79 protein-coding genes and 2 pseudogenes are annotated in these 87,782 nt (G+C 33.6%); 17 read left to right on the top strand and 64 right to left on the bottom strand.

The features are described 5' to 3' along the window. The 4 genes from BLT22_RS07605 to BLT22_RS07590 all read left to right on the top strand — a co-directional run. The coding region (locus BLT22_RS07605) for an ATP-binding protein (protein ID WP_176935391.1) at positions 1-283 on the top strand (283 nt) is incomplete at its 5' end. A gap of 484 nt (positions 284-767) precedes the next feature. Then, positions 768-1,883: a bifunctional glycosyltransferase family 2/GtrA family protein gene (locus BLT22_RS07600; protein WP_220727621.1), complete on the top strand. Its 1,116-nt coding sequence runs from the start codon at positions 768-770 to the stop codon at positions 1,881-1,883. After that, positions 1,873-4,146: a glycosyltransferase gene (locus tag BLT22_RS07595; protein WP_091762161.1), complete on the top strand. Its 2,274-nt coding sequence runs from the start codon at positions 1,873-1,875 to the stop codon at positions 4,144-4,146. Before BLT22_RS07600 ends, BLT22_RS07595 begins: the two co-directional genes overlap by 11 nt. Before the next feature lie 45 nt (positions 4,147-4,191). Beyond that, positions 4,192-6,063, top strand: coding sequence for a hypothetical protein (locus BLT22_RS07590; protein WP_091762159.1), 1,872 nt, complete (start codon positions 4,192-4,194; stop codon positions 6,061-6,063). 57 nt (positions 6,064-6,120) lie between these two features. Here the strand turns inward: BLT22_RS07590 and BLT22_RS07585 are convergent, their stop codons facing one another. Both BLT22_RS07585 and BLT22_RS07580 read right to left on the bottom strand, forming a co-directional pair. Continuing rightward, complete coding sequence (locus tag BLT22_RS07585) at positions 6,121-6,969, bottom strand: aldo/keto reductase (protein ID WP_091762157.1); 849 nt, start codon at positions 6,967-6,969, stop codon at positions 6,121-6,123. 132 nt (positions 6,970-7,101) lie between these two features. Beyond that, positions 7,102-7,887, bottom strand: a complete 786-nt coding sequence (locus tag BLT22_RS07580; protein ID WP_091762155.1) for a glucose-1-dehydrogenase — start codon at positions 7,885-7,887, stop codon at positions 7,102-7,104. 254 nt (positions 7,888-8,141) lie between these two features. On the opposite strand from BLT22_RS07580, the gene BLT22_RS07575 reads away from it, so the two are divergent. Further along, entirely contained in the window at positions 8,142-8,849 is a 708-nt protein-coding gene (locus tag BLT22_RS07575) for an FAD-dependent oxidoreductase (RefSeq protein ID WP_091762152.1), read from the top strand. A gap of 48 nt (positions 8,850-8,897) precedes the next feature. Here the strand turns inward: BLT22_RS07575 and BLT22_RS07570 are convergent, their stop codons facing one another. The 3 genes from BLT22_RS07570 to BLT22_RS07560 all read right to left on the bottom strand — a co-directional run bounded on the left by BLT22_RS07570 (position 8,898) and on the right by BLT22_RS07560 (position 14,019). Then, positions 8,898-11,564 (bottom strand): HAD-IC family P-type ATPase, encoded by a 2,667-nt coding sequence (locus tag BLT22_RS07570; RefSeq protein WP_091762150.1) that lies wholly within the window; start codon positions 11,562-11,564, stop codon positions 8,898-8,900. A 330-nt stretch (positions 11,565-11,894) separates the two neighbouring features. Then, entirely contained in the window at positions 11,895-12,581 is a 687-nt protein-coding gene (locus BLT22_RS07565) for an N-acetylmannosamine-6-phosphate 2-epimerase (RefSeq protein ID WP_091762148.1), read from the bottom strand. Positions 12,582-12,630: 49 nt separating this feature from the next. Then, entirely contained in the window at positions 12,631-14,019 is a 1,389-nt protein-coding gene (locus BLT22_RS07560; protein ID WP_371861797.1) for an aminopeptidase P family protein, read from the bottom strand. A 299-nt stretch (positions 14,020-14,318) separates the two neighbouring features. Between BLT22_RS07560 and BLT22_RS07555 the strand changes: the two genes are divergently transcribed. Beyond that, complete coding sequence (locus BLT22_RS07555; RefSeq protein WP_091762146.1) at positions 14,319-14,717, top strand: hypothetical protein; 399 nt, start codon at positions 14,319-14,321, stop codon at positions 14,715-14,717. A gap of 255 nt (positions 14,718-14,972) precedes the next feature. Here BLT22_RS07555 and BLT22_RS07550 read toward each other — a convergent pair whose 3' ends face one another. From BLT22_RS07550 to BLT22_RS07505, 10 genes are all read right to left on the bottom strand, one after another. Beyond that, complete coding sequence (locus BLT22_RS07550; protein WP_091762144.1) at positions 14,973-16,718, bottom strand: glycoside hydrolase family 35 protein; 1,746 nt, start codon at positions 16,716-16,718, stop codon at positions 14,973-14,975. Between the two features lie 126 nt (positions 16,719-16,844). Further along, the gene (locus BLT22_RS07545) at positions 16,845-17,975 is read right to left on the bottom strand and encodes a glycoside hydrolase family 88 protein (RefSeq protein ID WP_091762142.1); all 1,131 of its coding nucleotides are present in this window, start codon (positions 17,973-17,975) and stop codon (positions 16,845-16,847) included. A gap of 11 nt (positions 17,976-17,986) precedes the next feature. Then, a complete protein-coding gene (locus BLT22_RS07540; RefSeq protein WP_176935389.1) occupies positions 17,987-19,801 on the bottom strand; it encodes a DUF2264 domain-containing protein in 1,815 nt (604 codons plus the stop codon). A gap of 10 nt (positions 19,802-19,811) precedes the next feature. Beyond that, positions 19,812-21,527: a heparinase II/III domain-containing protein gene (locus tag BLT22_RS07535; RefSeq protein ID WP_091762138.1), complete on the bottom strand. Its 1,716-nt coding sequence runs from the start codon at positions 21,525-21,527 to the stop codon at positions 19,812-19,814. A 110-nt stretch (positions 21,528-21,637) separates the two neighbouring features. After that, a complete protein-coding gene (locus tag BLT22_RS07530) occupies positions 21,638-22,477 on the bottom strand; it encodes a hypothetical protein (protein WP_091762136.1) in 840 nt (279 codons plus the stop codon). Between the two features lie 16 nt (positions 22,478-22,493). Next, a complete protein-coding gene (locus BLT22_RS07525; RefSeq protein WP_091762134.1) occupies positions 22,494-23,117 on the bottom strand; it encodes a YesL family protein in 624 nt (207 codons plus the stop codon). A 10-nt stretch (positions 23,118-23,127) separates the two neighbouring features. Beyond that, positions 23,128-23,697 carry a hypothetical protein gene (locus BLT22_RS07520; RefSeq protein WP_091762132.1) on the bottom strand — a complete coding sequence of 190 codons (570 nt, stop codon included), beginning with the start codon at positions 23,695-23,697 and terminating at the stop codon, positions 23,128-23,130. A 29-nt stretch (positions 23,698-23,726) separates the two neighbouring features. Continuing rightward, a complete protein-coding gene (locus tag BLT22_RS07515) occupies positions 23,727-24,554 on the bottom strand; it encodes a carbohydrate ABC transporter permease (protein ID WP_091762130.1) in 828 nt (275 codons plus the stop codon). A gap of 15 nt (positions 24,555-24,569) precedes the next feature. Next, a complete protein-coding gene (locus BLT22_RS07510) occupies positions 24,570-25,475 on the bottom strand; it encodes a carbohydrate ABC transporter permease (protein WP_091762128.1) in 906 nt (301 codons plus the stop codon). A 66-nt stretch (positions 25,476-25,541) separates the two neighbouring features. Beyond that, positions 25,542-26,834 (bottom strand): ABC transporter substrate-binding protein, encoded by a 1,293-nt coding sequence (locus BLT22_RS07505; protein ID WP_091762126.1) that lies wholly within the window; start codon positions 26,832-26,834, stop codon positions 25,542-25,544. Between the two features lie 256 nt (positions 26,835-27,090). Here BLT22_RS07505 and BLT22_RS07500 point away from each other — a divergent pair, with 256 nt between their 5' ends. Then, on the top strand, positions 27,091-27,888 hold the full coding sequence (locus BLT22_RS07500) for a helix-turn-helix domain-containing protein (protein ID WP_091762124.1): 798 nt from the start codon (positions 27,091-27,093) through the stop codon (positions 27,886-27,888). A gap of 656 nt (positions 27,889-28,544) precedes the next feature. Here the strand turns inward: BLT22_RS07500 and rhaM are convergent. The 7 genes from rhaM to BLT22_RS07465 are packed head-to-tail and all read right to left on the bottom strand — an operon-like array spanning position 28,545 to position 35,306. Beyond that, a complete protein-coding gene (gene rhaM / locus BLT22_RS07495) occupies positions 28,545-28,859 on the bottom strand; it encodes an L-rhamnose mutarotase (RefSeq protein ID WP_091762122.1) in 315 nt (104 codons plus the stop codon). Between the two features lie 28 nt (positions 28,860-28,887). Then, positions 28,888-29,706, bottom strand: coding sequence for a rhamnulose-1-phosphate aldolase (gene rhaD / locus BLT22_RS07490; RefSeq protein ID WP_091762120.1), 819 nt, complete (start codon positions 29,704-29,706; stop codon positions 28,888-28,890). Between the two features lie 23 nt (positions 29,707-29,729). Further along, positions 29,730-30,995: an L-rhamnose isomerase gene (gene rhaA, locus BLT22_RS07485; RefSeq protein ID WP_091762118.1), complete on the bottom strand. Its 1,266-nt coding sequence runs from the start codon at positions 30,993-30,995 to the stop codon at positions 29,730-29,732. A gap of 15 nt (positions 30,996-31,010) precedes the next feature. Next, complete coding sequence (rhaB, locus tag BLT22_RS07480; protein ID WP_091762116.1) at positions 31,011-32,423, bottom strand: rhamnulokinase; 1,413 nt, start codon at positions 32,421-32,423, stop codon at positions 31,011-31,013. Between the two features lie 49 nt (positions 32,424-32,472). Continuing rightward, a complete protein-coding gene (locus tag BLT22_RS07475; RefSeq protein WP_091762114.1) occupies positions 32,473-33,762 on the bottom strand; it encodes a TRAP transporter large permease in 1,290 nt (429 codons plus the stop codon). Beyond that, positions 33,752-34,279: a TRAP transporter small permease gene (locus tag BLT22_RS07470; RefSeq protein ID WP_091762112.1), complete on the bottom strand. Its 528-nt coding sequence runs from the start codon at positions 34,277-34,279 to the stop codon at positions 33,752-33,754. Before BLT22_RS07470 ends, BLT22_RS07475 begins: the two co-directional genes overlap by 11 nt. Before the next feature lie 16 nt (positions 34,280-34,295). Beyond that, the gene (locus BLT22_RS07465) at positions 34,296-35,306 is read right to left on the bottom strand and encodes a TRAP transporter substrate-binding protein (RefSeq protein WP_091762110.1); all 1,011 of its coding nucleotides are present in this window, start codon (positions 35,304-35,306) and stop codon (positions 34,296-34,298) included. 283 nt (positions 35,307-35,589) lie between these two features. Here BLT22_RS07465 and BLT22_RS07460 point away from each other — a divergent pair, with 283 nt between their 5' ends. Next, on the top strand, positions 35,590-36,573 hold the full coding sequence (locus BLT22_RS07460; protein WP_091762108.1) for an AraC family transcriptional regulator: 984 nt from the start codon (positions 35,590-35,592) through the stop codon (positions 36,571-36,573). Positions 36,574-36,734: 161 nt separating this feature from the next. On the opposite strand, the gene bglB is transcribed toward BLT22_RS07460, so the two are convergent. Continuing rightward, positions 36,735-37,832 (bottom strand): beta-galactosidase BglB, encoded by a 1,098-nt coding sequence (gene bglB, locus BLT22_RS07455; RefSeq protein WP_091762106.1) that lies wholly within the window; start codon positions 37,830-37,832, stop codon positions 36,735-36,737. Positions 37,833-37,856: 24 nt separating this feature from the next. Beyond that, the gene (locus tag BLT22_RS07450) at positions 37,857-38,702 is read right to left on the bottom strand and encodes a sugar phosphate isomerase/epimerase family protein (protein ID WP_091762104.1); all 846 of its coding nucleotides are present in this window, start codon (positions 38,700-38,702) and stop codon (positions 37,857-37,859) included. A 214-nt stretch (positions 38,703-38,916) separates the two neighbouring features. Here BLT22_RS07450 and BLT22_RS07445 point away from each other — a divergent pair, with 214 nt between their 5' ends. After that, on the top strand, positions 38,917-39,675 hold the full coding sequence (locus BLT22_RS07445) for an IclR family transcriptional regulator (protein WP_091762101.1): 759 nt from the start codon (positions 38,917-38,919) through the stop codon (positions 39,673-39,675). 53 nt (positions 39,676-39,728) lie between these two features. Here BLT22_RS07445 and kduD read toward each other — a convergent pair whose 3' ends face one another. The 8 genes from kduD to BLT22_RS07405 all read right to left on the bottom strand — a co-directional run bounded on the left by kduD (position 39,729) and on the right by BLT22_RS07405 (position 47,235). Further along, the gene (gene kduD, locus BLT22_RS07440; RefSeq protein WP_091762099.1) at positions 39,729-40,511 is read right to left on the bottom strand and encodes a 2-dehydro-3-deoxy-D-gluconate 5-dehydrogenase KduD; all 783 of its coding nucleotides are present in this window, start codon (positions 40,509-40,511) and stop codon (positions 39,729-39,731) included. A 28-nt stretch (positions 40,512-40,539) separates the two neighbouring features. Next, complete coding sequence (gene kduI, locus BLT22_RS07435) at positions 40,540-41,370, bottom strand: 5-dehydro-4-deoxy-D-glucuronate isomerase (RefSeq protein ID WP_091762097.1); 831 nt, start codon at positions 41,368-41,370, stop codon at positions 40,540-40,542. A gap of 232 nt (positions 41,371-41,602) precedes the next feature. After that, positions 41,603-42,754, bottom strand: a complete 1,152-nt coding sequence (gene fucO / locus BLT22_RS07430) for a lactaldehyde reductase (RefSeq protein ID WP_091762095.1) — start codon at positions 42,752-42,754, stop codon at positions 41,603-41,605. 407 nt (positions 42,755-43,161) lie between these two features. Continuing rightward, complete coding sequence (locus tag BLT22_RS07425) at positions 43,162-44,595, bottom strand: 6-phospho-beta-glucosidase (RefSeq protein ID WP_176935386.1); 1,434 nt, start codon at positions 44,593-44,595, stop codon at positions 43,162-43,164. A 152-nt stretch (positions 44,596-44,747) separates the two neighbouring features. Further along, a complete protein-coding gene (locus BLT22_RS07420; RefSeq protein WP_091762093.1) occupies positions 44,748-45,035 on the bottom strand; it encodes a class A sortase in 288 nt (95 codons plus the stop codon). Between the two features lie 44 nt (positions 45,036-45,079). Continuing rightward, complete coding sequence (locus BLT22_RS07415; RefSeq protein ID WP_091762091.1) at positions 45,080-45,382, bottom strand: DUF5316 family protein; 303 nt, start codon at positions 45,380-45,382, stop codon at positions 45,080-45,082. Positions 45,383-45,688: 306 nt separating this feature from the next. Continuing rightward, entirely contained in the window at positions 45,689-46,372 is a 684-nt protein-coding gene (locus BLT22_RS07410) for an amino acid ABC transporter permease (protein ID WP_091896501.1), read from the bottom strand. A gap of 2 nt (positions 46,373-46,374) precedes the next feature. Beyond that, a complete protein-coding gene (locus BLT22_RS07405) occupies positions 46,375-47,235 on the bottom strand; it encodes a transporter substrate-binding domain-containing protein (RefSeq protein WP_091762087.1) in 861 nt (286 codons plus the stop codon). Positions 47,236-47,563: 328 nt separating this feature from the next. Here BLT22_RS07405 and BLT22_RS07400 point away from each other — a divergent pair, with 328 nt between their 5' ends. Further along, positions 47,564-48,409: a competence protein ComK gene (locus BLT22_RS07400; RefSeq protein WP_091762085.1), complete on the top strand. Its 846-nt coding sequence runs from the start codon at positions 47,564-47,566 to the stop codon at positions 48,407-48,409. A 64-nt stretch (positions 48,410-48,473) separates the two neighbouring features. On the opposite strand, the pseudogene BLT22_RS07395 reads toward BLT22_RS07400, so the two are convergent. The 5 genes and pseudogenes from BLT22_RS07395 to BLT22_RS07375 all read right to left on the bottom strand — a co-directional run. Further along, positions 48,474-49,220: pseudogene (locus tag BLT22_RS07395) on the bottom strand (N-acetylmuramoyl-L-alanine amidase family protein); the annotation flags it as partial. A gap of 104 nt (positions 49,221-49,324) precedes the next feature. Further along, entirely contained in the window at positions 49,325-49,870 is a 546-nt protein-coding gene (locus BLT22_RS07390; protein ID WP_176935382.1) for a sigma-70 family RNA polymerase sigma factor, read from the bottom strand. A gap of 330 nt (positions 49,871-50,200) precedes the next feature. After that, positions 50,201-50,482, bottom strand: coding sequence for a nucleotidyltransferase domain-containing protein (locus BLT22_RS07385; protein ID WP_218127254.1), 282 nt, complete (start codon positions 50,480-50,482; stop codon positions 50,201-50,203). Next, positions 50,469-51,236 (bottom strand): tyrosine-protein phosphatase, encoded by a 768-nt coding sequence (locus tag BLT22_RS07380; RefSeq protein ID WP_091762079.1) that lies wholly within the window; start codon positions 51,234-51,236, stop codon positions 50,469-50,471. The genes BLT22_RS07385 and BLT22_RS07380 overlap by 14 nt, the downstream gene beginning before the upstream one ends. A gap of 56 nt (positions 51,237-51,292) precedes the next feature. Further along, complete coding sequence (locus BLT22_RS07375; RefSeq protein WP_091762077.1) at positions 51,293-52,894, bottom strand: DUF7309 domain-containing protein; 1,602 nt, start codon at positions 52,892-52,894, stop codon at positions 51,293-51,295. Positions 52,895-53,271: 377 nt separating this feature from the next. On the opposite strand from BLT22_RS07375, the gene BLT22_RS07370 reads away from it, so the two are divergent. Further along, the gene (locus tag BLT22_RS07370; protein ID WP_091762075.1) at positions 53,272-53,580 is read left to right on the top strand and encodes a PTS sugar transporter subunit IIB; all 309 of its coding nucleotides are present in this window, start codon (positions 53,272-53,274) and stop codon (positions 53,578-53,580) included. Positions 53,581-53,957: 377 nt separating this feature from the next. Here BLT22_RS07370 and BLT22_RS07365 read toward each other — a convergent pair whose 3' ends face one another. The 15 genes from BLT22_RS07365 to BLT22_RS07300 form a co-directional block, all read right to left on the bottom strand. Then, positions 53,958-54,674: an MIP/aquaporin family protein gene (locus tag BLT22_RS07365; protein ID WP_091762073.1), complete on the bottom strand. Its 717-nt coding sequence runs from the start codon at positions 54,672-54,674 to the stop codon at positions 53,958-53,960. Continuing rightward, entirely contained in the window at positions 54,675-56,510 is a 1,836-nt protein-coding gene (gene glpO, locus BLT22_RS07360; protein ID WP_091762071.1) for a type 1 glycerol-3-phosphate oxidase, read from the bottom strand. It abuts the gene before it with no gap. Between the two features lie 17 nt (positions 56,511-56,527). Next, entirely contained in the window at positions 56,528-58,033 is a 1,506-nt protein-coding gene (gene glpK / locus BLT22_RS07355) for a glycerol kinase GlpK (protein WP_087059899.1), read from the bottom strand. A 501-nt stretch (positions 58,034-58,534) separates the two neighbouring features. After that, on the bottom strand, positions 58,535-58,735 hold the full coding sequence (locus tag BLT22_RS07350) for a hypothetical protein (RefSeq protein WP_091762069.1): 201 nt from the start codon (positions 58,733-58,735) through the stop codon (positions 58,535-58,537). 478 nt (positions 58,736-59,213) lie between these two features. Next, the gene (locus BLT22_RS07345; protein WP_091762068.1) at positions 59,214-60,683 is read right to left on the bottom strand and encodes an AcpB/EbpR/MafR family transcriptional regulator; all 1,470 of its coding nucleotides are present in this window, start codon (positions 60,681-60,683) and stop codon (positions 59,214-59,216) included. Then, entirely contained in the window at positions 60,673-62,010 is a 1,338-nt protein-coding gene (locus BLT22_RS07340) for an FAD-dependent oxidoreductase (protein ID WP_091762066.1), read from the bottom strand. Before BLT22_RS07340 ends, BLT22_RS07345 begins: the two co-directional genes overlap by 11 nt. A 717-nt stretch (positions 62,011-62,727) precedes the next feature. After that, positions 62,728-63,408, bottom strand: a complete 681-nt coding sequence (locus BLT22_RS07335) for a zinc-ribbon domain-containing protein (RefSeq protein ID WP_087059909.1) — start codon at positions 63,406-63,408, stop codon at positions 62,728-62,730. 60 nt (positions 63,409-63,468) lie between these two features. Next, positions 63,469-64,266 carry a zinc ribbon domain-containing protein gene (locus BLT22_RS07330; RefSeq protein WP_091762064.1) on the bottom strand — a complete coding sequence of 266 codons (798 nt, stop codon included), beginning with the start codon at positions 64,264-64,266 and terminating at the stop codon, positions 63,469-63,471. A gap of 106 nt (positions 64,267-64,372) precedes the next feature. Continuing rightward, a complete protein-coding gene (locus BLT22_RS07325) occupies positions 64,373-65,875 on the bottom strand; it encodes a zinc ribbon domain-containing protein (RefSeq protein ID WP_091762063.1) in 1,503 nt (500 codons plus the stop codon). 917 nt (positions 65,876-66,792) lie between these two features. Next, positions 66,793-67,686: a DUF7916 family protein gene (locus tag BLT22_RS07320; RefSeq protein ID WP_091762061.1), complete on the bottom strand. Its 894-nt coding sequence runs from the start codon at positions 67,684-67,686 to the stop codon at positions 66,793-66,795. Between the two features lie 37 nt (positions 67,687-67,723). Further along, complete coding sequence (locus BLT22_RS07315; protein WP_091762059.1) at positions 67,724-68,134, bottom strand: DUF3284 domain-containing protein; 411 nt, start codon at positions 68,132-68,134, stop codon at positions 67,724-67,726. 1 nt (position 68,135) lies between these two features. Further along, positions 68,136-68,309 carry a DUF3188 domain-containing protein gene (locus BLT22_RS12600; protein ID WP_143020641.1) on the bottom strand — a complete coding sequence of 58 codons (174 nt, stop codon included), beginning with the start codon at positions 68,307-68,309 and terminating at the stop codon, positions 68,136-68,138. 22 nt (positions 68,310-68,331) lie between these two features. Next, on the bottom strand, positions 68,332-68,559 hold the full coding sequence (locus BLT22_RS07310; protein ID WP_091762057.1) for a hypothetical protein: 228 nt from the start codon (positions 68,557-68,559) through the stop codon (positions 68,332-68,334). 80 nt (positions 68,560-68,639) lie between these two features. Then, a complete protein-coding gene (locus BLT22_RS07305) occupies positions 68,640-70,064 on the bottom strand; it encodes a PTS sugar transporter subunit IIC (RefSeq protein ID WP_091762055.1) in 1,425 nt (474 codons plus the stop codon). Positions 70,065-70,290: 226 nt separating this feature from the next. Continuing rightward, positions 70,291-71,595, bottom strand: coding sequence for a 6-phospho-beta-glucosidase (locus tag BLT22_RS07300; RefSeq protein WP_091762053.1), 1,305 nt, complete (start codon positions 71,593-71,595; stop codon positions 70,291-70,293). A 159-nt stretch (positions 71,596-71,754) separates the two neighbouring features. On the opposite strand from BLT22_RS07300, the gene BLT22_RS07295 reads away from it, so the two are divergent. Beyond that, positions 71,755-72,474, top strand: a complete 720-nt coding sequence (locus tag BLT22_RS07295) for a GntR family transcriptional regulator (RefSeq protein ID WP_218127253.1) — start codon at positions 71,755-71,757, stop codon at positions 72,472-72,474. 26 nt (positions 72,475-72,500) lie between these two features. Further along, complete coding sequence (chbG, locus tag BLT22_RS07290; protein WP_091762051.1) at positions 72,501-73,202, top strand: chitin disaccharide deacetylase; 702 nt, start codon at positions 72,501-72,503, stop codon at positions 73,200-73,202. 284 nt (positions 73,203-73,486) lie between these two features. On the opposite strand, the gene BLT22_RS07285 is transcribed toward chbG, so the two are convergent. Beyond that, complete coding sequence (locus BLT22_RS07285; protein WP_072695163.1) at positions 73,487-73,831, bottom strand: type II toxin-antitoxin system PemK/MazF family toxin; 345 nt, start codon at positions 73,829-73,831, stop codon at positions 73,487-73,489. Further along, a complete protein-coding gene (mazE, locus tag BLT22_RS07280; protein ID WP_072695164.1) occupies positions 73,832-74,062 on the bottom strand; it encodes a type II toxin-antitoxin system PemI/MazE family antitoxin in 231 nt (76 codons plus the stop codon). It abuts the gene before it with no gap. 619 nt (positions 74,063-74,681) lie between these two features. Between mazE and BLT22_RS07275 the strand changes: the two genes are divergently transcribed. Both BLT22_RS07275 and BLT22_RS07270 read left to right on the top strand, forming a co-directional pair. Then, the gene (locus tag BLT22_RS07275; RefSeq protein WP_218127252.1) at positions 74,682-75,899 is read left to right on the top strand and encodes a cation:proton antiporter; all 1,218 of its coding nucleotides are present in this window, start codon (positions 74,682-74,684) and stop codon (positions 75,897-75,899) included. A 245-nt stretch (positions 75,900-76,144) separates the two neighbouring features. Then, positions 76,145-77,434 carry a YecA family protein gene (locus tag BLT22_RS07270; protein WP_176935380.1) on the top strand — a complete coding sequence of 430 codons (1,290 nt, stop codon included), beginning with the start codon at positions 76,145-76,147 and terminating at the stop codon, positions 77,432-77,434. Positions 77,435-77,642: 208 nt separating this feature from the next. Here BLT22_RS07270 and BLT22_RS07265 read toward each other — a convergent pair whose 3' ends face one another. Continuing rightward, the gene (locus BLT22_RS07265; RefSeq protein WP_091762049.1) at positions 77,643-78,293 is read right to left on the bottom strand and encodes a DarT ssDNA thymidine ADP-ribosyltransferase family protein; all 651 of its coding nucleotides are present in this window, start codon (positions 78,291-78,293) and stop codon (positions 77,643-77,645) included. Positions 78,294-78,546: 253 nt separating this feature from the next. Beyond that, positions 78,547-79,746, bottom strand: a complete 1,200-nt coding sequence (locus BLT22_RS07260) for a Tle-like phospholipase domain-containing protein (RefSeq protein ID WP_236048812.1) — start codon at positions 79,744-79,746, stop codon at positions 78,547-78,549. A gap of 300 nt (positions 79,747-80,046) precedes the next feature. Here BLT22_RS07260 and BLT22_RS12570 point away from each other — a divergent pair, with 300 nt between their 5' ends. Then, entirely contained in the window at positions 80,047-80,253 is a 207-nt protein-coding gene (locus tag BLT22_RS12570) for an IS3 family transposase (RefSeq protein WP_091762047.1), read from the top strand. Further along, positions 80,163-80,743 (top strand): annotated as a pseudogene (locus BLT22_RS12210) (IS30 family transposase); the annotation flags it as partial. The gene BLT22_RS12570 and the pseudogene BLT22_RS12210, both read left to right, overlap by 91 nt. An 83-nt stretch (positions 80,744-80,826) precedes the next feature. Here BLT22_RS12210 and BLT22_RS07245 read toward each other — a convergent pair. From BLT22_RS07245 to BLT22_RS07210, 8 genes are all read right to left on the bottom strand, one after another. After that, a complete protein-coding gene (locus BLT22_RS07245; protein WP_091762043.1) occupies positions 80,827-81,309 on the bottom strand; it encodes a D-lyxose/D-mannose family sugar isomerase in 483 nt (160 codons plus the stop codon). Positions 81,310-81,326: 17 nt separating this feature from the next. Next, entirely contained in the window at positions 81,327-82,223 is an 897-nt protein-coding gene (locus tag BLT22_RS07240; RefSeq protein WP_091762041.1) for a ketose-bisphosphate aldolase, read from the bottom strand. Between the two features lie 15 nt (positions 82,224-82,238). After that, positions 82,239-83,081: a class II fructose-bisphosphate aldolase gene (locus tag BLT22_RS07235; protein ID WP_091762040.1), complete on the bottom strand. Its 843-nt coding sequence runs from the start codon at positions 83,079-83,081 to the stop codon at positions 82,239-82,241. 6 nt (positions 83,082-83,087) lie between these two features. Beyond that, positions 83,088-84,185: a PTS fructose transporter subunit IIC gene (locus tag BLT22_RS07230; protein ID WP_091762039.1), complete on the bottom strand. Its 1,098-nt coding sequence runs from the start codon at positions 84,183-84,185 to the stop codon at positions 83,088-83,090. A gap of 22 nt (positions 84,186-84,207) precedes the next feature. Next, complete coding sequence (locus BLT22_RS07225) at positions 84,208-84,525, bottom strand: PTS fructose transporter subunit IIB (RefSeq protein ID WP_091762037.1); 318 nt, start codon at positions 84,523-84,525, stop codon at positions 84,208-84,210. A 12-nt stretch (positions 84,526-84,537) separates the two neighbouring features. Continuing rightward, complete coding sequence (locus tag BLT22_RS07220; protein WP_087057302.1) at positions 84,538-84,996, bottom strand: PTS sugar transporter subunit IIA; 459 nt, start codon at positions 84,994-84,996, stop codon at positions 84,538-84,540. Between the two features lie 18 nt (positions 84,997-85,014). After that, positions 85,015-86,511 (bottom strand): BglG family transcription antiterminator, encoded by a 1,497-nt coding sequence (locus tag BLT22_RS07215; protein WP_091762035.1) that lies wholly within the window; start codon positions 86,509-86,511, stop codon positions 85,015-85,017. Positions 86,512-86,610: 99 nt separating this feature from the next. After that, on the bottom strand, positions 86,611-86,988 hold the full coding sequence (locus tag BLT22_RS07210) for a hypothetical protein (protein ID WP_091762033.1): 378 nt from the start codon (positions 86,986-86,988) through the stop codon (positions 86,611-86,613). Between the last annotated feature and the right edge of the window lie 794 nt (positions 86,989-87,782).

The following is an 87,782-nucleotide window of genomic DNA, read 5'->3' as shown; positions in this document are numbered from 1 at the left end:
GAAAACAATTCTCAAATGTGACCTACTTATTTTAGACGAACTAGGCTACTTACCTTTTGATAAAGAAGGTGCAGAATTACTATTTCACTTAATATCAGATTTTTACGAAGAGAAAAGTTTGATTATCACAACGAACCTGGAATTTAGCTCTTGGAGTAAAGTGTTTCAAGATTCAAGATTGACCAGTGCACTAGTGGATCGGTTGATTCATCACGCTCATATCTTCACTTTTGCGGGCACAAGTTACCGGTATACCAATGCTTTGTCTCAATTAAGAAATTAACTAAATGGGAACTGCAAAGTTATGGATAAATTTCCTGCACTCTTATGGATTTTATTCTTGCAAAATACAATTAGTTTTTTTTTATTAAAGATTAGGATTCATGAATCTTATATAATTTATTCAGTAATTAATGGATTGCTATGTTTATAACCACAACGTTGATTTAAAAATTGGCTGATTATATAAGGGTTGTCACATTTAAGTCATAAACATGTTTCTCATCATGATCAGATAGCTATAGCTCTCTTTAATTAATTTATAAAATTAAGAACATAAACTGTTTAAAACAGTTAAATTAAATATAAAAAGCAAACAAAAAATTTTACTCTTTGTTTTTGCCATAGAAAATTGCTCACTGCTGATTTCAATTTGTGTTTGAAAAAAATAAAATGACTAGTATATTTTTATTCAGTAGTCTATAATATTTTCAGTTAAGAAAGAATAAATTATTCTACATATCTTGAAAGGAAACAAACTATTGCAAATGTTAAATCGAGAAGTTAAACTTCTACCTTCTACAAGTAAAGTTATAGTTGTAATACCAGCTTACGATCCTGATCATAAACTATGTGAGTTAATCGATCGTTTGCTTTATAAAGCACCTACTCTTTCTATTGTAGTCGTAAATGATGGTAGTAATGAAAAAGCAACTTCCATATTCAAGAAAATTGAAGCATTTCCACAATGCACTGTGTTAACCCATGAAACGAATTTAGGAAAAGGAAAAGCTTTAAAAACAGCCTTTACTTCCATCATGAGCTATTCAAAGAAACCACTTGGAATTATAACAGTCGATGCTGATGGTCAACATAAACCCAATGATATTTTTCAGTGTATATACGCTTTTCTTGAACAACCTCATACACTAGTATTAGGCGCTCGGCATTTTTCGAGAAAGGACATTCCTCTTAGAAGTCTTTACGGTAACTACCTAACTAAAATATTTTTGCGAGTCCTTTATGATATACGTTTAACCGATACTCAAACGGGCCTTCGCGTAATTCCCTATTCAAGTTTGGCCCCTTTAACAAAATTACCAGGAAATCGATACGAATATGAAATGGATATGCTAATGTACTTTAAAAAAGAGGAAATGCAAATAAATGAGGTGCCCATTGCTACAATTTATATTGACAGTAATAAATCCTCGCACTTCAATCCACTTATTGATTCTATTAAAATTTATTCCATTTTTTTTAAATACGGATTTTCTTCACTATTTTCATTTTTAATCGATTTGTCTGCATTTTCTCTCTTTTTGTATTTTTTAAGAAAAACTAGTCTGCCTTCTCAAATATTTTTTGCTACTATTTTTGCTCGAATAATCTCTTCCTTATTTAATTATTTTACTAATAAAATTTTTGTTTTTAGCGAAAAAGAAGCAAAAAATTCTATGATTAAATATTTTTTGCTTGCACTGGTTCAAATGTTTATTTCAGGATTTTTAGTTGAATTTATATCTACTGAAATTAATCTTGGTATACCGATAAGTATTAAAATCCTGGTAGACTTTATTCTATTTATTATCAGTTTTCAAATTCAACGATTGTGGGTATTTAGAAAACAAGTAAGTAAAGGAGAAAATCATCATGAGAAGTAAACAAAATCAAAAGTTTTTATTTTTAATAACCTTTCTTTTTATGACAATTTATCTTTTATGGCGGCTTTTCTTTACTTTGCCATTTCAAGAAGGACTTTTTGCCTTAATTATGGGTGTTTTACTTCTAGCTAGTGAAATGTCAGCTGCATTCGGTACTTTTGAGCTGTTTTGGAGAAAGAATAAAGAAAGTGAAATTGAAAAGCCCCTACCTTTAGAGGAAGATTTCCCGCATGTTGATGTCTTTATAGCTACACATAATGAGTCTGCTGACTTGTTATTTAACACTATAAATGCAAGTACTTTTATGGATTATCCTGATAAATCAAAAGTTCATATCTATGTTTGTGATGACGGAAATCGAAAAGAGATTGCTGAGCTTGCAAAATCACTTAATGTCAATTACCTTGGTTTAAGTGAAAATAAAGATGCTAAGTCTGGTAATTTAAATCATGCTCTTTCTATGTCTCATTCTCCATTAGTAGTCACTTTTGATTCAGATATGATACCAAGACATAACTTTCTGATGGAATCTGTCCCTTATTTTTTAATCCCCGATTATCAAAAAAATAACGAGGGTGTTTGGGAAAGAATTAGTTCAGAAAAGAGAAATGATTCTGAAAAGGTTGGTTTTGTTCAAACACCTCAAAGCTTTTATAACCCTGATCTATTTCAGTTTAATTTATTTGCTGAAACCACTATTCCTAATGAACAAGATTTTTTCACTAAAGAAATTAATGTTATGCGAAATAGTTCTAATTCTGCAACATACACTGGTTCAAACACAGTACTTTCTCGAAGAGCATTAGAAGAAATTGGCGGATTTCCAACCGATACAATTACGGAAGACTTCCAGACTGGTATTTTAATCCAAAGTAAAGGCTATCGAACCATTGCAACAACTGAAGTAGTTGCGAATGGTTTAGCCCCTACATCTATTAAAAACCTAATATCCCAAAGAGTTCGTTGGGCTCGAGGAGTCATTCAAAGTGTAAGAAATACTCGAATTCCATTTAACAAGGAATTATCTATCTCATCCAGAATAAGTTATCTAGTTAGCCATTCGTACTGGTGGTCTTTTGCTAGAAGACTTATTTTTACAATCTCTCCAATTTTATTCGCCTTGTTTAATGTTCGAATAGCAGTATGTGGATTCTGGGATCTTTTACTATTTTGGGGCCCGTCACATCTCTTTTATAGTCTTTCTATGCGCAGTCTTTCAAGTGCAACTCGTAACCAGAGATGGAGTCAGATCATTGATACTATTCTAGCTCCTTTTATGATTTTACCTGTGTTATTGGAATCTATAGGATTGAAACAAATGAAATTTAAAGTAACTAATAAAGACAGTGAAGAAGATACAGTTTTTCAACAAATACTCTTTTCTCTTCCACACCTTTTTTTATTATTTCTTTCGATCGCAGCTTTACTGAAATTTACTATGGGTAAATACGGTAGTGAATTATTCTATGGAAGTATTATTATTTTCTGGCTCGTTTATAATGTAATCAATTTACTTTATGCTATTTTCTTTTTGCTGGGAAGAAAACTATATAGAAAATCTGAACGTATAGCTGCAAATGAAATTGTTGTGCTATCCATCCAAGGTAAATCAATCAAAGGCAGAACATTGAACTTGTCAGAAGGCGGGCTATTATTAGAGTTAAATCAAGCTGAATATATTCCAAATGATTATGCTGTCCCTTTAAAAATCGAAAATGCTCGGTACTGTGCTGAGTTTGAAGGGACAATCCAATACGTTAAAGAATCCTCAGAGAGCTGGTTATATGGCATTCAAATATCTTCAATTAATGAAGAAAACAAAAGACAATATTCCCAACTAATATATGATCGCATGCATTCTTTACCCGTCAAATTAGACGTATGGATGACAGCTTTTGATGATATGATGAATAATCTCTCTAAAAGAATTGAAAAACAACGACCCGATATGCGAAAATTACCCAGAGTTACTTTAAATAAATTAGTTGAATTTGAAGACGGCACTCAGGGTACCATTAAAGATTTCAACTACGAGTATGCTAGAATTTCAGGATTAAAGGATCATGAAAATTTTAAAATTCTAACATTACGTTTAGATGATAATTTTTTCCAGATAAATTTTGAACCAGTGCTAGAACAAAAAATAAATAAAAACAAAGGACGCTTATATCAAATTCAAAATTACAAAGAACTCTCTGAAAGTCCATTATTTATGAAAGAATTAAAGCATTGGATAAATGAACAAAAACTATCAACTCAATAAGAATACTATAACTATACATCTGTATGATTTTCAGGAGGAACTAATGTGCTTGATGCTATATTTTATTTACGTCTAGTGGGATTGATACTATCTTTCGTGGGGTTCAAAAGACTAGTGGAAGATAAGTTAGATATTAAATCCAATTATTCATGGTTATTTATATTTTCCTCTATCAGCTGTCTAATCTATTTTGCTTGTTTTATCGGTAAATTATGGTTTGCGTCTTACTTACTATTTGCCATTGGCTTAGTACTTTTCATCTTTTACTTGTTTAAACAAAAATTGACAATTTTTTTATTAATCCAAAAAGTTAACCTATTAAATATTAGCTTTTTTATAGCTTTAATCATTTTATTCTTTTCGCTTATTCCAACTAAATTTATTCATTATGATAATTTTTCTCATTGGGGAATTATTGTAAAATACCTTTTAGCTACTGATGCGATGCCAACGGTTGCAACGAATATAATAGATTTCAAGACCTATCCGCTAGGGAGTACTTCTTTTATATATTATGTCTGTAGAATCGTGGGGTATTCACAAGGCTTAATGCTATTCGCTCAAAGTCTATTAATCTTATCCTCTTTTTATGCACTTTTTGGAGTCATTAGAGATATAAGAAGGTACTTACTGATAAGTGTAATGGGTTTGTCATTTTCTCTCATGACAATATTTAATATATCTATTAGAATCAATAATTTACTAGTTGATTTTTTACTACCTTTATTATCTCTTGCAGTAATTGCGATTATCTATTCTTATCGGGATAGAATTTTAAAAGCTTGTTTTATAGTCCTTCCAATTTTGAGCCTTTTAACAATCGTTAAAAATAGCGGTCTATTTTTCTATGCTATCTGTATTTTCTATTTATTATTTTATATTTTTCATTCTTTCAGCAAAAAAAATATAAAGCATAATATCAAATACGCTTCTATCGGTTTCTTGACAATTGTCACTAGTATGCTACCTTATATAATCTGGAATCTTCATACAAAAATAGCTCTTCAAGGAACAAATTCAAAACATACATTATCAGTTGAGAATTTCAAAGAAGTCTCTTCAGAAAAATCTCAAGAAACAGTACAGCTTATTGTTTCGAAATTTTTTAATGCTATATTATCTATAGATAGTTTATCAACTAGAGGATTACTGATCTTTCATATTATAACTTTTATAAGTTATTTTGTAGCTTTATTTATTTTAAAAAAACACTGGAACAGTTTAAAAATTTTACTCTTACTCGACTTGATTGTTGTCCTTTATTACGCTGGTAACCTTGCCATGTTTATTTATACTATGCCTACTGAAGAAGCCATAGTTCTAGCTGGTTTGGAAAGATATTTGTCTAGCATGGTCATTTTCTTTATAGGAATTGTCAGCTTTAATCTTGTAATCAACATTGAACAGTCTTTACACATACAGCAAGGACCGAAAAGAGATTACAAAGCGTTTAAAAGTATACAAACTAAGCGAATTTACCAAAATAGTGCGCTGATTTGTACTGCTTTAACTTTATCTTTCTTATTTTCAGAGATTAATGGTATGAATAGTATGAATCAATCCTATGCTGATACCATACCTGGAAAAGTAACCGCTGCTGTCGGGGATCAAATGCAATTAGATACTCAGAATAAATTCCTTGTTTATGCTGAAGATACAGATAATCAACTATCTAATTTTTCGCTTCAATATGCAGTGAAATATTTTCTTTTTTCTCCAAATGTAGATGGGATTAGTACATTTGCATTGGAAGATAAATCGACGCTTGATAATTATGATTACCTTTTGATTTTAGATGATAATTCAGTATTAGACGGTCTAAAACTAACTTCAGAAAAGGATTTAACCTCTTCTAAACTATATAAAATAGATCATCAACAATTGCTCGAAATTGATCCAGCAACTCTATCTGAATAATAAAAAAGCTGATTCGTAGACAATTCGTCTATCGTATCAGCTTTTTTATTTTAATTTTTATCCAAACTCTTCATATTCATTTGGATGTTGTCCTTCTACTCTACCTGGTTCACCTTTATCTAATGAATCGATTGTCTGAATGTCCTCCTGCGTCAATTCAAAATCAAATACATCCAAATTAGCTTTTTGATGTTTTAAAGATGATGACTTCACAATTGGCATGACATCTTTTTGGAGATTCCAGCGAATAATCACTTGAGTAGGACTCTTATCATATTTTTTAGCAATTTCAGCAATCGTCTCATGTTCAATGACATCATTTATCTCGCGACCAAAGGGACTCCAAGCTTCTGTTAATATACCAAACTTGCTATTCGTTTCTACTAATTCATTATTATTAAAATAGGGATGTCTTTCAATTTGATTGGTGGCTGGCGTTACACCTGTTTTGTCAATAATTTTTTCAAGGTGCTCTTCTAAAAAGTTAGAAACACCTATCGTTTTAATCAAACCAAATTTTTGAGCATCTACTAGTGCCTGCCATGCTTGATCATACTTGCCTTGTTTGGGCAGTGGCCAGTGAATAAGATACTTATCAAAATAATCAATACCTAAACGATATAACGATTCTTGAATCATTTTGATTGCTTTATCATAATCATGTGCAGCGCCTGGCAACTTAGAACTAATCAATAAATGTTCTCTTGGTACCGTTGATCGCCTTATAGCTTCTCCGACCATTCCTTCATTCATATAGTTTGTAGAAGTATCAATTAAGCGATAACCTGCTTCAATCGCAGTAAGGATACTATTCACACCTTGTGCTCCTTGGATATTTACCGTACCTAAACCAATAGCAGGTAAACTACTTCCGTCATTCAACTCGAATGTTTTTAATTTTTCCATTTATACAACTTCCTTTCATATACGTCTACATTTATTAGTATAAAGGACATAATCTCATCTCGCATTTCATATGGCTTGTGAACTATATAACCAGAGCTATACTTCTCGAAGATCAGCATACTGCTTCCTGCATTAACCGTCTCCTTTTTCAAATGAAGGGTATAATGTCATTCCCCCATCAACATATAATGTTGTACCTGTTATATAACTGGCTTCGTCTGAAGCTAACCAGGCTGCTACAGCTGCTACTTCTTCTGGTTTGCCTATATAATCCATTGGTATCATGTTTAAAGTTCGCTGTCTCGCTTCGTCATCTTTAAACTTTTCAGCATTAATAGAGGTATTGATGGCTCCGGGAGATATATTATTCACTCTAATTCCTTTATGAGCATATTCGAGTGCGATCGTTTCAGTGAATAGTTTAACTCCACCTTTGCTGGCAGTATAATGTGCAAAGGTTGGCCAAGGTATTTTATCATGTACTGAAGACATGTTGAGAATCGTTCCTTTAATGTCATGTTCCAGGAAGTAATTAAGCGCTGCTTTTGAGCCCAGGAATACACCATTTAGATTCACGTTCATGACTTTCGTCCAGTCATCAAAGGATAATTCATGTGTGGGAGCTTTATTCTCCAGACCAGCATTGTTAATCCATAAATGTAAAGCACCAAAGTTTTCTACCGCTGCATTAAGTAAAGTAGTAGCACCCTCTTCTGAACCAATATCTGCTTGAACCGCTACTGCTTTGCCTCCTTTTTCTTTGATTGCTTTAACTGAATCATTTGCCCTTTTTTTATCACTATGATAATTAATGACTACTGCCATTTTTTCTTCTGCTAAACGCAAGGCGATTGCTTCTCCAATCCCTTTAGACCCACCGGTAACTACCGCTATCTTTCCTTCTAAATCTTTATACACTATTATTCCTCCTAATATAAAATTATAAGTTAATTGATGATTAATTTCACAGTACCTTATAGGCTTTAATTACTCAAAAAATAAACCTTGTACTTTCATGAACACTATAATAATTTCAAATTGAATAGCGAACTTATTCGCGTGTTGTACATTCATATTCCTAACCGTTATTAACTAATAAGCGTATAATGAATCTATAATAACAACCGTCATTTTTTTGATTCAATCATATATTAATAAAAGGAGCTTTTGATATGAATTTGACATTTTTGAAAGGGCATTTCAATCAGAATCTAGCTAGAGTTCAGTCAGTCGAAAATCCAAAAGACAGATATTACATCATAAATATGACACTTCCAGAAGCACTAGATTGGGAAGCCGGAGATTATGCTTTATTTTCTTTTTTTGATCAAAATAACAAACAATTTCTGAAATTTCATCCCTTTTATTTTGCATCAATACCCAAAGAACAGAAACTGGTTGTTGGTTTGAAAACTAAGAATCCTCCCAATCTTTTTGAAGAAAAAGTACTTTCTATGAACAGCGAAGATAGAGTTAAAATTAAGGGACCCTATAACTCTCATATAATTAAAGAAACAAATACCCAACCTTTAGTTTTAATAGCGAACGGAATCAACATTATACCGATAAGAGCCTTTCTAAAAAATCTAAAATCAGATTCCTTACAACCTGTAGCTTTAATTTATATTTCTAGAGATTTTTACCTTTTTAGAGAAGAACTGGATAGCATAGCAAAAAGAAATCATTCTATAAAAATTCACTATGTATTTGACCACAGTGAATCTTCAAAAATTTTAAAGCAACTCGTTCAAAAGTATGGAAATAAGGCTTTCTATTATATTTACGGTAGTGATAAAACAGTTAGCTATGTTAATCAGGATTTAAAACAACTATCTATTCATAAAAAACAGATTATTACAAACCAATTAAAACGTTATTAAGAAGAAAATCCTCTTATGCTAGGCGCACAGAGGATTTTCTTTTATTTCTTAATTTTTACTGACTTTCATACGAATGATTTTATCAATTTCGGCAATAATCAAAACAATTACACCTACTCCAATGGCTATCAACCATTCTACAATTGTTAACCCCTCTGTATAAAAGAATTCCTGGAAAAACGGCACATACGTTAATATTAATTGTAGTAAAATCATTACGCCAATAATCAAGAATGCTTTCTTATTCGTAAAGAATTCTTTAGAAAAAGCAAGAGCATGCGTCCTGACATTGAATAAATAGAATATTTTACTAATTACAATTATATTCACAACCATCGTACTCGCTGTCACTTGATTTGCTCCAGAAGCAATTAACCAGTCATAGGCAATCAAACTAAATCCTGCCATCAAGATGGACACATAGGCAATTTGAAATGCATCATGTTTTCCAATTAAAGAAGCAGAAGTGTCTCTTGGATTTCTATCCATCAGACCCGGTTCGGCTGGTTCAAAAATAAAGGCAAATTGAATCGTAATAGCAGAAACCATGTTAATCCAAAGCATTTGAGTTGCTTGTAGAGGCAAATCTCTCTGTGCGACTAGAGTAAAGGCAATAATCAGCCCTTCAGCAAAAGAAGTCGGAAGCAGATAAAGAATACTTTTCTTGATATTATCATAAATTCTTCGCCCTTCTTCAATTGCTGTAGACATAGTTGAAAAGTCATCGTCCGTTAGAACCATATCAGCGGAATCTTTAGATACGTCTGTTCCATTTAACCCCATTGCAACACCAATATCCGCTTTTTTCAGGGCTGGTGCATCATTTACTCCATCACCAGTCATTGCAGTTGTTTTCCCGCTTTTTTGGAAAGCTTCAATAATTTGAAGTTTGTTATGCGGAGTGGTTCGAGCAAAAACTTGATAATCATTTACTCTTTCAATTAATTCTTCTTGAGAAAGTTCATCCAATTCTAAACCAGTTATGGTTTGAACATTTTCAGAGAGGCCTAACGCTTCTGCAATTGCTTTAGCGGTCGTAGGGTGATCACCAGTAATCATTTTAACTTCTACTCCAGCTTTTTTCATTACTTTAAGAGATTCAATAATTTCTTCTCTTGGAGGATCAATGATACCAACAATACCTAAGAAATTAACGCCAGTATCTACATCTTCATGCTCAAGAGTCTGTTGATTCTGATCGACATCTCTAACCCCAACTGCCACCACTCGCTTACCTTGTGACGATAAAGCTTCAACTTTTTCTCTCCAGAAATCAGTATCAAAAGATGAGTCCTGTGCTTTAGCTAAAGTAAATAATTTATCAGGAGATCCTTTAATAAATATTTTACGTTCTTTAGATTCTCTATGTTCCGAAAGCGTTGCGACATATCGATAATCTGAATCAAATGGTACTTTAGCAATCTCTTCATAAAGCGACTCGCCTGAATGCATCGCTTTATTGTACAAAGTAAGAAAGGCACCATCTGTTGGTTCCCCATTAATTGTCCAATGACCCTCTTCTTCTTTTAATTCTGTTTCATTCGCTTCAAATCCTGAAGTTACAAGAATCCTTAAGTCAGGATCAGAATCTAATTCAACAGCTTTTCCATCTAACTCTATTTCACCATCAGGAGAATAGCCAATTCCAGAAACTGTATATTCTGCTTGTTTTGTAATAATATTTTGAGCAGTCATTTCATTTTTTGTCAAGGTTCCCGTTTTATCAGTCGCAATGATATCTACGGATCCTAATGTTTCAACTGACGGCAATTTTTTGACAATTGTATTTTTATTTTTTGCCATGTCACTTACGCCCATAGCCAATACAACTGAAGTTGTAGCAGGCAGTCCCTCTGGCACAGAGCCCACAATCATTGTTACGACTGCTAGTGACAATGCAGACAATGAATAGACGCCACTAATTAATCCATAAACAAACAATAATGCTGCTACACCCATAATGACATAAGAAATCGTTTTACCTAGATTATCAATTACTTGAACTAAAGGTGTTTTTTTACTTTCCTGATCATTCACTGCTGTGCTTATCTTCCCGATTTCGGTCTCTTCCGCGGTAGCAATTACAATCCCTGTTCCGTTCCCATTGGTTATGGATGTAGAGGCAAAAGCCATGTTGATCTGGTCCCCCAGCCCCACTTTAGCTTCTATCTCATCAGGTGTCTTCTCAATCGAATCAGCTTCTCCAGTCAGTGAAGCCTCTTGTACTTTCAAACTATCAGAATCGACGATTCGTAAATCGGCAGGCACGTTGTCACCTGCTTCTAAATATACGACATCTCCTTTGACCACATCTACCGCTTCGATTTCTTTGCGCTGTCCATCTCTAATAACTGTTGCATGTGTGGAGAGCATATCTTTAATTTTGTCTAGTGCGTTTGAGGCGTTAACTTCTTGAAAGTACCCAATTAATGTATTTGCAACGACCACCAATCCGATAACAATAGCATCAGAATAGTGACCCATCCAAACTGTTAGTATCGCTGCAACAATTAAGATATAAATCACTACATTATTGATCTGTCTCAATAAAATTGTCCACTTTGATGTCTTCTTTTCTTCTAATTTGTTAAGCCCATCTTCTTTAAGCCGTTTTTCTGCTTCATCAGAGGATAGTCCCTCTGTTAAATCGACTGTAAACTCATCAGCTAATTCTTTTTTACTTTTCTGGTAATAAGGTTCTTCTTTATTTTCCATTTTTTATTCCAACTTCCTTTTAATGGTCAATCAAACTCCTAATTGAGCAGTTTCCTCTGACTTTTATAGGCTGCCCATATATTAATAGTCTTATGTTACAATTTTAAGGAAATTATAGTGCAATTACAAAGAATTCACCTTTTAAACAATTCCTGATTAATTAGAACAGTTATTTATATTGAATAGAAATAAGTTTTTCCTCTCTTTTACTACTAACAATTCTTACTTTATTTGATTATCTTAAATGATAAAAAGCGGTAGCAGCACTAGAGTCTATAATATAACCCGCATCACATGTACTCAGTTCATCCTTAATGTACCAAGTAAACATTATTGATTAATTGTTTTTACAAATGTTTCTGTAATAATTTGTGGGCGTGTGATTGCACTTCCGACTACAACTGAATGAACCCCTAATTCCAAACATTTTTTTGCTTTTTCTGGCGTATCAATCTTTCCTTCTGCAATAACCGGCGTTGATACTGTGGATAAAATTTGTTTTAAGACCTTAAAATCCTGATCAGCGATATTTTGATTATGCGATTGATCTGTATAGCCCATTAATGTAGTTGCTAATATGTCAAAACCTAATCTTTCAGCTTCTAATACTTCTTCATAAGTTGATGCATCAGCCATTAATAAAACTTCAGGATATAGTTGCTTAATTTGCTTTACGAATTCACCCAACGTCTGCCCATCAGGACGTTTCTGATCGGTTGCATCAAGTGCAATGATCTCACAACCAACTTCCATAAGTTCATCAACTTCTTTTATCGTAGCTGTAATGTAAACATTTGACTCTTTGTAGTTCCTTTTTACTATCCCGATAATCGGTAAATCTGTATGTTTTTTTATTTCTTTTATATCCTCTTTTGTATTTGCTCTAATTCCAACAGCTCCACCTTGTTCAGCAGCAACTGCCATTCTCCCCATGATAAAAGAACTGTGAAGCGGTTCTTCTGGTAAGGCCTGGCAGGAAACAATCAAGCCTCCATTGATTTTATCCAAAATTGACATTCTAATTCCTCCAATATAATTATTCTGAACAGATTCAAGTAAGTTTCTATTACTTTATATTCACCGCATTTTTTTCATCTAACAAATATGGTCTTAAGTATGGCGTTGCGTTGCCCATTAGTAAAATATCCTTATTTAACTCAATACCTAATACTTGAGTAACATAGCTTCTTCTATTTTCTATACGAGTCCACAATTCCGGATAGGACTTTCTTATATTTTGCTGAAGTTTTTCATTTGCTAAAACAACACTACCTTCTGCACTCGTCCCAGCCATTCCTTTAACAGAAGGAATAATATCTACCTGCAACATCATTCCGCTTTTAAGTACAACTTCAGAGTTGGGATAAATTGGTGAAGCCATCCATTCTTCATCAGCTACATAATGTCCCGGATTCAAATGCCAACCATACTTTTCTTTCGGTAAAACCTTTTCTATTAAATCATAGACTTCTTTTCCCTTCATACCAATATGGACAGTTTCCAACCAAGACGCTACCGCTTTAAAATAAGGAAACACTATTCTGGTTAAATAGTCCTGTTGATTTTCAGGCAAGTCACTTTTGTTTCTAGCTATAAAAGCACTTCTACTTTGAAGTCCGCCTTTATACCCAACCGTCAGAGATAGTGTATCTCCTAAAGAAACTAATTTATCCGTCGGGTATAAATTAGCTTGTTCAAATCGTTGGCCAGCCGCCGCAATTGTGACTACACTATTACGCTGTCCATATGCATTTAATGAATTGCCTAATTCCATTTCTGTTACATCCATATCCACTAACTCTAATGTTTTTAACATTTGGGCAGATGCGAGACTAGACCCAAACTCATAATGGGCAATTTCGTTACTATTATTAATTGTTCTAACTCCTGAATCACCGATAAATATAGAAGTTGCATTCTCTAATTTATTATCATCAACATGTTTTTTGATCGTTTCAACTATATAATGGGGTAAATCAAAAAGTTGATTTGTATTAGTTTTACCAGTAAACAGTTTCCATCCAACTAATCCAACTTTTTTCTCAGTATTAAATAAGTCTGGATTTATAAGTTTTTCCATACTTTTCCCTTCAAACATTGGTTGGTTCGGTAGAGAAAATTGCGGGCAATGAATAACTTCTCCTTTAAGCCGCGCATGTTTTGCCAACTTTAAATTCTCATTTCCTAAAACATAATAAACAGAGCCATTATCGTTTAAAATAAGCAGAGCCTCTTCGAATCTTGTAAGAAAACCTGTTAAGTATTCAAAATTCGAACCGTGTTCTAAATCTTCATATATAACTATAGATGAAAACCCTTGATTTCTCATTTCATTTAATACCTTGTCATATCTTTGTTTCATCGTTTGATCATTCAATGGTACAGGAATTAATTGAGTTTCCGGTTCTGGAGCGGGTACGCTACTGAATTGAATTTGCTTTTCTTTAAATTTCACTTTTTCATACTCCTCATTTCTATTATTACTTTATTTTATATTCCAGTGGTCATTCTTCTAATATAATCATAGTTCTAATCCAAATGCTCATCTTTCCTTATTAAACAAAATCAACTCTATTTTATCATATCTATTATCTAGAAATAAAATTTTAAAAGTTTAGCTATTCAAAAGAAATATTCTCTTATTTTTTTAAATAGCTTACAAGTTTTTATGCTAACTTTATTATCAGTTTACCTTTCAAATCATATGTTTTATAATTGTTCTAACTCATTTTTTCACTAACCGGAGGATAGAAAATGACTATAAAAAAAGAAATCAGAACTTTACTTGAAAACACTTATGGAAATATTCTCACAACAAAGCTTGAAAGTGGCGAAACAGAATTTGCCTACCATGCAGATTACCTTGATCATCCTTTTTTATTACTCGTTCAGATAGATGAAGCTCAAGCTCTGCTTGTTATGTCAATCATGTTTACCGATAATAAAACTGATCAACTATTACTCGACCAAGAAGAACTTCAACTATTAAGAGAATTATATCCAAATTATTATGTAGAGATGATCGATCAGACACTAGTTTTGACAGACGCAATAAATTTTCTGAAAGATACTTATTCTATTCAGTTTGTTGAGAATAGATTAAGTAATTTAGAAACTGAAGCTTATAAGATTTCTGAAAAAATTTATGAATGAAGGATTCAATTCATGAAAAAAGTGCGAATATTGGCTAAATCATTTTCTGAACTGTTTTATCTTTCATAAAAAAAAGGATTGATTGGAGGTCACTTTATCGACTTTCCTCCCATCAATCCTTTTTCTGTACCGGTAGTAAACTCCAGTAATAATTCATTGATTTACTAGTTAAATTTCCTTTATTATCTTTGCCTACACTATTATATACAAATATGAAATCACTAAAATATTTAATAAACGCCCTATAATAATTTGTTATCTAATATATGGAGGAGTACTAGTTAAGTTAATATATTCTTTTACTCTCCCTTCTGTTTCAAAAATTACAATTTCATTTTCTCCTTTATTTAATAATGGTCCTGGAAGATAGAGTTTAAACTGCGGACCTATTTCCCAAAAACGTCCTAGATTAAATCCATTAATAAATACCACGCCTTTCCCCCAATCATTCATATCAATAAAAGTATCTTTTACTTCATTTATTGTAAATTTAAATTGACTAAAGCTTGGTTCGCTTTCTGTGAATGTTTTTGTGTAATCTATCTTACTAATATTGTCTAAAGATAGACTATAATGTTCCCACCCACTTCTGTAAGCCCCATTTATCAATACACCATCTACTATGCCCTTATTTTGACGGGATAGCTTTTCTCCATAATTAACTCTACCCATATTCTCAACTAATATATTTAATGAATTTTTTCCATCTTCTAGTTCTAAGGAAATTGTTTCTCCTATTTCTTTATCAAATTGGGTCTCAACAGGTTTCTGATTAAGATAGATGTTAACTCGATCATTTGCATTGATCAGTTTAAGCTTATCAGTTGTTCGCTTTTCACCTAAATTATTTTGATAAAGGATATATCCAAAATTTTGATCTAAATCTTCCATCGTTAAAGTTGATAGATTAAAAATAGGATCTGCTAAATTTTCTACATTTCCAAATAGTGATGTTCTTGCGGTAACTTTATATTGTCCATAAGATTTTCTTTCGGATTGAACAGGTAAATCAGGAAGTGGATTATTACTATACTTTTGAATAACTTTTCTAAAAGCTTTATATTTTTCAGTGAGATCTCCCCACTCTGTTATAGGGGCATCATAATCATAAGAAGTAATATCTGGTGATAACCCTTCATAATAATTAGCCCCATTTGTAAAACCAAAATTAGTTCCTCCATGTATCATATAGAAATTAATATGGCCTTTGGATAATATAGAATCAACTTCTTCTATTTGCTCTTTATAATCTGTATGCTTAAACTTCTCATCCCCCCAGGCAGTAAACCAACCATCCCAAAACTCCATAACCATTACTGGTAATGAATCTCTATTAAAAGCTTTTAATTTATCAAAATGCTCTACACTATTTGATCCAAAGTTTACAGTTGGTAATGCTTTATCAGGAATTGTTCCATTTTTCAACATATCTGGCCAAGTACCGTCGCTAGTCACTAATGGCACATCAACTCCGTATTTGTTCATCAACTCCACTAACTTATTCATGTAGCTTTTATCATCGCTGTAACTACCATATTCATTTTCTACTTGCATCATGATAATGGGACCAGATTTAGTTACTTGTAGCCCTGATAATTCTTTAAATAAATGCTTATAATACCGATCTACTTTTTCAAGAAAAGGCTTATAAGAAGTTCTTATTATCATATTTCTGTCTTTTAGCAGCCATCCGGGAAATCCTCCGAATTCCCACTCAGCACAAATATAAGGAGACGGCCTAACGATTACAAAAAGCCCTAATGTATCAGCAATTTCAATAAACCTTCTAATATTATATTGATCTTCGAAGTTGTATATACCTTCTTTAGGTTCATGCATATTCCAAGGCACATACGTCTCAACTGTATTGCACCCCATAGCTTTTAATTTTAATAATCTATCTTGCCAATATTCTGGTACAATTCTAAAATAGTGCATTGCTCCAGAAATAATTTTTATAGGTTTTTCCTTCCAGTAAAAATCTTCTTTGATCTCAAACATATTTACACCACCATTTATAATTTTAGGAGATAGGACTTTTATTTTTCACTTAAACTAAGTCATTTCTACTATTTAAATTAAAAGTAATCAAGATTCGTATTTCTCTATAGTTCTCGTAAAATTTTCTCAGTTAGTTTCATACCAATATCCGCGTTTATTCGTTTCTAATCGAAGAAGTGCTTCCAAGTAAAAGTAATCTCCCCATATGACATAATCATCTGGAGATTTACCTTCTCTTACACTATATGATCCATGGTCTATGAAGCCTTGTGATCCTTCTTCTGTTGCATATTCAGATATCAACGTGTCCATTGATTTTACAAGTGTAGAGTATAATAATTTATATTCTTTTGAATTTTTATCTAACCAATCCAATAGTTCGTGAAATCCACAAGCAGCTATAGCGGATGCTGAGCTGTCTGGTTTAATATTTTTATCAAGTGGAACATCAAAATCCCAATGGGCTATTAAATTGTCAGGTAATTGATTGATAAAGTACTTTGCTGTTCTAAGTGATGTTTCTAAATATAATCGATTCTTTGTATAACGATAAGCTAGAGCAAATCCATAGATGGCCCATGCTTGACCACGAGTCCATGTAGATCCATCTGAATATCCCTGTTGGGTTGCACCTCTTATAGGCTGCCCTGTTTCTTGATCAAAGTAAAAAGTGTGATAAGTTGAATCGTCTCCTCTAACCAGATATCTTCTAGCTGTATCCGCAAAAGCAATTGCAGCCTCTCTATATTTATTATCATTCGTTACTTCACTTGCCCAAAAAAGAAGAGGAATATTCATCAAGCAATCTATAATGATTCTTCCACCTTGCTCTGGATCATTGGGTGGTCCCCAAGCTTGAATAATACCAATATGCTCGCGGTACCTTTGCATCAATCTATCTGCAGCAGCGATTGTCTTTGACTTGGCTTCTATGTCTTTTTCTAATTGCCATTTCGCTCCAGTAGAAGGTATATATAGAAACCCAATATCATGAGTATCAAGATCTCTATTTTGATCAAGCCGATTAATCATCTGATCGGTTTTTTCATCTGCAGAATGCTTGAAAAGTAGATTACCACTATATTCATATACTTGCCAAAGTATTCCAACCCAAAATCCATTTGTCCAGTTATCATTTGGATTCAATTCATAAACTTTATCATTACTTGTGTGTGGAAACTGTTCTTCGTATGTGATGATATTTTTTTCAACCTTAGATAATACTTCTTCTATTGCTTTTACATACTGCTCCGACATTTAATTATCTCCTATTCAATATTTATTTTTACTATTTTTCCATTTAGATGAAATTTATGATTATTTTCATTATAGTAGACGACGTTTTCTTTATAACTATCAACATTTTTATTTAATGCTCCGTAAAAACCATGGATTAATAAATGTTCACCAGGTTTTTTATGGTGTGTTATGGAAGGTATAATCGTATTTGGATGAAGAATATTTGTATTACTGTTTGCTGTAACGCTTTCTATAACTCCATCATTAAGCAAGTCAATTGCACCCACAGACTTCTCGTTAGACTCTAAATAACATTCATACTCTTTAGATAGATCCAATAACTTGCCTTTCGGAATGCTTTCTATGGCAAACCCACCATCCGTTAATTTCAAATCTCTGGCAGATATGATTTTATGAATTCTTATATGCCATGGTAACCCTGGAATTATCCAAGTATTAACTGTTACATCTTTCCAAGGCTGCCATTTCATATAAAAATATTCATCATGAAACTCTTTCTCAACAACTTTACGCTTGACTCGATAGTATTCTCCGTCTTCACTAAGCGCCAACATAGAGTCGAAAGCCCCTTCAGATAATGAGACATTAGAACGAGAAACACTAAATCCAAAGTGTGTAGAATAAGCAAATTTCTCATATTTTGCAGCAGTATGAGTATGCTCGTCCATATGTCTGTATCCATTAGGAAACATAACGACATGTTTACCGTCTCTAATAATAGATTGTTCAGTTTTAGAGTCATTATAAATTTCTTTTAAATCGGGAAACGGCGATTCTATCGTCGCCCAGAAAAGATGGTTCTCTGGTAAAGCTAATATCAGAAAGCTTTTTAATGACCAATAAGGCGAACCAGGTGAATTATAATTTTCACTCATATGCAGATTTGGATAAGTGTATCCTACCGACAACGTACCGTCCCCATTAAAAATAGGTTGTTTAAACCAATATCTTAGATGTCTCAGCATGACACCTTTCATCCATCCGATATCCTTTGAATCTACTTCTGCTAATATATAGACTGTAAAAAACGCTACTTGACTGAAACGATAGGTCATACTTCTACCATACGGTATGCCTTGCCCCTCTTTAGAAAACCAATAGACAAATTTATCTGAAAAAAGTTTAGCTCGCTCTTTATAAAGCTTACATCGTTTTGGATCTTCTTTTTCCATTGCTATAGAATAAATTAAGCTATAAAAATGGATTGCAAATGCAACATAATAATCAATGTGAGCATCCGGTCCGTCTTTGTACCATCCATCTCCAATATAGTAGTCTTCTATTCGGTTCAAGTTTTTTGTTATAACATCTTGGTCATAGGATCTACCAACGTTTTTAAGGCCTAGATTAATTAAAACTGCAAAAAACAACCAATTGCAATCATGTGCTTCTACTTTATTCACTTTATGAAGATATTGAACTAGATTTGTTTTCTCTTTTTCGGTTAGCGGATTCCAAAATACTTCGGGAGATAATAAAAGCATATATCCAATAGCTGACATTTCGACAATCAACTGATCAAAATCTGTTAATTCTCCCCAGTACTGCTCATGATCAGGATTTGTTCCATTAATAATTCCTTTTAATACTCTTTTAGATTGTGGATGATTTATCTGATTCACTTCTAATGGTACAAGTCCCCAGAGCAACCTCAGCATTGTCTCTATACTAGCCGTTTTTCCTCCATACCCTACTCCAGTTGCAATCAATTCTATTCCTGTTAATTTATCATCAAATTTATCATTAAACGGTTCTAATAGTTCATTCAAAGCTTCAATAACATCATTTCTTGTTTTTAACGGATTGTTCATTATTTTATTCATATAATTCCTCCTAAATTTCAAAACATTGTATGGAGAATTCCATTTTGTACTTACATGGAATATTTTTAGCATAAATACTGACCATAGTTGCTTCTTTTTCTGATCCAAAATGATCGATATATTTAAAACTATTGGTTTTATATGATTCAATATAAGTTGAAAAAGTAACAATAGTTCGTATTACCCTATTTCTAAAAATCAGTTGGAAATCTGTACGGCTTTCTATTTCCATTTTTGAAAAGAATATTCTTTGTTCAATTTGATTGTGATGGACCGTAAATAAATAGTTGTCCACTACATCAAGTCTATTCACTTCAGGGGATAACTTGAAAGTTCTATTAAATGAGTCTATTTCATTGTTCTCATAAGCTCTAGTTAAGTCATAGGTTACAAGTTGATTCACTTGATCATATACTATAGGTCGACTAAAAATTCCTTCGCCATCTACTTGGTACTTTCCATTAATTATCGGAACAGAATGCCCTTTTGAAGATGCTTGGATATAATCGTATCGTTTATCATCGAAGTAATCTTTTGTGTATTGAGGAGCCCCAAGATCTATACAGATAGGTTGTTCTTTAAAATGGAAGATAAAATGTCCTAAGTCATTATGATTGTGTGGCTCATCATTGGATCCGCCTTTGCTTAGAAACTGTAAGTACTTATTATTAAAAATGTAGATACCTATATCTTCCAACCAATAACATTCTTCTTTATTATTTTTACTATTGATCGACTGTTTCTCCCACATTAAAGTACGAATAACAGGTGCCCAACGTCCACAATGGTCAAGCAATTCATTTACAGCCCAATCAGAAACTGGAATACTAACATCTTTTGGAAACAATAAATGATAGTAATGCGCTAAATCATATGCCGGTACCATACTAGAAGGAGAATCAGAAATATTAAATACTGTTCTTTCATATGCGTACATCTTTTGCTGGAAAGCTGCAATAGATTTAATCTTGTTTAAATCAGTATCACTTAAATAGTGACTCCCTGTTTGTGATTCATACATGTCTGAATAATAAGTAAAGTAGCGAAAGCCATATTGCCAATAATTGAGCCCTTCTAAACAAGCACCATCCTTACCATACCCAGATAGAAAAACCTTCATTGCTTGATTCACTCGACTCAAGATAATCGTTCTATCCCTAGAATCATTCATTATGTAGAGGGCTGAAATACCAATAGAACCAGCACAAACTGAAGACCAGTTATTTGCTTTATCTTCAAAACTCCATTTTTCAGAAAGGAAAGGATTGATTACGCGTTGAAAAATAGCAGCATGCATCAAGTTTAAAATATCTTTAGATAAAACTTCTCCTAATAATCTGTACAGTTCTGACAGAGTAAATGCAGTTTCAGTAGAAAATAAATCAAGTGTGAATTTCTTTTCCTTACAATTAAACTCTTTATCTATATCTACATGAGCTGGTAGACACCATGTAAATTCATTACAGATTGAATAAATCAGGTTTTCCAGCTTAACTTTATATTTCTGGTTTGCTGGATCATCTAGTAATAATAGACCGAGATAAGTTAGTTGCTTTCTTCGTTCAAAGTATTTATCTTCATATACTATACGATTTCCAGTTTTTAAGAATAGCTGAAATTCATCATACCTTGGCGCTGCAGGGAAATATGTATAGACTTGAGTTTTGAAATGTTCTATTACTTCAAAGTACTTACTATGTTTTTTTAAGTCTGATCCGATTATCAAGTGTATACCCCCTGTTATAAAATGATGTACAACTTTTGCTTTTACATCTTCAAGTCAAAGTAACTAATAGATTAGTACGACATAAGTGCTTAAATTATCCGTATTTATTGCTAATTAACTATATTATCTCCGAAGGCTGCTATTTGAGTTAATGCTGGAAATGGAGAATCAGATTCCTGAGATTTTATTAACTGTTTCAATTTGATCCAATTTGTTTCTTTCATATCAATTTTATAACGCTGAGGTTCTGGAGTTTTCGCGAGGTCTAATTTTATTTCAGTTCCATCAGAAAATGCAATTGTTCCTTTTGTCCAAAAATTATCATGAGGAAAATCTGCGCGGATTGTTAATTCAAGCTCACTTATTGCAACTACTCTACCAAAATCAATTTTTAATTCTGCATCATCTTGTTGATTAATCCCCCATGATTGGAAGGGAAAAGATCCATGACTAAGATTTGCATAAATGCCATCGATTGCATTTAAAGCAAAGAAAGTAGAATCGTTTCTTGTTTCAACATTTGCACTGGCATGTGGGTACGCTCCAGTATCTTCTTTTGAGTCATGCGTATTCAATGTAAGATTCTGATAGGATTCAATTTCATAAGTTTCTGCTTTCCGCACAGATACATAATGTCTTTTCCCTTTAAAAGCAATGTCAGATGAAGACTCTTTCCAATCATCTTGCAGAGGTAGATTATATCTCCATTTCTTTCCTTGTATGAAAATAGTAGAAGGTGATAAAGTTTGGTCTAATTGAACAACAAGATACTGTTTAGGTTCTGAAAGTTCTATTTCAAAATAATCGCCTTCATGATATTCGAGATATTGTGTAGCGATATATACTCGCTCTTCTCCTGTACTAGTCATTAAAGCGGCAGTATCGTCATAATCATTTTTACCTAATTTCATTTGTCCATACTGATCAAATAAGCTTATGTTAATCATCATTTAAACTCTCCATTCTCTATTGAAGTGCTTGTATATCTAATGAACTGTCTTCATACAAATGAGTCACGACTTTCGTATTCAATATAGCAAGTAACCCTACAGAAAATAGAGAAATATAAGGAGCGACATAGACTGTTATGAAGACTGTGGATATAGTAGTCATTAATAAAAGAAAAGTCCACTGTATTTTTTGGACAGATAATACAAATGCTAATTTTACGATGTCCGAAACTTTCCCTTCTAATATTGCAGTTAATGGAGCCACAACGATTAATAGGGCAACACAAAACAGAAGTGTAAATAAGCTGATAAATAGTAAAAACGTTGTTAGTTCCGAACTTATAGAATTGTAAAAGAAGATACTGAATATTAGTAAACCAATAATACTTATAGAAAGAATACCCGGAAGTATCGTTTGTTTAAAACAACCAAAAAAGGAATAATAGTAATTTTTAAGTATACCTTGGTCCCTTCCATTTAACTGAATAGCACAGACCTTAAAAAGTGCAATCGTCGCTGGTCCAATCGTTACGATTGGTATACTGAATAGCACCCAAACAAGAGTCAGCAACATCATATCAGATAAGAAACCCATCATTCTCCAAAGTGGTTGATTTAAATCGAACATTTTTTTAAACATATTTATCCTCCTAAAACTCCTTTAATAAATATTCTATGAACTGGACTGCTGTCTCTTTTCTCTCTGATGTTCTAGGGATAGCTATCCAAGTATCAGTTGTGAGATGGTATTGATTACTAAATGTCTTTAGTTGAACAGCATAAGTATGATTCTGGTCATTTAACAATTGCTCATCCGCAAATAAGGCTTTTTCACCAATTAATTCATTTAAATTTTCAAATCCTTCTAACTTATAATAATGTTCTATTACCTCTTTGTTAGAAATCAGTATGTCTAATTCTTTTCCTGCAATCTGTGCAGTCAATCTACCAGCATCCATTAATTCTGCAGGATTTGGATCGCTCACTGAGAGAAACAGATCTGTAACTAACGAATATTCCTCCTTCTCATTTGAAACATAATTATACTCCCCTTTGAATTGTTCCATTATTGCTTTGCTTTCATTGCTCGTAAGCGAGCTGTTTGCTATATAAGCATTTAGCTTTACCTCTTTTGTTTCTACTAAGCTAATTGGATCAAGTAAATATAAGAGAACAAAAACGAGTACTCCTAAAATAAAATACTGCTTTTTAAAGTGCAAAATGGCTCTCTCTCCTTTACTATTATAAATTAGCCTTTAACTCCAATTGCTGCAACACCCTGAACGAAGTGTCTTTGCAAGGATAAGAAAACAACCAGTACAGGAATCAAAACAACAACCGATGCAGCCATAATCAATCCATACTCTGCTGAATATTGCGTGATAAACATTCGTAAACCAATTTGAATCGTTTTCAATTCATCTCTTGTTAAATAAAGTAACGGACCTAAGAAATCATTCCATGTGTTTACAAAAGTAAAGATTGTTAATGTACTTAATGCTGGTTTTGATAATGGCAGCATTATACGATAATAAATCTGGTAATCATTCATTCCATCCATTCTGGCCGCCTCAATCAACGAATCAGGTATTCCTTGATAAAACTGTCTCATCATAAAAACACCAAATGCTGAGAAGGCTTGAAGTAATATGATAGCTAGATGGGTATTATTTAACCCAAGTGAACGCATCATTATGAATTGAGGAACCATATATGCCTGCCATGGTACAGCAATCGTTGCTATATAAGCTACGAAAAGAAGGTTTCTTCCCTTAAATTCCAACTTTGAGAACGCATAGGCAGCGAAACTGCTGGTAGTCAATTGTAATAAAGTAACAATCAGCGTAATCTTAGCAGTATTATAAATAAATGTAGCTAATGGTATCCTCGTCCATATATCTATAAAGTTACTCCAAACAGGTTGATCTGGTATCCACTGAATGGGAAAAATGAAGATATCTCTATCAAATTTTATAGAAGACGATAACATCCACAGAAATGGAAAAATCATCGTAATTGTTACCGCAATCAAAAGAATATAGATAAAAAATTTTGATACTACCTTATTTGATTTCATTTATTCTGACTCCTTCTATTGGTTTGTAAATTTCTTCTCACCTAAAAACTGCACTAAAGTTACAATTAATACAAGTCCAAGTAATAACATTGAGATAGCACTTGAATATCCTAAATTCCAATTTAAGAAAGCTGTATTATAGATTTCATAGACCAATACTAACGTCGATGTTCCTGGTCCAGCTTGTGTAATCATATAAACGAAATCATATACTTTAAAACTGTTAATGGTTAAAATCATTAGCACAAAGAATGTTACTGGACGAAGCTGGGGTAAAGTCACATGCCAGAATTTTCCCCATCTACCCGCTCCATCTAAATTTGCTGCTTCATACAATTCTTCTGAAACCCCTTGTAGTCCAGCAAGGAAAATAACCATGTAGTATCCCATTTGTTTCCAGACACTGAATAGTACCAAAGTGAACATTGCCCATTCACTATCTGCAGCCCAACGAGGTGGATCTAAAATTCCAATCATACGTAATATCTCATTGATTGGTCCATTCACTGGATGAAAAATCATGTTCCAAACTGCAGCTACTGCTACTAGAGAAGCCACATAAGGAAAGAAAGCAATTGTTCTAAAAATGTTTCGTCCTTTAATTTTACTATTTAGTAAAGTTGCTAAAAACAATGCACAAGCCAAGGTCAATGGTACAGTTGCCAGAACATAGACTATTGTGTTCCATAATGCATCCTTAACTCGATCATCACCGAACATCTCTCTGAAATTATCTAAACCAATGAAGGTCATATCGTTACTACCATCCCATTGATGAAAAGCTAGCATAATCGCAAAAAAAATTGGACCTAATGTAAAGATTGCAAATCCTATAAAATTTGGTGCAATAAATGAATAAGCAGTTAACCTTTCCTTTAGTTTTCTCTTTTTCAGCGAATCTCTCTTCATTTGTGTTTCCATTTTACAACTCCAATCTTTTTTTAAACAATATGTAAAAGGAGGAATTAAATCCTCCCTATTTTTGAATTATTCTTTTAAAGCACTGACTTGTTCAGAAGCGTTCTTTAAACCATCTGAAATTTCTGTACTATAAGTCATGATATTGTCATGACTTTCGTTTAGAATAGTTTCTACCTCTGAAGCATTTTCATCTAAAGGCAATTCCAAGTATACGTTTGTAGTCTCTAAAGCTTCTTTACTTTGCTCATCTTCCGGGAACCCTTCAATCGAAGTGATTTTATTTATAACTTCATCAGATTGTATAGCTGGTATTGTTCCAGTGTCAGCAATAACCTGAGCCCCTTCTTCTCCAGTTACAAACTCCACGAATTCATACGCTAAATCTTTATTTTGGGAATTAGAACTGACTCCAAGAGATGTCATCGTGCCGCCAGTTGAACCTTCTTCAGCTCCATCTATTATCGGCATTTTTGCAATACCCCAATCAAATTCTTGACTTTCTCCAGATGATATTGCTTCTTGCAAAGTAGGAATAAACCAAGTTCCCATCAACATTGTGGCTACATTGTCTTGATAAAAGGCAGCTGAATAATGTAGGTTAGATGTTTTCAAAGATGCATAATCTTGTACGATCTCATCTTCTTGCTGAGAAACAGCCATTTCATAAATAGGATCTAAAAATGAGTAGTCTTCTGATACTAATGTATTCTCACCATCCAGTATTCCATATAATTGAACCTGACTCCGCCAAACGTGGTAATGTCCTCCATATATTTTTTCTCCGCGACTTTCTGTTGCTTTTTCAGATACATCACGCATCAATTGATCATAATCTTCATAAGTCATTCCATTTTGTGGATACTCTACTCCAGCATCATCAAAAATTGACTTATTGTAGTAAAGAACATAAAAGTCATTTCGCATAGGAACCGCATAAAATTCATCGTCAATTGTAATCTGCTCTACTGTTCCAGCATATTGGTCTAAATCGACGTCCTGAGCTCTTTCACTTAAAGGTTCTAACAAATTCCGGTTTGTCAGGGAAGAGTACCCGGGTATGTCTTTTACTGTTACTATATCAATCTTATTATCTCCACCAGATAGCTGAGTTCCAAGTACTGTTTGATAGTCTGTTGATCCTAAATCAAGTAACTCAACCGTTACACCATCATGCTCTGCTTCAAACGCCTCAACTAGCGGCTCATAGTATACAGTGGATTCAGTATCCCACAGTGACCAAGTCAAAGTTACATTTCCATCAGCCTCTGCATCATCACTACCACCATTTCCACAAGCACCAAGCATCAGGCCAGCCGAAAGTAAGCCTACTCCAGCTAAAAATCTTTTTTTATTATTCATTTTCTTCCTCCAAAAATTTAAATTTTATTAAGAGAACGTATACATAATGATATTTTTCATGAAACAACTCATTGTGATATTACCCCTGCAAGAGATGAATAAATCGGTAAATAAAGTTAATTAACTGTTAACAATATGATATAATACAAATGTAAGCGCTACAATATCGTAATCTGTTTAATACTAACTTTTTCAGTTATAAAAATTTTATATAGGTTTTGAAAATAATTAATATTTAATAAGGAGTGACAATCGTTTGACTCACGAATTTACTTTTTTATTTGGTGGTTTAAATGTAAGGCATCCTGAGGGTTTTGAAATGATTCGTCCCTATGGAGTACCTAACTATGTTTTTTTATCCATAAAATCTCCTGCTCTCTTTAAACTCAATGGACAAGAAAGTATTGTCGAACCGAATTCAATCGTCATAATAGAACCATTCACCCCCTATTATTATCACAACCCAGATGGACATTACATTGATGACTGGTTCCATTTTAAGTGTGAAGATTCTTTGTTTTTTCAAAAGAAAAAGTTATCAACTAACCACTTTCTACCTATTGCAGAACAGACAAATATTCATTTACTTATGCAAGAGCTTGTTTGGGAATCAGTTTACATAGCTGATGAAGTTAAAGATGAAAATCTTTCATTGATTATTCAAATCATGTTAAATAACGTAGCAGTGTGTGAAAAGAAAACAGTTTTATTGCAAAAGTATAGTCCTCATAATAGAAAATTGAGAGACTTGAGACTACAAGTACAGTCCTATCCAAAAGAACAGTATTCCGTAGAAAAAATTGCCAATGAAATGAACATAAGTGTTTCCTATTTTCAGCATTTATATAAAGACTTATTTGGTGTCTCTTTTCAAAAAGACGTAATCAGGTTAAAAATTGAATATGCTAAACATTTACTCTCTATAACTGATCTACCCAATTTTGAAATTGCTGACTTGTGCGGCTATACTTCAGAAGTTCATTTTTATAGACAGTTCAAGAAAGTAACTGGCTTAACGCCCTCTCATTATCAAAGTACAATTGAAATAATCTAGAAAAACTAAATTTTGTATTTATTAAGTTAAAAATAAAAACTCAATCTCAATATTATGAGATCGAGTTTTTATAAAATATATTTAGAGTTTTTTATTGTATTCAATATCTGCCACTGTTGTAGTTAAGAATTCTTCTAAATGATGCTATTTTTTGTTCTACCTTTAGTTGATTTTTTTAATTCAACATGGAAGCTAAATCCTTGGATGGACTTAAGTTCTCAATTTACATCTACTTCTCCAGCATCTATATTACTAATAAACTTCTCCGGCAAACGTTCTCACTATACAACATAATCTTGAAATACTCAGCTTTTGTTCCTACTTCAACGATTTCTTTTACGTTACTTTTGCTCAGTTCAGCAGAAATACTTTTTGCAAGCTCTTCTTTAGCCTATAGAATGGGATCAGTAATTTCAGATATATACCGCTCTTTCAGAAGAGGGATTTTTTCCAAAATTCTTTGAGTATAATTAGATCGAGAACTTTTTCAAGACTGCTTTCCAGCGCTTTAGAAGACCCTTTTATCACTTTAGATGTTGAAATATTTGAATGTTAAATTTTTCATGATTCGTTGTATCAACGAATGGTCTATCAATATAAAATTCCTACAAATTTAGGTTTAAATTCATTTGGTTCTCCACTTTAATGTTATCTATTTAATTTAAGTCAAATACATTTTTTAAGTTACTTGTGGTAGGAGAATGGTCTTCGTTTGTTTCCATAATGTCTTTCATATAGTCCCACCATTTTTTATTAATTTCTGTTGCTGGTAGTTTTTCCCATTTACTTTCATCTTCTATTTCTAGATAACCAAATAAGAAGTTGGTCTCTTCGTCCAACCAAATCGTATAACTCAGGCATCCATGTTGTTTCAATTCTTTTTTTAATTCTGGCCACAACTCGTCATGTCTCTTTTTATACTCTTCATGTTTATCTGGGTAGACTTTCATTCGTATAGCTTTTTTGATCAATGTACCCACTCACTTTCGTTACAACCTATTAATCTAAATAGCCATCTCTTGGTTTTACACCGAACCTATCAGCTAACTTTTTCAACTCTTCATCACTAATTTTAGCTTTCATTCCACCTTGAGCTTGGACATAAGTATAAACCTCTGCAGCTTTTTCTACTGTTTCAATTAAACCAAATGTTTCATCTAGATTTTTACCTGCTCCATAAATACCATGATAAGGCCATACAACTAATCTAGTCTCTTTCATTTTTTCAGAAGTAGCTTCTCCAATTTCATTTGTACCCGGAACAATCCAAGGAATGGTGGATACACCTTCAGGGAAGACGACGAGACACTCTGTGCATAATTGCCAAAGTTTACGTGTTAATTCTCTCTCATCTAAAGAATGAGTAAAGGTCATTGCTAATAAATGTGTCGCATGACAATGCATAATGACTCTATTGTCCGGATCAACACTTAATCGAGCAATATGACTCTGGAAGTGACTAGGTAACTCACTCGTCGGAAAAGAACCATCTTCGTATCCCCATAGTACTTCAACTGCTTTTCCATCATTACGTACACGGATTAGTCCAATATTATTAGCAGGATCTTTTTGTACATTTTTGAAATATTTACCAGATCCAGTAACCAAAAAGTATTTACCAGCTAATTCTTTAGCATCAAAATCTATCGGAATCGTACGTAAAATTCTATTAATATCCAGATATTTTATTACTTCTCCTTCTTCTAAAAGTAAAGTAACATTTCCACCATTTCTCTCGTCCCAGTTTCTCTGGTACATCAGTTGGGTGATCTCACTCATTTCAGTTACAAATGGACTCGTTAAGATATTTTTACTCATTTGGTCATTCTCCTTCTACTTTCTCAATTTGAACGTTTTAATAATACATCTTTTTCATATTCTTTAACTTCTTCATACCATGCAAGTCCAACTGGCACATTATTTATTAAACAGAAATAATTCCAGATATCACTATATGGTAAGTCTTTCATCTCTTCTGTATAAACGAGTCGCTTCGTGTAATCAAAATCAAGTTCCGCTTTTTTAAGCTCATTGACAGGATCTAACAATGCTTTTAGTAATGCTTTTTGAGCATTGCGTACGCCAACTACCCAAGCAGCTATCCGATTAATCGTAGCATCAAAGAAATCTAGCCCAATTGCGGTGCGTTCCAAGAGCTCGTTTCGAACGATTTCTTTCATTATCTCCTGCAGCTCATCATCCATAATAATGACATGATCGCTATCCCAACGAACCGGTCTACTTACATGGAGCATCAAGCTTTCACTGAATAATGCAAGCGCAGAGATCTTATTAGATATCATCTCTGTTGGATGATAATGACCAGCGTCCATCAAAATAGTTTTATTTCTAGAAATACCATATCCCATATAAAACTCATGAGAGCCAACTGTATACGCCTCTGCCCCTATACCAAATAATTTAGATTCAAGTGTATCTTCAGTATAATCTGGATTTACTTTTTCACTGAAAATTTCATCGTAAGACTCCATCAATCTCTTTCTGGGAGACAAGCGATCAATTGGATTATCTTTCATCCCATCTGGAATCCAAAAATTATTATAACTTTTTTGTCCTAATTCTTTCCCAATATATTCCGCAACTTTTCTAGAACGTTTTCCGTGTTCAATCCAAAAGTCTCTAACTGTTTTATCTGGATGGGCTAATGTATATCCATCTTTAAACATTTTATGATTAAAGAAAGTTGGATTAAAATCTAGCCCTAACTCTCTTTCTTTTGCCCAATCGATCCACTTCTGGAAATGTCTTGGTTCTATTTCGTCAAAGTCTATCTGTTCTTCAGTATCTACATACATCGCATGCAGATTGACTTTATGTTTACCAGGAATCAAAGATAAAGCTTTGTCTAAATCTCGTCTTAACTCTTCAGGAGTCCTAGCACGTCCTGGATAATCTCCCGTAGACATAATCCCACCAGAAAGTTCTCCATCCGGATTTAAAAATCCGATAACATCATCTCCCTGCCAACAATGCATGGAAATTTTAACTTTTTGCAAAGTATCTAATGCTTTTTGCACATCTACTCCTACTTCTGAGTAGCGTTTACATGCTTCTTCAAATCTATTTTTGATTTCTTCTGGTTTCATACTTGTGCTGCTCCTCTATCCTATCCTATTATTAGGTTCATATTTTTCAATTTCAAAAGATCTTTGTATTAACTTCCGGCCTTCAGCAATATCTGCTAGTTCATTTGTGGTAACCATTTGTACGATTATATTCCCTATGGCTGTAGCTTCATTTGGACCTGCATATACAGTTTTCTTTGTTAAATCAGCAGTCAACTGGTTTAATGTTTCTACATTTGATCCGCCACCGACAATGTAAAGCTGGTCTATATGCCTATTTGCAATATCTTCGATATGATTAAGCTCTTTCTGATAACTTTTCGCTAAACTAGAGTAGATACAGTTAACAACTTCCCCAATTGTTTCAGGAACGGGTTGTAAAGTTTCACGACAAGCTTGTTGAATTTCTCCAATCATATTTGCCGGATTTATAAATCTAGTATCGTTGACATCTATGATTGCAGTGAAATACTCATACTGATCCGCAGCCTTGGCCATATCTGCAAAAGAAAGCTCTTGATTTTGCACTCTTTTAACTTCTTGGACCATCCAAAGTCCCATAATATTTTTAAGAAAACGATAGGTGCCATATGCGCCCCATTCATTCGTAAAATTATTCAAGAAAGCTTTTGACGTATTTACCGGATTAGTCGTTTCAATTCCAATCAGTGACCAGGTTCCACTAGAAAGGTAAGCCCAACTATCTGATGCAGTAGCGGGGACTCCAATTACTGCACTTGCAGTATCATGAGAGGCCACAGTAATCACTTCAACTTCTGGAATATCATATTGTTCAAACCATTTATTTTGAATTTTACCTAAAAATGTTCCAGCATCAGTTAATGGTGCAAATAGGTCTTGTGTCACTTCCACTAGATCTAATAATTCCGGATCAAATGAAGAACTTCTCAAATTAAGCATTTGCGTTGTTGAAGCATTTGTTATTTCAGTTACTTGATTACCTGTTAGTACAAATCCAATATAATCAGGAATAAACAAAAGCTTATCTGCTTTTCTTAATACTGATTTATCTTCAGCAAATAATTGATAAAGCGTATTTAATTCTAAGAATTGAATACCTGTTTTATGATAGATTGATTCTTTGGAAAACTGATTAGTTAACTGTTCAATTTTATTTTTTGTCCTTTTATCTCGATAACTGATTGGGTCTGCTATTTTCTCTTGACTGTCATTTAACAGAACATAATCAACAGCCCATGTATCAATTCCCAAATACGTTTGATCAATCCCTTTAGTTTTTGCTTTCTCCAGACCGATAAAGATTTCACGCACTAATGCATCAATATTCCATCGATCATGATGATTAATTCTCTGGAATCCATTTTTAAAGCGATGGATCTCTTCGATTACTAGCTTTCCATTAACAACCCTGCTATGAAGTAATCGACCGCTGCTAGCACCGATATCTACCGCAATATAATTTTTCATACATACACCTCACCTTGATCAATAACTTGCTGACTTCCATAAGAGGAAATTATCCTAATAAATTAGGGAACCACATAAAGAGATCAGGGAAGTAAGTGATCAAGAACAATAATCCTAATATTCCAATATAAAATGGAATCAATGGCCTGATAACAGTTTCGAATTTCACTTTTGCTACACTTGCTCCTACATATAAGCCTGTTCCAACTGGTGGTGTGATAGAACCAACTGAAAAGTTCATTATTGCAAATAATCCAAAGTGTACTGGGTCTATACCAATTTCTTGTACGATTGGTAAAAATATTGGTGTAAAGATTAAAATTGCTGGTCCAACATCCATAAAACAACCGACAAGCAGGAAAATAACATTGATAATCAATAAGGTGAAGAAAGCATTTGCTGATATCCCTAAAACTAAGCTACTTACTGCAGCTGGAATACTATTTAAAGCCATCCCAAAAGACATCAATGATGATGTAGCAAGTAGTAACATAATTGTTCCTGAAGTTTCAATTGTTTGTCTAAATAAATTTGGAAAGTCTTTAATACTGATACTCTTATAAACCATTGATAATATTAATGAGTAAGCCACACAGACAGCTGAAGCTTCAATCGCTGTGAAAAACCCTGTCAAAATCCCTCCGATAACAATGAAAATTAATAATAAACTTGGGACGGCGTCCATTATAATTTTTATCTTGCTTTCACTTTGTTCAACTTTTACAATAGGGTACTTGTTTTTCTTTGCTAATACATAGCAAATCAGTGAAACAATCAATATCCAAGCTGCACCAACAATATACCCACCTAAGAATAAAGCAGAGATTGATGCACCACTAACTAATGAATACATAATAAATGCTGTACTAGGAGGAATAATCATTCCAGAAGGCGCAGATGCGATATTTGCAGCAGCTGCATATCCTTTATCATAACCAGCTTCAATTTGTTGTGGAACTAACACGCCACCGATTGCAGTAGAAGCTGCAATTGCAGAACTAGACATTGAGCCAAATAATCCATTCCCAATTGTATTCGTTATTGCTAATGCCCCAGGAATCTTCCCTACCAATAACATGGAGAATTTGATTAGCCGTTTGGCTATTCCGCCATTGTTCATAATAATGCCTGACATAATAAATAACGGAATAGAGATCAAGGTGAAACTATTTAAACTAGTTACAATTTTTTGAGAAGCTGTAAACATTGTGATATCTAATGGTAAATTAAGCATGATAATTGATAGAGATGAGACAGCTATCGCAATCGCAATAGGCACTCCGATGATCAATAAGATCATGAAAGTTATAAGTAATAAGAGACCAGCTTCAAACGCCATGATTATTCACTTCCTTTTCTAATTCATGTTTATTATCTTCATCCACCAATTCACCAATTTTTCTTAAATCAATCAAATTGATTAGACTATATAAGAAGAAAAAGATTCCAGCTATTGGAACAGCCAAATATACATAAGCCATAGAAATCCCTAATGAAGGAGAAGTCTGATGAACAGAAATCAAAATCCCTCTATATCCTCCATAAATCAGCACAGATAATGAAAATAACATAAAGAACACATGGATAATTTGAGCAATCCAGTATCGATATTTTCTGTTTAACTTATCTTGAACAAAAGTTACAACTACATGCGCATTCCTACCCACTGAATATGCTCCAGCTAACATGGATAACCAAACTAGAGCAAATCTAACGACTTCTTCAGTGATAGTACTTGGATCATTTAATACAGTACGCGCAAATATTTGCCATAGTACAAGCAATAGCATTACTGCTAAAAGCAAACTACAGACACCTTCAAGAAACTTATTTAAATATTTTTTTAATGTTTGCATACTACACCTTCTTTACTTATTTTTGAACTTCTACTATTTCTTTATATAAATCGCCTAGTTTTTCATCATTTTCAAATTCTTCAGCAATTGGTGCTACTAATTCTCTAAAGGGTTTATTATCAACTTCATTAAATTCAACTCCGTATTCTTCAGCAGCTTCTTTTTTCTCTTTTTCAACAGCATCATTGAAGACTTCTTTTTCGTATTCAGTTGACTCAGCTGCAGAATCCATAATAATTGCCTTTTCTTCCTCCGTTAACCCTGCCAATCTTTCATCATTCATAATAATGATATCGGGAATACGCGTATGTTGATCATAACTATAATATTTTGCTACGTTCCCGTGACCTGCAGTAACCAATACAAATTCATTATTTTCAGAACCATCAATTAATCCTGATTGAAGAGAAGCGTATACTTCATCGCTACCCATTGGAACAGCAGATCCGCCTAAAAGGCTCATCATTTTAACAGCTGTTTCACTTTCCATTGTTCTGATTTTCTTACCTTGAAGATCAGCAGGGGTTTCTACAGGACCATCAACCATGTAAAAACTTCTCTGACCACTATCGTAATAAGTAATTCCACTAAATCCTAGATCACTTGTTGAGCCATAGATTTGATCCATAATACTATCATCTTCCATCACTTTGAAAAAACTTTCTTCATCATCGAAAAGATAAGGAATCCCAAAAATTGAATAATGTTCTGAGAAACCTTCTAAAGCAGCTCCACTGACCTTAGTAAAGTCAATAGCCCCTGTTTGGGTCAACTGAATCAAATCAGTCTCTCCTCCAAGTTGACTATCTGGGTAAAAGTCCACTTTCATTTCTCCATTTGACTTTTCTTCTACGAGTTCTCCAAAAAGTGCCATCGAATCTTTTACCGGTTGGCTATTACTTGCATAAGCAAATCTAAATACTTTAACTTCCTTTGCTGAACTTGTGGTGCCACAAGCTGTCAAGACTGGTATAATTACCAAGAGTAAACTTAACCATCTTTTTTTGAACAATATGATTCCCTCCATTTAAATAATGATGTAACCAGCAAATACTTAAAAATTAGTATTTGTTACGCTACTCCTTAATCTTAAAAAATATGATTGCAGACTATCGACAAGTAATTAAAGCGCTTTAATTACACTTACATCATATCGACTCCAGCGAATCTAACCAATGACGAGATCTATGTAAAAAAGTAACCATTTATCGGATAATACTCTCCTATTATAAATTAAATGTAAAATAATACACAAACAAATTGAAATCGCATTCAAATGGTTTATAATCTTAACTAAAGGAGTAGATATTATGCATGAAATCGTTTATCAATACTTATACAACTATAATTCAATTGAAAGAGAACAAAGAATGACCGGGGAATTTATAATGGATTTACCAAAAGAATCATTCCGATATACTAAAGGCAAGATGATTTTAACTGATCAGTACTTTCTGAAAAATGACCGAATCTACATAAGTAAACATAATAGATTCGCAAAGTATCCTGAACATACTCACAAATTCTTAGAATTAAATTACATGTTAAATGGCAAAAGCCGTCAAATAATTAATGGTAAACAAATGTTATTGAATGAAGGCGAACTTTTATTGTTAGATCATGGCTCTACACATTCAATTGAAGCTCTAGGAAATGAAGATATTTTAATTAATATTATTTTTCCACAAACTAAATTTGATTTGAATTGGTTAAGTCAAGTTCATGCTCAAGACAGTAGTTTATTTCAGTTTTTAGTTCGTACCGTTTCTGAAAATTCTAAAGGACAGTCGATTATTTTTGAAAGTAGTCAAAATGCTGCAATTAAATCTATTATGATCCAGATGCTGAACAAGTATTTTACAGCTTCTACTTTCTCGAATGAAATACTAAGTTACTATCTACCGATCCTTTTTATGGAACTTGTTGGTAACACAACCTATTCACTCGATACTACACAAAAAGAAAATTCAGCAAACAAAATCGTTATTGAAGTATTAAAAAGTATCGAAAACGACTATCAGAAAATTACACTAGAAAAGTTATCCAGTCATTTAAGTTACAGCACAAATTATCTATCAGAAATCATTAAAAATAAAACAGGCAAAACTTTTGTAAGTCTTGTTAATGAAGAAAGAATGAAACGGGCGCGATTTTTAATTGAAAGTACTGAATTACCTATTGAAGAAATTTGTCATGCCATTGGACTTCAAAATAAAACTCATTTTTATAAACTTTTTAGAGAAACCTATCAGTTAAATCCAGGTGTGTATAGAAAATCAAAAAAACAAGAGTAGTAGTTTTAACTACACTCTTGTTTTTTTGATTTTTTAATTTATTTTGACTATTACTTAAAAATGATTTTGATATGTTAATAATCTAAAATTTTTATAGCTTTTTTATAATTCGTTTGCTATTAAAGAATAGACTTTATAACTAAAATAGTTCACTTTAACTACTATACATAGATATAAAGGTATTCTGTTAGGGCTAAAATAGCTAAAGACTGACCATAAGGCATTGTTGTTAATTTTATATTTCTATAATAATCTAACTCTTCCCTTAATGCCGTTCCAATCGAAACATTCTCTACCGCACCCTCTCCATTAATATTATCTAGTAAACCTTTAATTGCTTTTTCAGCCATTGGCAAGTAGTCTCTAGATAAGTAGCGTTTACGGATACCTTTCAAGATACCAAAAACAAATCCGGCTGTTGCAGATGCTTCCAAATAAGAATCAGACTCATTAATCAATGTTGGCCATAATCCACTTTCGTCTTGATATTGTTCTAAAGCTGCGACTTGTCTATTTAACGTTTCAACGAAAAATTCATATAGATGATCCCCTTTTTTAAGATCTAAAATCTCTATAATTTCGGGAATAGCAATAGTCGCCCAACAATTTCCTCGTCCCCATAATGCATCGGCAAAGTGATGATGCCCTTCAAAAGTCCAACCATGATACCAAAGTCCCGTTTCTCTATCTGCTAGATATTTAATATGAAGTAGAAATTGTCTTTTAGCCTCTTCTACATATTCAGGTTTATCTAATAACAACCCAATTTTTGCAAGTGGTAAAACGGTCATCATTAAAGTATCAGCCCATAACTGATTCGTATTGGGCGGACCATACGTCATATGTTGCAGTCCATTTTCATCTGTACGCGGCATATCATACATTACCCAATCTGCCCATTGTTCTAAAAAGGGCTTGAACTCTGTTTTATTTTCTTCCTCATAAATAAATGCCATTGTTAAAAGGGGAGCCATTGTATTAACATTTTTTGGAGGTGAACCTTCTAGTAATCGTTGTTCGAACCATTCATCCAAAATTAATTTGGCTTTTTCATTTTTTGTTTGTTTATAATAAGAATGAAGTCCATATAAACCAACTCCTTGCGGCCAATTCCAAACATGCCAACTTTTATCATCAATCATCATACCGTCTAATTCAAAAAGAAACTCGCCATTTTCATCTTTAATGTTTGATAGATTTTCTGCCAGTAAGTCAATTTTTTCAATAATGATATCTTTATTTAATTCTACTTTGGTCATTTCGGGTCATCCTTTTCTCTTGATTTATTTTATAAATTTATTTTTTAAAAAATGAAGACTTTCATCAATATAAGGTTCTTGTGTTTCTTCAAGCAGTATAGGAATCATAGGCTTGGATTGTTTAATTTTTTCTATAAAATAAGTATAATCCAATTCTCCTTTCCCAACCGGTACAATTTTCAGTTCACGGTTTTCTATTACATAATCTTTTGCATGAATTACGGTTATTCTGTCTCCAAACAAATCGAACGCTTCATCAATGATTGCATGTTGTTTTTCGATTGTGGTATCTTCTGGATAAAGATAGTTAACAGGGTCCAATATCACTTGTAAATTTTGAGAATCAATATCATCTAATAATCGCTTCATCATACTAGGTGAATAAATTGGATGGTTGATTCCACCTTCTACTGTCATGATCACACCAAATTTTTCAGCTTCATTAACTAACTCGCTTATACTTTCTACAACTTTTAAATAAGCTTCTTCAGTATAATTATCTTTTGTAAATTGAATCTCTGGATAGACGCCACCTGTTTCTGTACCTACAGTAGCAGCCTTGAACTGACTAGCATAGCGAATATGCGTTTTAAAAAAATCTAAGGCTTTTCTTCTCGCTATTTCATCTGGATGAATCATATTAATGTAACAACCCAAAACTGAAATATCGATTCCCTTTTCATCAAAAAGTCTACCGATTTTACTGGCAAACCCAATATTAAAACTTTCTTGATTCAAAGGAAATTCTTTTACAGATTTCATTAACGCTAATTGTATGGATTGTATCCCCTTATTTTCTATAGTATTTGCCAAGTCTTCTAAAGTCTCATTCTCAATATCATGGGCTCTGATCCCTATGTTGAATTTCATAAATTTACAACATCCTTTTTATATTTTGTAAGCCTTCACATTATTATATACAAGTTTCTTATTTATTTCTATATGATTAACTTAATTTCTATATAAGAAAAAAATATTGTAAAACAGACTTTAATCTGATATAATTAAAAAAATTTCCTATATAGAAACATCCACTGTGTTTAAGAAAACATTCACAAATAATTTTATTATAAGGAGTATTCATATGGTTCAGAAACAAGCTTACGGAAGTGTTCTGTTGAAAGCAGATGATATTTTAGAATTTTTATCGAGTGATGATACACAACACCGATTGAGTGAAATTGCCAAACATACTGGTCTAACGCCTCCAACTGCTTCAAAAATACTCAATACCTTACTTCTAATTGGTTATGTTCAAAAAGACCCTGATACTAAGTTATTCAGTTTAGGTCCAAGATTATTAAAATATGCGAACAAAAGTCTTCATCAGTTAAGCATAAAAAGAATTGCTCAGCCTTTTCTCGAAGATCTACAAAAGGCCACAGGAGAAACGGTTCATTTAGGCATTCATGAGTTCGATCATATTAAATATATTACTAAAATCGCTAGCAAAAAACCTGTTTCCTTGTATAGTGAAATCGGTAAATCGATACCAATGTACTGTTCTGCAATGGGAAAAGCAGTACTTGCAGATTTGGATGATGACGATATTAATTATTATCTTGAAAAGAATGAACTGATCAGCAAAACAGAAAACACCATTACTACAGCTGAACGATTATTTGAAGAAGTCAACTTAGCTCGCCAAGAAGGTTTTGCTTTTGATAATGGTGAACATGATTTAGATGTGTTTTGTATTGGTTCCAGCATTACTGTTGGACGAACGAATTATGGAGCCATCAGTATCAGCTTACCTATATATCGTCTCTCTAACGAAGTATTAGAATCCCTTAAACAAAATTTGCTCACAACAAAAGAAAACTTAATTGGAACTTTACGTTAAGAAATGTAGCTACCCAGTCCGTATGACCAGGTAGCTACTTTTGTTTTGAATCCTTATCTAGTTAGCCATCCACCATCTACTGCTAATACATGTCCATTCACATAATCAGAAGCTGGACTTGCGAGGAACACCATTGTGCCCATTAACTCTGAGGGATCTCCCCATCTAGCTGCAGGAATACGGTCAACAATTTCTTTATTTCGCTGTTCGTCTGCTCTGATTGGAGCAGTGTTTGCTGATACAAAATACCCTGGTGCTATTGCATTAACCGTTACATTATGTTCAGCTAATTCATTAGCAAACGCTCTGGTCAGACCTTGCACAGCATGCTTACTTGCTGTATAAGAAGGTACAAATTTACCACCTTGGAATGATAACATTGAAGCAATGTTGATAATTTTACCATAACCTTGAGAGACCATATGTTTAGCAACACGTTGACTTAAATAGTAAACAGAGTTTTGATTGATATCAATAACGGCTTTCCAGTCTTCATCTTTATATTCTAATAAAGGTGCACGTCTAATTGCTCCTGCATTATTAACTAAAATATCGATTTTACCAAATATTTCTACCGTCTTTTCTACCATAGCTTCCATTTGGTCAATTTTTGTTAAATCAGCTTGATAAAACTCCAATCTTACTCCAGTAGGTTCAACCAGAGTGGTAACTTCTTCAACATTGTTATCAAAAGTAGCCACCATAATATCAGCACCAGCTTTAGCCAATGCAACAACATAGCCCATACCAAGTCCAGTATTTCCACCTGTCACCAAAGCAACTTTACCTTTTAGTGAAAACATATCTAAAGAAAAATCTTTTAATGAATTTGTCATTCTCTATTCCTCCTAATTTCTTGAATCATTATTTTAATTCAGACATTTTTACGTGGTCCATATCATCATAAGTGATATTTTCACCACACATTGCCCAGATAAACGTATAATCAGCTGTAGCCACTCCACAATGAATAGACCAGCTTGGTGATATAACTGCTTGTTCATTTGCCATGACTAAATGACGCGTTTCATCCGGTTCTCCCATAAAATGAAAGGCTCTAGTATTTTGTTCCATATTGAAATATAGATAAACTTCCATACGACGATCGTGCGTATGGGCTGGCATGGTATTCCATGTACTTCCGGGTTCTAAAATGGTATATCCCATTTGTAGCTGGCAGCTTTCACAATTATTTGGATGTACATACTGATAGATTTTACGTTCATTTAATGTGCTTTGTTCTCCTTTTTCAAGGGGTGTCATAGTATTAATGTCTAATTTTACGGTTGGATATTTTTTGTGTGCTGGTGTGGATACAACATAGAACTTGGCTGGTTTATTAGGGTCAACTGAATCAAATGTCAGTTCTTTGGTTTCTTTTCCAACATAAAACCCATCCCGGTTATTCACTTCATATTTTTCTCCATCGATAACTACCGTACCATCTCCACCAATGTTGATTAATCCAAGTTCTCTGCGTTCAAGAAAATACTCTACACCTAGTTCTTTATCTAAAGAAATTTCCAAGGTATGACCAGTAGGAACTACGCCACCAAATATCATACGATCATGATGTGTGTAAGTTAGAGTAACTTCTCCTGGAACAAAAAGCTTTTCTACCATAAACTGGTTCCGTAATTCATCTGTTGTTAATCGTTTTACATCGTTAGGTCCTGTTGCATATCTTGTTTCCACTTATAATTCCTCCTAAAATCTTTTTATTTCTTATTTGGAAATCGTATTTTCTTATAAGAAATTATATCTAAAGTATAGTAAAGCGATTACTATTATGCAAGTGTTTTAATGTGATTTACTTAATTTCCAAATAAGAAACTAAATTGTCTGAATAGCATGGTGATTTTAAAATTTTCTAAAAAAACCTTTCAGCCACCATAAAATGGCTGAAAGGTTTTTAAACTATTATTTCTTATAAAAGATTAGTATACAATTTGATAATATCTTCAAGACTAGCGTCTCGAGGATTCCCTGGTGTACAAACATCCGCTAATGCATCTTTAGCAATATTTTCAATATCGTCTTTTTTTACACCGAGTTCAGAAATCGTAGCTGGAATTCCTACATCCTTACTCAATTGATCAATTGCTTCGCAAGCGGCATTTCTTACATCTTCTAAATTCATACTATCTGCGTTCTCTACTTTTAGTACTTTAGCAATCTCTCTGTATTTTTCGCCAGTATAATCTTTATTGTATTTCATTACACTAGGTAAAAGAGAAGCACAAGCTACTCCGTGAGGAATATTATACCAAGCACTTAATGGGTGAGCCATACCATGCACTAAACCCAATCCAACATTTGAAAATCCCATTCCTGCAATATATTGTGCAAGCGCCATTTGCTCTCTTGCTTCCAAGTTTCCTTCAACAGAATCTCTCAATGCAGCTCCAACCATTTCAATTGCATTGATGTGCAATATATCAGTCATTTTCCAAGCGCCTTTTGTAATATATCCTTCGATTGCATGCGTCATGGCATCCATTCCTGTTGCAGCAGCTAATTGTTTTGGCATACCCATCATCATTTCACTATCTACAAATGCAACGATCGGAATATCATGTGGATCGGCACACACAAATTTACGATTTTTCTCTTCGTCCGTAATAACATAATTAATGGTAACTTCAGCGGCCGTACCTGAAGTAGTTGGCACAGCTAAAATAGGTAAACAGGCCTGTTTCGTATCTGCAACACCTTCCAGACTTACTACATCAGAGAATTCCGGATTTGTTGCGATAATAGCAATGGCTTTTGCAGTATCAATTGGTGATCCTCCTCCAATTGCGACAATACAATCCGCATTCGCTGCTTTGACAACGTCTACTCCATCTTTTACATTTTGAACTGTTGGATTCGGCACAACCTGATCAAAAACTGTATATGAAATATTTTGTTCATCAAGTAAATCCGTTACTTTGGACACAAGACCATGTTCAACAAGTCCACTATCTGTGATGACTACAATCTTTTGAAATCCCCTTTTTGTAATTTCGGAAGTAATATCTTGAATTGCGCCTTTTCCAAAATAAGCGGTTTCATTTAATACCATACGATTCGACATCTATATTCCTCCTTATATTTTCTCGAATTAAATTTGATTACTTATATCAGAATTTATATCGAGTGAGTTAACACGTAAACTATACAACAAAATCTTAAATAAGTGAATAGAATCACAATTATATATATATTAAAGATTTACTTTTTAACATGAGTACAGCTAAATTTATTTTAGAAACTTCTTGTTAGATTTAATATCATTTCAGGTTAAGCACATTATGATTTTGTCTTTAGATCAATATTTTCAATGATGATAATACTCTTTGTATATAATAGGACATCTATTGAGTTAGAAATAAAAGTGAAAAAAATACAGTCTCATTAACTTCATATAAATAGAGATTAATAGAGATTGTATTTTTCATTTAAAAGTTTATTTCATTTACTAATTGCTCTAGTGGATTTCTTTTATAACTCCTGCCCATTTGAAGTAATCACTCGCTTATACCAATAGAAAGAATCTTTTCGTCGTCTTTGAAGTGTTCCCTTGCCAAAATTATCTTTATCTACATGGATAAAACCGTATCGCTTTTCCATTTCGCCAGATCCAAAACTCACAATATCGATGATGCCCCATGGCGTATATCCTAGCAGTTCTACCCCGTCTTCAACTACTGCAAGTTTCATCTGCTCGATGTGTGCTTTTAAATACTCTATTCTATACTGATCATGAATTTTATTATCTTCTAATTTATCGTATGCTCCAAAACCATTTTCTACAATGAACATAGGAAGGTTGTATCGCTCATAAACTGCATTTAGTGTATATCTCAAACCAATAGGATCAATTTGCCAGCCCCAATCACTTGAGTTGACATAAGGATTTTCGACCCATTTTGTATTTGGAAAATCTAAGATCTCCTGCCCCTCGACTTCTGGTACAGTAGTAACTGCTCCTGACATATAATAACTAAATCCTATGAAATCTACTGTTCCCTCTTCTAAAATACGCTCTTCTTTGCTGCTCAATTCTATATGATAATTTTTTCTTTGCCAGTCTTTTTTTGCATACGTAGGAACTTTTCCTCTAGCATGAATATCACTGTAAAAAAAACGTCTTTCCATAACTTTAAGAGCAGCCATCTGATCAGCTGGGTTACTTGAATAGGGATAAATCGGTACATAGGCCATCATACATCCAATTTGAAAATCCGGATTGATTTTATGGCCTAATTTTACTACTCGTGCACTGGCAATCAGCTCATTAACAGCAGCTTGAAACACAATCGCTTCTTTATTTTCACTTTCGTTAAACTGAATTGCCGAATTGGTCCAAGTATGAAGAGTATGTTGTCCATCAGCTTGATTATTGATTTCATTAAAAGTCATCCAATATTTGACTTTATCTTTGTAACGGTTCATAACCGTTTCTGCATAATGCACAAAAAAATCAATTAACTTTTTATTTTTAAATCCTCCATATTTTTTATACAGTTCATAAGGGATTTCAAAATGACACAAAGTGATGACGGGCTCAATATCATTTTTCAATAGTTCATCGAATAAATCATCATAAAACTTTAATCCTTCTTCATTTGGCTCTGTCTCATCTCCAACAGGAAATATTCTAGTCCAATTAATAGAAGTTCGAAAAACTTTTAGTCCCATTTCTTTAAAATATTGAATATCTTCTTTGTATCTATGGTAAAAATCTATCGCTTCATGATTGGGATAATATTCTCCTTCTACTACTCCATCTGTAATCTTCCGGTCTACTCCATTAGATCCTGCCGTCATAACATCAGCAATACTAACCCCTTTACCTGCAACATTCCATGCCCCTTCTAGCTGATGAGCAGCTACTGCTCCACCCCATAAAAAATCTTCAGGAAACTGTTTCATTATTTCCACCCCTTCGATAACTATCTATATAATGTCTGTAAATGAATTATGTCTCAGAAATCTTAAGAAAGCAATACGCTAATACAATTTTATGAAAACGCTACCCCTTATTTCAGCCTAGGTATTTCTCTGAAGCTAATACAATTTTTGTTTCATGAATTCACTAAAGAGGCTTGAACAATCAGTCGTTCCGTACCATCATGATTACAAGTGACTAGTGTGAGTGTAGCGGTTTTAGTATCTTCAATAACATCTAGTCGATTTGGATCTACCATTATTATTTTATCGATACGATACTCATATTCTTTCTGCAAATCTTTCATGTAAATATGCATATCTTTTTTAACACGATGTAATGGGGAAAATAGAGTTTTTTTATCTCTCCAATTATGTCCTGCTAATGCATAATTACCTTTTCCCATAATCTGACTTTCTTTCATTCTTTCAATTTTTTCATTATGTTAAGATTGTATCATTTCCAAATTCAGTTAATAAGATACTGTAATAACAACACTAAGTAAAACGGAATAGCAATTATCAGGATGATTTGACTATAGTTCAGCGCTTGATTTGTATTTTCAGGGCTTGAATGATAACTCCCACGCTGTCTGTCTCCACTTACTAAAGCACCCGATAAAATTATGGCAAGAACAGTTAAAATAATTGAAGAATACCAGATTATGGTGTTGAAATCATAATTAGCAACTAAGGAGATTAGGTAAAATAGCATGATAATTACGATACTGACTATTAAAAGTTGAGACTTGGATATTTTGATTTTTTTCAATTTATACACTCCTTTATAGTAGAAAAACTAGATAGAAATAGTTATAAAATCAGATTATCTGTAGTTATTATATCATGTATTTGTTAAAAAGATCACAACAATAGATACTGCTGTAATCGACTGAAAATAGCACTTCGTTATTTATTAAAAAATATAATATACTAAAAGGATTTTATAGAATTATCTAATTTTTTGGTTTCATAACTCAAACAATAAATTATTTATTAAAACTCTTAGCGAGCTCTTTAGTGTTTCATGATAAAAAGACTTTCTCCTCATGTTAGGAGAAAGTCTTTTTATCAAATATTAATGTTGTTCTACATACTTAGAAGATACAATTTCAAGATAACTTTGCATGTACCCAAATATGCTGCAGACTGCCCAGTAAATCAATGCGACCATTATATACATTGTCATATAATCATATTCTCTTCCACCAACAATACGTGCATTTTGGAATAACTCATTAACAGTGATCATTGCTGCTAATGAAGTTCCTTTGATTACATCCAGCAGCACATTCCCAAGTGGAGGAACGGCGATTCTAATTGCTTGAGGTAAAATAATGGCACGCATCGTAACGATCTTATTCAAACCCAGTGCTTTAGCAGCTTCCCATTGTCCGTAGTCTACGGAAGAAATAGAAGATCTTAGAATTTCTGATATATATGCTGCTGAGTTAAGACTGAACCCGATTATTGCTGCGGTCATCGCATCGAATTGAACATTAATGAAAGGCAAGCCAAAATAAATTAGAAATAAAAATACTAAGGCAGGTGTTCCTCTCATGAATGAAACATAAACTCTTGCTAACCAGCCTACTACCCAGATACTAGACATACGCATTAAAGTTAGTACCATCCCTAGTATCATTCCGATTACTGTACTGATAATCGCAATAAACAAAGTCTTTGGTACTCCCGCCAAAAGGAAAGGTAATGTCTCCCAGGCAAGCTCCGGGTCAAAAATATATTCCCATTGAATCCCCATCATTATTCCTCAATTTCTATTGTCATAATATCCATGTCTTTTTCTTTTGTTACATCTTCACCATAAAAATATTCTTTAGATAATTCACTTAAAGTCCCATCAGAATGCATATCCTCAAGTGCTCCATCCACTGCTTCAGTCAGTTGATCATTACCCAGTTTCATTGAAAAGTTTGTATAACTTGGATTAAAAAAGAGATCTTCTTGAATCTTAACTGGAATCTCCGGAAAAGCTTTTAATGCCATTGTCTGACCATAGTAATCATTAATAATCACATCTGTTCGACCATTTGCAACATCCCAAAGATATTGATCATTTGTAGCATTATCATAAATTACAAGCTCTGCACCATACTGCTCAGCAATTTTCATATAAGAAGTAGTTGCTGCTCCTGCTGCCTTTTTACCGTCCAGATCTTCCATTGTTTCAATCCCTGAATTGTCTTCTTCTCTGACGATCATAGACATATAGGTATACTTATAAGGAATGGAATAATTAAATTTATCTGCATTTTCTCCCGCATGGCTAATACTTAGTGCTGCAATATCTTGCTGTTCACTATTAAGTGAGGTCAACATTCCATCAACACCCATCTCTGTAAATTCAACTTCCAGATCCAATCGTTCCCCAATTTCACGGAGTATTTCAACTTCAAAACCAGTCAACTCATTCGTTTCTTCATCATGATAAGAGTTTGGATAATACGTTCCTGATGTAGCTGCACGCAGCACACCCGCTTCTTGAATATCGTTCCAAGCATTGTCCTCACTACTTGTATCTTCTTCTGAATTATTTCCACATGCTGTCAGAAATAGCGCACTACCTAAAATAATCGTTGTAATTACTTTTCCTTTATTATTCATTTTTACTCTCCTTTTTTCAATGACTAATAGATTCTATCAGTCTTTTTAAGTGTTCGTCAAAATTTCAGAAGATTAAATTAACTATTTCCGATTTCAGAGTATATTTAGTTCTTAAATCCTTTAATACTAAAGCTTTTTATAAATGTAATAAAATACAAAATTGTATTTTATAATGATGGTTTTATTGTTCTCTAGTAAAATCTTATTATTTTTCAATCTCCGTTTGTGAATAACAACACAAATTTGTTATAATGATTTTACAAATAAATATTATCTCTTCATCAGTTTTATCGACTGATCTTGAGATATAAAGAGAGGAATAAGCCAAATGGAACAAACAAAAAAGATCCTTTATGATTTACAGAATACTATCTGTACCAACATGAGACTATCTGACGATAATAAAAAAGATTCCCCCTCTATTTATAGAAATTCAGCTGCTACCTTTCAAATTTGCTCAGAAGAGTTAAAAAATTACATAGATCAAGCCATTCCTTTAAAGAGAATCATTGTAGATAGTGAAACACTTTATGTTTGCGATATTTCAAACCTTACCGACAGCGATTATAACTCCCTCGTCTTTCAGTGCCGCGGTGATGTGTTGAAAAGTAGAGAAACGACCACACAAATTATGCACGCCTATTTTAATGATCATGTTTCTTATTCAATTATTCAAAATTTAGGTAGAGTCATTAACATTAATCGAAAATGTCCATATGTAGCTGGATCCATTGTTTTTGTTCCAGATAAAGGCCCTTCTAAACACCATGTTAATTGGATCGGATTGCATCATTTAAAAAATTATTCATCCTATAATGATAAAACGCTTTTAAGTTTCATCCACCATCATGAACTAATCATTAACTTGAATATCAAAAATGTCCATAAATTATTTGATCAAGCTATTCGTTTATACTTAGTTGAATTACAGATTTCTAGAGAGTGGCAATTATTATTTGCCCCTACACAAAATTTTGATACAGATACATTAGTACAAAGAAAAACGAGGTCTAAAATGAGTGGCGCTAATGCCCCCTCCCCTATTGGCTGGCATACAAAACTTGTCTATTCTTTATCATTCAAGATGGTTACTTTAACGCTTGGAGAAGATGATCCCTATTTAGAAGATATTAAAGAAGCCTTCGCATTAGTCGAAGACGAGATAGAAACTTGAATACTAATTTATAAAAGCCCTTCCGTTTCAATAAGAAATGGAAGGGCTTTATTCATTATCCTATTTAAATTACTTTTACATACTTAGGACTAGCAGTCAGGTAAAAAATTTCCCCTTTTGAATTTTTCACTTTGTATTGCTCTCCACTACCTACTCGCAACTTCTCAATAATTTCTGGAAATCCTTGTCCTTTTTGAAGTTGACCGTATACATCTTCATCTCTCCAACTAGGCTGATTATAGAAACGAAGTGTTCCCTTAAAAGTACTTTCCACTCTTTTTCCTATTGAACTAGAAGCTTGACTAGAATTTTTTAAACTCTGTTTTTCGAACGCTTTGACGGGCTGGTACTTTATACCGATTTTTTCGCAAATACCTGCAATTACGGACTCGGCTGCAGTATTAAAGTGGGATCTATGATTATAGTAATTAAAGTCCCTTTTATTATCTATAAATCCATACTCTACGATTACGGTTTCAGTTCGCCCAGTTAAACGATGCAAAAAATAATAGTCCACACCTGTACTGATCGATCTTTTAAATACTCTACGCAACGGTAAATCAGTTGTTGAAGCCAAGTGATCTGCTAAATTTTGTGCAAATATTGCTTTAGCATGCACGGAATGAATAGTCTCAATTCCTCTAGCTTTTCCATCATAAGCATTCCAGTGATTGGAAACACAGACATCATAGTGATTTTTAATCCGTGCAATTCGTTCTGTCGGAGTTAAAGTACTATCCTCTTTTCTTGTCATAGCCACTTTCGCACCTAATTCCTTCAATCGTTTGTACTGATAACGGCTGATTTCAAGTGCCCAGTCTTTTTATAGAACACCAAAACCATTTGCACCTGTGTCTGTTCCACCATGCCCTGCATCAATAATAATACTTTTGCTCATTTACATCCATCTCCTTATCATTTTTTTAACACATCCTGATAATGTTCAAGTTTTTTGGCTGCCTGTTTTCTCCAAGCGTATACTGTTTTCCGACTAACTTTTCGTTTCTTCGCAATTTCTGTAACCGTTAATTGTTCTATAACGGAATCTTTCAAATAATGTTGTTCTTTTTCTGAAAGACAGTTAAGCATAGAATAGAATAACTCCCAGACAACAAAATCTTCATCAAATACTTCTGGATTAATCATTCCCCATTCTTCATAAGATTCTGGTAATGCTTCTTCTCTTTCAAAAACCCTTTGCTCTTTTCTGATCTGATCTATAAGCGCCCAATAAACTTTACGATAAGCATATCCAGTAAACTGATAGAAATAGTCTTCATTGAATAAATTTTTTGGGAACTCTATATAAGCATCTACTAATTTTATACGACCAATTTGAACGAAATCATCAAAGTTGGCATGATTATAAGAGATTCTACACTTTTTGATTGCACCATAGACAATTGAATCGTGAACATAGAAAAAGTCTTGCTCCATTTCTTGTTTTAAAATTCTACTCATCTTTTTCCTCATTTTTCTGAAGATCTCCTGTTTAATTTATACAAGGCCTTGTATAGGTTCACTTTAAAAGGTTGAGCACTCTCATTCAAAGGAACAAAACGATCTAAATCAATGACAAATTCGTATTAATTGAACAAATTGAGTTGGATAAATGATAAACGTCATTTTATAGACGTTAATTTAATCAATTTCTTAATCAAAAAAATAGCTTTCCTATCCTCAGTAGAGAATAGAAAAGCTATTTTTATTTTGTTTATAGTAGATTGTGTTGAAAATCAAATGTTTATATAAGTAATCCACCTATGGTTTTGCATTAGTAAATTTATTTTCTTATTTAAACGATCTGAGATGTTCATATTTCAAAAGCGCTTGCCCTTCGTTAATAATCTGATCTTTTAAATCCTTATTTGACAAAGAATCATAGTGAACAACGTCCACATAATAAGGTATTGGGGCTTCTTCATTGAGTAAGCTACTAATATTCAAAACGTCCTCATACTGAATATCTTCCCCAACCAGTGCCAAATCAATGTCCGAACCAGTTCTTTCGTTCCCCATTGCTCGACTACCAAAAACTAATTTTTCATCTATAGATAAGCTAAAATAATCCAAAAAACTTTTTCTTTTCAATATTAGTAGGGGTAGGAGGTATGACAACATCTCCATTGATTAGATCTTTCGTTGTCTGATCAAACTGGTGCCACTTACGACGACCGAATTCTTTAATGACAAGATCATGCGCTTCTTTCATATGAAATGCTCGATTACCTGTATTATGAGCATCAGAAGCAATAAAATGAACAAGATCAGACTCTATCATCTGTTTACTCAATTTCTGTATTTGTTTTCCGAATCCGCCGGTATAACTAGCTGCGGTCAATTGAGCTAACGCTCCATGTTGGACTAATTCTTTTAACTTATGCGGGTCTTCTTGAATTATCCGGTTGCGTTCTGGATGTACAATCACGGGTATCTTTCCATTCGTTTGAAGATCATAAAATAAGCGTTCCGTATAATTTGGAATCGAAGCAGTTGGAAATTCTACCAAGAGATATTGTTGTAACTCATCTGTGAAAAGTAATGTATCTTTTTCTATATCTTCTAACATATTTCCATATATCCGTATTTCTTGACCTGGATAAATAGTTAACGGAATACCTTCACGGTCAATTTCAGACTGTACCTCTTTAACTAATGCAACGACCTTACGCTTCTCATTCATCCAATTACGATTCATGTGGTGTGGCGTAGCTAATAAATGAGTAATCCCTTCTGAAACAGCCAAGCGGGCCATTTCCAGAGAATCTTCGGTTGTATTAGCGCCATCGTCTATGTCAGGTAATATATGACAATGCAAGTCGATCATCTTTCTCGCTCCTTCAACTATCATCTTCTTTGATCATTTTTATTTTGACCAATAGGTTAACTAAATTCGTTTTCCAAATGTGAAACTACTTCATCAAATTCAGGCAGTCTTTCTCTCACAACCAGCTTAATGTCTGTTTTATTACAGAAATCCTCTAAAACCCATTCGATAGTCTGAGTTCTGATAATGATTTCTTTCGGTCTCATATCTTTGCATACTTCGACTACACACTCCAGAATATGTTTCGGATTTTCCTTCGTTTCTGGATACGTTACGGCATTTAACACTTCCATACTTTCTTCTTCTACACATAAGGTAATCATTGGATAGTAAGGTCTTTCTTCTGGATATTCTTGTAAAATAGCCGGTGCATGTACGGCATCAACTTGTAATGACAGAGGGCTCTTTGGAGCCTTTTTTATTTGATGTAGCACAAGGTCATTTTCAAAAATATAAGGATCCTGTTCAAACAAACTCTGCAAGTCAGGTAATGGACGCTCGCTTGTCTCCCATTTTCCATCTTGTTTGTAACGACTGGTAACAAGACCATCCATCAAACGGGGTAGTTCATCTGCATACGTCAGGTTATTTAGGATTGTCAAAACTTGATTTAGAATAAGTGTAGCTCGCTTTACTTCTGCTTGCGAAAGTATAGACCATGGTACAAATCCAGGTGTGTGTTTCATAATTTCCGGTAAAAGATAGTACTGATTCTCAACCAGACCCAACTTTTGTAACCTATCATAATTATCTGTTTCTATTTCACTTCGGCTGACATAAGAAAGCAATAAACAATCTTGGATAGATTTTAGTTGGTATTCAGGAATAAAATGATCTACTGAATAAACTTTTACCAGACTTTTTAACCCCTTATCCCCTTCAAATAAACCAATTCCAGAAAATTCTCCTAGCCTGCCCATAACAGAACAATAAGTCCATTCTTCAGATTCTGGATCCTTAACAGCAATCAGTTCATCATCATCAATTTTTCTCCAAGGTGTTTCTTTTTTGATTTTATCGACTACTTCATAAAAAGCTATCCAATCTTTTTGGGAAGGCAAGTTTTTCTCGGTTAGTGTTTCATCTGATCCAGTAGATACTAAATAAGATTCTTCCAGTTTACTACGCTCATCCCAAATCTCTAACCAATTTTCAGCTGGAAAAAAAGCTTTCCCATTTTTTACTCTGGGTGTCTCTGACAACGCGATTGTAACCTCAACAGGATCGAAACTGGTTGTTCCCTCTTCATATAATATGTTTTGAGCATCTATGGTGACAGCGGACAACGGACCTGTCTTTGCACGACTGATCGTTTTAGTTAAGATAGGTGGTTCAAGATCCTCCAGATATTCAAAAACAATCTGCTTATCGATTTTTTGTTTAAGCATGACTTCCCCTAATACATTCTCAAAACCTTCAAAGGCTTCGTATATATTATCCAGGTCAAATAATCCGACTACGACAGGAAAGCTCGTCAAATCATTTATGAATGTTGCGATATAACTTCCGTCTACTTCAGTTAACGAAGCGTGCCAATCATTTAATTCATCTTGATTAGTTACTTTGTCCACTGGCTGTACAGGTAACGGATCAAAATCAAGCAGCTTTGAACTTTTATTCAACATATCTAGCAACTTTTTCGTACAATGAAATCTCATTTTAATTCCGCCCTTATTATGATCAATTTGGCTAAATCTATGCATTATATTAATGTTACTTATAAATTATGATCACTTAATAATCTAAGTTTAATTGTCTAGGGTCTAATATGCAATCATTAATCCTCTAAAGTGATATTCTTTTTTTAACTTCTAAATAGTTATACATCAAGAAATATCCTATTTCTAGTATTACTTTTCTAATCTTGCATATAGTATAAATATTTTTATATAAGAGACTATAATTGAAATGAATATTTATTTAATGTATAAATAAGATACAGATGGTAAGCGTTATCAATTAACTAGCTTTTTTTTACGCTTCTACTATTTATATTTGCTTGATGATTTTCAAAATGACAAAGGAGAGATGTCTAATGAAAACAATTATGTTAGTTTGTGCAGCTGGTGTTAGTACTGGTATGCTGGTTTCAAATATGCAAAAAGCAGCAAAAGAAAAGGATGTCGAAACGGATATTTTCGCAGTTTCACCTAACGAGGCAGACGGATATTTATCTACAAAAGATATTGATATTGTATTATTAGGTCCCCAAGTGAAATTTTTGAAAGATCAGTTAAAAGAAAAAATTTCTAATAAAAATATTCCGATTGAAATCATTGATATGCGAGATTTTGAGCATATGGATGGCGCAGCAATCTTAGATAGAGCTTTGAAACTTGTATAATCAATCTTCATTTCCTGAATAACTCAACAAAATTTATAGCGAAAGGATTGAGTCATCTTTAAATAGATGATTCAATCCTTTTGTACTCTTATAAATTTCATCAAGTTATACTCTTGGTTAATTGAATAACTCTATTTTTTTAATATAATCATTTTTTACTGTTGTATTTAACCGAGCATGATAAAGCAGCATGTTCAATAAATAGTTTTAACTATTTGAAAAGGACAGAACTACTTCTTTTTTTAATTTCTACCAGCATTCTAATCACATAAAAATCGACCGGCTTAGTTTGGTTAAATGCCAAATCATAGCCAGTCGATTGATTACTTTAAGTCGCCTCTTATTTTAATTATTCAATTATTCAATTATTTATAAGCTTAAACTATTACCATGTAAAGCAATGCGGCAAGAACAGCACCTAACATTGGAGCGGCTACTGGAATCCAAGAATATCCCCAGTTTGATCCGCCTTTATTTTTTAAGGGTAAAAAGGCATGTGCAATACGTGGACCTAAGTCACGAGCAGGGTTGATTGCGTAACCCGTAGAACCTCCAAGTGAAAGACCAATTGATAGAATTAACACACCAACGACTAAAGGATTTAACCCATCAGTAAATGAGTTTTGACCAAATGCCATGATTCCGAATACTAATACAAATGTTCCGATAGCTTCTGACATTACATTACTGACAGTGTCATAAATTTCTGGCGCAGTTGCAAATGTACCTAAAATTGCTCCTTGATCAGTTGTTTCTCTAAAGTGAGCTAGGTAGGTTAACCATACTAATACTGCACCTACGATTGCTCCAGTAGTTTGTGCTAAGATAAACGGTATAACCATTGCCCATTCTAAATTACCAATCATTGCCATACCAAGCGTTACCGCTGGGTTTAAATGAGCGGGTCCCATAAAACCAGCGATATAGACGGCCATCGCTACACCAGCTCCCCATCCCATTGTAATGGCAACCCATCCTGCTCCTTCAGCTTTACTTTTTTTCAAGCTGACAGCAGCAACAACACCGTCACCAAGCAAAATTAATATCATTGTTCCTAAAAACTCACTAAATATCGTTAACATATCTCCAGTCATCTACTTTTTATCTCCTTTTAAGTGTTTTAAATCAGATTCAGCAATTGCTACTTCTAATTCTTTAGTATAGTTAGCTTTTAATTCATCTGACCAATCATTATAACGAGCCATTTCTCTAATCACTGATTCCTTTATGCTATCTAAAGTATCCCGTTTAAACAGCATGTGGTTTGTGCGACGAATCAAGAAATCACTCGGTGTCAATGTCATCTCTTCATCCATAGCATATCTTAAGCTAACCGCTTCTGCTGCGTTCAATCCTGCTACTTTTTCTACATCGTCTAGTAGAGAGAATACTCTAGGTGCATTCGAGCCATATAAATTTGCCAAATATAGTGCTTCTGATTCACTTAATCCTTTTTCGATTCCAATTTGTGCTAATTTTTCTGTTTCTTCTTCTACTTTTGAAGGGTCAATATTTCCACCTGAAACTGGGTATTTAGTGGAATCTATCAGTTCATAAGCCAAGCTGTAGTCTTGCTCTAATATTTCAATAACCTTTTTCATAGCACCAAGCGCCATCTTACGATAGTCTGTTATTTTCCCGCCTGCTACTGTTAACAATCCATCTTCATCAATATCCAAAGTACTACCACGAGAGATTGCAGAAGGATTAAAATCAGATTCAGAATTACTTGTTTCAATATTTTTAAGGGCACTTTCTACTTCGTTCCGATCCGTTTGACCTTCTTGATATTTTGTAATAGTAGAAAGGATATGATCGAAACTTTCATCTGTAACAGCTTGGTTATTTCCACCATTATAATCCGAACCACCATTTGTAGAAATCAATGGTCTTAATCCTGCCCAACTTGATTCAATATCATCGATGGTAAGCTTCGCTGAAGGATAATGAGTATTAACAACCTCTAACAAATAGTCGACGTCATCTTGTTCAACGATTGGATGTGCAAAATCTCCATTATAATCTGTATCCGTTGTTCCAAAGTAAGTCTTTTCTTCACGAGGAATCACAAACACCATTCTGCCATCTTTTTTACCTGTATCGAAATAAGTGGGTTGTGGTACTTGTAATTTTTCTCGATCAACCACTAAGTGAACACCTTTAGTCGGTCTCATTTGAGGAAGAACATCTAGTTTATTATCCATTTGACGAATCGTATCAGACCAAGGACCAGTTGAGTTCAACACAACACGTGCGTTGATTTCAAACCTTTCTCCTGATAATAGATCCTCTACTTCCGCTCCTGAAACCTTACCTTTCTCATCATGTAAGATCCCTATCACTTTCATCCGACTAACCATATGTCCACCGTCTGCAGCAGCTTGTTTAATATTTTCAATCACTAAGCGGGCATCATTATTCCGGAAATCCAAGTAAACGCCTGCCCCTAGTAATCCTTTAGGGTTGAGTTGTGGAAGCCGTTCAAGGACTTCTTCTTTTGTCAAAGTATAGTTAGCATATTTTGTTCCGGTAACGCCTGCCAAGCGATCATATAAATCCATTGCAACTTTTAATGAAAACATTGAAAAGGTTGAACCCGGTTCATCATAAATCGGTAGGATCATTGGATCAGCTTTAGGAATATGTGGCGCAACTCCTTGTACGACAGCTCGTTCTTGAACAGTATCTGCTACAACTTCTACATCGAAGTTTTTCAAGTAACGGATTCCACCATGAACTAATTTAGTAGAGCGAGAAGAGGTTCCTTCTGCAAAATCCTGCATTTCTACTAATCCAGTTTTTAGTCCAGAAGCGCTGGCTTGCAAGGCAATTCCAGCACCTGTGATTCCGCCTCCAATGATCAAGACATCAAGAGTTTCTTCTTTTAAAGTTTGGATATCTTGCTTTCTTCGTTCAATTGAGAAATTCATACTTCTATTTCCTCCTTTTACGCTTCTGGTTTGAATACTTGCGTAGCCTTAACAGCTAATCTCCAGTTTTTGTATAATTTTTCACGTTCAGCTTCTGGCATTTGTGGTTCAAAAATGCCGCCTTCTTCATACATATTTTTAATTTCATCTACACTTTCCCAGAACCCAACAGCTAAACCAGCTAAGTAAGCTGCTCCTAAAGCTGTTGTTTCTAAATTGTGAGCACGTTGGACTTTAGTACCCAAGATATCCGCTTGGAATTGTAATAGCCAGTCGTTATTTGCAGCTCCACCATCTACTTTGAGTAATGGAATATCAATGCCAGCATCTTTGTTCATAGTGTCGATTACATCACGAGTCTGATAAGCAATGGACTGCAAAGTAGCTTTGACAAAGTCAGCTTTAGATGTGCCACGAGTTAATCCAAATACTGATCCTCGAGCATCTGAGTCCCAATAAGGTGCACCAAGTCCAGTAAAGGCTGGTACCACAAATACTTCATTATCATTTTCAGAAGTTTTCGCAATAGCTTCAGAATCAGCTGAATTTTCTAGCATTTTTAATCCATCACGCAACCATTGAATAGAAGATCCAGCTACGAAAATACTTCCTTCTAATGCATAGTGGATTTTACCATTAATACCATACCCTATTGTGGTAAGTAGATTATTTTCTGACAGCTGTGGTTTTTCTCCAGTGTTCATTACGATAAACGACCCTGTTCCGTATGTGTTTTTTACCATACCTGGTTCGAAAGCCATTTGACCAAATAGTGCTGCTTGCTGGTCACCAGCCATTCCTGAGATTGGTGTGTTCGCTCCATAGAAATGGTAGTTAGTAGTATGTCCATATACTTCTGAATTAGACTTCACTTCTGGCATGATCGCATTTGGAATATTTAATAAATCCAAGATATCTTGATCCCATTCTAATTTGTGGATATTGTATAACATCGTACGACTAGCATTTGAATAGTCAGTAACAAATGATTCGCCACCTGTCAATTTCCATACCAGCCATGTATCAACTGTCCCAAACATCAATTCACCTTTTTCAGCACGTTCTTGCGCACCTTCTACGTGATCTAGAATCCAGCGAATTTTGGTTGCTGAGAAATAGGAGTCAATAATCAAGCCTGTTTTTTCATGAATCATCTCTGAATGTCCCTCTTCATAAAGCTTAGTAGCAATAGGCGCAGATTGACGAGATTGCCAGACAACAGCGTTATAAATTGGGAGACCTGTTTTTTTGTCCCAGATAATCGTTGTTTCACGTTGATTCGTAATTCCTATTGCTGCAATTTCATCTGGTTTGACACCGGATTCAATAAATGCCCCAGCAATTACTGACTGTACTGAGTTCCATATTTCATTTGGATTATGTTCTACCCAACCACTTTGTGGAAAGATTTGAGTAAATTCTTTTTGCGAGCTTCCTATTGTGTTTGTTTTTTTATCATAAATAATTGCTCTCGAACTCGTTGTACCTTGGTCAATTGACATCACATATTTTTTTTCTGCCATTTTAATTTCCTCCTTGTGTATGCAAGCGATTTCTTTACATTCTTATTGTAACCGTTTTTTTGTTTAAAAAAATGTCAGCTTTTTTTAACTTTTTAAATTTTTTGAGAGAATTTTGGATAATAAGTTCTAAAAGCCTACAGTATCAATGAGTATGTGACTATTAAATTAAAAATTTTCAACCTAAAAAAACAAGCTCAGTATTTACTGTAGCTTGTTCTAGGAGTTTAGCTTTTGAATGATTTGTAGAAGAACATTTATAAATTTGAATAAGGTATCAGATAGTTTAACGCTGCAGCTACTTCCAGCAAAATAGGCTTCTGTATTAATACCTTACTTTCTTCATTACCCTAAAATAATTGAGTAGAATAAATTTTTGTATTTCAGAAAATTTTTCATCATAATCAATTTTCAAGTTATTCTCAGCTATTAATAGTTTTTTTTCAAGTTAATATAATAAAAAGAAGCCCCGTTAAGGACTTCTTTGTCAAGATTCATGTATGATTAAATGTGCCCAATTTTTTTCCCATTACGTTCTTTTTCCCATCGCAATAAAGTTTTTTTCTCGGAGAAATTTCTTGGACGTTTGCGACCAGTACTATAAGAAATTTTATGCGATAATCGTTCACTCAATAGTTTAGACTCCAGTAAAGTCATGCCTTTCGGAACTTCTTTTTTATCTAATTTGACTTTTATATCTGACATCGTCCACTCCTCCTTTTTTTTATTATAACATATTTATTTAAAATCATGAAAATACTTATTCATTAATTATTTTCAAGAAGTGTTTAGTTTTGGTAACCATAAAGATTAAATTCTTTTTTTTTAAATCACTACTAATTTTGAATGTGTTTTCCAATATTTTTCTATTTTAAGTTCATTCTTAATAAAAGTTAAATACTTAGTACAATTATAAACCGAGATCCCTAAAACTCTAAATCTTTTTATTATAAATATTATTTGATACAAAAATTCCTGTTTCACAATAAATCTATTAATGAAACTAAAGTGTAAGATATTCTATAATGATGGAAAATAATGAGATAATCATAGCTTATTTTATATCTATTTCACAATCCCTTCTGCTTGGTTACGTGACAATGTACATTTGATATACTCATAAAATATAAATTTCAAAATTTTCAACCTAAAAAAACAAGCTCAGTATTTACTGTAGCTTGTTTTAGGAGTTCAGCTTTTGAATAATCATCTGAATATTTTTCAAATCAAAAGATGACAAGATTTCTGAAAGGACATATACTTTGGCATCACCATATTGAACTTTTTGACTTGGCTGTTCGTTCGTTAGAATCAGGTCATATTCTTTATCAGGTTGATAAGTTTCTACCTTAATGCCGTTTATATGCCGCATATTCAGCATCAACATCTGATTTAAAGTTTCGGTATAAATGGTTTCCATTTTTAAATCAATCCCGATTTGTACAATAGTCGTCATTTTAAAAGTAACGATAGCTAGTAAACTAATGTACTTCAGTAGTTCCATCTTCAATAAACTATTTTCCACATCTTCATTAACCATGAATTTTTTTGTACTGGTCGTCAACAATGTCTGAGCAAAGGACACCAAATTTCTACCCGTAAATTGTTTTTCTTTACCTAGCATTTCTTCGTATTCATAGACTTCAATATCCCCTTTGAAAAAATAGAGCTTTGTATGGATATGAGATAAATGATAAAACATATCACGTTCCAGCATATAAGGTAATCTGCGGAATTTGTAATGGATAATAATGGTTTCTACAATGTAAGTATCCAAGGAAGCAATGGGAGCCCGACGATCGCGCATTAGTGTATATTCATGAAATTCATGTTCCGTCAGTATTGAAAAGGCTAATAAAAATGCAAAATGCAACATAGCTTCTTCCTCATCAACTTCAATTGAATATCGGCTGAAGTAGCGTAAAACCATGATTCGGATTTTCTGGTATAACGGATCTTCTAAATACGGCTGCATCTGTTTGTGTACATACTGATACTTCTTTTCTCTACTATTAACACGGTTTTTACTGATAATCATCCAGATAACTAATCGTTGTCTATTTTCTGATTCAATTGTGACTTTCAGAAAATTTTCTACAGCTTGTACTGCTTGAGTGATTTGATTATCCAAATGCGAATCAACAAAATCTTCCTTATTTTCAATAAAATTATAGAATTGAAAGTAGAAATATCGAATCTGCAATTCTTCTCCATGTAACTGTCCATTTCGGATTTTAATTCCAAATTCTTTCAAATAGTTGTTCAGTTCTTTTATCTTGCGAAATAAAGAAGAGTCGCTGATGGCTAGCTCTTCTGTCAACTGCATAATGGAAAATTCCTGATATTTGAATAGAAAATTGATTAACTTTACTTTTACTGACTGATTCAAATAAAGATAATAAATTTGTTGAAGAGAATATTCATTGCTCACTTCCAGAGAAATTCCCTGTCCATCATATTCAATGTTCACTTGATCTGATAAAGAACCGATTCGAGAAGAAATAGAATCTAGATCATTGTCTAATGATGCTTTAGCCACTTTTAGATAATCCAGCATTTCTACATAAGAAAGGCTGCCACCATTTAAAATGAGTTGTTTAAAAATCGTAACTTCTCTAATTTCATTTTTTTCAAGAAAATGTTCAATTTTCATTTACATCGTCCCTCATTTCTTGCCAAGAAACGTAATTGGTTGCTGACAACATGGGAGAATAGGAAGGATGAAAGAAATAATCTTTCTGTTGTAAATCTTCTAACGTCTGATTTGTTTGAATAGCTAATGCTAACGTATTGATTTTTTCTAATATATCTGTGGTAGAAAGCATTTGTGCGCCCAGTAAAGCATGGGTGTCCGCATCATAGATCCATTTCATCATCACAGTATCTGTTTCTGGTAAACTCGTTAGCTTCACTTCTTGACGAGCGGTTTTAATCGCTTGACCGGTAAACAAGCTTTCTGCTTCAGTTATTCCTGTACTAGCAATATAATAACCAAATGCAGAAGTCCCTATTGTACGAAGAGAACCTTTAAATGGAACTTTTGGCTGGACAAGATTTTGGGCTGCTACCATACCAGTCCGAACTGCATTATTTACAAGTGGAATATAAACCATTTCATCTTCTTCTCCAAAGGTCAGCTGAATACAATCTCCTACAGCAAATACATCTTCCACAGATGTTTGCATATAGCGATCAACTGCTATAGTCTGATCCATGTGGAGTTGAATGTGTTCATCCAAAAAGTGCAGGTCTGGTCTCACATTTACACTTAAGATAACGGCCTCACTTTTAATTTTTTCTTTCTGTATCTGAACTCTTACCTGTTGGTTTTCCACTTCTTCTATAGAAGAAACAGTCTGCTGCAAACGCAAATCAATTCCCTCTTCAAGCATTTTCTGTTGTAAAGGTTGGATCATCTCTTTATCAAAATATTTAAATAGCACATAATCCATACTTTCGATAAGCGTCACTTGCTTATGCTGTTTTTTTAGCAGATCAGCTGCTTCTACACCAACCTGACCGCCGCCAATAATCGTGACACTTTGACTAGCTCCGACTTTGGCTATAGCCATTTCCGCTTCATAACGACCTTTGTATTTTAAGACAGTTTCACTATCACTGCCTTTGATTTTTTGAGATAACTGACTTGATCCTGTTGCGATAATCAGTTTATCATAAGCCATTGTGCCTTCTTTTTCATTATGAAGATACTCTACCTCTTTTTTAACCGTATTGATCTTTTCAACAGCAGTGTTCATAGAACATTGAATACTTCTTTGTTCCAATTCCTCTTTTGTAAAGAAGTAAGCAGAATCTAAATGATCAATTTTATTTCCCCAGTAAAGATGAAGGCCATTTGGAATGTAGCCTAATCTATCCTTTTTTTCTAACAAAATAACTTCTGCATTAAGATGTTTACTCTGTACTTCTAACGCTGCAGCTATTCCAGCATAAGATGCACCAATAATGACAACTTTCATTCCATTACCCCTCGTTCATCCATTTTCAATTAGTATAACACAGTGAGTAAAGCATTCGAATAACAGAAATTGAACTAACTGAAGATAAATTAGTTATAGGTACTATAAAATTGAATAAAAAAGGCGGAACATTATTCTGATACCAAGTTGAGTTACAAATTGACAACCCTTGATTTTTCAACTGAGTTATAGTTTTAAATTGAGTTAGATGAGAACATGTTTTTTATTTATTAACTTAGTACTGGTGTTGAACTGGAAGGGTATTTATGTATCAAATGATATCTTATTTCAAAGTGAGTTAGAAGAGAAACCCCTTTATATCCAACTGAAGATCTGATTTCACTTTGAGTTAGAAGAGAACGTCCTTTATATCTTACTGAAGATCTGATTTCACTTTGAGTTAGAAGAGAACGGCCTTTATATCTTACTGAAGATTTGATTTCACTTTGAGTTAGAAGAAAACGGCCTTTATATCTTACTGAAGATTTGATTTCAATTTGAGTTAGAAGAGGATGGCTTGTTATACTTTTATAAAAGTGTATTAATACAAATTATCAATTTTAAAAGAAAAAAGTGCTGACGAGATTTCGCCAACACTTTTGACTTTAAACCCTAGAATTTAAGCCATCATGATCAATCGGTTTAAAAATAAATTTAACTCTATTAAATTAATGATTTCCTTTTCCTCATATCAATAATATAAAAATAAATTACTAATTATTCAACAACTTTAATAAATGTTTCTCCTGAAATGTCTAGCTGATCATTACCTTTATCTACGATAACAAATTCGTCTGCTATGGAGGCTAAACTTCCACCTATGTCTGCCATTTTCAGTAATGCAAAATCGATTTCTCCAGAGAGCACCATGTTTTCTCCCTCTGTTTCTCTCGTAAGGCCCAGCATTGCAACAAACTGATCAATCTCTTCTATATCATCAGCCCCAAGATCTGCTAGCGGACCTGTGATGCTAAGTGCGACTTTTTTATCCGTGTCAATCGTATACGTTTCGGTTTGATCTACATAAACAAGCGGCAGTCCTACTTCATAACGAGCATCGTCATATTCTGAACTTTCTACGATTGTAGCCATTCCCTTTTTCGAAATTTCAATGGAAGTGCTGGATCCATATGCTACACTATCTAATGATTTATATTCCCCGGCAATAGCGAAGTTTCCTCTTAAAAAGTAAAATCCTGCCGCTAAAACTATCACAACTCCAAACGCTGCCATAATCATTTTCTTATTCAATTTATTCATTAACTGACTTACCAGTTGTTTTGTTCCACTCGGTCGACTTTCTTTCATTACAAAATTATACCCACAAGCATCACAGAATTTTGCTTCTTTTTCTACCTTATTTCCACACTCTGGACAAAACTTATACTCCTTATCCATCTTTCCCACTCACTCCCAGTAAATAATTAATCATCTAACTTATCTCAAATCCTACTTTTTTTAGTACATATACTGGTTGAACATATAAGGAAGCATTTGGTCAATCATCATTTCCATTCCGATTCTTGTGATAATAGCAATAATAATTAAAACTACAGCATTTGCTAATACAGCAACATAAAAATTATCAAGTTTGGAATTGTTTTTACCATTTAATAAATACATATTGAAAGCAATGACATTTACGATTCCTACTAAAACTACACCAACCATTATAATAGAGATCATGGCAATCGGTGAAATCAGTGCACTAATAAATACAATCAATAACAAAATAATGTTGATCGATAATAATCCTCCGTATTGAGAAGTAACTACATTAAATGGTGTACTGACTTTTTGAACGAAATTTTTAAATATAAATAAGATGCCTATTCCAGCTACATTAATGATAAATTGTACAAAGAATAATTTGAAAAATAATCCAATTCCTGATTCAGTTGTAGGCATAATAGTTAGAATAGAAACAGATACTAAACTGTTTAAAATAGCTATCAATACAAACTGTATCCAGCCATTTATTTTATCAGTCACTGTAAAGCTTGTAGATGGATTCTTTAACGTCATTAAGAAATACTTCCAGTACCCTTTGGCCACTTTATCATATTCCACTGATTTAACAGCATTACTGACATTCTGAACCATTTGTGAAGTTTGATTTTCATTAGAGTCACTGTTTGAATTTTCGCTAGTGTCGATATTCTGGTTAGATTCCGTTTCTGTAAATGCAGCTCCACAGTTTGTACAGAATTTTGCATCCTCGTTCATCATTGCACCACAATTATTACATTTTTTCATTTTAAAACTCCTTTTTATTTTATATGTTAGATTACTTTAAAATGCACTTTCTATTATCTGAATCTTTTAAATTTTCATAGTATTTTAAAGTTCACTATTCAATTATCTATTCGGCGTTACTATCGTAGGTCATTTCTTCATTGGCAAAACCACTGATTGATAACGCTTTGACCATATCTCCCCATCCATCATCCACATTTTCAGAAACTAAAGTAGCGTTATAAGCAAAGGTTCTAATTCGGTCATCTGGTGCTACATAATTGTTTGCTTCTGTACCATTAAAATGTGAAATATAATCAATCTCTATATCCGCTTTATACTCATCAGCTGCGGTTTGTTCATAGTTACTTAATCTAACTTCAAACTCAACATATTGAACCTCTTCATTTTCACGCTGTCTCTTGGCATAATCAACATAGAATGGTCTCAGTTCATCATAGGCTACTCCCTCAGAAAAGGATTGACCAAATTCCTTCAAGTCTGCTTCTAAACTATATTGATATTCATTCGTTAGATTAGATAACTGGTCAAACGTACGTTGTAATGCGGCTTGAACATCCTCTTCTGTTAGCATATCCGCAAATCTCAGGTCATAGTATTCGAAATCACTATTGGATACATCCACTGGTTCAGTTTTGATTTCACCAAATGAAGTTTCTTGTCTTAATTCCAATACTGCCCCTTCCAGATTTCCAAACGGTCCGAATTCTCCATTGCCATCTGCTAATTGTCCAATATTTTCATCATTCAGATACACTTCCGCATCTTCTACATTGCTGGATACTTCAAAGTGCATACCTTCAATATCTAATGCAATAGGATAATCATCCTTACCAGACATAACAGTGACTGTATCTTCCGTTACTAACTCTTCGCCATCTAACTCTACCTTGGCACTGAAAATATGTTCGCCTGGAATAACTGCACCATGCTGATAACTAAATTCATCACTATCTGAAGTTGCCACTTCATCCTCTCCGATAAATAATTTAGCATCTGTAGTATTTGTCGTCAGTGTTACATAGGCTGGTATCAGTTCTAGCTCATAGTTATCAAATAATACAAAATTTGATCCTTCCTTTTTCAAAAGTAAAGTTTCTGTTGAACGATTAGATATTAAATCATATCTTGTTTGGTTCCAATCAACGTTGTACAAGAAACTTTCTACATAAGGAGCGATCGATTCTTTTGTTATTTCAAGCCCTTCTTCTGAAGTAGAAAGTACTGAAGCAATCTTCCCATTATCTCTAGATTGTAATGTCTCGATATATCGATCTACTTGATTATCCAGACTATAATAATCTTTAGCTTGCTGATAGCCAAAAATACCGCCGGCAGCAATTATTACTAAAGCCCCTATTCCTATAACCAACTTTTTCGAAACTGGCTTATGAGTTGCTTTAGTTTGCTGATTGATTGAGTCAGCTGTTGAACTGTTCTGTCCCTCTTTGTTATTATCCGTAGTTGAATCTACAGCACTCGCATCCTGCTTATCCTCTACTTTTACTGATTCTGCCTCATTACCTGTATCTGCTGCTTTAACCCCACAATTCTCACAAAATTTCTGATTGTCTTCTAATTTCTCTCCACAGTTTTCACAAAATTTCATATCAGATCTCCTTATTCCATTGATTTTTCATAGTTTCATAGCAAATGTATAAGTTATGTATTACTAAATTTCTCATAATATTTCATTTTAATAATCAAAATGATATGAATTTCAATTTTGTACTTTTAGTTCAAAAATTGATATCACTATTCATTAAAAATTCACTATGATACTATCAAATGGATGCTTACTCTCAATTTTTTTACATTTCTTTCTTATTAAAAATCTAATTTTAGATCATTTATTTATTATTTACCTCCTTTATTATGTTCAATAATCATTCATTTCCCCTTTCTATAATGATTCTCAACTTCTATTTAAAAGATAGGACTTTTAAAACACTAGAAGACATCCTCTGTATTATCGACTCGATCTCATAAATATTAATAAATAAATTAAAATTTTATATGATTATACTAACTAAATAAAAATAATCATAAATAAAAAGGAATTTTTTATACTATTTTTGAATACTAATTCGTTTAATTTATCCGAATTACCTTTAAAAATTTCAATACTTTTAATCAAACACCAAACGTTTTATACTCATAAAAACTGTTCGTATAGATAAAATCTGTATAGTTCAAATTCCTGTTTGCTTAATCGGTTTCAACCCTTTTTTACATTTTTTTCTAAATCAATCTTATCAGAACATTAAAAACGATTCATAAATTGATAAATACAAAAACGTTGCTTTTATTTCCTGCTTCAACTAATCTCACATTTCTTTGATTGAATAGAATTACACTGAATATAATCGTTTCAGAATAGCTTGAGAAAATTTACAAAATAAAAAACACACTAAATTATCTGTATATTAGCTCAAGGACAAATAATTCAGTGTATTTTTTTATTCAAATATTTTTCCATCCATCTTGCTGATTCTTTGTTAAGTATCATCGTAAACTTCCAATTCATTATCTTTCGTTTGATCCTGCAATTCGTGCAATGGTGTGTCTATCTCCTCTAATCGTTCGTGACAGCTCAAGTAAATTTTGATAGGGTGCTACTCCGCCGCTTCCCGCATCTCCAATGTGTTGAATATCTACCCCTGCTATTTTATTTTGAAGGGCAATATCTCTTATTGTTGAAGGCGCTGAAGTTTCTTGACTCGTCCCAATGGCAGAGAGAGTTAAAACATCATATTTTTTAGCTAACTGAACGGCCTTCATTACCATACTCGTTGTAACACCAGGTACCGTGCCTACAGCTGGAAGCAAGATAGCATCCGCACCATTCATGATAAATTCTTTTATAGCATTTAAGTCAACAACTGGTTCATTAACACCCGCACCATGCATTTTACCCGCTATAATCAGTCCGACAAACTTTTCTTTTGCGACTTTTAAGGCTTTGATGATTTCTTTATTACTTACACCGGTTCCCGGATTGCCAGTTAAACAGATAAAATCAAATCCTAATTCGTTAGCTTTCTCAAAAGTTTCTTTAAATGCTTGTCTACCTTTAGGTATGTCCAGCTTATTTTCAGACATTTTTGCTGATTCATCCACTGGTTCTAAATTGACACCAATGGGTCTGCCAACGAGTTTTTTCAAATATTGAATTGGTTGTTCTATATCATCTATCCCTTCTATTTTGGGCTCCATTAAATCTAAACCGTTCAATAAGATCAAATCTGCTCCAAATGCTTTAGCCACTTCACTGTTGGTCAATCCATGTGACACTGATGTACTTACAACATTCTCAGATAAAATTGTTCTGCCTTCGCTGGCTTTGATGGACGCTTTCAAATCATATTTATCCATCTTTTTAAAGTCACTTGCGTAACAACTGAGTAATCTTTTAACCATTCTCTGCCCTCCGTTAATTGATGTAACTCGAATTCTTTTAGGTTCGTTCTATACTCTGCAACATTTGCATAAGGCGTTTCTTTCTAAAATAGTTTAATAATGTCCCAACAAGTGCATCATTCAGTTTTTGCATATGTCCAATTGACTCTATTTCCTCCGTGTAGTGAATTTTACATTTATCCCGTGACAATGCGAGAATATCATACTTAACAAGAAAGTCATTTTTGTTCGTCCGGGTTCTGTAATGATAAGCTTCATTTATTTTGAATTCTTCTATCTTGATGTTAGCACGACTTTTTTTGCTGAAAGTTTTAATGTATTCAAATCCGGTCATTTGATCCGTAGAAGGACTTTTACCCGTCTGTGTTTTTATATCGTATAAAACAGAACGAGTAATCGTAGCGAATAATTGTTCAGCTGATATATTCAATTCTCTGTATATTTCCATTTTATCCCCTTCTTCGTTTAGGTTTCTTTCCTTTAATCGTTATGATTAGGCCTGATATTATTAGTGTCGAAGCTGTTACCAAACTTAAAATATCATAAGCTGCTGTAACAGTGTTTACACTAAATAATAACAGTAGACAGCCAATACTTAATAAAAACAGTCCGTTTTTTGACATGACAAACATCCTTTCTTTTAACTCAAGCTGAAACTGAAACCACCTGAAAATATAGAACTGAACCCCAACTCTGACTTTTTATAGCAGATTTAGCTATTTTAGCAGCTTTTTCTAAATCATCTGCATCCGTTTCAAATAAAAGTGAAATACCTTCTTTTTTATGATAAGCAAAATGTATATTTTCTTCAGTAAGATTATTCAAAAGCTCGATAATCTTATCTTGCTGCAATGCTGAATTAACTTTAATCATTTTACAATACTCCTTTATTTATAAAAATTTAACGGCTGAGTTACTCTTACCTAAAGAGATGAATCAGCCGCTATTCATTTTTACTCTGCTTTCTTCATTTCTTCTTCTCCTAATGCCGGATCCATTTTATTTGCTGCTATGACAAATGGTATCCAAATTAAGAACGAAGCAACAAAAGCGACTAATGTAACAATTGGTGCTCTCCAGTCAGCACCTGTAGCTAGGAAAGACAACAAAAACGGTGGTGTAACCCATGCAACTTGTTGAGAAACAGGATTAACTAATCCCCAGATCGTAGCAAAGTATCCAATCGAAACGGATACAACCGGAGCGAGTAGAAACGGTATAAACATAATAGGATTCAAAACAATCGGCAACCCAAACATTAACGGTTCATTAATATTAAAAATACCGGGACCAACTGATAATTTCCCGACTGTTTTATAATCGGATCGTTTAGAGAATAGCAGCAATGCTATAATCAAAACAATTGTACCGCCAGACCCTCCAAACCATGCATAAGCATCAAAGGATCCTCGAACCCAATTATAACCTTCTGCTATAACTAATTCTGCTCCACCTTCTTGGAAAAGGTTTACATTTTCAAGCTGTGCAACACCAAAAACACCTTCTAAAATAGGGGCAAGTACATTTGGTCCATGAATACCAAAGAACCAGAATATTTGTACAAATAATGTTGCTAAAATTACAGCTCCAAACCCTTGAGACAGACCTAACAGCGGAAGTGCAATCGTTTCTTGCAGCCATGCTAAGAATGTCATTCCTGGGAAAATAAGTGAAAAGGCCCAATAAAAAATACTTACTGCATATATAGCAACGGTGGCTGGAATAATTGAAGCGAATGCTTTTGATACAGCCGGTGGTACTGTGTCAGGAAGTTTAATCGTAATATTGGCAAGCATTAATTTAGCATAAATTACGGTGGATACAAATCCAATAATCATTGCTGTAAAGAAAAAGTTGCTATCTAAGTTATTTAGTGGCAGCCAGCCCCACCCGGTAGCTGATATCCCTGTTGCTGTTGCAGTCCAACCAGCTTCATTGATATTAATAGCATCAATGGTTGACTGATCCAAATTCAAACCAGTAATTTCTCCTGCAAAAGAAAATGTGATACCGGCAATTGAAGAAGCCGTAGCCACTATTCCTCCAGCAAGTTCATTAACCCCATAGGCTCTGGCGAGATTATATCCCCAAGAAAAGACAAAAATCAATCCGGCTACAGCCAGTGTACCGTTCCAGACATACCCATTGATTGCAATAATCTGACTGATAACTGGAATCGAATTTCCATCATATCCTTCAAAAAATTGAGGTGGAAGATCTCTCAAAATAGCATTTAGCATAACAGCCACAGAACCAGCCATTGTAGCTGGAAGTGTCCCAATAAAAGCATCTCGCAAAGCAACTAGATGTTTCTGTGCTCCAATTCTCCCGGCGATCGGAAGAATGTATTTCTCTAACCAAGCTGTTAAAGCATCCATATAATACCCTCCAATTATTTTTCTAGAATAAACAATAAAATGACTCAAACAAAATCTGTACTAAACTGATACTTGAAATAACAAAGTTTCTTCAACACTTCTATCTTTTCTAATAATCACCTCCCTACCATGAAAAGGCATACATTTGTTAGCACATCACTAAGCCTCAATCCTTATTAAATTAAACAAAATTAATTTAATAGGATCCCAATACATACTAATTCACTTATAAATCGAATTGAGGTAAGTATTCCTTATGTGCATTAAGTAATTCATCTAAAATAACTTTTGCGTTCTTTTCATCTTTGATTAACGGGTTCATAACAAATGCAAGATACGCATCACGATAATCTCCAGAAATGCTCGCTTTAATAACCTGTTCTTCAAAAGCTTTCATCATTAAAATATCTGCTTTAATTTGCTGAGGCAAACGTCCAACAGTTAATGGAACCGGACCTTCTTTAGTAATTAAACAATTTACTTCTATCACAGAATCTTCAGCTAAATCAACAATTGCACCATTATTTAATGTATTGACAGTCATAATATTCTGACTATTATTATAAATTGATGACATTAAACTACAGGCAACATCACTATAATAGGCTCCTCCGCGTTTTTCCAGTGCTTCTGGTTTTATATCTAACTGAGGATTTTTATATTCATTAAAAAGTTCTTCTTCAATCACTTGTACTTGTTCTGCCCTTGTTCCGTTATCTTTATAGGCTTTTAAATCTTTCTTTAAGGTAGATTCCTTCTGATAATAGTATTGATGATACGGATTAGGCAGCATATTCATTGCTTCTAAAAATGTTTCTGACCAACCGGAACTTACTATGTTAGCTGGAGAGAAGTCTACAGATTGATTAACTAAAGCTTCAATTACTTTACTTAATTTATCTTCTCCGTTGACCAACACTTTTGAACCGAAAACAAAGTGATTCATCCCAATAAATTCAATTCGTACATTGTTTGGATCTTCCTTTAATATTTCAGCTGCTGACTGAGTCATATTATATGGAATATTACATACACCAATCACTTTCTTATGCATTCCGTGTTTCAGCAACGCCTCAGTCACTATTCCAGCAGGATTCGTAAAGTTGATGATCCATGCATCTGGACAAATTTCACTGACATCTTTTGCCAGATCCAATAATACAGGTATCGTTCTAAAAGCTTTGAAAATTCCTCCAGCGCCATTTGTTTCCTGACCTATCAAACCATGACTCAAAGGGATTCGTTCATCTTTCTCTCTTGCTTTAAGCCCTCCAACGCGAATTTGGGTAGAAACAAAATCAGCCCCATTTAACGCTTCTCTTCTATCCAAAGTCCATGACAGTTCAATGGATACACCTGCTTTTTCGATCATTCTCTTAGCTAACTGACCAACTATTTCAAGCTTTTCTTTCCCACTCTCAATATCTACTAGCGATATAATATCTACAGGAAATTCATCCTGTCTTAATATCAGACCCTCTATTATTTCCGGGGTGTAACTTGATCCACCCCCTATAATCACTACTTTCATAAAATCCTCCTCCTTTTGTTTGTCTTGTGATTAACCACAACTAAAATGTATCATACAAATTTTTAAATGTAAACATATTTATAGCGTAATTATTAAATGTACATACATTTATTTTTTTGCTATAATATGTTTAATGAAACGAAAGGAAGACTTATGAGAATGAAAAAGTCATTACACGCATTTATTAAAGAAGAATTGATTGAACGAATCAAAACAGATGTATATAAGGTAGGTGATCAATTCCCTACAGAAAATGAATTATGTAAAGAATTCAATGTTAGTCGGACTACAGTGCGGATCGCCCTTACTCAATTGGTTCAAGAAGGCTACCTTATTCGTCAACGAGGTAAAGGTAGTTTTGTAGCCGAACCCAAAGTAAATCAGATACTCTCTCATACTGATGACCGATTTACACAACAACTTCAAGCACAGGGAAAATACGGTCAAATTAGCTTAGAGAAGATTGAAGTAATACCTGCTCGAGATTCTCATAAAAAAAGGTTTAACATTGAAGAAAATGATCCCATTCAAAAAATCAAGCGAACACGATCAGCTAACAACGAAGTTACTCAATATGAAGTCGCCTATGTTCCTTGGAATATTGCTCCTGGACTAAAAAAAGAGTATCTGGAAGCATCCTTATATAAAACTCTAAAAGAGACATACGGCATCTCTATTCATAAGACAACAGAAATCGTTGAAATAACGCTTGCCGATAAAGATATCAGTCATTATCTACAGTGCGAAGTCGGACAACCTTGTTTTTATATTGAAACAGTCGCTGAAGATAAAAATGGGCTAGTCATAGAGTTTTCACGCTCATACTTTAGAGGCGATAAGACGAGCTTTAGAATTGAACGATATTATCAGGAAAATTAAAAAACTATTAGCTGGAGGAATTAAACATGAAAATTTTGGTAAATGCTGATGACTTTGGGTTAACCAAAGGTATAAATGAAGGTGTAATTGATGCTCATATCAATGGCGTGGTTACCCGTACTACCCTTATGATGAATGGTATGGCTGTAGAAGATGCTATCAAGCTAGCGAAAGAAACACCTTCATTAAAAGTAGGCATTCACTTAACGCTTTCTTTTGGAAAACCCTTGAATAAACTAGAAACAAACCTCTTGACTAATGATAGTGGTCATTTTAAATATACAAGTACTGAAGTTTCACTGACACAAACTGAAATTGAACAAGTCAAAATAGAATGGACAACTCAAATTGAAGAATTCTTGAAGACAGGACTTACTCTTGACCACATCGATAGTCATCATCACGTTCATGGCTGGCAGGATTTAAAAACCGTTGTGCAAGAATTAAGCGATCAATATAATCTTCCTGTCCGTTATACAGAATCATTAAAAGATAAACCAGAACAGTTACTTACTGAAAATCTCTGGTTAAACTTTTATAAAGAAGGCATTAACGACCAGTTATTTGAAGAGCTGTCTTCTCTACCTTACCATTCTATCGAAGTAATGGTTCACCCAGCGGTAGTAGATATTGATTTGAGACAAATAAGCAGCTATACTGACTTTAGAGAAAAAGAAACACAAATTTTAAAAACCCTGAAAGTTAAAGAGTGTATTACTCTTATCTAGAAGTTAGTTCATTCAATTTTAACTTGGCTAGAATTTATTTTAAAATAGGAGAAATTTTGATATTAAATTTCTATATAATCAATTATTTTCTATTAATTATCCATATATCAGATAGGGAATAATAAATTTACGATTATGTTTTTTAAATTCGATAGACAAAATTTAAAAACGACTGATTCACATGAGAATCAGTCGTTTTATCTAATTATTCTATTCGAAGTTTAAAATTTGTTTGCGATTTATTTCATAATTTATAAAGCAGCATTCATTTTTCTTTGGCCTAACTATTCAGCAAAAACAAAAGATACGAGTTGGTTGATTTGTTCTAGTTCATTTGTAGATATTTTTTCAACAAACTCACTATTTCTCTCCATATAATCAAGTGATTTTAATTGAGAAATCAATACCTGTCCTTTAATTTTTGATGTGCTCGTCAAATTGAATCGAGTTGAGTAGTTTTTCAAAGTAGAAGTAATAGGACAGACGACTGCGAAATAAGTGCTTTTATTAAATGCATAAGATGATACCACTAATCCAGGTCTTCTTTTTTGAATTTCTTTTCCAGCCGATGGATCAAAGTCAATCCAGATAATATCTCCTTTATGGGGAATATACTTATCAACTGACATCTACCAGACCTCTTTTCCAGCCGGTTTCATATCTGCCCACACATCTTTTTCATAATATTCTCCAGGTTCCGCCTTTTTGAATGGGTTATCTAGTTTGGGAATTAAGGATATGTTTCCATTCTTATCCGTTCTTACAATATATTCTACATTCATGTCTAAATTTTTCGCTTCAGAAGCAGGTATAGTAACCACGACGGAACTTCCTTGTTTCCGCAATTTTGTTGTTAACATTTACATCACTCCTTATCATTAATTATACTAAATAACATTTAATAACGCAATAGGTTAATTGCAACACTACATCGAGATTTATAATTTAATTGGATTATATATTTTATTAGTCATAATCTCATTATTCTCTTAACTCAACTTATATTGTACTTAATTTAGCAGGTCAATTTATCCTACATTTAACTATTAACTTACCTGATATAATTCAAGCAAGTTTTTCACTTTGCACTTTCTTAATCAATCATATTTAAACTGTTATTATGCTGGCTTTCTAATCCCATTCTAGGTGCTAGATACTGGATTTTATCATCTTCTCCCTTCTTAGTAGCATAATCATTAATAGGTTAGTAAAGTAACATATTCTATATTCTATATACTATGCAAATAGTCAAATATTAATGTTTTTTCTTTAACGTAATTATGTTAAAGAAGGTAACTTTTCAATTAGCTATTAACTTGAGCTTGAAACACACAGAACAAGGTTGCTTCATTTATTGAAGAACTCTTTAATAATTCGGAAAGAGTAAGATTTGCGAATAGCTATTTTTTAACTCCTATCTTTTTCTTTGTTATACTATTTTAATAAAGACTTGATATTTAGAGAGAAAGGAGCTTTAATGTGACAATATTGCATCGGCTATTGATTCTTTTGTTGGTTAGTATTATGGTTCGCATGCTTGATATTAAACAGAAGTACTTTCCTGTACTGGTTGTTTTAGTTCTTTTAGGAATAGGACTGTCTTTTATTCCTATGTTCTCGGATTTTTCTGTGGCAAGCGATGTCTTATACGAAGTATTTATCCCAGGTTTACTGTTTGTCTCGGCTTATCAGTTTTCAGCTAAGGCATTCAAAAGTAACGCACCAGTCATTATCACACTGGCTACAATTGGTATGCTAAGTACAGTATTTCTTTTGGGAATAGGAATTTACTATACCGCTGCATTGATTCATCCTTTAACGTGGAATATATCATTATTACTGGCAGCTATATTAGTACCTACAGATCCTGTTTCAGTAGTCAATATTCTAAAGAAAAGCAATGGTGTGGATGAAATTGCAGATATCGTTGAAGGGGAATCCATGTTAAATGACGGAACGAGCATTGTCATGTTTACAATAGTATTATCAATGGTCGAAACCGATGGCGGATTTTCAATTCTTTATTTTCTAAAGGAATTCTTAATCGTTTCTTCAGGTGGGGTTGTTGTAGGGTTACTCACTGGCTGGCTTCTCAGCAAACTTCTACATTTCACTTCTCATCCAGATTATTTGGTCATGTTAAGTGTATTAACCGCTTATGGAAGTTTTCTGCTTGCTGAATACTTTGGCTTTTCTGGGGTGCTAGCAACCGTTATTTCGGGGATCGTACTTTCTTTTGCATTTGTAAAAAAAGAAACTGAGATAGAAAAAGAAACTAGAAACCATTTAAATATATTCTGGAATATCCTTAACCCCATTCTAACTTCCATTCTTTTTCTACTCATTGGTATACAGGCCACACCCTATTTAAAATTTAATCAATGGCCCCTAGCTTTCATGGTATTTTTATTATCTGTGCTTGCAAGAACAATTATTGTCTTTTCCCTTATGTCCATTTTTCCAAATTGGAGAAAAACATTATTTCGAAATAAAATTTTGAATTTCTTGCTCTTATCATGGGCAGGCATTAAAGGATCCATGTCGGTTGTCTTATTATTATGGACAGTAAACAGTTCAGTAGGTAATCAAAATTTGGTCATCTCTATTGCATTTTCAGCTATTCTGATCTCATTTGTCCTTCAAAGCATGGGTGTGTATCCTTTAACGCTATTATTGAAGAAGGTTGAATCTAAGTAATATGCATGTTAAAAGTGCTGATCAGTGCTATATAAAAAAAGCAGACATTCTTATCGATATGATAAGAGTGACTGCTTTTGTCTTCTAAAAGTATAACGGTTTAAATCACTGCTTTAAGAACTTTTGAATCTACGTATAATAGAATTATCATTCCATTTGATATTCGTCTACTTTCAGAATAAAATAAGGATACCAAATACATAGCCTTGCTATACTCTCTAAAACATCTCGAAAGGATGCTTAAAATGAACGATCCAATGATCACTGATTTAAATATAGCTCAATTGAAATCCATTAAAAATCTATCGATTACTTCTGTCATAGCTGAATTCGATTTATATTCTCCTGCAAAAAATAATTCAATAAAAGATATGTTGGCTGCTTATCGTAAAAAAAGTTTACTTGATCTCGCTTATTATAATTTTATCGATTTAAAAAAAAGCTGGACAAAATCTAAGATGGTCGATACTTTAACTGAACATTTCACTGAAACATTAACTGGTCGCTTATTAGCTTTAGATGAAGAACAATTAGGTTTACTTAAACAATTTGTGGAAAGTGATCCCGCCATCCGCAATGAACAGTCACGAGTACATCAATTATTTTTCATTAGAGTGTTTCCAGCCGCTGTCAAGTTAGGGCTTTTATTCCCCAATCAAAAGGATAACAAGTTAGGAATCGAGATGCCTGAAGAACTACCCGAAGCACTTAATGACTTTAACAATTCTGAAAATGATGAATTAAACTATTTTATACGAGACCTCGACCTAGCACTAAAAGCAGGGATTCACCTGTATGGCATACTGTCCTATTCAAAAATTGTTGATCTTTATCGAATTTTGCATCCTGAGATGGACCTTTCAAATGCCTCTTTGAGTAAGATTTTTTATTATACGTCTACCTTAGCGATTGCTCATTCTTATTTTCAACCAACCGTGATGACAATTGCCAGTGACCGTTTTGACAACGAATTCCATGCCGAAATGTTTATGGATGCTTTGAATCATGACCATAAAGAAGACTACAAACCTTCAAAAGATGAACTATTATTTTATGCTAAGCATTCCTTTGATCGTCGCTCAGCTGAATACAAACAGTTAAGTAAAATTTTACGCAAAATTACAGATGATTATGACATTGCAATCTCAATTATTGAAACACATTTACTCTTAGGTTCTCGAATGTCGATTTTAATGGAGGAACTAAGCGAGGATGATACAGTTGTATTTAATTCAGAAAAAGAAGTTGGAAAGTTTGTCCAGACCTATATTGACTTGCAGAAAAAAATCAGACTCTGGAGAAACGCAGGGAATACGTTTCAGGATTTAAATAAAGCGACGCCCTATTCTGTCCTCAATCCGCACAGCGAACAGACCATGCTTGATGAAACGCCATTGCCTTCTAATGTTATCCCTTTTTCTGCACGAGCAAATAACCCTAACAAAACAATTCAGGCAACCTCAAAAAAAGTTGGCCGAAATGAACCTTGTCCTTGCGGTAGTGGATTAAAATATAAAAAATGCTGCGGTAGGTAGACAGATCGAAGAGTACCCTAAACATCTTAATAAACAAATGAACCAGTAGAAGGGCTCTTTCCACTGGTTCATTTGTTCTGTTTTTAAAGTCAAGGTATTGAGAAACTACTAATCTGAATGCACTGATTCAGTATTTAAATTGTTATTTTATCGCAAGAACTTCATTTTTGCTATTAGATCTAATATATTATAATTTACTTTATAAAGTTTAATAAGGACTATTAGCTTCAGATTGATACCTTCCATAATACATCAGTTGGTCATTAAAATGGAACGCTATTTCATAATTGTCTATACTATCTTTAAAATTCAGCTTCAGTTTTTGTACTGCTAGCCAATTCTTATATACTTGCGACTTCCACTCCAAGTCAGATTGTTTAAAACTTATCTTCAAATCAAATTGAGTTGGTATTGATGGCGTTTGATATTGACTAATATTTAGATTGAATTGCATGTAGTTTTCCGCTAAGTGCACATTATTGAAATAGGTCCATCTGCTAAAGAAAACATTTTTTGAGGAATCTATTTGTATATAATCTTCATATTTTCGTTTTAATTCATCACTCATTAATGTTAATAAAGTTTCTTTCTCTGCAGGTGTTCTAACAATAATCTTTTTTAAATAGTCTTCTATTGGCAAGGATTCCGGAAAAATAATCTCTGCTTGTCGATGACCAATTATTTCAAGCTTCTCCGCTTCATTTAACGCTCCATCATGATAAATCTTATCAAAAGGTAATTTGTTAAATTCTTCTGGAGTTGAATATATTTTATGAGGAGCACTTAAAGCTAAACTTCTATCTGTAAAAGAAGTATCTGGATGAGTTATCAGTTTATGTATATCTAAAAAAACAGGTATTGAACATTGAGCATTTAACTAACTTATTGCTAGTTGTTCTTCTGTTTTAACCCCCTCATTTGGACTACGAAACGCTTGTCGAATCGAGAAGATTGGGAACAGGAACAGTCTGAAATTAATCTTGCAAGTCCTTCACCGATCAGTTGAGTGAGGTAAAAAGAGCATACAGGTAGTGTTCACTTACAGCTTATAATTTTTGTTCAAAAAAGTGTTGACATGCCCATTTCTTCTTCCATTCGCTTTCTCCTTTATCTCAAGCTAGATGGGCACCTAATTCATGATCTCGGTCGACTAATTCATTAATTTTAGAACTGATTTCTTCTGTCAAAACAGAAAATTTCGACGACATCTGATTTACCTTGTTCATTTTCTCAATAAATGCTTCTGAAGGCAGATCTACCATGCTTTGTTTAGTACAATCGACTTCTCTTAGAGCATCCATTACCTCTTCATACGATAAGTCAGGTGCTGCGCTGAGTGCCGTTTCGACTCCTCTTGCCCAGTTATCTTCGATATCAACGAGTCCTTCTCGGTAAATAGTCAGAACGTTTTCCATCGCTTCGTCAAATTTTGAAGACAGGATTTTGATGACTGTGAGGGCTTGCTGATCTTCTAAATAGATTTCTTCATTGTAGGATAAGCCACCACCGCTAGTCGTTAATTTACTTCTTAATGCTACTAAAACAGAAAATTCTTCAATCTGCCTTTCTAACCAGCGGTTTTCTGCTTCTAGACTTTCAATATACTCTTTTTCTGCTAAAGTGCCATATCGATTTAGCTCCATTTGGCGAATTTCCTTTTTATTTTGTATTACTTGTCCTTTAAGGAGGGTCTGTTCAATGGATATCCCTCCTTGAAAATCTGTATAAACGACGATATCTCCATGTTTATCGATATAATTTCCCTGATCATCTAATTCAAATTGTTTTAAACTATGTCCTGCGGTTTCCCATCCAGCATTATCTATACCAAAACTATAAAAAGGAATACGGTCTTTACCACCTGTTACCAAACCCGTTGTCACCATATCAGACGTATCATATAAGTTGACAACTTGGCCCGTATATCCCTGTATTTGACTCTCACTTAACCCTGAACCCGCCGCGCCATATGTAAAAGCATCATATCCGTTTAATACAGCTACATAGATGGCTTCTGCACCGCCTAAGGAATGACCTGTAGAAGAAATACGGTAGCCTTCTTTATCAGAATATTTTTTCTCAATTTCATTTGCGTAGTCCACAGCTGATTGAAAAGCCCCGTTATCATGCTTATCATTAAGTCCGATTTCACGCCCATTCGTTTTCCAATCTTGTGAATCGGTCATGGTTGTTCCCGCATAAGCAATGACGATATCTTTTTCAATCACTGATTCAGGATAACCTGAAACTTTTTTAAGCTGTTTTTCATTGTAAGATTTATATTCATCTTTTATTTCTGCGACAGGTTTCATGATAGTTTCTTTCCAATCTTTACTATTCCTTTTTCAACCCCATATACCTTACTAGAAATTTCTTGATAATACTCCATTATTTAGTCCCACCTTCATAATAAATGATTTTACTTTCTGGAAAATTTCCCTTTGTTAAGGGTATAGACATCAATCCAAAAGAACTATCGAACAAGAAAAAAGCAAAGGTGATTAATGATTTATCTGAAAGCTTTGCTTAAAAGTTTAAACGTAACCAAAAATAGTTACTTTTATCATAGAAATCAGTTAAAATAATCAGGAAATTATTCAGATTTACGGGTTCTGGTTATAGAAATTTTTAAAGAGAATCAAGCTATTTATGGCTATAGACGGATTCATAGTGAATTAAAAAATAGAAAGATTATTATGTCTAAAAAAGTCGCAAGAAAATTAATGAAAGAAGAAAAGCTAACCGTTATAAAGAACGCCGCGGTAGCCCAGCTTTTAAAAGAACAATTAAAGATAGAGAGACGGATCATCCTTTATTGAAGGAAGAATTTGGTCACTTAGAAAGGGATACGATCGTCGGAGTTCATCACAAAAGTGCGCTGTTTACCTAAGTTGAAAGGCTGTCAAGAGTCATCATTACTTTAAAACCAGAAGGTCGTAAAGCATTTGATATCGAGAAAACACTGAATCAGTGGTTCAGTTCTATTCTGAAATATATGTTCAAGTCCATTACACTCGACCGCGGTAAAGCGTTCTCAAACTGGAAGGCAATCAGTAATCAACAGGATGTGGCCATTTATTTTGCAGATCTAGGGACACCTTCGCAAAGATCCTTGAATGAACAGTCTAATGGATTACTGCGAAGAAACGGTTTACCTAAAGAAATAGTTTTTAATCAAATCAATCAGAATGTCGTATCTGCAGTAGTGGACAAGCACAATCGAATTCCTAAAAAATCATTGAAGTATCAAACGCCATTAGAAGTATTTTGAGTTACATTGATGGAACCTGTTTGTCTAGCTTATACTGACAATCCAGATATTAAAAAATTAGAAGAAGTCAAACTGATAAATCAGCTTGACTCCTTCTATAATTATCTCCTAATCTGTTATACTACGTTCTTATAATGTTAGGATTTCTAAATATATCTGTCGCATCATCACTAGGCGTTGAAAACTCACTCACTATTGCGCCTTTTTCACCACTTACAAACCAATGAAAAGTATCCGGTTGAATGGTATATTGATCACCAGGTAAAAGATGAATACTTTTTCCTGCTTTAAAGTAATTCGAATCAACATTCTTCAAAAATCTATTAGTCTCATTTAGGATTTCTCCTTCTACAAAGAGCCATACCTGACCAAACAAACATCTAAAAGTTTCCATTTTTCCCGGTTGGTTTCCTCTAGGCGGATGTTTATGTTCTGAACATACTTGTTTGGGCATCAATACTAATTCTTTTGCACAATAATACTCATTATTCTCATAAACTACAATTTGTAATCCTTCATTCTCTAAATTTCCTAGACCAAAGTCAGTTATTTCAATATTATCTTCTTCCTCTGGAGTTAAAACAATTTTATTCGCGTCAAGCATTTCTAGAACTTTTGTTTTTACTTTGTCTCTAGAAGATATTTTGACTCACTCCCTGAATATAATCCTGCTTTATTTGTAGATTCGAAAAGGTCCATTTTATAACGAATAACGTCTCTAGCTGCATCAATACATTCTGGGAAAATAGCATTAGGATCCCATAATTCTGTTGTAGAAAGAATTTCTCTTGCTTTCTTATAGAAAGCAAATTTCATATCACTTGAAATGTTCACTTTTTGAATTCCGATTTTCACTGCTCTGGCAACTTCTTTATCCGGATTTGAGGATCCTCCATGAAGGACTAATGGTGTATCTACTCGGTTGACAATATCTTCAATCAATTCCAGTTGTAATTTTGGTTTTACATCTTTAGGGTAAATCCCATGAGCTGTTCCTACTGCTACCGCTAACGTATCTACATTCGTTTTAGCAATAAAGTCTTCTACATCCTCAGGATCAACATAGGTAATTTCAGAAACGCCACCTTCTACTGTTGTACCTGTATCCCCAATGGTACCTAATTCACCCTCTACTGAGACATTAACCATATGAGCAATCTCTACTACTTTTCTAGTTTTTTCTACATTCTCATCGTACGGTAAAAGTGATCCATCAATCATTACAGAAGTAAAGCCGGCACGAATGGCTCTAACCACTTGATCTAATGAAGCACCGTGGTCTAGATGAAGTACAAAAGGTGTTGAACTATTTCCAGCTCTTTCTCTGACATAAGCGAAAAACTCATCTGTCAAAAATTCAAACTCATCCGGATGAATCGCTATAATTGCTGGCGAATTTGACTCTTCCGCTTCTTCGACTACTGCTCTTAAAAAATTACTATCCGCTACGTTAAAAGCACCTACCGCAAATCGGTTTTCTTTCGCTACTTTCAATAGTTCTTTCATATTTAATAACATTCTATTTCCCCTTTTCTATGCTTTGTTTTTTGAATTTACCCAACCCATATAGTTAACAATTTCTTGTTTATATGCCTGTTCCATTAGCAGCATTACTTTGCTTAAGTCTTTCTCAGCTGTTCTTTCAATCGCTTCTCGTCCAGCAGCGAAAATGGCTGCTCCTACATTAATTTTTGTAATCCCGTATTTTATCGCTTCACTTAGATTTTTCTGACCTGCTCCACTCCCTCCGTGTAAGACAAGCGGTATGCTTGCCTCCTCATTAATTTTTTTTAATAATTCAAAATCCAATGTTGGTTCTACTTTTTCACTATACAACCCGTGAGCAGTTCCGACGTTAATGGCTAGGCAGTCAACCCTAGTTTCTTCAACAAATCTTTTTACGTCTGCTAGCTTTGTCGTATAATCACTAATGTTTTCTAATGAATACGTATCAGCATCCCCCATGTGACCTAATTCGGCTTCTACACAAGCATTATATTTTTTTGCATTCTCATGATTTTTCTTTGTAATTTCGATGTTTTCTTCTAAATCATAGTCTGAAGCATCTATCATAATAGAAGTGAATCCAGAGTCTAAACACCGCTGAATAATTGATTCATCTTTACCATGATCTAAATTTAAAGCAATTGGTACAGGACTTGCCTCCGCTAATTCTTTGACTATTTTCCCAGCGATTTCCGGAGATATATTATTTTTCAGATGTTCTTCGTACATATTTACAATAATCGGAGAATCCTGCTCCTGTGCAGCTTGAATCGTTGCTCGAATGGTTTCTAAATTGAAACAGTTTATAGCTAATACCCCAAACTTTTCTTTATAGGATTGTTCAACTAATTGCTTCATATTCACTAACATATATCATCATCCTTCAACAGTAAATACAATGGCGTCATCATCAACTGAATTGCTTTCCATCTCATCAAATGCTTCATCTTCTTCTGTTACTTGTTTCTTCCATAAAGAAAGCGTTACCCCTGTAATAACAGATCCAATTCCAAGAGCTGCCATAAATAACCATGGATTGGTAAATAGTGGAACAACGAATAAACCTCCATGTGGTACTGGCGCTTCTACTCCCCATGTCATAATTAAACCACCAGCAACAAAAGAACCAAGCACACAGGATCCGACTACTTTTATTAAGTCACGTGCAGCGATTGGAATAACCCCTTCTGTAATCATTGCAATTCCCATAGGGAACGCTGCCTTTAGTGATTCTTTTTCTGATTTTGTATATTTATTTTTTGTTAAGAAGTAGGAAATTGTAATTCCAAATGGTGGAATGATTGAACCCACAAATTTAACTGCTTCTGGCCCATATACGCCTTCAACTAAAAGTCCATCGGCAAACATAGACATCGTTTTATTTACAGGACCCCCAAAATCAAAAGTCGCCATAGATCCTAAAATACCCCCGAATAAGAATTGAGAACCCCCTTGCATCGATTCCAAAAATCCAATTAAGCTATTCTGCAAATAAGCAATTGGTCCACCAATAACGAAATACATAATCAAGCCACTAATTGTGATGGATAACAACGGAATAATCATAACCGGCATTAAACCTTGTAAAGACTTTGGTACTTTTATATATTTCATTATTGCTCGTACTAAATATCCTACTAAGAAACCGCCAAGTATCCCCCCAATGAATCCAGCTTCTATTTGATTGGCAATAAACCCAATTATAACGCCTGGTGCAATCCCTGGCTTATCTGCTATAGAATAAGCAATCGCTGCTGCAATTACTGGTACAATCAACCCAAGTCCCCAAGCTCCAATTTGTACGAGAACCCATGGTAATGAACCTTCTATTTCTAACGTTTCTGCTCCAATCAACCTGCCAATGACTTGTCCTAATGCCATACACACCCCGGCACCAACAATTAAAGGCAACATATACGATATTCCTGTAAGAATGTGATTTTTGATTACTGTAAAATTTTTAGATTTTGCCATTTGAACAATACCTCCCCTGATATTATTTAGACACGGATAGTTCTTTTTCTACTTTCTCCATAAATTGAACCGGTGCTTTAATGACTGTTGCTGTGGGTACTCTAACAATTTTTTTATTTTTAAAGCGTTCTTCCCCTCCGATCTTAATATCGACAGCTAGTATAACTAGGTCAGCTGATTGAATCTGTTCTTGTGTTAACTTATTCTCAATTCCGATCGTACCCTGTGTTTCCACATGAATTTCATGTCCTCTCGCTTGTGCTCCTTTCATCAGTTTTTCTCTTGCAATATAGGTATGTGCGATTCCTGCTGTACATGCTGCTACTCCTACAATTTTCATTTTAAATTCCTCCTACACAGATTGTTTAGTCAATAAATCAACAATTTGATATGGTTCTTCGCTTTCTAGCAGCCCTTTCAAAACATCATCATCTGCTAGTGTTACAGCTACTTGAGACAACATCTTCAGGTGGGTTGTCGTCTTATCACTTTCTTTTACTGCAAATAGAATAACTAATTTGACCGGTTGATCATCCAGACTCTCCCATTCCAAGTCATTCAGTGACTTTCCAATAGCTATACTTGTTTTTAATACCGCACTGGACTTTCCGTGTGGAATAGCGATACTATTCCCTAACCCTGTCTGTCCTTCCTCCTCTCTTAGATAAACATCTTTCATAAAATGATTCACATCCTCTATACACCCCTTTTCGAAAAGTTTATTTGATAATTCTCTTAGCATCTCCTGCTTTGTATGCGTGTTCATATTTAAGGAAACCAATTCTTCCTTTACAATTTTTGACAGGTCCATTTGCTCCACCTCTTATCCTTATTTTGATAGCTCATTTAATACTACTTCTTTATCTTTCTCATTGAATAGCGAACTAACAATGACTGTTTTGAACTTTAAACTTTCGATTTTAACTGTGCTGATCACTATATCTATCGAATGGTTGCTTTCGTATTTTTTAACTTCTTTTGCAGAAATTACATCAACTATTGTCCATTTCGGAAAAAATTTTGCTACTCTAGTTTTTAACAAGTGGGAAGTCCCAATTCCAGTAGAACAAACAATCAAGACCTTTTTACTTTGCTCTTCCTTTTCAATAGCATTCTGAATATATAACACAATATATCCGATCTCATCATCAATGATTCTGGGAAGTTGATACTCTAAACAAATTCCTTTCATGATGCTTTTTATACTTTTAAAAAGATCTCCAAATTCATTTTCGATATCTTCTACTAACTTATTTCTGACCTGAACTTCATACATCACTCTTTTGAGTAATGGATTAAAGTGTTGAATAAGCTGTTTTCTCAGTTCCGCATTTTTACTTAGATCTATAGATAGTTTCTTTTTTATAGATATAATCAACTGATCAACCATATTTCCAACAAGTGTTTGTTCAGTTTTTTTATTATCTTTCTGGACTCTATAAGTTTGCCCACCGGCAGAACAAAGGTACATATAAATGTATTCAACCTCATTAAAAATAAATTTTTCTTGTAAATATTTTTCGATTTGCTGAATAACCTCTAAAGCAATTTTCATCATTTCTAGATTAATGGTAGTTTTTTCAATAGAAGAGTCTTCATTTATGAACGCTCCTTCTTTAACTCGTTTAATTAAAATCAAAAGATGCGAAAAAAGATTAATATAATAAGGATTCTCTAAATCAAATTCTAGCCTGTTTTCTATAATATTCATTATTTTCTGTATGAAACGAATATCTTCATTAGAGAACCTTTTCAAAAATAAATGGATATTTTCATCATTGACCTTGTCATTTTCCGGTTTTAAAATCCACTTGCTCTCAAAAGGTAAATACCTTTGAGTCATAGAAACGAGCATCTTACGAATGTTCTTTTCGGTACCGGATATAAAAGTACCATTTGAAGTTTTTTCTAAGACTAACTCATATTTTTTGAGTTCTTTCTCTATACATTTCAAATCATTTACAATTGAAGAATTGCTAATATAGAACTTTTCTGCCAATTTAGAAATAGATGTTGGTTTCGGTGTTTTATAGAGTAGTTCAAGTAATATCTGATCTCTTCTATCTACTTCTGAGATTGAATTAGATTCAATAAAAGAGAATTTGTGCTTTTCTTTTAGAAATATTGAATAGTTTATTCTATATCCTTTACTACTGACCTTTTCAATTAGAGGTTTATCTGAATGAATCATCGTCTCAATCTCTTTAATATCACGATAAATAGTTTTTTCTGAAACTTTTAACTTTGCAGCTAATATTTGAGCAGGAATATATTGATCCGAATCAAGAAGTAATTGTATAATCTGATTCTTTCTTCTAGACGTCATTTCTACACCTCCTTCTTTAAGCTTAATTAAAGTCTATATCCAAATCATTTTTTATTAAATACCAAACCATGTCTTCAATATAAGGACATTAGTAAACGCTTACTTTTTAGCGTTTTTTAAATATCTTTTTAAAGCTTGGTTCATCTTATAATTATTGATTCTTCCGTACTCACTTGTTTCATTAGGAATGAGTACCTTTAACAGAACTAGAGGATGATTTTGGAGCTTTATTTGATTATTCCCTAAGGATTTGGTCAATTCAAGAAAGCTTCGACTAGACATACCTGTCTCATCACTCAGCAAAAACGCTTCTATAATTCTTTCATCTTCCTCTGTTATAGTATATTTTTTCTCTATGCTATCTTCAGTTTCTATCGTTATGTCGATCTCTTCCTCCCCATCTTTAATAAGTGTATTGAGTGAGCCGCTCTCTTTTCTTGGTAGGTTGATGATTGTGATCGTTCTATGACTTAGCATTTCTATCCCTCCCTATTTATACTCTATATCATACTTTAAAAACTTAGTAAGTTTAATACTAATGTGTGTCTGCAAGTTCAGGACATTTTCAAAATTTATTAACCATTCTGATAAAATTTTGAACTTGCATTACTATTATTCATTCTTTGAAAGTGAGATACCTTATAGCTTTTCAGGTAGATAATGAATAAATTCATACTATATATAGAGGAAAACCGATAAGCTGAAACCTAAATAAATTATCAGCAAATAAAAAAGTAGTATCTATATAATTTAAAAAGGAGAAAGCCATTAACGCATTGGCTTTCTCCTTTTTTGATGATGATTATACTCTTTTTATAGTCAATAAAAACTTTAATTCAGAGACATTCCCGATTAATATTACTCACAATTATAGAAATCAATGGTATAGTATTTTTTTGTTTAGAATTCAAACAAGAAATAATTTGATCATATTATTCGTTAAAAACTTATAGTTCTGATCAAGTTTGTTTTATAGGGCTATTCTAATTAATTCATTACTTATACTTATACTTATACTTATACTTATACTTATACTTATACTTTCAGTATATCATCGAGTTGGCTATTTCGTTCTAGTTCATTTTTAAATATTATAAATACACTCATTGTTTTTCTTCTTAAATCATAATTCTATTACAGATCTTGTTCCAATTCTGCCTGTTTGATTAATACTCGTTCGCTGATTTTCAAGAATGGTAGATATATTATAACGCCTAACACAATCAGGAAAACCTGGAGTACCGAAGCTCTCCAATCTCCTCCAGTTGCCA

It is taken from the genome of Marinilactibacillus psychrotolerans, from assembly GCF_900101525.1.
GTDB lineage: Bacteria > Bacillota > Bacilli > Lactobacillales > Carnobacteriaceae_A > Marinilactibacillus > Marinilactibacillus psychrotolerans.
Note: the sequence above shows the minus strand (reverse complement) of the source record. Positions and strands in the feature narration are given on the sequence as shown.

What these genes read in the sequence shown, in the direction of transcription:
- bglB (WP_091762106.1), bottom strand. Translation starts at nt 37,832, where the DNA reads ATGACCAAAGTAGAATTAAATAAAGATATCATTATTGAAAAAATTGAC.
- BLT22_RS07325 (WP_091762063.1), bottom strand. Translation starts at nt 65,875, where the DNA reads ATGAAATTTTGTGAAAACTGTGGAGAGAAATTAGAAGACAATCAGAAA.
- BLT22_RS07320 (WP_091762061.1), bottom strand. Translation starts at nt 67,686, where the DNA reads ATGGTTAAAAGATTACTCAGTTGTTACGCAAGTGACTTTAAAAAGATG.
- BLT22_RS07570 (WP_091762150.1), bottom strand. Translation starts at nt 11,564, where the DNA reads ATGGAAAATAAAGAAGAACCTTATTACCAGAAAAGTAAAAAAGAATTA.
- BLT22_RS07600 (WP_220727621.1), top strand. Translation starts at nt 768, where the DNA reads ATGTTAAATCGAGAAGTTAAACTTCTACCTTCTACAAGTAAAGTTATA.
- BLT22_RS07530 (WP_091762136.1), bottom strand. Translation starts at nt 22,477, where the DNA reads ATGATGATTAACATAAGCTTATTTGATCAGTATGGACAAATGAAATTA.
- BLT22_RS07425 (WP_176935386.1), bottom strand. Translation starts at nt 44,595, where the DNA reads ATGAAACAGTTTCCTGAAGATTTTTTATGGGGTGGAGCAGTAGCTGCT.
- fucO (WP_091762095.1), bottom strand. Translation starts at nt 42,754, where the DNA reads ATGTCGAATCGTATGGTATTAAATGAAACCGCTTATTTTGGAAAAGGC.
- BLT22_RS07595 (WP_091762161.1), top strand. Translation starts at nt 1,873, where the DNA reads ATGAGAAGTAAACAAAATCAAAAGTTTTTATTTTTAATAACCTTTCTT.
- BLT22_RS07330 (WP_091762064.1), bottom strand. Translation starts at nt 64,266, where the DNA reads ATGAAAAAATGTAATAATTGTGGTGCAATGATGAACGAGGATGCAAAA.
- BLT22_RS07515 (WP_091762130.1), bottom strand. Translation starts at nt 24,554, where the DNA reads ATGAAATCAAATAAGGTAGTATCAAAATTTTTTATCTATATTCTTTTG.
- BLT22_RS07550 (WP_091762144.1), bottom strand. Translation starts at nt 16,718, where the DNA reads ATGTTTGAGATCAAAGAAGATTTTTACTGGAAGGAAAAACCTATAAAA.
- BLT22_RS07260 (WP_236048812.1), bottom strand. Translation starts at nt 79,746, where the DNA reads ATGAAACCTGTCGCAGAAATAAAAGATGAATATAAATCTTACAATGAA.
- BLT22_RS07565 (WP_091762148.1), bottom strand. Translation starts at nt 12,581, where the DNA reads ATGTCAATTTTGGATAAAATCAATGGAGGCTTGATTGTTTCCTGCCAG.
- BLT22_RS07420 (WP_091762093.1), bottom strand. Translation starts at nt 45,035, where the DNA reads ATGAAAGAAAGTCAGATTATGGGAAAAGGTAATTATGCATTAGCAGGA.
- chbG (WP_091762051.1), top strand. Translation starts at nt 72,501, where the DNA reads ATGAAAATTTTGGTAAATGCTGATGACTTTGGGTTAACCAAAGGTATA.
- BLT22_RS07540 (WP_176935389.1), bottom strand. Translation starts at nt 19,801, where the DNA reads ATGAATAAAATAATGAACAATCCGTTAAAAACAAGAAATGATGTTATT.
- BLT22_RS07555 (WP_091762146.1), top strand. Translation starts at nt 14,319, where the DNA reads ATGACTATAAAAAAAGAAATCAGAACTTTACTTGAAAACACTTATGGA.
- BLT22_RS07450 (WP_091762104.1), bottom strand. Translation starts at nt 38,702, where the DNA reads ATGAAATTCAACATAGGGATCAGAGCCCATGATATTGAGAATGAGACT.
- BLT22_RS07375 (WP_091762077.1), bottom strand. Translation starts at nt 52,894, where the DNA reads ATGAGATTTCATTGTACGAAAAAGTTGCTAGATATGTTGAATAAAAGT.
- BLT22_RS07215 (WP_091762035.1), bottom strand. Translation starts at nt 86,511, where the DNA reads ATGACGTCTAGAAGAAAGAATCAGATTATACAATTACTTCTTGATTCG.
- BLT22_RS07345 (WP_091762068.1), bottom strand. Translation starts at nt 60,683, where the DNA reads ATGAAAATTGAACATTTTCTTGAAAAAAATGAAATTAGAGAAGTTACG.
- BLT22_RS07220 (WP_087057302.1), bottom strand. Translation starts at nt 84,996, where the DNA reads ATGGACCTGTCAAAAATTGTAAAGGAAGAATTGGTTTCCTTAAATATG.
- BLT22_RS07310 (WP_091762057.1), bottom strand. Translation starts at nt 68,559, where the DNA reads ATGATTAAAGTTAATTCAGCATTGCAGCAAGATAAGATTATCGAGCTT.
- BLT22_RS07245 (WP_091762043.1), bottom strand. Translation starts at nt 81,309, where the DNA reads ATGCTTGACGCGAATAAAATTGTTTTAACTCCAGAGGAAGAAGATAAT.
- kduD (WP_091762099.1), bottom strand. Translation starts at nt 40,511, where the DNA reads ATGACAAATTCATTAAAAGATTTTTCTTTAGATATGTTTTCACTAAAA.
- BLT22_RS07305 (WP_091762055.1), bottom strand. Translation starts at nt 70,064, where the DNA reads ATGGATGCTTTAACAGCTTGGTTAGAGAAATACATTCTTCCGATCGCC.
- BLT22_RS07285 (WP_072695163.1), bottom strand. Translation starts at nt 73,831, where the DNA reads ATGTCAGTTGATAAGTATATTCCCCATAAAGGAGATATTATCTGGATT.
- BLT22_RS07380 (WP_091762079.1), bottom strand. Translation starts at nt 51,236, where the DNA reads ATGATCGACTTGCATTGTCATATATTACCTGACATAGACGATGGCGCT.
- BLT22_RS07315 (WP_091762059.1), bottom strand. Translation starts at nt 68,134, where the DNA reads ATGGAAATATACAGAGAATTGAATATATCAGCTGAACAATTATTCGCT.
- BLT22_RS07340 (WP_091762066.1), bottom strand. Translation starts at nt 62,010, where the DNA reads ATGAAAGTTGTCATTATTGGTGCATCTTATGCTGGAATAGCTGCAGCG.
- rhaA (WP_091762118.1), bottom strand. Translation starts at nt 30,995, where the DNA reads ATGAAACCAGAAGAAATCAAAAATAGATTTGAAGAAGCATGTAAACGC.
- BLT22_RS07390 (WP_176935382.1), bottom strand. Translation starts at nt 49,870, where the DNA reads ATGAGTAGAATTTTAAAACAAGAAATGGAGCAAGACTTTTTCTATGTT.
- rhaB (WP_091762116.1), bottom strand. Translation starts at nt 32,423, where the DNA reads ATGAAAAATTATATTGCGGTAGATATCGGTGCTAGCAGCGGTCGATTA.
- BLT22_RS07525 (WP_091762134.1), bottom strand. Translation starts at nt 23,117, where the DNA reads ATGTTTAAAAAAATGTTCGATTTAAATCAACCACTTTGGAGAATGATG.
- BLT22_RS07400 (WP_091762085.1), top strand. Translation starts at nt 47,564, where the DNA reads ATGGAACAAACAAAAAAGATCCTTTATGATTTACAGAATACTATCTGT.
- BLT22_RS07300 (WP_091762053.1), bottom strand. Translation starts at nt 71,595, where the DNA reads ATGAAAGTAGTGATTATAGGGGGTGGATCAAGTTACACCCCGGAAATA.
- BLT22_RS07240 (WP_091762041.1), bottom strand. Translation starts at nt 82,223, where the DNA reads ATGTTATTAAATATGAAAGAACTATTGAAAGTAGCGAAAGAAAACCGA.
- rhaD (WP_091762120.1), bottom strand. Translation starts at nt 29,706, where the DNA reads ATGAGTAAAAATATCTTAACGAGTCCATTTGTAACTGAAATGAGTGAG.
- mazE (WP_072695164.1), bottom strand. Translation starts at nt 74,062, where the DNA reads ATGTTAACAACAAAATTGCGGAAACAAGGAAGTTCCGTCGTGGTTACT.
- BLT22_RS07410 (WP_091896501.1), bottom strand. Translation starts at nt 46,372, where the DNA reads ATGGGGATTCAATGGGAATATATTTTTGACCCGGAGCTTGCCTGGGAG.
- BLT22_RS07470 (WP_091762112.1), bottom strand. Translation starts at nt 34,279, where the DNA reads ATGCAAACATTAAAAAAATATTTAAATAAGTTTCTTGAAGGTGTCTGT.
- BLT22_RS07210 (WP_091762033.1), bottom strand. Translation starts at nt 86,988, where the DNA reads ATGCTAAGTCATAGAACGATCACAATCATCAACCTACCAAGAAAAGAG.
- BLT22_RS07575 (WP_091762152.1), top strand. Translation starts at nt 8,142, where the DNA reads ATGAATTTGACATTTTTGAAAGGGCATTTCAATCAGAATCTAGCTAGA.
- BLT22_RS07335 (WP_087059909.1), bottom strand. Translation starts at nt 63,408, where the DNA reads ATGGATAAGGAGTATAAGTTTTGTCCAGAGTGTGGAAATAAGGTAGAA.
- BLT22_RS07405 (WP_091762087.1), bottom strand. Translation starts at nt 47,235, where the DNA reads ATGAATAATAAAGGAAAAGTAATTACAACGATTATTTTAGGTAGTGCG.
- BLT22_RS07225 (WP_091762037.1), bottom strand. Translation starts at nt 84,525, where the DNA reads ATGAAAATTGTAGGAGTAGCAGCATGTACAGCAGGAATCGCACATACC.
- BLT22_RS07370 (WP_091762075.1), top strand. Translation starts at nt 53,272, where the DNA reads ATGAAAACAATTATGTTAGTTTGTGCAGCTGGTGTTAGTACTGGTATG.
- BLT22_RS07350 (WP_091762069.1), bottom strand. Translation starts at nt 58,735, where the DNA reads ATGTCAGATATAAAAGTCAAATTAGATAAAAAAGAAGTTCCGAAAGGC.
- BLT22_RS07465 (WP_091762110.1), bottom strand. Translation starts at nt 35,306, where the DNA reads ATGGAGGGAATCATATTGTTCAAAAAAAGATGGTTAAGTTTACTCTTG.
- BLT22_RS07445 (WP_091762101.1), top strand. Translation starts at nt 38,917, where the DNA reads ATGGTTCAGAAACAAGCTTACGGAAGTGTTCTGTTGAAAGCAGATGAT.
- BLT22_RS07230 (WP_091762039.1), bottom strand. Translation starts at nt 84,185, where the DNA reads ATGGCAAAATCTAAAAATTTTACAGTAATCAAAAATCACATTCTTACA.
- BLT22_RS07510 (WP_091762128.1), bottom strand. Translation starts at nt 25,475, where the DNA reads ATGGAAACACAAATGAAGAGAGATTCGCTGAAAAAGAGAAAACTAAAG.
- glpK (WP_087059899.1), bottom strand. Translation starts at nt 58,033, where the DNA reads ATGGCAGAAAAAAAATATGTGATGTCAATTGACCAAGGTACAACGAGT.
- BLT22_RS07270 (WP_176935380.1), top strand. Translation starts at nt 76,145, where the DNA reads ATGAACGATCCAATGATCACTGATTTAAATATAGCTCAATTGAAATCC.
- BLT22_RS07475 (WP_091762114.1), bottom strand. Translation starts at nt 33,762, where the DNA reads ATGGCGTTTGAAGCTGGTCTCTTATTACTTATAACTTTCATGATCTTA.
- BLT22_RS12600 (WP_143020641.1), bottom strand. Translation starts at nt 68,309, where the DNA reads ATGTCAAAAAACGGACTGTTTTTATTAAGTATTGGCTGTCTACTGTTA.
- BLT22_RS07235 (WP_091762040.1), bottom strand. Translation starts at nt 83,081, where the DNA reads ATGTTAGTGAATATGAAGCAATTAGTTGAACAATCCTATAAAGAAAAG.
- BLT22_RS07295 (WP_218127253.1), top strand. Translation starts at nt 71,755, where the DNA reads ATGAAAAAGTCATTACACGCATTTATTAAAGAAGAATTGATTGAACGA.
- BLT22_RS07545 (WP_091762142.1), bottom strand. Translation starts at nt 17,975, where the DNA reads ATGTCGGAGCAGTATGTAAAAGCAATAGAAGAAGTATTATCTAAGGTT.
- BLT22_RS07505 (WP_091762126.1), bottom strand. Translation starts at nt 26,834, where the DNA reads ATGAATAATAAAAAAAGATTTTTAGCTGGAGTAGGCTTACTTTCGGCT.
- glpO (WP_091762071.1), bottom strand. Translation starts at nt 56,510, where the DNA reads ATGAATTTCTCAATTGAACGAAGAAAGCAAGATATCCAAACTTTAAAA.
- BLT22_RS07365 (WP_091762073.1), bottom strand. Translation starts at nt 54,674, where the DNA reads ATGACTGGAGATATGTTAACGATATTTAGTGAGTTTTTAGGAACAATG.
- BLT22_RS07460 (WP_091762108.1), top strand. Translation starts at nt 35,590, where the DNA reads ATGCATGAAATCGTTTATCAATACTTATACAACTATAATTCAATTGAA.
- BLT22_RS07585 (WP_091762157.1), bottom strand. Translation starts at nt 6,969, where the DNA reads ATGGAAAAATTAAAAACATTCGAGTTGAATGACGGAAGTAGTTTACCT.